This is a genomic window from Pseudoalteromonas sp. MMG033, assembly GCF_057197785.1.
On record NZ_JBXVAL010000002.1, the window covers coordinates 173,015 to 288,357 of the forward strand.

A 115,343-nucleotide genomic window follows, 5' to 3' on the forward strand; every position below is an offset into this window, starting at 1 on the left:
TCAGGGTCTAAAGGCACATACGCCCCACCTGCTTTTAAGATGGCCAACAGTCCAATCACCACATCAACAGAGCGCTCGACAAACAAGCCAACGCGCACTTCGGGCCCAACCCCTTGCTCACGTAAATAATGGGCCAGTTGATTGGCACATGCGTTTAAATCGCCATAACACACTTGTTGATTTTCAAACGTCAGTGCAACCGCGTTTGGAGATAACTCGGCTTGGCGTTCAAATAAGGTATGAACACAGCTGCTTTGCTCCAGATTCACCGTAACCTTTTGCCCCTGATGCAAAAGCTGATGTTGCTCTGACTCAGTCAAAAGGGGCAGCTGAGCAATAGACGTTTGCGTATTCTCAGCAACGGCAGCTAACAAGGTTTCAAAATGACCGAGCAAGCGTTTTATGCGATCTGCATCAAATAAGTCAGCGCTATAGCGACATATCCCAGATAGTGACTCGCCCGCCACATCAATCAGATCGATACTCAAATCAAATTGACCTTCTTGCTGCGTCATTCGAAAAGGTTTAAGTGTCAGTCCATCTCTTTGCACAATATGATTTTCATCTGCCCCTAAGAAAAACGGCGCGAGGTCATCTTCTTCATGAGGTTGCTGCAAGTTAAACTCAACTTGAAACAACGGAAAGCGATTACTGTCTCTTTGCGGTTTCAAGCGCTCAATTAACAGCAGTGATGGATAGTCTTGATGAACTAACGCCTCTAGCGTCGCCTTTTGCATCTGACTCAAAAAGGAAGCAAAGCTTTGATCCGATTCTAATTTGCCTCGCAGTACAATAAAGTTAAAAAAGCATCCGCAAATATCTTTAAACTCAGCAAGGCTACGCCCTGCCGCTGCCGACCCTACCCAAATGTCATTTTGCCCAGTGTAGCGATGCAGTAAGACCTGAAAAGCAGCAACCAAGATGACATACAAAGTGTGCCCTGACTCTCGCGCTTGTAATTTAAGCTGCTGGGTCAACGCTTTTGGCAACGTAAAGATAATGGATGCGCCATTACTGGTCTGAAGTAAAGGCCTTGGTCTATCCGCAGGCAAGTCGAGAATAGGCGGCTGCTCAGATAACTGGTTTTGCCAATAGCGCCATAACTGCTCTCCTTGCTCACTGGAAAACATGTTATTTTGCCAGCGCACATAATCTTGGTAGTGCCAATCTAAAGACGGCAAGTTGGCTTGTTTTTCAGCTTTCAACGCAGGGTATAGCGTTAAAAACTCCGACATCAGATTCCAAAATGACCAACCATCTGTGATTATGTGGTGTGTGGTGATCAGCAAAATATGCTTATCTTCTGCTTGCGTTAATAATGTCGCACGCAGCAACGGGCCATTTTCTAAGTCAAACAAACGCAAATAAGCGTCGCGGGCACGCTGATAAACTTGTTCATCACTTTCACCAACCACGTTTAGCACTTCAAAGCAGACATCTTGCTGAGGATGCACCGTTTGCATCGGTTCACCATTTTGCTCAGAAAACGTTGTACGCAAAGAAGGATGACGATCTACCAAGGCTTGCAAAGCCGCCTTTAAGGTGGGTAAATCCAACTTGGATAACATACGCCAATGCATGGTCACGTTATATGCTGGGCTTTGCGGTGCGTTGCGATATAAAAACCAAAACGCTTTTTGTCCGTAAGAGAGCTCAAAGGTCTGAGTCTGCTCGCCTTTGACAAGCGCTGGCAATTGCACAGCATGGGTGGTGCTGCGCTGTGCCTCAAGCGTTTGTGCCATTCTCGCCTCAGATACTGTGCGACTTGATGGCGCTGTCAAATACGACAAAATATCCTGTTTGTTGGCTTTCAATTGCGCTTTTAACTCAGAGGGTATGCCCGCTTTAGACGTGCGCACCATAAGCTCGTCATCTTCAACCCAAATACGACAATCAAGCGCCTGCAAATCGGCTAACAGGGTACGTACGGTCTGCATAATGCTCATACCTTAAACTCCTCTTCACCTTCTTGCAGCTCTGTTTGCGGTTTCACATTGAGGTTGTGAGGCGGGTTTAACTCAGCGACTAGATCCAACACTGTGGTGCCTTCGCCCATAAATTTGGCAAGGGAGATATCAACACCCAACTCTGCACGAATACGATTTCTAAGCCCAACAGTCATCAGTGAATCCAAGCCCATTGAGTTCAGAGCTCGTGTTGAGTCTAGCTGCGTGGGACTGAGCTTAAGCACCGCAGCGAGTTCTTTGCGAATAAAGTCTTCTAAGATCTCATCATGTGCTTGCCAATCGGCTTGATCCAGAAGGTGCTGTACAGATAGCTGTGGAGATTGCACGTCATTTTCTTGGCTCAACGAATGTAAAAATGCCGGTATGTCGCCGGGATAAAACTGCTGTAAAAAGGCCGGCAAGCCACCTGGAAATACAAATGCATGACTGAGCTGTGGACTGCTAAGTAAGGCGTCAAGAATACTGAGACCTTGCTCAGTTGAGAGCATAAAGTCACCTAAGCTTGCTTGCGCATCAGTATCCCCTGCCATGCCACCATCAGCCCAAAAGCTCCAGTTGATGCTCTGCGCTTGCAAGCCTTGCGAGGTGCGATATTGGCTAAGTGCATCAATAAAGGCATTGCCCGCAGCATAACTTGCCATGTTGAGGCCACCCAATTGTGCTGCCGTAGAAGAAAAGAGCACAAAAAAGTCCAGTGCCAAGGACGCGGTATGACTGTGTAAATTCCAGCTACCTTGTACCTTTGCAGCCATACCTTGGTTAAACTGCTGCCAGCTTTGCTCAACTAAAGCAGCACGATCTACCACACCAGCGGCATGAATGATGCCCTTAAGTGGCGGCATGTCCGAGCTCAACTGATGGATAAGCTGTGCAACCTCATTATCCTTTGCCACATCCGCCTGCATCACGAATACGTTAGCGCCCATTCCTTGCAGCTGATTAATGGCCTCTTGCGCGTATTGGGAGGGCGCGCTGCGTCCAACTAAAGCAATATGACGAGCGCCTTTTTCAACCATCCAACGCGCTAAATGCAGTCCCAATTTACCCATGCCACCTGTAATGAGATAGCTCTTGTCTGCATGCAGAGAAATATGTCCTTGCACAGGCGCACTGATGCTTGCTTCCATACGCGCGACATATCGCTCGCCATCACGATATGCAATGTGATCTTCTTTTTGCTCGCCCTGTGCTGTCTGCCTGAGTTCATCTAACAAAGCGGATGTAGAGGGGCTATCTATCATTCCCCCCCAAAGATCTGGGTGCTCTTGTGCAATGACCTTGGCAGTGCCCCATAACGGCGCTTGGCAAACCGATACCGTATGATTGTTATCACCCACATTTACAGCGTCACGGGTAACAAACCATAGTTTTGCAGATTGCAGCTTCGCTGCCGCGCGCACAAGATTCAGTACACTGGCGCCAATATGTGTTTGAGCTTGGTTCAGTGAAGACAATGACAGCGCAGAAGTTGTTGGAGCATCCAAGCTCCAAAGGTGCACCACGCCAACAGGTAACGCACCATGCTGCTGATTAATATGAGCGAAAAGCGCCTCAAAGTCCGCAGCTTCTTCAGCATCTATGTAGACTTTTTCGCCAGTAAATTCACTACTGTAACCCCCCTTTACAGTCTCTAACTCAGGGGCCGTTTTACTGTATACCAAGGTGCAGTTATTGCCTTGTTGCTGCAACTGTACCGCCAGCGCTTCGCCTTCTCCGGCTTGATCTGCAAAGATTAACCAATTACCAAGCGCCTGCGCTTCAACGCTTGCTGCTGGCAATGGCGCTGGTACCCAATTTAATGAGTAGAAATCATCTTCTCCTTGTGCAAAGTGACTGCGAAGTGTTTTGCCATCCATTTGCACGGCGGTTAAGCCTTCAATACTTGCAACGGCCTTACCCGCTTCATCAAATATTGAAATATCTAACGTGAGACTTGGTTGCCCAGATTGAGCGTTCTCAATCACCTTAACCACACTCCACAGGGTGTTGCTGCCTGCACCAAACATGCTCACCTTGTCTATTGATATTGGCAACCAGGTCTTGTCAGCTGACTCCATCGGGTCAAACATCTGCACAAACATCACTTGCAAACACGCATCCAGCATAGCGGGATGCAGCCTTTGGCTAGTGTTTAGCAGCGCACCATCAGCAAGCAGGTTATCGGCCAGTGTAACCTTGCCAATGGCGACGCCCTCACCTTGATGTAATTGCACCAATCCTTGGAAATTAGTCCCATAATGTAAGCCTCGTGATTGCCAAAGTGCGTACTGCTCAGCAACGGGAAGTTCACTTGGGCAACTAGATAACAGGGCTTCAAGATCAATGTTCTGAGGCTGACAAACGGCTTGCTCAGCGACAACTTGACCTGTTACATGTGAGCCCCACTGCCCGTGTTCATCTTGGCTAAATACTTGGAAAGCGTGACTTTGAGCAGCTGTGTCATTTTGAGGAGCAGACATCACAGTTTGAATGGAAGAAGTGCCCTGCTCAGGTAAAATCAATGCCTGCTCAAAAGAGATATTTTCCACTGCAATACTAGAGGTCTTATCTGCCTGCACTTGCACGCCTGCGCAAAGTGCCATCTCAATATAGCCTGCGGCGGGTAGCACAGCGGCACCAAACACGCGATGGCTTACCAACCAAGGTGTCGAATCTTCGCTTATTTCACTGGCAAAACGGGTCTTATCTGTATCTGCAAGTTGTAATTGTGCACCTAATAAAGGGTGAACCAGCTCATCACTTGTGCTTTGCTTATCCTTGCTCAGTGGCGCCATCCAATAGCGCTGACGCTGAAATGCATAAGTTGGTAAAGAGACTTGTCGGCGCCCATACCCCGCATCAAATGCTTGCCAGTCCACAAGCCCGCCATGACAATGCCATTGACCTAGGCTCTCTAATAGTTGCAATTCATCATCTTGGCCTGCTCTCAAGCTCGGAAGAAATATATGTGTATGCTCATTCGCTAAACATTGCTTCGCCATCGCCAATAAAACAGGTTTGGGCCCAATCTCTATAAATGCCTCAATACCTTGGCTTTGCAGTGTGTCTACCCCAGCGGCGAAGCGCACAGGCGCACACACATGCTGCACCCAATAATCCGCACTTGCGATGTCTGCATTTATCATCTCGCCAGTGACATTGGAGCACACTGGAATATTTGGCTTGGCAAATTGAATACTCGCCGCAACGCTTGCAAATTCAGCTAACATCGGTGCCATCATTGCAGAGTGAAAGGCATGCGAAACCGATAATGCTTTACTTTGAATACCTTGTGTTTCCAGCGTCGTTACCAAGCGCGCCATCGACTCAGCATCACCAGAGATAACGATATTTTCAGGGCCGTTCACAGCGGCAATCGATAAGCGCTCAGCAAAAGGCGCGATCAAGCTTTGAGCCTTGGCTTCATCCACAGGCAATACTCGCATTTCGCCCGACTGACACAAGCTGTGCATCAAACGTCCACGCGCACTGATAAGCTTTAAGCCATCTTCTAAACTGAACACCCCAGCGAGGCACGCAGCGACATACTCACCCACACTATGCCCCATGACCGCATCTGGGTGCACGCCCCAAGACTGCCATAACTTTGCCAGTGCATATTCAATTGCAAACAACACAGGTTGGGTATACTGAGTTTGATTGAGTGCTTCAGCCTCTTGGCCATACAGTAACGCAAGTAATGGCACATCTAACGGTCGCAATATGGCATCACAGCGCTCTAGCGTGTCACGAAACAGCACTTGAGACTCAAACAACTGCTGTCCCATTGCAAGATATTGTGCACCCTGTCCGGTAAATAAAAATGCCAGCTTAGGCGCTTTCTCTGGGGCCTGTGCACTGCTGTATTCTTTGCCTCTAAGTTGCTGTTTCGCGTCTTCCAATGAACTAGCAACTAAACTTAACCGATGGGAGAAATGTGCTCGTTTATTGGCCGCGGTGTAGCACACATCCGCAAATGCCAAATCAGGGTGACTATCTAAATATTGTGCTAGCTTATCTGCCTGTTGCGCCAACGCCTGTGCGGTTTTTCCCGATAAGGTCAAAACATGATGTTGTCGCTCAGTACGCTGTTTAACACGTGGTGCGTTAACCGTGGGCGCTTCTTCCAGCACCATATGCGCATTAGTTCCGCCCATGCCAAATGAACTGACGCCCGCTCTGCGCGGCGCCTCTTTGCGTGGCCATGGCGTCAACTCGGTATTGACGTAAAAAGGGCTACTGGCAAAATCGATACTTGGGTTTGGTGTACTGTAGTGCAAACTGGGTGGGATCTGCTGATGCTTTAACGACAGCACGGTTTTTATCAAACCAGCAATGCCAGCTGCGGCATCCAAATGACCTAAATTAGATTTCACCGTCCCAATCGGACAATAGCCTTTTTTCTGGGTGCCAAACCGAAATGCCCGTGTCAGAGCGGCAATTTCGATGGGGTCGCCAAGCTTGGTGCCTGTACCATGTGCTTCAACATAAGAAATAGTCTCTGGGTCAACATCCGCAATGGCTTGTGCCTCAGATATCACCGCTGCCTGTCCCTCAACACTTGGGGCGGTAAAGCCAACTTTACCCGCACCGTCGTTGTTGATGGCAGAGCCTTTGATCACCGCGTATATGGTATCGCCATCAGCCAGCGCATCATCCAGGCGCTTTAACGCCACGACGCCAGCCCCATTGCCCGGTACTGTGCCCTGCGATTGCGCATCAAAAGCACGGCAATGGCCATCGGGAGATAACATCATGGCCTCATGATAAAAATACCCACTTTCATGGGGCACACGGGCTGAAATTCCTCCCGCCAGCGCAATATCACACTCGCCATTTATCAAGCTTTGACACGCCATATGTGTCGCGACAAGCGAGGTGGAGCAGGCCGTTTGAATGCTGACCGCAGGCCCCTTTAAATCCAGTTTATAAGCGGCATGTGTCGCCAAATAATCCTTGTCATTACCCAATAAAGTTGAAAACGCTTGCGCCTCTAAAAATGGCAGTTGATCCGATACGCGGTCAAAGAAATAGCTCGTCATGCCAGCGCCAGCGTACACACCGATAGAGTAAGTGTCTTTGTCGACAACATAGCCCGCATCTTCTAATGCTTCCCATGCACACTCTAAAAAAATACGCTGCTGCGGATCGGTAGACTCTGCCTCTTTAGGAGATAAACCAAAAAAGCCAGCATCAAATTTATCGATGTCCTCAAGCACAGAGCCGGCTTTTACATAATCAGGCCGAGCCATCGTCGAGGCACTGATCCCCGCCTTTTGCAACGCGTCGTCTGAGAAGGTAGTAATAGACTCTACGCCGTGCTTGAGGTTATACCAAAACTCGTCCGCCGTTTTTGCACCGGGAAAACGACAGGACAAGCCAATCACTGCGATATCCGAGTCACTTATCGATTCAAAAGTCGTCATAGTGTTACTTCCATTAATCTGCTTTGCTTGGAGCCCCGCCCTATTTGGCGCTGACTTAAAAAGACCTTTTTGTCATGTCTGTTCATGATTAGGAGTTCTCCGCTCGGCTGCGCCTACGTGCTTGCCTTTGATCTTTTGCTGATTTCCGACTGGTGCGCCTTTTATCAACTCGATTACTGCGAGCAGCATGTTCAACCACGTCTTCACCTTCTAGGTGCGCTGCCAGTGCATGTATGGTTGGATGTTCAAAGAGTTTGGTGATAGGTACTTCTTGACCTAGTGCCTCCCACAGCTTGGCGTGAAGCTGCACAATTGAAGCGGAGTCGCCACCGACATCAAAAAAGCTGTCGTAGATCCCAATGTGGGTTCGATTAAGTAACGCACACCATATCTCTGCCAAAGTTTGCTCAAGCTCTGTCTCAGGTAGAGTCTGCGTATCACTTTCAAGGCTTTGGGATAGATCTGGTGCTGGCAGTGCTTTACGGTCCACTTTGCCATTGGCTGATAATGGCAATGCATCCAGCACAGTGATGGTGGTTGGCACCATATACTCTGGTAATAAACCAGCGACATGGGCCTTTAACGCTTTGATTAAGTCACTTTGCGCCTCCTCTGAAAGTACCTTATCTCCCTGTAAAACCACGTACGCCGCAAGAGACTGCAAGTTGTGCGATTCTCCAAATGCAGTGACCACCGCAGAGCGAATATCACCATGGTCGGCCAAAATGGCTTCTATCTCTTTGAGTTCAATTCGATGGCCGCGGATCTTCACTTGAAAATCAGCACGTCCCATGATTTCCAAATTGCCATCTGGCAAGTACCGAGCAAGGTCGCCACTTTTGTACAGCTTTTCACCGCTCTGTGGATGGACAATAAAGAGCGCATTGGTTTTTTCCTCATCCTGCCAAAAACCTTTTCCTAAACCGCGCCCTCCCACATATAGGTCGCCTGTGACCCAAACAGGGCAAGGCGCAAGGTCTTGGTTAAGAACATGCAGCGTTTGATTGGCCAGCGGCTTACCATAGGGAATACTCTGCCAATTTGGATCGACGTCTTCGATGACATAATGGTTATTCCAAATTGACGTTTCAGTCGGGCCACCTAGCCCAACAACCATCATATCTGGCCACAAGGCACGAATGCGGTTAGGCAGATCAACAGGGATCCAATCCCCACTCATCATCACCAAACGCATATCTGGTGGCACCAACTCGTTACGCGGTTCAAGATAATCCACCAGCATCTGTTGTAATGCAGGGACTGTATTCCACACAGTGACCTTGTGCTCAATCATTAACGCTCGCCAATGAGCGGGATCTCGCAGTCTTTGTTGATCAGGCATTACCAGCGCACCGCCTGCTGCAAGCACCCCAAAGACGTCATAAACAGATAAATCGAAATTAAGCGCAGAGAGGCAAATTGCTCTGTCGTTCTCTGTCACTGCAAATTTGCGATTTACATCTAAAATGGTGTTCACTGGTCCGCGATGCGGCAGCATGGTGCCTTTTGGCTTGCCCGTTGAGCCCGAGGTATAAATCACATAAGCCAGATCTTCAGGGCCTATCGCAACCGGAGTAAGCTGTGCTTGTTCTTGAGCAAGGTTGTCTTCTGTGAGGGTCAAGCGCGTGATCCCCGCAAAGAGCACTTGATGCTCAAATTGGGGTTGAGTGAGAGCAAGCGTAACCTGACCATCGGCCAAAATCGTGTTGATGCGCGCTTCTGGCTGATGCGCATCAATCGGCAGATAAGCACCACCTGACATCAACACCCCAAGTACCGCCGCGATTTGCTCCCAGCCTTTTTCCATTACCACAGCCACCAAGGTATTCGGCGCAACATCATGGCGCTGCAACCAGTGCGCGGTACGCGTTGCAAGATCTAATAATTTGCCATAGCTCACACTGTGGTCGTGAGAGATCACCGCTGGCGCATCAGGGTTTGTCTTAGCGCGTGCGATAAATAATTCATGTAATAATGCGTTGGATACATCACCCGAGGTATCATTGATGGATGTGCGCTCAGTGAGCTGCTTTTCCATGAGCAGTGGCTGAAACTTGATTTGCTGCCAAGTGGCCTCATCATTTGCAAGTGACGACAACATGGTGCTATACGCGCTTAACATGTCATCAATTAGCCCCTCTGGGAATAGCTCTTCGATACAGTCCCAATTGAGGATTAACTCGCCTTTGTTTTCAAAGATTTGATAATCGAGCCATACTTGTGGGGTCTGGCTGACAGTGTAGGCAATGTCACCAAATTGGCTCACTGATGACATATCGGAACCAAGCGAGCCAAGCCCCAACGTGCTACTAAATACCACCGGCATGGCTGCGCGCTGATTACCGCCTTGTCGCCTCGCCAACTCCCGCAGTACTTGCACACCGTGGATTGCATTGTGGTCTAAGTCATCCATCAACTGTTGTTGAATACGCTGTGCACGGGCAATAAATGGTTCTTCAATCGTATGATCCACCTCTAACAACAACAGCGAAGTAAAATCACCGACCACATCGTTTATTTGGCGATGTAAAGGCTGGCGCGTAAACAGCGTGATATTGATGACAAAGTGCGCGTTTTTGCTCCAAATTGCCAGCACTTCGGCAAATACCGATAGCAGCAAGGCCGATGGCGTCAAATTCACTTTGGCTGCACGCGCCTGTAAAGTTTGCCATGTATCCGCAGGCACTGTGATCCCACGGTGTGTAAACTCATGGCTTTTCAGCGCTTCAGGTTTAATTGCAAAAGGCAGATCAGGCGTAGGCGGCAAATTATCTAAGCGCGCAAACCAGTAGTCCTTGGCCTTTTGGTAATGTGCGGTTTCTTTAAATGCCTCTTCGGCCAGCACGTAATCGCGGAAGTTGATTTCCAGTGGTTCAAGCTTGTGTGGCTGATAGATAATGTCATGTAATTCTCTAAAGATCAGGAACATGCTCCATGCATCCATGATCAAAAGATCTAGTCCAACGTGTAAACGGGTGCGGTTGTTCTCAAGTCGCGTCGCTTTGATTTCAAAAATAGGCCAAGTGTAGGGGTCCAAGATCTGGTGCGACATTTTATCCCGTGTGGCCATGAGTTCGCGCTCTACCAAGGCCTCAGGCTGGTTGATAAGATTACTCACTTCAATCTCGTAAGGAGGCACATACTCTAAGATCTGCTGCCTGCCGTCCGGTAACATCACTGCGCGCAACATATCTTGGCGCTGAATTAAGCGCTGCCAGCCAGCATTAAAGCGCGCCAAGGCTTCATCGTCATAATCACAGTCAATCTCGGTGTACCAGTGTGTCGCCACGTTACCAAGGAATGTGTCACCACGACCAAAAATATAAGCGAGCTGAATGTCTGTTAGCGGAAACGGTTTTGAGCGGTCTTGCGCAGATGGGATCAGCTGAGGTAACGCATCGCTCAAGGCGGGTTCCGCAGTTGTGGCTGTGCCTTCGCTCGCAAGCACTTGTTCGAAAACGTGACTGGTCAGCGCCGTTAATGTCGCATGTTTAAACAACGCCGCCGATGATATCGCCCGACCTAGGCCGGTTTGCAAACGATTTCTCAGTGCAACCGCAGCTAACGAGTCCATCCCTAACTCAAAAAAACTGATGTGCGCATCTTGCAACTGTGATTCATCTAAGCGCAGTGCGACAGCCACTTGCGTGCGAATATAGCTCAGTAAATGATCGCGTTGAGCTTGTGGCGACGAAAACTGAGCTAACTCATCAACAAATGAGCCAACTTGGCTTTTGTGCTCGCCGCGCAGCTCGTTGAGTTCTCGCAAGTTCGAGCGCTGGATTTTTCCGACCGTGGTTTGCGGTAATTCGTCGATAAACTCAATCCAACACGCGTGATTTCTTGCCGAGTTTGCTCGAACAAACTCCTGTAATTCCAAAGCGAGATCCGCAGAAGGGCTATATCCATCTTTAACAGAAACATAAGCAACTGGAGTGATGCTCCCCTCATCAGCAGAGCCCACAACGCCCGTTTCAAGGACGGCGGGGTGTTCCTGTAAAACCGACTCAATGTCTTTTGGCGATACCCATTGACCGCCTATTTTCATTAAATCATCTTCACGGCCGACATAATAAAAAAAGCCATCTTCATCGACTTTAAACGTGTCCCGCGTGTTACACCACTCACCTAATAAAGTTGCCTGTGTTTTGTCTGGGTTATTCCAATAACCCAGGGTGATGCTCTCCCCTTTGACCAGCAAGGTGCCTCTTTCACCAACGGGTAATTCTTCTCCCTCGTCATCGACTATCTTTGCGTCATAGCCGGGTACCAGCTGACCGGTACTCCCTACTTTGGCACTGCCTGCCCGATTTGAAATAAAAATATGCAGTGCTTCTGTTGAGCCAATTCCCTCTAACAGCTCTAAACCAAAGCGCGCTTGCCACTGTTCAAACAACGGCTTAGGAAGCGGCTCCGCAGCAGATAAGCACATGCGTACATCACCAAGCGATGTTCGTCCATCTCGCTCAGCGGCTTGCAACAACACAGTAAAGTTGGTCGGGACGCTATAAAATACACTTGGCTGATGGCGATCAATGATGTTGAAAACCGCTTCTGGGGTAGGTGCACCCGGTAATAGCACCGCCGTGCCGCCAGTCCAAAGCGGGAAGTACAAACTGTTACCTAGGCCGTATGCAAAAAACAGTTTTGGCACAGAGAAAGAAATATCAGATCCCGTCAAGCCAAGCGCTTGCACAGCATAGCGCTCAGAGGTCACTATCATGTCTTGATGGCGGTGAATGATCCCTTTTGGCAACCCAGTTGTGCCTGAGCTGTAAAGCCAAAAAGCAACATCATGACGGCCCGTTTCAACGGCCTCCAGTTCAGCGGATGCCCCCGCCAGCAGTCCCTCTAAGCTCGGATATTCCGTGCTATCATCACCACATACCAAAACATGCTCAAGATATGTTAGCTCAGATAAAATAGGCGCAACCGCATCCACAAGTGATGCGTGTACAACCAGCACGCGGGCGCGGCTATCTTGCAGTAAATGCGCGTATTCAACGCTGTCTAACAAGGTATTCAGTGGCACTGCGACCGCACCGATTTTCATAGTACCAAAAAAGGTAAATCCGAACTCTGGGATATCGGGAAGTAACATCGCAATACGCTCTTCAATACGCACCCCAAGGTCTCGAAGGACATTACCAAAGCGGTTGACGTTTTCATGAAGCTGGCGATATGTGATCACACGCTCTTCACACAAAATAGCGGGCTTGTCACTACGCCCTTCTTCTATGTGTCTGTCGACGAACACGGTTGCAGCATTGAGCTTTTCTGGAATATTCAGTTCAGACATCAAGACTCTCTCTAAAAAATAGCTAAGGAATGCAAGCCAATCACCTTCAAAAACAGGTAGCTGCCTGCAAAAATTACGGCACAGTCCGCGTTACTGCTCGCAGACTACGTACGGTGCAATACCTGCGAACTTTTCGATTGTTTCAATAAATTCTCGTTCTGGGGTCGATAGGCCAACCATGCCGCACCCGGCCTGTATCCAAGACTTATCGGCATCTTGAAATGCAGAGCGCAGTACCAAACACGCCTCAAAGTTGTACTCGTCCAGCATTAAAATCGCGCCGGAATATAGGCCTCTTGATTCGGTTTCAATGTGCAAAATGGCTTCGATAGACTCGGCTTTGGGGATCCCAGAAGCGGTAATAGAAGGAAATAACTCATCAAAGGCATGCCATGCGTCTTTGCTTGCACTGAGCGTGCCGCTCACTTCAGAACCCAAATGCTGCACACTGCCGCGCTCAAGGGTGGCCATAAATTTATCGACCGTCACAGAATGTGAAAATGAAGACATCTCTGTGACGGCTTCGCGGACTGAGATAGCATGCTCAACAATCTCTTTGGGATCAGAGTGTAAGTCTCTGCGTAATTTTGCGTTGTCGGCCATTGCACTATGCAGTGCCCGAGTGCCTGCAACTGGCTCTGTTAATACGGTTTGTCCGTTCACCGCAACAATGAGCTCGGGACTAAAGCCCATCGCTTCACGCCCCATAAACTTCACTAAAAACGAGCGTGACGGCGTATGGATTGGCCGCGACTGTACAAATGTCCCCAACATATTTATCCGTTTGGGCACCGCGACCTGACGAGACAGCGTGACTTTTTCGCATCGCCCTGAGTGGATCACATCAAGCACTGCTTCGGCCGCTTGATGGTGAGCAGCTTGACCGCCTCGGGTATCTATAGCACTGACGCCATATTCACCAAGCGCATGTGTTCCTTTGGCTAATAAAGTTTGTAATTTGCCTAATGTGGCGATATCTCGAGTGCGGATAGTGACGTGCTGATGGTTGAGGATGATTTCACTATAGGGCACCATTAAGCTTAATAAGGGCCAGTTTTTCTCTGAGGCCTGCTCAGTGCTCAACACCCCACGAATATGCGCCGCGTATTCAAATGCCGCTTGCCCAAAAGTATGCCAACCGTGACCACCATGGGCTTTGACAAAATTGCGCGCCAGCTCAGATATAGGCTGAGTGAGAGGCGCTGTTAGCGAAGGCTTGTCAATGTGCAGCTGAGTCACCTGAGTTGGCGTAACCACCAATGCCGCCTGCATGCCCAGCGCAATCTGCCAGTGACCAGACGCTGGGTTTTCATACACATAATAATCTTCGTTCGCGTGACGTTTTACTATGGCTTCTATCACGGCAAGAGGCTCTGTTTTTGGCAGTACAAAAGTATGCTCAAACACGCCGCTGTGCACCTCATTTTGTCTTGCTTCGCCGTGTAGTTTGCACGCGTGTTCGGCTTGCTCGGGATTCGTCACAATATCACCTCCTTTGAGTTGTCCCGGTTTGACTTTATGCTGGTTGCAGCTACTCACCGCTTCCAATGTTTTTCTGGTTGTTGACCTCAATGTCAGCCTCAAACTAAGGGCTTTTGCCGACCATTGAGGTTTTACTTTGTATTTTTTATCCGCTTAATCTGCGTCGCAGGGGTGTGTCGCTTCATGTTTACCATTGCCAATTTTTCGATCCGCCCAGCGGTTCATATGCGCAAACGTCGCAGGCGCATTGGTATGCAAATTCAAACTATGTCCTGCATCTTGAATGACTTTGGTATGCAAGCAGGCTGACGCTGTAAAGAAGTCAGATTGATGGCTATGAACCTCACTGGCACTGGCACAATCCAGCGCGCCGCCACAAAACACAGCATCAAATTCCCCCACCAAAAGCATCACTGGCACGTCAATTTTCAGCGTTTGGGTAAACGGCAAAGTAAATGCTGTCTCACCAATTGAAGAGGTATCTTTTGTGAGTTCATCCATGATGATGACTTGCGGCTCAGCTGTCTGAGAGTGATAAAAAAGCGCAGCACGCTTATCTGGCACCGTTGTGAAATAATCATTATGAGGAAACTGCCCCAAGAACTTTTCATCTAAAGTCGCTGGGTGATAGGCGTTTTGCGCCAGTTCAAAAAAGTTAGGATTTAAGTTGTGTAAAAACCCACTTAAAATAAGGCCATCTAGGTCTTCGGGATGACGAGCTGCCAGCTCAATCGCAATCATCGAGCCTAAGGAATGGCCCACCGCAATGATTTTTTCAAAACGCGTATGTTCATTGTCTTCAGCCCGCAGCGCTTGGATCACTTGATGTACCACATGGGCATGAGAGACAACGTCAACGAGGTTGCCACTGGGCCTCTCGCTTTGTCCCACACCAATGCGCGCCAAGTTTAAAGTTGCATAGCCTTGCTGATTCGCGGCATCAACATAAGAATACACCGCCGGATTCAAAGGAAAGTCCCAGTAAACACCGGAGTAAGTCCCGCCAGATAACAACAGTTGTAGGGTTTTGTCTTCAAAAGTCCCGTTAGCGCATAAAGTCCCGACAACCTGATACATGGTTGCATCATTTGGACTAAGGTTGACTTGAAATGTGCGCTCATGACAGCGGCGGCGCATATTTTCAAGTATACCTAACGCCTGCTTCACTTCATTGGAGCCTATTATCGTCAAGCTACTGTCGTCCAACTGCGCTTGCGTAGTGTGCTTAACCGCTGAGCCAGCCGTATGTGAAGACATTACCTCAGCCTTATCTTGGCTCCATGCACATGGCACAAAAAACATCACCAAAGGCAGCAAAGCTTGATGCCACCAATTAGCGTTATTGTTTTGTTTTTGATGTCCCCAGCAACTCATGCTCAGGTCTCCTTTCACTACTTTTATCCGTTGACGCAGTTCGTCAGTCTTACTAATGTGGACACACTGACTGACCGGACCCGTAATAAATAAATTAAAAAATTTATGAAAAAGCGTTTTGAGGGTTATTCAAGGAGGAAAAACGACTGATAAAAAGGGCGTTATGGTGAAGTGCCTTAGTCACAGTGAAGAGCCAAAAACTAGGGCCGTTGCAAACCTATAACCTAAATGGCTACTCAACCCTCAAACCCCGTCGTTGCGGGCTTGCCCCGCAATCTATGTTTTGCCAAAGGAAGCTATTTTTCTAAAACGGATAAATATTTCAGATACGTTATGCGCGCTAAAAAGTGGCAAAGGTAGAATACTAGCTCAGCCTAAAAACGAATAAACACACACTTAGCCCAACCCCGTCATTGCGGGCTTGCCCCGCAATCCATGTTTTGCCAAAAGAAGCTATGTTTCTAAAGCGGGTTAAAAGGTCCCTCTTAGTTATGGGCTCTGAAATAAATTCTGAGTGACAAGGGGAAGTTATGGTGAAGTGTCGCAACCGCAGTGAAGAGCTCAAAACTAGGGATGTTGCAAACCTATAACCTAAATCACAGCACAATCCTCAACCCCGTCATTGTGGGCTTGCCCCGCAATCCATATTTTGCCAAAGGAAGCTATGTTTCTAAGATGGGTTAAAAGACCTCACCAAGTGATGGGCTCTGAAATAAATTCAGAGTGACGAAGGCGGAGTTCTGGTGAAGTGTCGCAACCGCAGTGAAGAGTCAAAAACTAGGGGCATTACAAACCTATAACCTAAATCACAGCACAATCCTCAACCCCCGTCATTGCGGGCTTGCCCCGCAATCTAGTTTTATCACAGGAAGCTATGTTGCTAAAACGGCGTAAAAAGTTTCATCTAATTATGGGCTCTGAAATAAATTCAGAGTGACAAGGGAAAGTTATGGTGAAGTGTCACAACCGCAGTGAAGAGTCAAAAACTAGGGGCATTGAAAACCTCTAACCTAAATCACGACTCAACCCTCAAACCCGTCGTTGCGAGCTTGCCCCGCAATCCATGTTTTACCAAAGGAAGCTATGTTGCTCAAACGGGTTAAAAGGTCCCTCCTAGTTATGGGCTCTGAATTAAATTCAGAGTGACGAAGGCGGAGTTCTGGTCAAGTATCGCAACCGCAGTGAAGAGTCAAAAACTAGGGACACTGAAAACCTATAACTTAAATCACTACTCAACCCTCAAACCCGTCGTTACGGGCTTGCCCCGTAATCCATATTTTGCCAAAGGAAGCTATGTTGCTAAAATGACTTAATATTTCAGATGCGCTATGCAAGCTAAGAAGTGACCAATACTAGTTCAGCCTAAAAACTAATAAACACACACTTAGCCCAACCCCGTCGTTGCGGGCTTGCCCCGCAATCCATGCTTTGCCAAAGAGAGCTATGTTGCTATAACGGCGTAAAAAGTTTCATCTAATTATGGGCTCTGAAATAAATTCAGAGTGACAAGGGTAAGTTATGGTGAAGTGTCGCAACCGCAGTGAAGAGTCAAAAACTAGAGGTACTGAAACCTATAACCTAAAGCATGACTCAACCCTCCCCCCCGTCATTGCGGGCTTGCCCCGCAATCTATAACTACCAAACCTCAAATCGGTTTATCTGCTTATCCTCTGCATCCAAGTACTTTTTCATTGATTCAGGAAACGGGCCAGTGCCCATGGCGTTTTTATTATCACGAAAATGGTCTTCAATTGTTCTATGTATATTACGATGTATTGGCTGAGAAATATCCATAAACCTTACAATGCTGGCCCAATGCTCTTGCTCCATCCCACCAAATACCGTAATGGTTGGTCTAAACCAGTAACGTTTTGGATATTTGGTTAAAACTAAGCTGCCTGTGGCCATTTCTCCGCCGCCTCTTGCGGCTTGTACCACAGGGCCTTCACACAGCTCTATGTCTTCAATTGGCACATAAAAACGTCGTCTCAGAAAAGAAAATGGCATACGTACCAATCCGGTGTGGCGATTAAATTCTATTTTATCTATCCATGCCCCCCACTCCCAGATTTTGTGAACGGCCACGGGACCTAATATACTTACAGGGATTAAATATGCGTACGAAAAATTCCAAAAAAAGACAATATTAACAACACTAAAAAAAAGCATATAGACACATAAGATAAACCATAAAAAGCAAAACCCGCCCCAAAATGGCGCTCTGCGGATCCCAACAATTTGTCCATCGCACCAGCCAATGTGATTATCCGTACCATGGTGCTCCCGCGATGAGAACGGCTTTTTAAATGGCTTAGCTTCTTTAAATTCACAGCCATTTAGTTGTGCAGCTTTTGCAAGGCGTTGCTCATATGTCTGATTATGGAGGTGGTCTTTTGAAAGCTCATCAAAAAATACCCCCTGTTTATCATATTTTTCTCGATTGCGACTTTTTCTCTCAAGCTCATCATAAGCAGCTCGCATATGACTCGGGGCATTCGCTTTCTCTTTTTCAAATTCTCGTCTCCGTCGCTCTTTTTTAGACAAACTGTCAGAAGAAGGTGAACCTACTTTTTTCACGTTCATGACATTCCTTGCTACAAACTCAATCCTTTTAGCTCGGCTTGGCATCAAAACCGCTACCAAACCTTCCAGCGGCTTACTTGCTTGTCTTCTGGGTCAATATACTTTTTCATCACTTCAGGAAAAGGGCCCGTACCCATGGCGTTTTTATCTTTTTTATAATGCTCTTCTATTGATAAATGTACATCTCGATGTATCGGCTCATTGATATCCATAAACTTCAAAATGGCTGTCCAATGATCTTTTTCCATCCCCCCAAAAGTGGCAATGGTTGGCCGCCACCAAAACTTGGCTGGGTACTTAGTCAATACTAAGCCACCCGTTCCCATTTCACCTCCACCTCTCGCCGCCTGAATGATTGGCCCTTCACACATTTCAACATCTTCAATCGGGACATAAAATGGCCGTCGCAATAGTGTATGTGAGGTGCGCACAAGTCCGGTATGGCGGTTAAACTCAATTCTGTCTAACCAATCCAGCTGTTCCCATAATTTATAAGTCAACCAAGGGCCGATAATAAATAATGCTATACCTGCCAGAATCCACCAAGCGGGCCCTGTAATTAGTCCAAAAACAAAAAAGCCAAAACCACCCAAAAATCCAAAAAGAGAAAGAAAAAAACAAACAAGCCAAATGCCGGGGGCTCTGCGCAAAGCCACCACTTGTCCATCACAATCGCCAATATGATGGAATTCATCAGTATGTTCTCTATCACTAAATGGTTTTTTGAAGGGTTTTGCTACTTTAAATCCACAACCATTAAGTTTTGCAGCCATAGCCAAACGGTCTTCATAGTTACTATGATGCAAATACTCTTTTGATAAATCTAAATAATAAAAGCCTAAATCTGTGTATTTTGAAACATTGCTACTTCTCAAGCGCATAGCTTCCAGCTGCTGCTCTCTAAACTCTTCTTCTGTTAGCGCTTCTTGACTCATCTTCATCCTTAAATTTGTAAATCTCCGTTATTTACTACCAAACCTCAAATCGGTTTATCTGCTTATCCTCTGCATCCAAGTACTTTTTCATTGATTCTGGAAACGGGCCTGTGCCCATGGCATTTTTATTATCACGAAAATGGTCTTCAATTGTTCTATGTATATCCTCGTGAATAGGCTGAGAAATATCCATAAACCTTACAATGCTGGCCCAATGTTCTTGCTCCATCCCACCAAATACCGTAATGGTTGGCCTAAACCAGTAGCGCTTAGGGTATTTGGTTAACACTAGGCTGCCGGTGGCCATTTCTCCGCCGCCTCTTGCGGCTTGTACCACAGGGCCTTCACATAATTCAATGTCTTCAATTGGCACATAAAAACGTCGTCTCAGAAATGAAAAAGGCATACGCACCAATCCGGTGTGGCGATTAAATTCTATTTTATCTATCCATGCCCCCCACTCCCAAATTTTGTGAACCGCCATGGGACCTAATATACTTACAGGGATTAAATATGCGTACGAAAAATTCCAAAAAAAGACAATATTAACAACACTAAAAAAAAGCATATAGACACATAAGATAAACCATAAAAAGCAAAACCCGCCCCAAAATGGTGCTCTGCGGATCCCAACAATTTGTCCATCGCACCAACCAATGTGATTATCCGTACCATGGTGCTCCCGCGATGAAAACGGCTTTTTAAATGGCTTAGCTTCTTTAAATTCACAGCCATTTAGTTGTGCAGCTTTTGCAAGGCGTTGCTCATATGTCTGATTATGGAGGTAGTCTTTTGAAAGATCTTCATAAACTAAGCCTTGGGCATAATATTTGTCACGGTTTTTGCGCCTTCTCTCAAGGTCATCATAAAACTCTCGCATACTTCCTGTCGCTTTCGCTTTACGCTCCTCAAACTGTCGCTTTCTAAGTTCTTGTTTAGTCGGCTTTTCAGAGGAAGAATTAATCTTATTTTGGTCCATGACATTCCTTGCTAGCTACAAACTCAATCCTTTTGGTTTGAAAGCAAAACCGCTACCAAACTTCAAACCGGTTTATCTGCTTATCCTCTGCATCCAAGTACTTTTTCATTGATTCAGGAAACGGGCCTGTGCCCATGGCATTTTTATCTTTCTGAAAATGCTCTTCAATGCTTCTTTGGACATTCATATGTATTGGCTGACTTATATCCATAAACTTATTCAGGGCCGTCCATTGCTGCTTTTCCATTCCACCGAGCAGTACAATCGAAGGACGCCACCAAAACTTTGCTGGGTATTGAGTAAAAACAAGGCTACCAGTCGGCATTTCACCGCCACCACGGGCATTTTTTACAACCGGGCCTTGGCACAGCTCAATATCCTCTATGGGGATATAAAAAGGACGCCTTAATAAAGTATGTGACGTACGTACCAGTCCTGTATGACGATTGAACTCTAACTTGTCGAGCCAATCAAACTTCTCCCAAAATTTATACAGTCCCCAGGGGCTGGCTATCATCAAAGGAGAAAACGCAATAAGCCAAAGCGGTCCCGAGAATAGGCCAATTAATAATCCACAAAACCCAACCGCAAATAAAATCACATTTAAAAAAATACACAAAAACCAGATACCTGGCGCTCTCCTAATTGCAGCAACTTGACCATCGCATAAACCGATAAAATGATCGGAGCCAATATGTTCCCGCGATACAAAAGCCTCTCTTTTCAAGTTCGACTTTTTAAAGTCGCAACCATTAAGCTCTACAGCCTTTGCTAAACGCTCCTCGTAACTTTGATGATGTAAATGGTCCTTATTTAACGATTCGAAGTATTTACCTTGTTTAATATATTTATCTTCGTTGTCACTCCTTTTTTCTATTTCATCATAAAGTTTTTTTCTTTCTCCCGTCGCTTCTGCTTTTCTTTTTTCATACCCCTCGCAAAGCTCTACAATCGACTTTTCTGTACTATGTCCACTTTTCTGTTCGGTTTTCATCTAGTAACTCCTTCCTCAGTAACGACCTGGCGGACGTAAAAACACCTCTTGTAGATAAAGGCCGCCTTGGGTCTGCTCATACTCGCCCTCACCAAAAAAAGACTCCCAAAATGATTCTGCTTGGCGTTTTACATACGACGGCAGCATAAACTCTGTTTCAGTTCCCTCAACCAATTTGGCGCCTTCCCCTTGCGGATATACTTTGTATTCTCCCTTGAGCTCAATACTGCTGTTATAAGGCAGCTCTAAAACCTGCCTTAAGCGGTGATAACTGACATCAAAATGCCAACCTTTTCTAGCAGGAAGTAACGTAATTTTTGACATTAACTTACTCAATTGATGATAAGTGAGTACTTTAAACTCCTTATCAGGCCCAGTCGTTCGTCGCCACATCAGTTTTACCCTTGCGCCATTAATTGGGTGTACCATTGGCGCATAAAATTTGTAGCGTACATATTGCATCCTTGGGTCATTGGCTATCTCTAATTTAGGCCCATACAAAGCGCTGTATAAATCTAACAAAGCCAACTCAGGTTTGTCCTTCCACTGCGACGCTCTAGCAGTAGAGTCGTTGCTTTCATCATCTTTAAATCGAGTACGCCCATTGCCCCAATGACATGCTTCCAGCCAGCCTTCAATGGGCTTTTCAGCAAATGCCCACACAACCCCTGCGCCTATCAATAAAAGAACCAAACCAAAAATAGCCAGCCCAGATATACAGGCAGCAATGGCCGCTGTCTGTAAGGCTTTAATCGTAAGTACCCCAACACCCAGTGCAGCAGAGGTCGTCATGCCAGCAAAGCCAAGCATCATCAGGCCATGACCAATGAACTGCGCGTTATCTCCCCGGCGCATTGCCTTACTCATCTCATAAAAAGACACGTAGGTACTGACAGCGCCAGCCAAAAATGTGGCAACATTCGCCGACAAGACAAATACCGCTTTCGCTGTCATTTGAGACATCCACCAAAACCGCTTTGTTAACGCACTTGGTGGCACAGGCTTATTTCTGAGCAAAGCATAACATTGCTTGGGTGAGGGGAGGCCAGCTCTTCGCTCCAAAACATTAAGACCAACATTTAGGCTAACATCAAGTAAATCTAACACTGCTGAAGTTTTACTCAACCCACTGGCGTTTTTATCAGTCAGTACTTTAAATGAATTTATAATCTCAAAAATACTAACAAACGCCAGAGCACCATTGAGCGCGCGATTAAATACCTCCGGGCTAATGCGTTTACTGGCCATATTATTTAACGCTTCATTTTCGTGAGCTAGACCTTCTAAATGCCAATCAGCCTCTAACTGTTTTTGTAAAGTCTCGTCGAGTGTTTTTGTTGCAACCTTTCTTTCTTTATAAAGGTCTGAAATCGCATTTTCATCTATCATCAGCATGGTTTTTTTCAATCGTTTTATACCCACGCCAGCATGTACTTGACTCTTGCTGATGAGCCTAAGCACTTCATCTAGCGAACCATCTAACGTGATGATGTGGTCAAGTCGACTTTTTACTGTATGCTGGTCGTCTATCACTAAATCTGCCTCAGCAACGCTTTGAGTTGATTTATAGTATTCTTCATCAAATTCCTCAGTTGCTCGCGTCAGTTTTTCTAGCTGTACTTGTGCCCGTTTTGCTTTGTCTTGAAAATTAAGCGGTAACTTACCGTCCGGTAACTTTCCGTTGTAATAGTCATTAACGTCAATATCAACTTCTTGCAGTAAATCTCCCGTGAGCACACTGGCCAAGTGCTGAAACCTGTCATACAAGCTCATGGGCTTCGCAATGGTATGAAACTTCATTGCAGTAAAGTATTCAAAGTGTGCTTGCAGATTTTTAAGACCTTGGCGTGACTTGAACAATTGTGTTCTCGCCCGCCCATGATTGCGTTTATGGGCTTCGAGCTCTTCAATACGAGCTTGTATTTGCTGCTTTAAAAACTCATTTTGAGACTCGACGGCTTTGGGGTCAGCACCCGGTACTTTTTTCATCTCCGCATAGACTTGAGCTCGCAGCTGCTCTTGCTCGCTAATTTGCTTTTTTTTACTGGCAATATTTTGCTCCAAGCTGTTTATTTCACGCTCCAGCTCCTGCGTTTGGTCTTTTAGCTGCTGCTCTAACTCATTGCGATTTTTAGCACTGGCTTTTATATCCGCACCAGCGCCTCCCATTGCATAGTAACTAGTAGGGACTGAAAAACTAATCGCCAGCACCCCCCAAATCATTTGCGAAGCACGGCGCCAAAATTCGCGCTGCTCACCAGACATTAAGCCTTCGTCTATGTCTTGCTGAATTTGTTGCTGTAATTCAACTGAAAAAACCGTATCAAATGGGTCGCTGCTTTCTCTGCGCGCGCATTCATAATCGCTCAATGCGGTGCCGGTCTTTTTTGGGTACATCAGCGCGGTCAGTTTTAAGCTGTTGGCTGCGTTTTCGGTATCTAGGGGGTGCGTTCCCAGTACTTTTAACATCAGCTCTTGGCCCATGTCCTCTTCGTCGATTTGCTTGGCAGCCCTAAAATCTGAGTCATGTACCAAAAAGCTTTCAATTAAGGTTTTGGTGAGATCGGTGTAAGGCGCGGTGACATCGCTTATTAGCTCATACACAAAGTTGCGTCTTACATCTTCGTAATAGCCATAGTCCTTCACCGCTTGGTAAAAGCTCATTGGCTCGTCTTCGCGGGTGATATGGTCAAAGCCAAATGACTTTTGCACATTGATGGCGCGGGCAGAGGTCAGTGCCTGTTCCGTTTTTAAGTAGCGTCTAAACTCATACTTTGAAAAACCAGCACGCACCCAACTTTTGTAGTTTTGTGCCATGTCTTGCTCATGCTCAGAGACCGACATGCCAAGGTCTACTTTTTGCTGGGTGGTATTGGGAAACGCAAAAAACTGCGACTGAATGGTGGTCGCCAGCACATGTTTAGAAATGTTTTTTTGCTCTGGTGCAAAGTCTTCAAAATCATCTGGGGTGAGGGGCGCGCCTTTGATAGACTCCATCGACAATTGCTGGATGTTTTTACGCTCTGAGACGATTTCAGCGGCAAGGTAGCGGGCCACGCCTATTGGGTCTTTTAATACCGGACGGTGCAGGCCATTTTTTGGCATACGCGGCAGCGGGATGTGCTGCGGCGCCTCATCATTGCTGTAGCCTTGTGCATAGTTACCTAATTTATCAAGCACTTGCATACGTTGGCTACGGCGCTCGCTGGCAGCGTCATCATTGGTGCCCGGCTGAACTCTTGGGCCATAGTTTAAGCGCGGATCATTTTCGCTCATGCCGCCAAAGGCTTCAATTTGTCGCCAGCACCACTGGGTTTCACTGAATGCAATTTCTACTCGGCATGGCTGACCATACAATTTATTGGGCACCAAAACTTGCTTAAGCTGCTCACCCGTTGCCACGCGCTCACCAACTTGACCGTGCTCATCAATGCGCCACGCTTGCGGGCCTTTTTGGTACGCGAGGTTCACATCTTTAAAATAAGAAATGTCTTCTTCTTCGTGCTCTGTGACTTCAAGCTCGCGCCATAAGTGGCCATCTACATAAATGTATAAATATCCGGGTCTTAAGTTCGTTAGTTTGCGCTCAGCGGCGCCATCTGGGGTGCACTCACACAAGGGGTAAATGTACACCAACTCAACATCGGCGTTATTATTGTTTTGTGTGGTGTTAGCAAAGCCCAGCGGAATTTTATAAAAACCGGTTTTGGCCTGATCTTCGCTGTAATCTTTGATCATCAATGAGACTTGCTCTGAGTCACTGGCATAGCCTTCAAACACCAATTCGCGATAAGCGCCTTGCTCATTGACGCTAGTGGGAGCTGTACTTGTCATCCGATCTTTTCCTTGACCTATAAAACATTACTGGTGATTTTTCATTCAAAAAGCTTCTATTTTAGTTGAAGCGTATTTTTACGGTTTCTAACTACCAAACCTTCCAGCGGCTTACTTGCTTGTCTTCTGGATCAATATACTTTTTCATCACTTCAGGAAAAGTGCCCGTGCCCATAGCGTTTTTATCTTTTTTATAATGCTCTTCTATTGATAAATGTACATCTCGATGTATCGGCTCATTGATATCCATAAACTTCAAAATGGCTGTCCAATGATCTTTTTCCATCCCCCCAAAAGTCGCAATGGTTGGGCGCCACCAAAACTTGGCTGGGTACTTAGTCAATACTAAGCCACCCGTCCCCATCTCACCACCACCTCTCGCCGCTTGAATGATTGGCCCTTCGCACATTTCAACATCTTCAATCGGGACATAAAATGGCCGTCGCAACAAAGTATGTGAGGTGCGCATAAGTCCGGTATGGCGGCTAAACTCAATCTTGTCTAACCAGACCAACTTTTTCCATAACTTATAAGTCAGCCAAGGACCTATGCAAAAAAGCGCTAATGCAGCTGGCATTAACCAATTCGGTCCATGGAATACCCCCTCAAAGAAAAAACCAAGCCCAGCGGGGAAAAAAAGAACGGAAAGGAATAAACAAATAAGCCAAATTCCGGGCGCCCTGCGCAAAGCCAATACTTGTCCATCACAATTTCCAATGTGATGAAAATGGTCAGTATGTACCCTTGAGGAGAAAGCTTTTTTATAAGGCTTAGCAGTTTTGAACTCACAACCATTTAATGATGATGCCAATGCCAAACGTTCCTCGTAGCTTTTCTCATGCAAATGCGCTTTCGATAACTCTGTATAATAGATTTGCTGAGCTTTGTATTTTTTAACGTTATCTGCTCGCTTATCAATCTCATCGTAAATTTGTTTATACGCTTGTTGGCATGCTTCTTCTGTTTGCGCTTCTTGACTCATCTTCATCCTTAAATTTGTAAATTTCCGTTTTTTACTACCAAACCTCAAATCGGTTTATTTGCTTATCCTCAGCATCCAAGTACTTTTTCATTGATTCAGGAAACGGGCCAGTGCCCATGGCGTTTTTATCTTTCTTGAAGTGCTCTTCGATGGTTGCATGAACATCCATATCGATCGGTTCACTAATATCCATAAACCTTACAATACTGGCCCAATGCTCTTGCTCCATCCCACCAAATACCGTAATGGTTGGCCTAAACCAGTAACGCTTAGGGTATTTGGTTAACACTAGGCTGCCGGTAGCCATTTCTCCGCCGCCTCTTGCGGCTTGTACCACAGGGCCTTCACACAGCTCTATGTCTTCAATTGGCACATAAAAACGTCGTCTCAGAAATGAAAAAGGCATACGCACCAATCCGGTGTGGCGATTAAATTCTATTTTATCTATCCATGCCCCCCACTCCCAAATTTTGTGAACCGCCATGGGACCTAATATACTTACAGGGATTAAATATGCGTACGAAAAATTCCAAAAAAAGACAATATTAACAACACTAAAAAAAAGCATATAGACACATAAGATAAACCATAAAAAGCAAAACCCGCCCCAAAATGGTGCTCTGCGGATCCCAACAATTTGTCCATCGCACCAACCAATGTGATTATCCGTACCATGGTGCTCCCGCGATGAAAACGGCTTTTTAAATGGCTTAGCTTCTTTAAATTCACAGCCATTTAGTTGTGCAGCTTTTGCAAGGCGTTGCTCATATGTCTGATTATGGAGGTAGTCTTTTGAAAGATCTTCATAAACTAAGCCTTGGGCATAATATTTGTCACGGTTTTTGCGCCTTCTCTCAAGGTCATCATAAAACTCTCGCATACTTCCTGTCGCTTTCGCTTTACGCTCCTCAAACTGTCGCTTTCTAAGTTCTTGTTTAGTCGGCTTTTCAGAGGAAGAATTAATCTTATTTTGGTCCATGACATTCCTTGCTAGCTACAAACTCAATCCTTTTGGTTTGAAAGCAAAACCGCTACCAAACTTCAAACCGGTTTATCTGCTTATCCTCTGCATCCAAGTACTTTTTCATTGATTCAGGAAACGGGCCTGTGCCCATGGCATTTTTATCTTTCTGAAAATGCTCTTCAATGCTTCTTTGGACATTCATATGTATTGGCTGACTTATATCCATAAACTTATTCAGGGCCGTCCATTGCTGCTTTTCCATTCCACCGAGCAGTACAATCGAAGGACGCCACCAAAACTTTGCTGGGTATTGAGTAAAAACAAGGCTACCAGTCGGCATTTCACCGCCACCACGGGCATTTTTTACAACCGGGCCTTGGCACAGCTCAATATCCTCTATGGGGATATAAAAAGGACGCCTTAATAAAGTATGTGACGTACGTACCAGTCCTGTATGACGATTGAACTCTAACTTGTCGAGCCAATCAAACTTCTCCCAAAATTTATACAGTCCCCAGGGGCTGGCTATCATCAAAGGAGAAAACGCAATAAGCCAAAGCGGTCCCGAGAATAGGCCAATTAATAATCCACAAAACCCAACCGCAAATAAAATCACATTTAAAAAAATACACAAAAACCAGATACCTGGCGCTCTCCTAATTGCTGCTACTTGTCCATCACACAAGCCTACATGATGGTCGATATCTGTGTGCTCGCGAGAAACAAATGCCTCACTTTTCAAGTTTGACTTTTTAAAATCACAACCGTTAAGTTCTGCCGCTTTTTTTAAGCGTTCTTCGTAACGTTGATGATGTAAATAATCTCTAGACAATATTTCAAACAGCACACCTGACTGGCTATATTTCAACCTGTTTTTTCTTCTAATTTCCAACGATTCATACATTTTCTTTTTTTCACCAACAGCTTTGGATTTATTCTCCTCAAATTCTTTTGTCATTATCTCAATAGACTTTAAGGGTTTATCATCTTTCTTCAGTGACATATTCATCCTTCAACTTATTCAATATACCTATCGGGGGTTTGAAGGACGCAAAAATACCTCTTGTAAATACATCCCTCCTTGAGTTTGTTCATATTCACCCTCGCCAAAAAAAGACTCCCAGAATGATTCTGCTTGGCGTTTTACATATGACGGTAGCATAAACTCTGTTTCAGTCCCCTCAACCAATTTGGCGCCTTCCCCTTGCGCCGTTAATTGGGTGCACCATTGGCGCGTAAAAGGCTTTTAGAAGCAGCGCAAAAGTCTAAATATTGTGATTGCAAGGTACGTTGATTAGCACGAGATATTCTGGCCTAATTATCTATCACCGCTTGAGTGCATATTGTTTTACGGACCATTTGTTATAAATTTATCGAATTAGGAAGTTAAACCGTTTTTGTGGGACCATGGCTTTCCTTTCGCTATTAAAACTCAACCCTTTTGGCTTGACAGCAAAACCGCTACCAAACATCCTCTCTGTTTACCTGCCTGTCTTCTGCATCCAAGTACTTTTTCATTGATTCAGGAAACGGACCTGTACCCATGGCGTTTTTATCTTTCTCAAAGTGCTCTTCGATAGTCTTATAAATATCCTCGTGAATAGGCTGAGAAATATCCATAAACCTTACAATACTGGCCCAATGCTCTTGCTCCATCCCACCAAATACCGTAATGGTTGGCCTAAACCAGTAGCGCTTAGGGTATTTGGTTAACACTAGGCTACCTGTGGCCATTTCTCCGCCGCCTCTTGCGGCTTGTACAACAGGGCCTTCACACAGCTCTATGTCTTCAATTGGCACATAAAAACGTCGTCTCAGAAAAGAAAATGGCATACGCACCAATCCGGTGTGGCGATTAAATTCTATTTTGTCTATCCATGCCCCCCACTCCCAGACTTTATAGACCGCCATAGGACCTAATATACTTACAGGGATTAAATATGCGTACGAAAACTCCCAAAAAAAGACAACATTAACAACACTAAAAAAAAGCATATAAACACATAAGATAAACCATAAAAAACAAAACCCGCCCCAAAATGGTGCCCTGCGGATCCCAACAATTTGTCCATCGGACCAGCCAATGTGATTATCCGTACCATGATGCTCCCGTGATGAAAACGGCTTTTTAAATGGCTTAGCTTCTTTAAACTCACAGCCGTTTAACTGTGCAGCTTTTGCGAGACGTTGCTCATATGTCTGATGATGAAGGTGGTCTTTTGACAACTCTTCGTAAAAAACATTAGATCGTCTGTATTTCAGACGATTTTCTGCCCACCGCTCTATTTCCTCAAATCTCTCTTTTTCATCGCCGACAGCATTTTTACGCCTTTCTTCATAATCTTTCCGTATTTCTTCGGCTGTTTTAGTACGTTTTGTATTTTCGTTTGGCGACACTTCTTGGGAGCTCATTATATTCCTTTTTAATTAAAGTGATGATTAGTCAATTAAACGTTAATTTTCTCAAACAAAAGGCCTTAAATAAGGAACGTCAACTCTAATACTTTAGTTTATATAATTTAACGCTTCTGGAAACTTGGTAAATAACACAACTTTTTTCAGATACATACCACCTTGCATCTCAACAAATGGCAATGAATCCCCTTTTATTTGCTGCCATAAACTTTCATATGGCTTTCTAATACGAATTGGCAACGCATATTCTTGTTCTGTGTGCTCAAGTATCTTAGCGCCTTTCCCATAAGGGAAAGTCACAAACTCTGCTTTAAACTCAATTTCTTGATTGTGTGCCAAACCGAGTACCTGTTCTAACTTGGTATATGTGGTGCTAAATTGCCATCCTGTTCTACCTGGAAAAATTTCTATTTCCGAGGTTAGCAAACTAATTTGATGATCAGTTATGCGTTTAAATGTTTGCTCCCCTTGACTGATATTCCTCCAATACATTCGGACATCCGCACCATCTTTTTTGTTTACCATGGGCGCAAAAAGCTGGTATTTGACTGTCCCGACGCTTGACGTGACTTTAAACTGCGGAGCATACAGGGCATTGTACAAATCATGGATAGCCAACTCAGGGTTATCCTTCCAAAGTGATGCGCGCATTGTAGACTGATTGCCATCGTCATCTTTAAATCGGGTTTTATAGGTCCCCCAATGGCAAGCTTCTAACCAGCCTTCAATTGGTGCTTCTGAAAACGCCCACACCACACCAGCGCCAATTAGCAATAGTAATAAACCTACAATTGCCAACGCAGGTGCTAACACAGCTACGGCAGCACCTTGCAAACTGGTGGTAAAAACAGCCCCAATAGCAATAGCCGATGACAAAGTCATGCCCGCAAACCCTGTCATCATTAACCCATGGCCTATGGCCTGAGCGGTATCTCCTCGTCCAAGCGTCCCCCGCATGTTGTAAAACGATACATAGGCGCTCACGGCACTGGCTAAAAATGTCGCGGCATTGCCAAGCAAACCAAAGTACACTCCAAATTTGAGTTTTGAGACCAACCAAACACGCTTCTTGAAAGCGCTCGCTGGCACAGGCTTATTCCTAAGTACCGCATAACTTTGCTTAACTGATGGCAGCCCCATACGCCTTTCAACCATATTCAGGCCAATATTCCCTCCTATATCTATCGCATCTAGCCATGCAGATAAACGATCTAGGGGAGTTGAAGTGTCGTCACTGAGTACATCAAATAAGTTCGCAGCCTCTAAGATACCTACAGCGGGGAGTATTCCCTTTAATAAGCTATCAAACTTTTCAGGGTGAATATTCATTGAGGCCATCTTGTTTAATGCACTATTGTCACTCCTCAGACCTTTGAGCTCCCAATCTTTTTCCAATTCACTAATTTTCTTATCTTTTATATCAAGTTCAATATTTTTCTTAGCCTCTTCAAGCCCCTCAATGGCACTCACATCCAATACTAATAACTTCTTTTTCAGGCTTGCTTGACCATTTTTCATTTCAGCTTGCTGCCTCTCTATAGCATCAAGTATCTCATCTAATGCCCCATCCAGCGCTATCATTTGGTCAATTCTAGATTGCACGCTGTGCAACTTATTCATTTTTAAAGTAACCGTTGGCTTTCGAGTTTTTTGTTCCTTATATGCATCATCAAATCGCTCAGCCAAACGTCCAAGTTTTTCAATGCGCTCTTCTGCACGCTTTGCTCGATCTGTAAAGTTTAAAGGAAGCTTTCCATCTGGCAGTTTATTTGAGTAATAATCACCTACATCAATCTCAATTTCTTGAAGCAAGTCTCCAGTAGCGACTTTGGCTAAATGTCTGAATCGCACATATGGGCGCAAATGTACTTTGACGTTCCTAAAATCAACTTTTTCATGCGGCATACTGGCAATACGCATATTTTTCACACTTTGCTGTGCACGAATAATTTGAGCCTGTGCTTTCGTATGACCATCGTGTAGCGCATCAAGTTCTTGTATTCTGTCCTGTAAATAAAGCTCTAATTCCTGAGGGAATGCTTTGCGGCCTTTAATTCCCATAGCCTCTTCCAATGCCTCACGAACTTCATTGTGAGCACGCTTTATCTCTTTAATTTCGTCATTCTTAGATTTTATGTCTTGTTCGAGTCCTTTTATTTCATTATCCAAATCTTTGATTTGGTCTTTTAATTTAGCCTCCTGTTCATTTCGATCTACTGTACGAGCTTTTAAATTCGTTCCAGCACCACCTACGGCAAAAAAACTTGCTGGCGCTGCGAAACTAATCGCCAACACCCCCCAAATCATTTGCGAAGCACGGCGCCAAAATTCGCGCTGCTCGCCAGACATTAAACCTTCGTCTATGTCTTGCTGAATTTGTTGCTGTAATTCAACTGAAAAAACCGTATCGAATGGGTCACTGCTTTCTCTGCGCGCGCACTCATAATCGCTCAATGCAGTGCCGGTCTTTTTCGGGTACATCAGTGCGGTCAGTTTTAAACTGTTGGCTGCGTTTTCAGTATCTAAGGGATGCGTGCCCAGCACTTTTAACATCAGCTCTTGGCCCATGTCCTCTTCGTCTATTTGCTTGGCAGCCCTAAAATCTGAGTCATGTACTAAAAAGCTTTCAATTAAGGTTTTGGTGAGATCGGTGTAAGGCGCGGTGACATCGCTTATTAGCTCATACACAAAGTTGCGTCTTACATCTTCGTAATAGCCGTAGTCCTTCACCGCTTGGTAAAAGCTCATTGGCTCGTCTTCGCGGGTGATATGGTCAAAACCAAATGACTTTTGCACATTGATGGCGCGGGCAGAGGTCAGTGCCTGTTCGGTTTTTAAGTAGCGTCTAAACTCATACTTTGAAAAACCAGCGCGCACCCAGCTTTTGTAGTTTTGTGCCATATCTTGCTCATGTTCAGAGACCGACATGCCAAGGTCTACTTTTTGCTGAGTGGTATTGGGAAACGCAAAAAACTGCGACTGAATGGTCGTCGCCAGCACATGTTTAGAAATGTTCTTTTGCTCTGGTGCAAAGTCTTCAAAATCATCTGGGGTGAGTGGCGCGCCTTTGATAGACTCCATCGACAATTGCTGGATGTTTTTACGCTCTGAGACGATTTCAGCGGCAAGGTAACGGGCCACGCCTATTGGGTCTTTTAATACCGGGCGGTGCAGGCCATTTTTTGGCATACGCGGTAGCGGGATGTGCTGTGGCGCCTCATCATTGCTGTAGCCTTGTGCATAGTTACCCAATTTATCAAGCACTTGCATACGTTGGCTACGGCGCTCGCTCGCTGCATCATCATTGGTGCCCGGCTGAACTCTTGGGCCATAGTTTAAGCGCGGATCATTTTCGCTCATGCCGCCAAAGGCTTCAATTTGTCGCCAGCACCACTGGGTTTCACTGAATGCAATTTCTACTCGGCATGGCTGACCATACAATTTGTTGGGCACCAGCACTTGCTTAAGCTGCTCACCCGTTGCCACGCGCTCACCAACTTGGCCGTGCTCATCAATGCGCCACACTTGCGGGCCTTTTTGGTACGCGAGGTTCACATCTTTAAAATAAGAAATGTCTTCTTCTTCGTGCTCTGTGACTTCAAGCTCGCGCCATAAGTGGCCATCTACATAAATATATAAATATCCGGGCCTTAAGTTCGTAAGTTTACGCTCAGCGGCGCCATCTGGGGTGCACTCACACAAGGGGTAAATGTACACCAACTCAACATCGGCGTTATTATTGTTTTGTGTGGTGTTGGCAAAGCCCAGCGGAATTTTATAAAAACCGGTTTTGGCCTGATCTTCGCTGTAATCTTTGATCATCAATGAGACTTGCTCTGAGTCACTGGCATAGCCTTCAAACACCAATTCGCGATAAGCGCCTTGCTCATTGACGCTAGTGGGAGCTGTACTTGTCATCCGATCCTGATCCTTTCCTGTGAATTACTGATCCCCGATACCACCAAGGTGATATTTTTATCGCCCTCTTGCGGTGCTGGGGTGGGGCGGTTTTCAACGCTGAGTCGCTGCACTGGCATACTGCCTGACTGCATTAATGGCGAAGGCGGGGTATTTTTGTTGTTCGATATCATGATATCCCCTTGGCGCACCGCTGGCTGGTTTTCAATAAACACATTGAATGAGCCCAACATAAACTCCGCTTTGCCTTCGGTCACGCCGCTCATAATGCCTTTTTTGTCACCGGGTTGATCCCCTGTGCTCTCGGTAAATTCGCTATCTCGTGTCCCTGCTGGGTTACCGTTAATTTTCACTGAGCTGGCGGTGTTGGTGATGTCATCGGTTTTTGCCACATTGCAATAGGGAATGGGCACCACAGGAATGCCAATGGTGGTTAAGCAAATATCCAAACTCATCAGTTTGCCTTTGCTTTCAACATGGACTGCGGAGCGGCCATTGATCAGTACATTTTTCCCACTGGCCATGCGCACTTGTTGCTCATTTGCCTCAGTGTCTTTAGTTATCTCACTTTGCTCACCGGCCTCCCAGCCAAGTTCTTCGCTGGCAAGGCGTAATAAGGCATCGGCATCGTTCACTGGCTTGTTAACGTCCATGCCCGTTACAGGCTCGATGTGTGGCAAGATGGGCTGATTGGCTTCTTCATCCCATTCCGGGGGCGGAATAATGTAGTCAGGAATAAACTCTGTGATCAGGTCGCCCAAAGTATGGTCGCTATATTTGGGCCTATCTATTTCGTCACGAAATGCGCTTTCGCCACTGCTTTTATCAGCAAATATCGCCACGCCACTGGCTTGGCCTAGTGCGCCATTGCGCTTTGCCGCAGCGGTTAAGCCCAGTAAAACAGGGTTGTTATGACGCCAAGTTTGGCTGCCGCCACTGCGCAGCTCTGCACTGGTGGCATCAATGTCATATTGTACCGTTCCGGCTTGCTTTCCTTGGCCGGCATTAATGTAACTCATCATCACTCCTTGTCAGTTGCCAAAGCTGTGGCTGCGTGTGCTCAACTATCAACCACACTTTGGGGGATGTGTACTGAATGGGTAAATCTAAATAGGCAAAGCCAAGTACCAAGGCCATTAAGGTTTGCGCGACCCCTGCATGGCCACATAACCTGCCCGGCTCTTTTAATTTAATCAAAGAGGCGGGTCCGCTGCTGTCCGACTGCGTTGCCGCTTGATACAGATGACAGCTGGCATCAAACCACATGTTGTGCCATGCCTTGGTGCTCGCCATATTGGAAATATAAATGTCTTTTAGGTCTGCTTTTACTTGTTTTAACTGGCTTTTTAACGGGTTATTGCTGCTTTTTAAACACATGGCTTGCTTGTTTTTACCGAGCAGTAACGCACAGGCACCTTCGCTCATGATCATGCCTTCAGTGCCATCTTGGCGCTGTAGCTTGTCTTGCCAATCACTGTCATACAAAATTTCATGGCCTGTACAGGCATCTGCCGCCACCACCACAGTGCCATCGGGTAGAGTTAAATCAATATCGTCACTTTGACTTATCAACACATCTTGTAACTCGCATTGCTGGCAAAGAGCGTTGAGGGCTTCATCACTGATTAACGGATCTGTGCCTTGCTGAGGGAGCACAAAATGAATGCGGTTAGACCATGCGATGGCACCGGTTTTTTCTCCTCTCAGCAACGCAGGAATGGCCAATCTTGTCATCAAGTCGCCCAGCATCAATTCAATACGGGCAGCGCGCGGTAAATTGGCCAAAGGTCCAAGCTTGGCGACAATGGCTTTCGCCATGCCTTCTTCTTCCTCTAAATTGCTGGTGGCGGTATAAGTCATGCCATTTTCAATGGCGCTATAAAACGCGCTTAAGGTTGTGCCCGACGTATTAATGTGGCCTAAATAGCTAATGTAGCGTTCGCTGCTCATACGCTTGACTCTGTATCCGGCAGTGGTGTTTGCTCTGGCATGACTATCAAGGTATCCATTGGGTGGATCCCATCTTGTTTCACCGTGGTGCGCCATAGCAAAGAAAACTGCTGAGTATGGGTGTCAAGAATTAAGCTATCACACACCATATTTAACGGCGTTTGCATAGCGCCGCGCATCATCACCAACTCAGGTTTGACATAAGGCAATTCAAAAGTGACTTTTTGGCCATAAGGCAGGCCCTTGGTTAAGCCACTCAGTGCGATTGTGGTATGCGGCTTTAAGGTACAAGGCAAGCACTGATCCGCTGGCGCATAGTTATAATAATTGGCACATAAAGCTTCAACATATGGGTAGTCACCTGCAACCACGGCCTGAATATCTAACTCAGGTTGCAACTCTAAACGCGGTGACCAAAAATGCGGAATGGGTGCAAAGCTGGCAACTGGCGTGGTATCTCGCGGTTTTCTTAACACCTGATCGGCATATTCCACTTGCGGTAATAGCTGCCCGATCCCGTCTCGGTTTCTGAGCTTAAAGCCTCGACCTATGGGGTTTTCTCTGTCCATACTTTGCGGGTTATTTGGCGCTTGACCACCATACGCCACCGCGTAATTGAGCAGCAATGGCCTGAGCGGCTGTAAATCCTTTGCCACCGCACCAAATAAAGACCAGCGCCAGCGCCGCTCTCCGGTCACTCGCAAGGTTTTATTCATCAGTACGGCATTGTCACTCAACAGGTCAACGCCCACCTCCATCACATGAGCAGCCCGATCACTGGGTGGAAAACAAGTAAAACGTCCATACCATTCAAACCCTTGCTTAAACGGCACCATGTCATTGGCAGCGATCAATTCACACTGCGCGCCTTCGCCTTGAAAGCCATCGCCCATGGTGATCTCAGGACCATTTAGCTCTTGGGTGACCTTGCCTTGCTTGTCGTATTCAAAGTTTTGCTTTACCACCACCACATAACAAGGCTGAGAGTCTTTATCCCAGCTTGGGGCAATTTCAGCAAACCATGCTGAGTCATTTACTAACATCCGTTGTTCTCCTATCTATAAATTCCCAATGCCTTGGCGTGCAGGGTAAAAAATACAACATCGCAGCGATTTTTTGCTCATACTGCGCTGCCACCAGCTTTTGTACTAATATGCCCTTAAATTGCTTTATCAACTGAGCATCCAAAGCCACAAAGCTTTTTCCTTGCAGCACATAGTCGCCTTGCTCCAGCAATATTGTCTGACGGCATGTCTCTGCATGTTTCACACAGGGGATCTGCAACCCGTCTTCGACTTGCCCCTCCCCTTTTGCCAAACTGATGGCCGCCACCAACTTAAGTTCTTTATCAGTGAGTGTTTGCCATGCCTGATAAGCAGGCTCACTCATAGGCTGCGTATCGAGCCAATTGACTAACAGTTTGAGCGTTTTTTTATGAGCAAAGTGGCTAAGTACATGGGCACTGTGCAAGGGATAATGCTCACAAAATGCCACACAGGCATCTTGCCAATCTGGCAACTGTGCAATACCTGCAAGGCAAAGTAGTTGCGCCTTATGCTCCGCCTCATCGGTAGCACTGAAGGTTTTTAATAACTGCGCCGCAAATTCGTCATGTGCAAACAGCCACATGTTGACTAACGCCGCATGAACAAACTCAAAATGCGTGCTTTGCAGGGCTTGCTGAAGCTGTAAAGCATTTAACGGTTGGCCTGCAAACGCCAATCTCACCAACCAAGGCTCTGGCGTTTCAATACTGGTCAGCATGGTCTGGCGCTCAGCGTCGCTAAAATCGCTCAGCCACGCTTGTGCACTCATTGCAAACAGCGCACTTGCGCCGCTTTGACGCCAAATGGGCAGATCTGTACTGGGCACCTTGGCCCCTGCCAGCCACATCGCTAAAAAAGTATCTAGCCAAGGGGCTTGCTGCGCGTTTTGTTCATGCCAAGGCAATAGCGCCTGCCAATCGGCTTTAATCATGACATTGAGCGCTTGCTCATCTAACCATTCAAACTCGCTGGGCTGTGCTTGTGCGAGAGTGTAAACATGGTTAACCAGAAAGTAGTGCAAATCATCAAACCTGTGTTGACGCACAATCCCTGACTTTTCAAGTTCGCAAAGCTGTCGCCACAACTTTTTTATCTGTTGCTTGTGAAGTGGCACCTTGGTGACTGCTGAAAACATACCTGCCCTGCTAGTTCAATCTAATTGGCCAGCCTTGCAGGCTCAGGTCTTTTTTGGTTTCAGCGGATAAGCTATCGCCTTCCAGTAAAATCGAACCATCGCCATAAATTTCAATCGAGCCTTTGGGCGTTTTAATGCAAATGCTTTGGTCGGCTTTGATGCTCACTTTGCCTCGATTATCATCAAACTTGGCACATGGAAAACTGCCACTGGTTGCCAGTTTGCCAATCACCACTGGCTCTTTAATGCTAAGTAGCACCACTTGATCGCCTTTTTGAGCACGCGACACACTTTCCAGCTGACCCACCACATCGACCTCTCGGCCACTGTTGGCCAACATCACACTGACTATTTTGCCCATCTCATCCACCAGTAATACGCTGGCCACCAACTGACTGGCCGCTGGTAAATACGCCAAATTATGACTGTGCATTTCCCATCTCCTCTTAATTGTTCGCTAATGCATTGCCAGAAATAGAAATGTTGCGCGCGCTTAAGGTCAGGTTGGTGCCGTTAATGGTAATGTTGCCAGCCCCATCAATTTCGATGCTGCCACGCCCTTGTACCAATTGAATAGACCCTTGACCTTGCGTTGATAACGTCAGGTTATTACCACTACTTAAGGTAATTTCACCTGCGTTTGCGCTCATTTCGATGTTGCCTTCCTGGCTGTGAACATTGATCTCTTGGGCTGCTTCCATACTCAATGCTTGTGTTGCTTCGAGGTCAATATCGCCATCCGTTGCTTGAATTTTAAAGTTTAAGTCCGCAGTTAAGCGGATCCCCCGCGCACCGTGCAGTTCAAGTTCTGCATCTGTACTTTGAATCGCAATACGATCTGCGGCTTTGACTGTTAGCTCGTCAGAGGCGGTAACATTGAGGTTGCCACCCGCCTGCATGGTCAGATCTTCTTGCGCCTGCAAGCGCATTTCTCCGCGACTAGATTGCAACATCACCTTTTCTTGTCCATCGGTTGCATCTAACAGCAAGCTATTGTCATCACTGGCCGTGGCCACTTTAATTTTGCGCTCTCCCTCTTTGTCACTCATCACCAGCGTATTGCCAGCACGGGTAACAATTTTGTTTTCATAGGGATTATTGCTGCTCACAGGGCTTGGGGCTTGGGCGTTATAAAGCGCGCCTAAGATCACCGGACGATCCAAGTCGCCATTTTCTCCACACACTAAGACCTCTGTGCCTTGGGTGAGCGGAAAGTGCATGCCATGGCCTTGACCACCATAGGTTTGTGTTAATCGGGTTGGTCTGCTTTGCTGGCCTTCGCCATCTTGGTTAAAAGGCAGTTTGACTTGATATTGACCTGTCTCATCCACCTCTTGCTCAATGGTGGCGTTGAAGGTGGCAAAGACCCGTCTTTTTGGTCTGGGCTGGGCACAGTAATCTTGCGCAATTGGCAGTAACACGGCCTGATTTTTATAAGTCAGCCCAGTGACTTTGCTGCCATATGCCACGCTGCCAGCCTGACAGCCTTGATGGGACACATGAGTCACTAGGTATTCACCTGAATAACTGGGATGATCTGTGACTGTTAAGCACACCCCCGGGCGCAATGCACGGCAGTCTGTATCTGCGATCAGGGTTTCTCGCTGGCAGTCTAGGCTGCGTTGATGCACTTCAGCTAAGTCGTTGCCATCACCGTCACTGGCCAAGTTGTCACCAAAATGCGCGCTTTCGCCAAAGCCGCTGATGTCAGTATTATTGCGGCTACTGCCCTGTATCTGGGCGCCACGCTCGTAATGGCTGTCGTAATAGCGCACTTGCTCGCTGAGCATGGTGGCTTTTTTAGAAAACGCGAACACGCTTTCGCATGTACGCACCTGCCCGCTCGGGGAAACAAAAGGCAAGGTGATCTCTTTAAGCGGTCTGGCAAATTTGTCGCTCGACTCGCAAATGGCCAGCTTGGCAATGCCATAGTCGATTTCTCGCCAGCCATATACATAGCCGTACCGACGCATCAACCGTGTGATAAAGTCGTAATCACTTTCGTCATATTGCACCACCATATCAAGCGTTGGGCCGCTGACTTGTAAGTCGAGCTGAGCCGATGGGAAATCGCACTTTTGCAGCACGTTTTGGATGATCTGCCCGGGGTTCATATCAGTAAATATCCGGTTTGAACGGTGTTGCTTAAGCTTTGCAAGGCCTGATTGCAAAGTTAAGGTATACACATACCCCTGATGAGACTGACCATGGCAAATATAATTGGTTAAAAATCCGGTCACGGTGAGATCTTCAGTGCTCCACGCAATGATCAAGCTGATGTTTTTGCCGATCAATACATCCGGCTCCACCAGCTCTTCACTCAGTACTTGAATGTCAAATATGCAATCATCACACAAGGCATCAAGATCCGCTTGAAAGGATTGCACCTGAAACAGCGCTTCACTCAGCCCTGCAATCGTCACTCCAAAGTGGCTTTCATCGGCGCCGGTCAGTTTTCCCGCATCTAGTCCAAACATGGTGCTGCTCCCTCAGTTAGGCCAGATCGGCAAATACAGCTTCAATTTGCCCGTCATCATTTAAGGTTAAAGTCAGCAGATCTGGCATATCTTCTTCGCTCAAAAAACCTAAAATTGAACGGGCAACCCCCGGCAATATTTGCTGTTCTATGGTGGCATTGACCAAGCGAGCGCCGCTGTCAGACAGCGCACATTGCTTTGATAAATGGCTCAACACACTCTGATCAACCCGCAATGTAATTTGATGGTTCTCACTTAAGCGCGCAGCCACTTTTTCCAGCTTTAAGGCGACAATATTCTCTAGTGCATCGCTGTCTAGCGGCTTAAATGGGATCACCTGCATACGCGCCAATAATGCAGGCGCAAAATGATTCAGTAGCTCAGGCTTAATCAAATTATTTAGCTCAGATAGGCTTGGCATGGTCCAAGGCGTTTGCACCTCTTCGTCGCAGTCCTCGTCAGCGGTTGGCGTCTCATCTGCTTGCTGGTTTAACAAACCTTGCGCCTCATTGATGGCTTTGGCTAATACGTCTTCGTCGTCTTGATTTGGCGCACGGCACGCCTTAGAGATTTGCTCAGCGGCGATATTAGAGGTCATGATGATCACGGTATTTTTAAAATCGATTTCGCGACCTTCGCCGTCGCGCATCATGCCCAGCTCAAACACCTGATAAAACATGTTTAATACATCCGGGTGGGCTTTTTCAACTTCATCAAGCAGCACCACAGAATAAGGACGCTGGCGCACCGCTTCGGTCAACACACCGCCCTCACCATAGCCCACATAACCCGGTGGTGAGCCCTTAAGCTGCGACACCGTATGTGACTCTTGGTATTCGCTCATATTGATGGTGGTTAAAAACTTATCACCGCCAAATAGCACATTGGCTAAATGTCGAGCGGTTTCTGTTTTACCCACCCCAGATGGGCCACTGAATAAAAACACCCCAAGCGGGCCTGAAGATGCCGACACCCCAGCTTTGGCCACACGCAGTGACTGCGCCAGCGCACTTAGTCCTTGCTCTTGGCCTACCACCTGCGCACCTAAGCTTTGCTCGAGCGCAAGGAGGTTTTGCAGCTCATCTTTGACCATATTGCCCACTGGGATCCCTGTCCAGTTAGCAATCACTTGTGCCACGGTATCTTGATCAACTTCGCAAAAGACCGCATTGCCCTCTTCGTTTAACGATTTCAATTGGCGGCGATATTCTGGTAATTGGCTTTGCTGTGCACTGGCAATCGAGGCATGGGTGTCTAGTTGCTCAGCGCGGCGCGCTTGCATTGCAGCAAGCTCTGATTGCGCTTGGTCAAGTTCAGCGGCTAACTCTGCACTGACCACATCGCTCTCAATGCCCAGCTCTGCCTCTTGCTCTAATCGCGCCAAACGCTCGGTTAAATAGGTGACACGCTCTTGGGCATTTTCGATGATCACAGGAGAGGTGGCGGCGCCCATTCTCACTGCTGCTGCCGCAGTGTCGAGTACATCAATGGCTTTGTCTGGCAACTGTCTGCCCGTGATATATCGCGCCGATAAACTCACCGCCGCTTCAATGGCGCTGTCGGTAATATGAATTTGATGGTGTTGCTCGTACTTTTCTTTAATGCCACTCAACATCAGTTTGGCATTGTGCTCGCTGGGCTCGTCTACTTTAATCAGCTGAAAGCGTCTTTCAAGGGCGGCATCGCGCTCAAAATATTGTTTGTACTCGCTCCAAGTAGTGGCCGCCAGTGTACGCAGCTCGCCTCGTGCCAGTGCGGGTTTCAGTAGGTTCGCCGCATCGCCCATGCCGGCATCGCCACCAGCACCGATCAAGGTATGCGCTTCATCAATAAAGAGAATAATGGGCGTACTGGATGACTTCACATCGTCAATCACTTGCTTTAAACGGCGTTCAAACTCGCCTTTTACCCCGGCGCCCGCTTGCAGCAAGCCCATATCTAACACCATGATCCGCACACCCACCAATTCATCTGGCACCGTTTTGGCAACGATGCGCTGTGCAAGGCCTTCCACCACCGCCGTTTTGCCAACCCCTGGGTCGCCGACAAAAATCGGGTTATTCTTGCGCCTTCTACACAACACATCGATTGCCAAACGGATCTCTTCGCTGCGTCCAAGTACCGGATCAATGCCGCCACTGGCCGCTTTTGCGGTTAGGTCTTCACAAAATGAGTCCAATGCCGTTTGCTCTGCATCTTGGCCATTTTGCTGCAAAGTGCTCGCTCTGCCCGTATCCACAGGTTGAAACGCCATGCGCTCAGTCGAGCCTTTGCAAATTTTATCGAGATTGTCTTTTAAAAAGTGAATATCGAGCTTATCAAGCTCTCGCGCCAATCCAAATGCAGGGCTAAACGGGACGAGATCTTTAAACGCATCAAGCAAGGCAGCCCCAGTGATCCACTCACTGCGGTGCTTCACATTAGCAGTGAGCCAAGCACGCTCTAATAATTCATATAAACGGCGAGAAAACACAGGTTTACCCTGATTGGCTGCGTCTTGTTGATTAATAAAGCCGAGCGCTTCGTGCCACAGAGTATCTTGGTCAATTTCAAAAAAAGGCAGAATTTTAGCCACATCACCTTCGTGGTGATCTTCCATCAGCTTAAGCAGTAAATGTTCTGGCAAGACTTCATAGTGCTGGCGGCTAGCGGCAAAGCCTGCCGCTGCTTCAAGCGCGCTTGCGGTATGTGCGTTTAATTTATCAATAAGTTGCTTAATGCCTGTCGCGTCCATTTTATTTCCTTGCGATTTAAAATTATTCTGACTCTTTCCTACTTCAGAGCGCGCTCTGAAGACGCCTATTTATGACTGATAATCACTGTCTAAAAAGTTTCTTTGCGCAATGTGCGCTTCTACAATGCCCATACAACTGCTGGTGCCAAGCTCACATTCCCCCAAGGGCACTGGATGCTGCTCTTTCACCTCAATTAAAATTTTGACCTGCCATGCCATTTTGCTGCCGGTATGCCAAGTCAGTAACTTATGCATTTTTTTCCCTTCGTCGCCATTTGGAAACAACGCGCGAGCCTGTGCTTCACTCAACGGGCCAATGTCAATTTGCACACGATTACCTGTGATCAATACCTGCCCGCCCAGCAAGCTGTCTTGGCCTAATGTGACGCTATTCTCAGCGCTGATTGGTGGTTTTTCTGTGACTTCTTGCCACTCCACCATGTTGTCAGCAATTTGCAAATTCGGTTGCTTTAGCCCTTGGCGCAGCACTTGTTGCAAGCCAGCAGCACTGGTTTGGTTGGCGCTGGCTAAGTTAAGCTTGCTGCTTTCGCCTTGGCTATTTTCATAAATCGCCGCCACCATTTGGTCAAACTGACGCGCGCCGACGCCCGCTAAATTGATCTGTGATTTTTTCCATGCTTGGTACAATTGGCAGTACAAAATATGATTAAAAATATCTAAAAATGCCCGTGTACGTGCGCCCATTTCTTCATCGTTAGCAGCCTGCTCAAGCAGGTAATGGGGCATGGGCGCATCCACGCCATACAAGCCTAAAAATGTGGTTTCTAGCTTCAGCTTACCGCGCTGGCTGAGCAGCAATTCACATGCGCGAATATCCGATGCTGGAAAGCCTAACTCTTTGAAGGTACTCACCAGTACACGTTGGCTTGCGCCTTGCTCTAACTCTCCCTCCATCGCCCAATGCTTTTCGATTAACGACATGGCTTTAAACAAACTAAATTGCCATGGCGCGTCCAGCAATGCAGCGATCGGGGCGGGCAGTTTGGCCCAAATTGGGTGTTTTTTTTGCTCTGTCATGGCTATATCTGATAACTCTCGCCGGAACTTATCTGCCAACACCAAGTGTGGTAGCTAGGTACGCATGTCACCTTGGTTTGCAAACACTCGTTAATGGGTGCATAAAGCTTAAAAAACTGATGCAATACATCACAAAAATGATAAGCATCTGACAAGCATACAAACTGCTTTTCATTGATGGTCAAATGAATTTCCAGCCCTTTCACAAACACCCCTTTTTGCAGCATTGAAATTGGCTTTGAGTGTGCATCAACAATACTGGCAATCCGACTTTGGTTTTCTGAGCGCCCTGACCAATCAAACAGCGCTAAGAGTTTTTTTAATTGGATCGGATCGGCAAGTTGAGAAAAGCGCATATTCAATAGGCCAATCAACAGCCAGTGTTTTTGCTGCTTGGGGCAGTGCAACATCTTGCTTGGGCGGATCACATTTTTCATCGTCAGCGCAAAAGGGGCATTGGCTTTAGGAACATGAATGTCGCCCTCTTTTAACAGTTGCCTTGGCCACACGGCATTGTGTGCAAGGGTGCTCGCTGACAGCGTTTGCACAGCATCAATATCATCCATGGAGATCTGCACATACACCTTGGGGGCAGCGCCGCCTGTGTCTTTGGATACCAAGCTGTAAAGGTGCTTTTCGTCTTCAAATACACTGGTATAACGAGACTGAAAATCAACGCTCTCTCCTGAGCTGCGGTTTTTCCCCTTGAGCTCAGTGACCTCAAAGCAAAATGCCTCTGCGGACTTTTCTTGTATTGGCGTAATCGGGTATTCGGTTTGATTATCTAAGCAGCGCATTGGCTCTGCATCACACGCAAACAAATTGACTGCGGGCACACAGTTGAGCATGATATTTTCATGGCTGACTTTATGCCCTGGTGGCAGTTTAACTTGGCTGGTGATCTCAATATCGAGGGTGTTGAGATTGGCGTCAAACTTCAAAAGATGAAAGTTGTTTAGCTCTACAAAATAAAAACGCTCACGACTATTAAAGTAATCAAGCAGTAGCGCGTAGCCCGGATGGCACTGATCACTGTTGGGTAAGATACCAAACTCGCCATGACCAAAGGCACTGCTCACCGATGACTTAGGGAGGAGCTGGGTGAGTTTGTCAAAGTGACTGCCATAACTGACTTCAATGTGTTCACTGGCGTTGGTCATTAAATGATATAAGCTGGCACACAGTGGCGTGTCACCACACAAATAAAAACGCAACGATTTTAACTCATAGTCACTGACCACACCTTGGCCCAAGCGCTTGATCTTTAAACTTAACTTGGCGCCACTGTGAAACTCCTGATAATCCACAGCATACACTTCAAACGGGGCAATTGGTGTATCGGTCGATGTGGTAAAGTGGCAGACCACTGGGGTGGTTTTATCCCCATGGGAGCTAATTTGCGTACCCGATTCGACCGTTGTGGCCCCTTGCATCGTCATCTTAGGGGTAAATTGCATAATGGTCGTGGACGGATAATTACTCAGCATCAGCGGACACACTTGTCGCAACACTTGCTCAGAGACTTCTGGCAATGACTCATCAAGGCGCTTTTGCGTATATGCCGTCATATAGGCAACGCCTTCTAATAAGCGCTCAACATGCGGATCGCGGTCTTTGAGCGCATCAATATTAAGCTGCCCCGCATGCTCTGGATATTGCTGAGCGAACTCCTTACCAGCTTGTGTTAAGAGACGCATTTGCGCATCAAAATACTGTTGCATATCCATGTTTATTCGTCCTTGATCTGAGTATCTACATCGGCTTTGCCGCCTGATGCAAAACGGGTATTCAGTCGAATGATCTCACCGCTTTTTAGCTCTGCGCGAATATCAAAGCGGATCACGCAATTATGTTCTTTAATCTCCACTGGGCGCACAACAATATTGGCAATACGTGGCTCGTATTTTTCTATGGTTTTTTTTACTTCGTTGGCCAACGTATGTTGTGAGTAAGGCAGTCCCTCGTAAATATCTTCTACATCGGGTAAACCATAATCTTCTAAATGCCCCAGCACGCCGCGCCGTGCATTGAGCAACTGCGTTAGATGCTCACACACACTCAATGAGCGCGTCGCTGTTTTATTGGGGTTATATGCTTGTTGTTGAGACTGCGCCAACAGATCAAATAAAGCCATATTGCGTCACCATGGAGTTGTTTAAAAAGAGGCAAAGCACTGCTTTGCCTCTGATGAGTGGTCTTAACGACCCTCAGTCCAAGAATCAGAAAACTCAATGTTTCCGTCTAGGTAAGTCCAGGTGATACGCTTATAACGCATGTTCACTTTCTCAAGATGCGGATAACGTTCTTTGTCCAGATCTTTTACGTTGTGCATGGTTGGCGTAATAGATGTGATCTTTACATCTTCAAGCGTGTGGCGGAAATACTCGCGCTCAGTACCAGTGTCATCAATACGGTACCACTTAAGCTCTAATTGCTTAAGTGTCTGACCATTTGAACACGCTTTGTACAAATACGGTGTAGATGCATCCACAGCTTTTGTGATGATGAAAGGTTCGTGCTTACGAGTCCCTGTTAGCTCTCCTGTGTCATTGTCCGTTGGGATACGGAGTTCATGGTCAAAGTGTAAAATTTCAATTGACCCTTCACGCTCAGCCACAGTTACTGAACCTTTTACTTCATTCCCTTGGTCATCCTTTAACCACAAATACGCTGGAATTGCCATTTCTATATTCTCCTTTTAATATAAGTTGTTTCCTGATAATTAATGGCATCGCTCTAACACCGCCTCGGCTGTGTTAGATCCCAAAAAAAGCGCCACGCTTCATGCCAATTTGGGAACATGTCCTGGGTTGGTTGCCGCCAACCCAGGGCAATCTTTCAATACTTTATAAATCCGTTTATTTCATTAGCGGCCTAACGCACACCAAGCTGTAATGGCTTATGCAATCAACTTTATTCATGTCTTCGCTGTATCACTTACAAAAGCGCCATACTTGAGTACAGGCAAAGAAAATAAAATTAAAATCCAAATTATATTCCCCATAAATAACATTTCAGATGAGGTATAACCGCCCAAGTAAAACTCGTTTAATAAACAAAAAACATTAACAAACCACCACAATAAAACTATCAAAAGCCACACTTTTTGACTTAGAACACGCACTTGTAAAATCAGACATATGTTTGCTGCTAAAACTAAAAAATCTGTAATAAAAAGAACACCTTTTAAAAAAGAAGCGCTCGTTTCATAAATAGCTGAACTTTGATTTTCGTATATTGAAAACAAGGTCACAGCCACTTGCACCACACATATAATTTTCCAAATAAAATGATCTGCTTTTACATTCATCAGTACACCAATTAGCGCAGCTCACCATGCTCATCACCGCTGCTATTTCTTCTTTTTATATGCAGTGTGTCCAAACTAATAAGACTTAACTCAACTCTGAATTTGTATACGCAATCACTTTTATAAATGCCCCTTCTATACAAGCTCAGAGTAATATCCACCTCTTTTACAAATCACCACGTAATTCCATCACTAGCGTGGCCACGTCAAATGGCACTCTTAGTACATCCAGCTGTAAAAAGTGCTGCTGGACCTCTTCTGGCAGCTGTTTAAATTCTAACTCCCCTTGTACCTCCTCTTTTAAGGAGTCAGTGACAAAACTTCCAACGGTAAGTTTTTCATCACTACTGACAAGGGAGTTATAAAACTCAACCGCGCTTAAAAAACGAATATATTCGTCTTTCATGCAATGATTAAGTGCCACGTAATGCAAATAATTTACTGCATTTACAACTAATTCTGTTTCAAGCCCATCTATCTCTAACTGTTTTGGCCTAACTCGTGGAGTATGTTCAAAACACGTTTCCATCGCCTTGGTATAGGAGATAGTTGTTTCCTGTAATTTATTTTTTGCAAAAAGCATCTCGGGTGTTACGGTTTCTGCTGACAAGCTCAGCGAAAAAAACAACACTAATAAGTAATAAAGTTTATTCATTCCGACACCCATTTATTAATACTTTCCAACATTCTCTTAATGTGCGAGTTAGCATTCTTATGATGCACTATATGAGAGTGTCGCTTTCTGTAAGCTTGCTTTACTTTGGTACAAGATCTAAAACTTTAACCTTAGACACGTATTAATATTCTTCGTTGTTCCTCTAACCTGTTTAAGGTTTTCAAAAACTGTTCTAGTAATCCCCAACCTATTTATATTTGAGCAACCATACTCTTATTTTTATGGTGACTTGAAGAGAAGGCAGGTTTCCCCGCCTTAAATACGCTTCACTGAACTCATGTCTGGTTTTCATTTCTCACCAGGCATTTGCCCCACCAGAGCTAGGCGTACATCAATACCTTCAACTTGGAAGTGCGGCACCACATAAGTGCTGACTCGGTAATAACCTGGATTACCAGGGATCTCCGCAACATTGACCTCAGCATCTTTCAATGGGTGTGTCGCTATCAACGACTCATCAGGGTTGTTCATCTTAGTGACTAAGGCGCCCAACCAATCATTGAGCTGCTGCTCAAGCTCATGTCTTGGCTTGCTCGAGCCGATGTTTTCGCGCTGCAATACCTTCATGTAATGAGCAATGCGCGACACCAAGTAGATGTACGGCAAACGTGAGTTAATGCGGGCGTTTGCAGAGGCTTCTGGCGTTTCATAAATCTGTGGCTTTTGCGCACTGTTTGCCGAGAAGAAACACGCAAAGTCTGAGTTTTTATAGTAACTCAGAGGGATGAAGCCCTGATTCGCAAATTCCAGTTCCTTGGTTTCGGAGATCAGGACTTCTGTTGGGATTTTGGTTTCTTGACCGCGACCGGCTTCAAATGAATGCAGTGGTAAATTCTCTACGCGTCCACCTGATTGCGGCCCGCGAATGTTCACTGACCAGCCATTTTCGTGGAAGCTGCGGATCACATTGGCTGCAAAGGCAAATGTCGCATTACCCCACAAATAACGCTCATGATCTTCACTGGTCACTTCTTCTTGGTAATTAAAGTTACGAATTGGGTTTAAATCCCCATACGGTAAGCGCAGTAAAAATCTTGGGAACGCAAGACCGATGTAACGTGAGTCTTCAGACTCTCTGAAGTTTTTCCAGCGCTGGAACTCAGCACGTTCCATGTATGAGCGTAAATCTTGGATCTTAGACACTTCTTCCAGTGAATCTTTCAAGAAAAACTTCGAGCCAACACTGGCTAAAAATGGGCAATGTGCGGCCGCAGACACGCGCGAGATCTCTTGTAAAAGGGAGACATCCGGTGCTGAGCAGTCAAATTCAAAGTTAGACACCATGGTTGAAATTGGCTCGCCCCCCGGCGTGTCATACTCAGCCGTGTAGACCTGTTTGTATAACACTGACTGTGTGGTATCTGGTGACTCTTCAAAGTCATCACGCAAGGTTTCTTTGTCTACATCTAACAGCTCAACTTTAACGTTGGCATTGTTAGGACAGCGATTAATTAAATAGCGTAAAGAGCGCCATGCCGATTCAACTTTTTGAAAGTTCTCATGGTGTAAAATCTCATCTAACTGCTCTGAGATAATGCGGTCAACTTTGGCAATGTAATCATCCAATAGCAGCTTATCGATACGGGAGACTTGCTGGCCATCAGAGCTTGCCATGTCTAAAAAGACGTTGATGGCCGCAGTTAAACGCTCATTGGTATTGGTTTCAGCCAAGTTGTTCGCATCTCTGAATGTATCTATGCTGATCTCACTGCCGACCGGATCAATATCCACTAAGTCACAAATGGCTTCATACGTAGAAACCGCTTCGATTTCTTCTGCGCGTGCAGCCACATTTAGGTTTTCTTGCATATTCATAGGGTGTCCTTACTCCTGCGGTTGCTTAGGCTGCTTGTCTTGTTCAGAGGCAAGCGGTGCCAGCTCATCCAGTTTCGCCTTGAGTTCATCGAGCTCAGGTTTACTTTGTAAGATGCGCTCTAACTCTTTTCTCAGTGATGAGTTATCCAATAGGTTTGATTTCAAATCCCGTAACAAGTTACGCATCGACATCATTTTGTTGAGCTCAGGAACCTGTGCGGCAACCTGCTCTGGGTCAAAAGATTTAAACTCGTCAAACTTTAAGTTCACGCTGATATCGCCATCGCCCGCAATGCGGTTGCGCACCTGAAATTGTGCCTTGGGCGAGATATCTTTGAGTACTTGCTCGAGGTTATTTTTGTCGATTGAAATACGTTCACGTTCAGCTAAGTCAGCGTCGTTTTGACCATTTGAATAGTCACCAACGACCAGCACTTTCATTGGCAGCTCACTTTTTTGTGTGGCGCCATCCGTGTCCAGCTCTAGCGCGATATTGATCCGCGCTCTGGGTATTTCTTTTTGAAATGTATCTGTCATGCTCTTCCCTATTGTTACTCTTTACGCTTTCCATAAAGAAAGGTCATCGTGTATCGATTTACACCCAGTCGATCGCTGAGCTCACTTTGGTTACCAATAGCTGCGATTCAATGGCAGCCACTTGTAAATCAAATTCATCTCCTTGCGTTTGAGACATCTCCTCAAAGCATTGCTTGGCGTAGCGCCAAACGTCCATTGCAAAATCCTCTTGCCACAAATCAAGGCGATGGGTTTGAATATCTGACAGCAATTGCTGAAAAATCGGCACTGCCAAGCTGGCTCGTTCGGCTCTCAGTAGCAGTCGCCCTTGATGAAGGCGCGCACAAGCTTTATCAAAGGCCGTGCTCATCGGCTGGGTGTCTATCAGCTGCAATGCTTTTTTTAGTTCGTTATCATCCACCAGCTTTTGTGCTTCACTCATCGCCGCCTGCCACTGCTGCTGGCCAGCGTCTTGGCTTTGTCCGCCTTGAAACAGCGCGTGATCTTGAATGCGCTCACGATTTGCCGCGCTGCAAAAGTCACTGCCGTCTTCATATTTCAGCTGCAACAATTTAGGAAATTGCTGTGCAATTGCCGCTAATTGCAGCTCCAACCAGCCTTTTAAAGTGGACTTTGATAGCCCTGCCAACGCATCCAAGGTGAACTTTTGTAAGTCCAAATTAAAATGCATGGCCCCTTCCATAAACAGCGCCTCCGCTTTTGCCAGCGCTTCGGTATATTCTTCGTTTGCCAACGCGTTTTTTATTGGTGCAAACGCGGTTTCTCGCGGTGCGGGCAAGCGTGTTTTTAAATTATCGTCATGAGGCGGTAAGGCCAATGCGCCCCAGCGTACTGCGCGTGCTAAGTGCATGGCTCTTGGCCAGTTTTGCTGCGCTCTGTCATGCTTTAACAAGGTGCGAACCTGCGCCATATAATCGCTGTCTGAGTCTATTGCTTGCGTTGTCACCTTAGGCGGTACCACAATAGGCTCTGCGGCCTTGGCAGCTACCGCCGCTGGCTCGGGGTCAGCGACAGGCGCTGGCTGCTCTTGCGTAACTGGTTTTGGTTCAGGTTCTGGCTTTGGCTTTGGCATCGGCTGACTGATCCTGCCTTTTTCACACCACGCCCCTAAATCTGCCAAAGGACCAGCTTGGTCATCTAAAAATGGCACAACCTCTTTGGCATAAGTTTGCAATATTTCATCGAGTGTTTGCCAATGCTCAGGGGTCGTGCCGCCAATATTATCCGCCACACTGAGCAAACGCTGCTGTTGCTGTAAGAACCACGTATGTACTGATGCCCGCGTTCGCGGCTTTTCAGGGTACAGGGCATTATCAAACTGCTTTACCAAGTCATTGAACAGCCTTAAGCTGGGCAATAAGCCATTGATCCCGAACTCTTGTGTGGCTGCTAAACACAAATAAGATGCCACCCGTAAATCTTTGGTTTTTTCAGCCAGTAACTTACTAGAGATGATAAATATCTCTTTAAAATCAACTTCTGACGCGCCTGATGACGAGGCTTTCACACATTTAAAGTCATCGTCATAGCGCACATCTTCACCGCACTTATCTGGCTCAAATTCGCTCAGAAGTGCGCTGCTCCATGCTTGCCATGACGGATAACCATGTGGTTGTGTCATTACACTTTGCTCCAGCTACGCAAGGTATCAAACACACTCATATTGGTGGCTTTTGCCAGCTCTAATGCTTTGCTTGATACCGGCTGATTGTCATTGAGCTTGGTAAAATCCATCACCGTTGAGCCTGTTGCTAAATCAAGCCAAACCGATGCAAAAAAAGAGGCAGGCACAGGTCGGCAATACACCACCAAAGAGGCTGAGCAGCTGAGCTGTCCAAAGTTATAAAAGCACCAAGGCTGCCAATGGTTATCTGCCACCGTATTGGTGATCAAATGCAGCCAAAATGCGGCGACCAGCTTGCTGTCATCACCCAATTGTGGCATCGGTAACTTGATCCCAAATTGGCTGCGTTTGCAGCCCTGCGCCGATAAGCCTTTAAGCGCATGCATCAACTGCTCAATGAGTGCGCCGCGCTGCTCAACAGTCGATAAGCCCAGTGCAAACCAGATGCGCTCAATGGGTTGCTTTCTTAGCGCTTCCATCGAGGTATTAAAGTCCAATTCCTGATCGCACATTTCACCCAAAGGCTGTAACTCATGTGCCGTTTTTTGCATCATCTCTAAAGAGCTCGCACTTTTGATCAGCTCATGATTTAAAATTAAAGAGCGAATAATGTTAAAACGCTCATACAATAAAAACGCCGGATGCGTTTTAAAGTCCGCATTACTACACAAAATAAATGAGCTAAATGGATACTGCCTGCCGCTTTTGTCTTGGCTTGGCTGCAATACTCCCATCATGCTGTTGTCAGCCTCACCACCGGCAATAAAAAACAGCGTTGTCAATTGGTCGTCAAAATGGCTGTCACCTTGCAACGCACTGCGGCACACATGGGCGTAGCCCTCTTGTAGCCAATGATCCATGTTGATGACTTCACGCGAGTCTACGTGATACTTCACAAAATCGGCTTGTATCGGGCTTTTGCCCATAAAGCCAAAAGGCAAGCTCACGGGTACCTTGTTGGGTTTTTTATTGGAAAAAAAGCTGAACATACTCATCCCTTACTGCACCTGCTTTGCTGCTTGACTGGCCAGTTGCACACGGCCTGTGAACAAGGCTTCTGGCAAGGCAAAAGACGACATAAAGTACTTGCTGAAAATACCGCTATTGCGACTAGATTTAAGCGCTACCTGTACCTGAATATGTTCATGAGCTTCGCTACTTTCTTCTTCAGGCAATAGCAACTCCCACGTCGCCATATACTCTGTGCCTTTAACCCATTTAACACGCGCTTCGTTGAGTATTTTCAATAACGCCCATGGGCCGTCTTTTTGGATCTCTATCCGATTGCCTTTGCGATCCATGCCATAGATGGTGGCCTTTTCTGCCCCTGTTCTTGCGGGCCAAGTAAACCTGCGCCACTCTTCAGGTTCGTTGCGATAGCGATAGCTTTGGTCGCTGTAGCCTATGTAGGTTTCACGCACACCGCGCTGCGCAACAGGCATCATTTGGAAACTGATCCCCACTTCAGAGCCCTCTCTTGGGAACAATGAACGCGTTACTTTGCGCGCCTTGGTCAATTTATCCAGTACGGGCTTGTCAAAACCAAGGCCGATGCCATTCCAAGTTTTTTCTACCCACACACCGCGTTTAAGCTTTAAAAACGGTGCCAAGTTTGCATCCATAAATTCCCAAAAAATACCGGAGTCGCGATTAAGTAGCTCAGAGATGTCCTCAACTGCGGCATCTGGCCCAGTTAAGTTAAACGGGTATTTACCTTTGAGGTTGTCCTTGTAGCTGATATACACATTGTTGTACCAACGATCGTTTAGCTGACTTCTTGCTTCGTTCATCACGGTTTGCACACTGGCTAATAGCGGCGCTTTTAATAGTCGCTCCAGCACTTGCTTACTGTCTGGGTCAAGCGCTCTCACTTGGCTTTCTACCACCACCCATGCACTTTGCAATGCGTTCTCTTTGTCTTCACCCGTTAATAGCGAGCGTGAAAACTCCATCGCCATGAAGTCATCATCATTACTGGCTGCAATGTCTTTGATATCTGAGTGGAAGGCACTTAATGCACCTAAATATTGCTGCAGATAATCTGAGATCTGTGCCTCTTCAGAGACTGAGGTATAGCGTCTTAAATCCGCGAAACGCTGTGCCAATTCAGGTACTTTTTTGCTGCTTAAGCTTTCAAGCCCTTTACTGTTGCCAAGCAAGGTATCTGACTTCACTTTATCAATGATTTTCTCACTCACACCACTGAGCTTTTCAGGCTCTTGAAGCGGTGCATTACTCAAGTTAATGTTGGCGTCTATGGCCTTCATTAAATCCACCAAAGGCCCTTGCGTAGAAGACAATTGCCCTAATGTTAGGCTGGCTGCGTTGCTGGTATTAAATGGTCTTACTTCAACAGCATTAATAAAATCAAACCACGCCGTGGCGTACTCTTTAAAATATAAAGCCCGAATAGCGCTGGCCAGTTCATTGGCTTTGGCTTCATCAATGGCGCCTTCAGCACCTGCTTGCTCAGTCCCCATCACCCAATCACCAGAAAAAGCAATGTTTGCGCGACGCTTTATCTCGCTGTATACCTCTGATTGCCATGCCTTTTGAGTAAAGACATACGGTACAGTCAACTCACTTTTCAAAAAGGTTTTATTATTTTGGCTCATCATTTGATCGAGCGTCAGTTCAGGGTTGGAAACAGAGACTTTGTCCTTGATCTGCCCGTAGATCACATCAGGCTGCGGATCTGTGGTTAAGTTGGCTCTGGCCTGTGCAATGAGGTGCTCCTGTGACGTCCACACATCCAGCCCTGGCGCTTCAGTGTCTTGGCGTAATTGTGCGATGTAAAAATTAACCAAGGCACGCATCTTCTCTGTGGTTTGCGCCGTTTCATCCGCCTCGATATCCAACTCTAAGCGCTGTGCCACCATGCTCAAAATAGCATTGCTCACAAACGCATGATCTAAACGCGCAAACTCATCACTCATCATCAGCTGAAACTTCATCAAGTTGTAATAGCTGTCTCGCAGTTGCGGTTCGACACGTTTGATCACTTGTTCTTCAGCGATTTGCAAGTCTTGCCACTGAGTGTGTGAACTGGCCAAAGCCGTTGCAATTTGCTGTGCTGCTGGTCCGCCAATTAATGATTGCACGCGCTGCTGCAAGATATGTTTTATCGGTGCCTTGGTGGTGTCCGCTGAATACACGCCCAATAGAAAGTACCAAGGTAACTTCTGCTCATACGCCTCGAGTGTTTGATAGTGCTCAAACAACGCCAACACAGCATTAAACTGCTCAACCTCAGATTGATGTTCCACACTGGTGGCAATTACGTGCTTACTCAATAGCTCACCGGTATTAAGCAATTGCGTGTTATGGGTATAAGAGTTAAACAACAACCCAGACATCAAGCCAATCGCTGTGATGCTGGTGCAGATTGCCAAGCCTTTGACCCATTTTTGTATCTTGCGCTTTTTGCGGTTGCCTTTAGTGAGGTCTTGCAATTTAAACATCACTTCATTGAAGACTTTGTTGACAAAAAATGCGCTGGTTAAACTTTGCTGACGGTATTCAAATAACACTGAGCGGAAGGTCGCCAGTTTGGTTTTAGAGCTGCGCTCAATAGGCACCCCTTCTTGCGTGCCTGAGGTAAAATAGACCCCCGCAAACCAAGGGACCTCTTGGAATGGATTTTCTTTGAATAAGATCTCAACAAACTCGCTGACCTTATCAGATGCCGCTTTAAACTGATTTGGAAAGTCGTAAATAAGCTGTTTACGCTGGGTATCTCGCTCGCGCGTCATCTTGACTAATCGCTGCTGACACAGACGCTGATACATACTCTCCATTTCAGCATTAAAGGTGTCACATGCTTCATCGCTGGTTGGCGTTTGATTTTTATCCAGTAAATAAGCGCCCCACGGCTGCAAGCGCTCTTGCTCTGATAGCTCGTTAAAAAACGGCTCAAACCCGCTAATCAAATCGGTTTTGGTAAACACGATATAAATCGGGAAAATAATCCCAAGTTGGTTGATAAGTTCGTCAATACGAGTGCGAATTTGCTTAACATGGTCTCGTACTTGTTCAGTATCTGAAGTTAAAATATCCGCGATACTGATGGCGACCATTACACCATTGATGGGTAGCTTTGGACGGTTTTTCTTAAGCAATTTTAAAAACGACAACCACTGCTCTTTGTCGCTCTCTTCAGTGGTATAGCGGCCTGCCGTATCAATTAAAATCGCTTGATCTGAAAACCACCAATCACAATTGCGCGTACCGCCAAAGCCCTGAATATGCATTTGATTCGATTTAGAATAGGGGAAATGCAGTCCAGAATTAGCAAACAAAGTGCTTTTACCGGTCGCAGACGGACCGATGATCATATACCAAGGCAGCGCATATAACGCCGTATTACCACGATATCCAGCACCGAGGTGAGACGCCTTTAATGCAGCCAGAGCGTCTTGCATTTTTTCTTTAATTTCGGCCACTTCCGCTTCAGAGCTGGCATTGTGATTAGCCAGTTCTGACGCCAACTTATCACCAGAGCGCTTTGCCCACAGCCAACGCACAAACAGCACCAGCATGAAGACGACAAAAATGCCGCCCATCAGCCAAAGTCGCTGATCAACCCCCCCTAAGCCAATGAAGCGGCCGCCGAACCAAGCCAAGCTCAATAAGGCAAAAAGTCCTATCCATTTGGCTGTTGCTCGTGAAGAAAAGAAATTAAGTAAGAGGTGAATTAAACCACTTTTATTAACTGAACCCGCCATAGCACTACCTAATATTCCCTGTTTTTTCTAACTGCGTTAATACAGCAACCTGTTGCTCTAGCTCAATAAACTGCTCATCTGCTTTGCCTTGCAAATATTGGTGAAAGCCCAAATACATCAACAGCAACACCGCCACGGTGATACTGAAGATCACCCAGTAAGGAAGCCTTCTGCCCAATTGCGTCACAACATGCTCAGCAGGCATGCAGGTGTCTGATAAATTCAGCGGTACTTTGCCTGATAACTCTTCCAACTGGGCGCGCACATCCAACATCAGGGCTTTAAGCTGCTCTACACCCTTAATTTTATAAACCCCTTCAAAACCCAACTGCATACAGACGAAATACACTTCGATAACCGCCCGCTTGCTGGCACCGGCTTGACGAATGTGAGTCAGCTTTTCAAAAAATGCTTCCCCAGCTCTTGAATTACCAAACAGCTCAAGTTGTAGAGGACGCGCCATCCAAGCCATTCTTGACTCCATTTCAGAGGCCATTATTTGCTCATCAAGATAGGCTGTGAGTGCAAATTTGGCTTCTTGCATGTCACTTGCGGTGATCCCATTGGCGTAACAATCGCGCTCAAATTCATCAAAGGCATTCAGCGCTTGCTCACGCAATGCTTCGATGTCTGTTGACTGGCAACCCCCTTGCCTGACCGAATGCACTATGTCTAGCACGGGCGAAATACAGGCCAATAATTCAGTGTGTGTTGATGTCCTTGTCATAACCGTCATTCACTCCTATTTGGTCACGCTCACCAATTCAATTTGTACGCTTTGCAAGCTATATGGCACAAAGATACGCAATGAAAGCTCTTGTTTTATTTGCGCCCATGCCGCACTAGAGGCATTGATCTTGAAGTATTCATAACCCCCTTTGAGTGACACCTTGCTGGGAGGTCTTTGGCAGTGAGTCAGCTCAGCGCCGCCCAGAGCTGATGCGATCAGCATTTCAATTTGTGACGATGCCGCCACTTTCACTTGGTCGGCAAATAGTTCTATCCACTGTGTTGATTCGTGCTCAAAGAATGCCGCTAAATAGAACTCATTATTTCTAAACTGATCGGCTTCAAAGCCAGTGACTTCAAACATCGAGTCAGAGAGCTTTTCAAGTGGTAAATTAGCGGAGCGCTTGGTACTAATGCTGCCGATAAGCTGTTGTATTTGAGATTCAAAATAGCCAAAAATTTGTCCCAAATTGTCATGCTGATAAGGCGGTATATCTATCTGTTGTTCTGCTTCAAAATGAGCCAATTGAGTCAGTAATGTACTCATGGCAATGTACATGTCTTCTGGATGGGTATACTGGGACAACAGTAAGTGATTCAGATAAGGCATATTTGCAGACATGGCTTGTAGCAGCATAAATTGCTTTAAATCGCTGGGACCAAAATCTTCAACGACGCCCATCTGTGTACGACTTGATTGCAGCGCTTGATACTTGGCGTTTAAAATATTACCTGCACTATTTAGCTGAGAAAATGTCGGTGCATGGACACGCACGTTAAGTAGTGAGGGCACAAAATGTGTATCAAATGCAAACTCCCCTTGCTCATTGGTTATCACCTTTGCACACTGCAACTGTTCAATAAAGCTTTGGCTGGATGAGCTTTCAATTAACATTAGTTTGGGCTTGGCCACCATGACCTCTTTGCCGCGTGCAGGGTCATGCTCATCTTGTAGTTCTACAAATTCACATTGGTAGGCACTGAGTTGGCCATTTTGCGGATAACCTTTTATGTCACTCACTGCGTGATTGGTTGCCAGTGCTAAACTCAGCGTCACAGATTGCTGACCGTCATCGAGCTCATAAGTGAGCGCATCTGAGTCAGTAAACGACATTTCGATTAATCGACCACTTTTGAAAATAACGCTGACAGCCAATAGTTTAACGACGCCTTTTGCAATGGCGCTTTCATCAAACTGCAGGCGATAGAATCCATAAGGCACTTTTTGCGATAAACGACTACGCGCAGCCATTTCACTTTGCAAATGCTTATCCAAGTGCTGAAAGTGCTGCTGACTCAACATCACACCTTCAGCCCACACTGGCTTAAAAGACAGGTTATCGAATATCATGAGCTAGTCTTCCGCACCCGGTACATACAATGCATTGCTTTGGACTTCGATATCAAGCGACGTTGATAATGGTACTGGCCAGTCGTTTAGGTCGTAGTAGGTGCGCCATTTACCATCGGTGCGCTCACGAAATAGCGCAACAAAGCCAACATACTTGGCAGAGTCAGCTCGCTCGAAATTGATTTTTAGGCGCTCAGAAGGGTTAATGGTGCGCTCTTCAACCGTGATCAGAGAACTGGCCAAAATAGACCTATCTTCTTTCCACAGTTGTTCAAACGTCGCGTTTCTAAAGGCTTGTACATCTGTAAGCTGATATACCTTTAACACCACAGGCAATGGCTCATCAAACTTATTTAAGTTTATGTTATCGGTCGCCTGAACATCTAATTTAACCTGAGTCGTCATACATGCAGACAAACTTAGCAGCGCCATAAAACAGACAATCAACCTCGCCATGATTTTATTCCTTGTAGTGAATTACGTAAGTTTTATTGTTTTGGTACAGGTATTCACAACTGTGAATGATGTCCATTGAAGCCCTGCGGCATAAATGGCCTTAAATAAGCGGATTGCAAATCGTCTTGCTTATAAACCGCAACTAAATACCTAGCTTAAACTTCAACATCAATGCTTGATTAAAATCAAAAAGCAGTAATAAAGAATCATTTATTGTTAATTTATTGATTCAGAAATCACCCACATTTGTACCCTTGCCAAAAATCGACACAGACAATACATAAAATAAATCTCCAGATCAAACCATTTAATCAAAAATAAAATATTTGATTAACAAAAATACGTACTTTATGATCAAAAACAAACTTAAAGTATGAGGTAAACTCATATTAAAGCGCTAAAAACACAGTTTAAAATCGAATTTTGATTACATAAAAGTTACATTTTAGTGAAGCAAAAATGAAAAACTTCAACGATTAAGGATAGAAAAATGGCACAAACAAGGATGCAAATATATGGGCTGAGTCATCAAGCTTTTGTTACATACTTTGAATTAACTTCATGTATTAGTGAGTTTTTTTTATTAAACGTCAAAATAGAGTCTAAACTCAAAATTGATAATGATTTAGTACTAGGAAATACTGTTACTTTTGAAACAATACATAAGGATGGTAAGAGTACATTTTTTACTGCAACCTTGAGCGATTTTTCAGCTCAGCATGTGCACTCACAGCTTTACCAATATCAGCTTACGCTCAAACCTAAGCTCTCAAGGTTGGTCGACTCTCACCACAGCCGCATTTTTGTAAACTCCGATGTACGCTCTGTCATCCAGCAGCTACTGACTCAAGCGGGCTATCAAGCCGATCAAATTGATTGGCGGCTGTCACACCCTCTCCCTTTTGAAAAAATCAGAGTGCAACCCCTTGAGCAAGACCACCAGTTTTTACTTCGAACCTTGCAGCAATATGGGCTGTTTTACTGGTTTGAGTGCACTGGCTTAAACGAGAAAGTGGTGATCAGTGACAGTAACCTCAACTCGCCTTATGTCAGTCGAACTCAGTTAAGGCTGCGCAGCAGCGATGGTATAGAACGCAATAACACCAGTCAGCATGTCGGCTTTTTTGAATTTAATCGAGAAGTGGCATGGCATTTAGAGGGCAGTCAAGTTCACCAATCCACCAGCCCACCAAACACAGGAACGAGTGTCACAAAAAATTACTTTGAACCCAACTTAAATGCACAAAGCACAGTCCAGTTAAGCACAGATTTTGAACTCTCAGCACGCGCTAAAAATGATGTGCTGCGCCTCACAGGTAATGTGCCAGACGCTCTACCTGGGTATTCATTCTCTCTCGTATGCAATGCCATTGGCCAAGTCAGTGGCGATTATTTATGCATTGAAGCAAAGCACATATTCAGTGCAGGTAGCAGCGAAGAGCCAGATAGTGCCCGCCATCATTGCAAGATTACCTGCATTCCTCGTAGCAACCCGTTTAAGCTCCCCATCCAACCAAATTTACCAAAACCTATGGTATTTCGCGCGCATGTGGTCACCGAGCAAGCAGGCAATGACCCGACTCAAGTGGCCCTAGATAGCAACGGGCACTATAACTATAAATCCCAATATGCAGAAGATATCTCGGTTGTGCCGCACGCAATTAAGGCACTCACACGCTATGCCTGCAGTGGCCAAGCTCAAGCCACAGGCTGGCATTTTCCACTCTTGCCGAGCAGCCAAGTACTGATAGGTTGCATCAATAACGACCCGGACAATACCTTTATCATGGGGTTTGCCCCGGACCAGCAGCAAACAAGTTTGGTCACCAGCCAAAATGCTGAACACAATATCATGCAAACGCGCACCGATAACCAACTGCTTTTTGATGACAATGAGCGCACACCTAAGGTACTGCTCAAAACCCTCAACGGCGAGCAGCATATCGAGCTAAACAGCGATCGTAGCGCCCCTTTTATTCAAGTAGCCGCTCAACAAGGTGCAATGACGCTGATCAGTGCTGATGACTTCACCATTCAAAGTGATAACCGCATCCAAATGCAAGCACGCGCAAGTGCCCAGCTCAAATCAAAAAAAGCCGTCGCTATGCGCACAGATAGAAGTACCATTGAAACGCACAGCAATAGCATTCAAAACCTTATCGGTAGTAAAATAGAAGCCAGCGCCAATACTCATAGCAGCATCAAATCAGGGAAACATATAAACTGCGTCATTGGGCAAGACTGTAACCTTGAGAGTGTCGGTGGCATTTTGCTCTGTGCGCCTAATGGTAGTCAGGTGATCCACGGTGACGATGGTATCACCATACGCGGCCTGGGTATGGGTACACTCGGTCTGTATAGCCAAGGCGCTTCTATCACCCTAGATACCAGCGGTAATATCGATATTATCGCGTCAAAACTACTGACGTTAAAAGGTAAGGCCGCAACCATACTAGATGGACCGGTAGAGTATGACTTTGAATCACCGCAAAGTCCTTCTGAGTCTGAAGAACCCAGTATTTCTGATGTCGAAGATAATAGCCGCGTCAGTATTCGCGATATTTAAACCAGTGCGGTACAGGGTGCCGCCATTATATTTCAGTTTGAAAAGCTGCCATATCCACCAAAAAAGAAATGGCTTGAGCTTGCGTCATTTGCTCCGGATCGAACTCGGTTTGGCCGTTTTTTCGCAGTAACTCATAAAAAGACTCAGATCCCCCCGCATAGCCCATTTGCCACTTTGCAAATGTGTGTTCAGACACTTCGTCATAGCTAATAATAGTGGCTTCTTCATGTCTCGGATCGTCTGCAATATCCAAGTAGAGCTCATTTACCGTTTGTCTGTCTCCCTCGAGTGCTTGTAAAAAAAACTGGTTTTCAAAACACAACATGCCACACACCTCTAATTCGTCGTTATTCGAGCGCGCAGTTTCTAAAATATTGCGTAGATCCGACAAACTCATACTACGAGATGCCTGACTGTAATAGACCAATCTCACTAGCTTCATATCCATACACTCCTAGTCTTCTTCATTGCACATGCCATTACACAGAAAGTGTAATCATTGGCTATAGTTATCAAAATTACAAGGCAAGAACCGCAACGATTATGGAAAGACAACAGCAGAGCGTTTTACACGTTGGGCCAAATTCTGACGCCCTTGATGCGCTATTAACTCAACGTAATTATCAACTCGAAGTCACCGATAATCTCAGAGCATGTAAAAAGCTCATCCGCAAAAAAAAGCCCGGATTAATTATTTTTAATGTTGAAGACACGGACTCTGAGGCGCTGACCGAGCAAGTATTAGAATATGTACGAATTGGCTGCCAAGACAAAGACTTAATCTTCATCGTTGCACATCCTCCAGCACGCATGCCAGACGCATTGAGCTGGATTGAAAATTACGATATTTCAAGCTTTATTTGCTTATCTCCCGATAAAACTGAATTTAACTTAAGCGTGATTGAGCGCAATCTCAAAGCTTGGCAACGCTTAGAGCAAATCAATGCCCAGCACAAAGCTGAGAGCGATCTGTTGATGAGTGTGGCGCACTTACATCGTAATAATAACGATATCAACGAGGTTATGCTGACCTTTATGCGCTCATTGGCTAACATAGCGTGTGCCACAACCCATTGCAGAATAAAAATCAATAATCAAAACGAAGGCGCTTTAAGCCATGTTTGGCCTGAACAACCAACGCTTGAACAGGTGTTGTCCGGTGTTTTCGCTCTACCAGCCTTACCCGCTTATTTAGCGCGCTCTTTAACTGAGAAAAAGCCCCAAATAGATTTATTGCCAAACGACGATGCATTTCAACCACTCAATCAATTACTTGGAACAAAGCTCAGCAGTTACTTAATATTTCCCATTGTTGTATACGATAAAGTCCTTGAAATGATGGTTTTTTTTATTGATGAACAGGCCATGGAATCTGTCTCCATGCGGCAAATTGATGTGGTAAGCAAAGCCGCAGAGCAGCTCACTATTTTACTGGAAAGAAAAGAGTCGGAAAGACGTCTGAAAAAACAGTGTACCCGCTTAAAAGAAGCGCTTCTTGAGCTAAAAGAAACCCAAAACCAACTTGCACACAGCGAGAAAATGGCCACCGTTGGCCAATTTGCCGCGGGCATTGCCCACGAGATAAATAACCCCTTGTCGTCGGTATTAAGTAACTTTGGCTCGATGGACAATTACCTTGATAACATCCTCAATCTACAAAATTTACATGATCAGTTTTTAAGTGCCGTGGAGGGCGGAAATCAGCATGTCGGCGCAAAACTAAAAAGCCAAATCACAGATTATCGGGGCCAATCAGACATCGACTTTATTTATGATGATATTCGCGAGATCGTTGCTCAATCGCAAATGGGCTTAAGCCGAGTCAGTGACATCATTAAAGATTTGCAGTCATTCACCGTTGTGCAAAATCAGCATCACTGCCAGCTCGACATCCCAGCTATTTTGAATCAAAGCTTGTCATTACTAGCGACTCATAACCAGCACGATATTGTGGTCGAGATCAACTTAGCGCACACCTGCCAACCCGTTTCTAACTCTGGATTTGTGCAACAGATTTTAACTAACTTATTAAAAAATGCGTTTCAGGCAGTAGAGCAGAGCCAACCTGAATCCCCCTATGTGGCAGTCTGCACAAAAGACGCTGATAACAGGCTAGTCATTACAGTCAAAGACAATGGGCCCGGCGTACCACTGGATATTCAAGATAAAGTGTTCGACCCGTTCTTTACCACAAAAGCAGTTGGACAAGGCAGTGGGCTTGGTTTGTCTGTGAGTTACAATTTAAGTAAGCGTTTAGGTGGTGAGTTATCTCTTCTCTCTACTCCAAACGCGCATACCGAGTTTACTCTGTCGCTGCCGATAAACTAAAAAGCGCCTGCATTATATATTTATAAAGCAGGCTCTACTTTTCTGGCACTAGCTCTGCGTAAGGCAGAGAAACACTCACTACAACCCCTCGATCTGCGCAATTACGAAACGCTAATTTGCCTTGATGCGCATCAACAATCTCCCGACATAATGCCAGACCAAGTCCTGTTCCAGCGTGCTTGGTAGAGTAAAATGGCAGTAATGCATTTTCCAGTACTTCTGCTGCCATTCCTGAGCCAAAATCTCGCACTGCAATGCTCACATTGTGCTGCCCTTGTTCTGTAAAGCTCAATTGAACTGGCGGCGCATCACTTTGCTCACTTTGCGCTTCATGGGCATTTTTCAAAATATTGATAAGCACCTGCTCTAACTGATGCTCATCTGCAACTACCTGCTTGGAGGGAAGCGCCGTAGTGAGTTCAAACGGATATAATGCGTTTAATTGTTCAACTAAAGCCTGCCAGTTAACTGGTTTCTTATTCGGCATTTTTAGTTTAGATAACTCGCCATACCCTTTAATAAATTCATTAAGGTGCCCAATGCGTCGAGAAATCGCGCTAAACACTCTATCTAATCTTGGCTCAGATAAGTTTTGTGCCAATAATTGCCCTGAGTGGCACATAGAGCTAATGGGAGCAATGGAGTTGTTCAATTCATGGCTGAGTACTCGGATCACTTTTTTCCATGTTTGCACTTCTTGACGTCCCAGTTCATGGGTGATGCTTTTTAGCAGGTAAAGCGTATGGCTTGCTTGATGAATACGCACACTAGATTTAGCCAAGTGCCAAGCTTGCTCATCACCGTTTTGATCGTTAAGGGTAAAAATACTCTCCCCGCTATTTTGCAAGGCGTGCGCAAAGTCATCATCTAGCGTTTCACTGATATCATGCCAACTGTGACCAAACAAAGAATCCCCTTCTTTAAACATGAGTTCTGCAGCGCGATTGGCAAAAATAATTTTATGTTCAGGGCTGACTAGAAACGTGATCACAGGAGAGGTATTGAGCACTTTATCAAGTAACATCTCACGTTGATAAAGATGCTGACGTTCCTTTCTTAGTTTTTCAGTACATTGATTGAATAAATTAAACACACGGTCATAAGTTGGATCATTTTTGGGCGCGATGCTAACCGAAAAGTCACCATCGATCAGACTCAAAAACCCCTGTTCAATACTGCGCTGAATATTGGCCTGAGTTTGGTTGTAAGCACGGTACAAATATCCAATAACAGTAAAAAGTACCATACCTAAAATTAGAAATATCCAAGGATATGACGGCCCATAGAGTGCAGCGGCTATGGTAAATGCCAGTTGGCCAATAAATAGCAAAGCAATCACTTTACTCATCATGCTTTTCCAATTTGAACTTTTCAATACGACGATACAAAGTTTGACGACTGAGGCCTAACTCTTGTGCCGCATGCGCAATCGTCCAGTTATGCTTCTCGAGTACCTGCTGCATGTGCTCTTTTTCGCTCAATGTTGTTGTTTGCTCATGTCCTTGAAAAGCACTGACATCAACTTGATTTTTATCCGCAAAAATTAATGCTCGTCGACAGCTATTTTCCAGCTCTCGAACGTTACCAGGCCATGTTTGCTGCATTAAAAAGTGCTCTGCTTCTTTGGTAAGCGTATGCGCCACACCAATGAAGTGTTGAGCCAATGGAATAATGTCTGCTTTGCGTTTATTGAGCGGTAAAATTTGCAGTTCCATTCCGTTGAGGCGATAGAATAAATCTTCTCTAAACGCGCCACTTTTAATATCGAGCAATAAGTTGGCGTTAGTCGCACTTATCACTCGTACATCTACCTTTTGCGTCACATTAGAGCCCAATCGCTCAAATTCACCGGTCTGCAACACGCGCAATAGTTTCATTTGGCCTGCAAGTGGTAAGTTGCCAATCTCATCTAAAAATAATGTGCCGCCATCGGCTGCTTCGAAACGCCCTGCCCTTGCTTGATTTGCGCCGGTAAACGCGCCTTTTTCTGCACCAAATAATTCGGCCTCCATAAGCTCCTGTGGGATAGCGCCCATATTCACTTTAATAAAAGGCGCATTCGCACGCTGCGATTTTTGGTGAACAAAGTCAGCTAATTTTTCTTTACCTGAGCCATTGGGGCCTGTGATCAACACGTTGATATCCGCAGCGGCCACCTTAGTCGATGTAAAGATAAGCTCACTCATTTCACGACTTTGGTAAATCAATTTGCACTCGGGGGTAGGCGCAGCTTGCACTGAAATATTTTCTTCGATAGCTTGTAATAACTTCTTATCATCCCAAGGCTTAGGGAGATAGTCTGCGGCACCTGATTTGACTAGCGTTATGGCCGTTTCTAATTGGCTCCAAGCGGTGATGATAATGATGGGTAAATTGGGGTTTAGCTCTTTTAATGTACCAAATAACTGCTTTCCCTCATCCCCTGATGTGGTCCCTTCGCTGAAGTTCATATCTTGAATGACCATATCCACTTTTTGTCGAGAGACGGTCAAAATGGCATCTTTAACGTTAGTGACTGTCAATACAGTGTAACTGTGAATACTCAGCAATAAATCTAACGCATCTAAAATATCAGGGTTGTCATCGACAACAAGAATTGTGTTCATAACCATTTAAATGCCATGTAGTGATCGTTTTAACTGGTCACTACATGTCTTTCCTTCATTTTTATAACGTGCGGGTTGCAACCACTGGCGCTATTTTTGTTGTTTTCCATGCAGGCAACCAGGTTGCCGCAGTACCAGATATAAACACGATGATAACACAAGACAAATAACTGATAACATCCGGTTTTGGTATCAGAATGACTTTTGCCAATAACATATTCACTGCAATCACACTCGCGACCCCAAGTAGTGCGGCAATACCACTAACCAGCCAGTTTTCGCTCAACACATAGACTAATACATCCTTTTTCCGTGCGCCCAATGCGCGCCTAATACCAATTAAACGCTTTTGCTTAGACACATGAAAGTGTGCATGAGCAAAGCAACTGATCATGGTCACCAATAACATCATCCCGGTCAGCAAGCTAAATAAGGTTGCCAAACTGCTCGACTCTTTAAAATAATCACTGTGATGTTCTTCCATGGTCAGGATCTCTCGGATCTCTCGTTCAGGGTGTACTTGATTAATGGCCTCAGTGATCGCCGTTTTAGTCTTTTGTATATCACCTGAGGTGACTTTCACCATATACATTAAACGCATTTGAGAGCGAGCCATATTTCTATACATGAATATGCCATGATGTGAGTATTTACTCGAAGGCCTAATTGCAATATCCGACACCACGCCGATCACTCGCCCTTCAGAGGTATGCTTGCCAACCGCGCTTTCTCCCGGGTACAGTGCCTCAGCTAAGCTACGAGTTAAAATGATATTGGCTTCAAATTCATGATTCTCTAAATAGCCATGTGTTGCATTGTCATCAAGCGTAAAATCACGCCCAAGGTGCATTTGTGCGCCGAGTAAGTCAAAAAACTGTTCGCCTACATAGTACATTGGCACACCTGTAAACTGCCTTTCTACTGGCGCATCTTCGGGTTGATTTACATCTTCAATAGAGTGGAAGTTACCGCCTTTCATCAGCGGCAATTGGTTGGTAAAACTCACCGTTTCAACTACATCTAGTTTATTCAAAGCCGCCATATCTTCATCTATTACAGACAAGAAGAAATTGGCATCTAAAAAGGCTTCTGAGGTTGGACGGACCTGAAATACCAATACATTTTCCATATCAAAACCCACATCTCGGGCTAACTTTTCATTGGCTTCAATACTTAACAATAAGCTGTTACAAGCCAGTCCTATGGTTAATACAAGTTGGAAAATAAGCAAACCTGTTGCAAATTTACGCAGCAACATAGATTTTAATAATGCTTTTAGATTCATCGTGCTACTCCTTACTTCAAGATGCTAGCTAGCGGCGTACGTGCGCCCTGCACAAGCGGATATATGGTACTTAACAGGCTGGAAGTCAGTGCCACACCCACACCAATCACTATCATGTGTAGCGGCAATTCTGCTACAGGTGCCAAGTCTTCGAATAACTGACGGTACAAGGCCAATAAACTCATGGCCAACACCAAAGATACCAAGGCACAGGAGATCCCTAAAATCACACTCTCTATCACGCCTTGATAAAACACTTGCTTGCGACTGGCGCCAACCGCTCGACGCAAGTTTGCTTCAAACTGCCCAGCCTGATAGCGAGATAACATCAAGCTATTGGCATTAAAAATACACACCAGCAGAAAGATACCCGTGGCAAAAGTAAACGCTAAAAGATCTTTATTGACGACTTCGTTCTCATCCAACCAAGCGTTTACATCATAAAGTCGGTTATCCACTTCATGGCGGTGATTACCTTTCTCTTTTTGCTGCTGCGCATAGCTATCGATAAAGGTTTGAAAAGCCAATCGCTGCTGCTCATCTACCAGCTCAACAAATGTCTGAATGTAATACGCATTAATCTGTCTCGTTTCACTCAGTACTGAGTAGCTATCTGTCGATACCGCTCGCGCATAGATGGCCCAATTATTGTCTATGGCCACTTCAATGGGTACAAACAAATCATCTGTTTCATCAAAGGCGTTTCCTTCAGAGGCATGATAAAAAAGCGGCCTCATATGCCAAGGTTTCAATACCCCGACAATGTTATAAATTTTACCTTGTAGCTCAACTTGCTTGCCGACACTATTCTCGCCACCAAATAAGGTCATGTTGAGCTTATGGCCAATCACAACATCTGTACCATGCTCATTTTCCCACGCTTTACCATGAGCAAACTCAGCGCCCATCATGTCAAAAAATGAGGCGGTGGTCGCGCGCGTACTACTTGAGTAACGAGTCAAATCTTCAGAGTCTGCACGGCGACTATAGACATGAGTTGCATAGTGCATGGTTGCATTTTCTGCGACACCAGCATCCAGTATTGCTTTTGCATCGCTGTATCTGATCGTATGCATACTGCCAAAGTTATTCGTTGAACCTGCGTAAGTATTCATATTCACAATGAATATTTGATCACTTTTACCGGGTATAGGATCTTGTGACATCAAAGACAGCATAGATAAATTAGCTAACAAGGTGCCGATCCCAATCGACAGGGTTAAAATAATCAGGGAAAAAAACAGCGGTGTGCGTTTAAAGTTGCGCACGCATAGCTGCACATAATAAGAAAACATATCCATGTTTACCTCCTAAGCCACTGGCTGGTTCTGATTTATGATTGGTGCCTGCTCAACTGGCGCATAAATGCTGTAATCCGTGATTTGACCATCAATAATTTGTATATTGCGGTTCACTTCTCTGGCTTGATCTGGGTCGTGCGTGACCATGATGATGGTACTGCCTTCTTTATTAATGGTTTTTAGCAAGTCCATGATTTGCCTTGCCATTAGTGAATCAAGATTACCAGTCGGTTCATCAGCCAATAAAATCTTAGGTTCACCTGCCAGAGCTCTTGCAATGGCAACTCGCTGTTGTTGACCCCCAGACAGCTGACTGGGTAAATAACTATGGCGACTTGATAATCCGACCAGCTCAAGCGCGTACTCAATGCGATTACGTCTTTGCTTAGCACTTAAGCCACGATAACGCAGTGGCATATCCACGTTATCGTAAATACTGTAGTCTGGGATTAGGTTATAATTCTGAAAAATAAACCCGATTTTTTCGTTTCTCAAACGCGATAAATCATCATCTGATAGCCCTTTGACAGAAGTGCCATCCAAGACATACTCCCCCTCGTTAAACTCATCAAGTAATCCCGCCACATTCAAAAATGTCGATTTACCAGAGCCTGATGGGCCAGTCACCGCAACAAACTCTCCCGCATCCACTTGTAGGTTAAAGTCACGTAACGCATGCGTTTGAATCGTTTCACTGCGATACACTCTGCTGATATTGTTCATTGAAAGCATAATTAAATCCTTAATTCTTGTTGTTTATTTTGAAATCTTAAAAGTTTGGCTTTGGCTAAATGCGTCGTAATCAGAAATGATGATTTCTTCACCTTCTTGAACGCCGCTGATCAATTCGACATAGTCAACACTAGATACCCCTATTTTTATGTCACGTAACTGAGCCATTTGCTCTTGAATGACGAAGGCTTGCTTGCCTCCAAAGCTTGATAAAAACGGGCCGCGCTTGACTTGCAGTACCTGCGCTTTTTTCTCAAATTCAATACGTCCATTTACGCGCTGATTCTGACGTAGCGTTAAATCACTATTGGCATCAATCTTCACACGCACGGCAACTTGGTTTTGTTGGATCTCTGGAGATACTGAGCTCACCGCTCCCTGATAAAACTGTCCACCAAGAGATATTTCAACATTTAAACCAATACCTAAATCGTCAGCATAAAATTCTGGTACTTGTAACTCAGCTTCATATTCAGATAAATCGACGATGGTCATCAGTGCTTGGGCATCTGCAACTTGCTCTTTTTGCTGTACTAACCAGCTTCCGACGACCCCGGTCACAGGCGCTCGAACTTCCAGTGCACGTTTTCTGCGCTTCAATTCGTCTAGGATTTGCGTTTGACGCTGAACCGAAAGTTCTCGCGTTTGCGCCTCAAAATCTAAGCGCTTTTTAGCCATAGAGACACGCTTTTGCGCATGCTTGTGCATCAGTTGTGCCTCAAGGAGCGTATCTTTACTGCGGGCAAAGTCCAACTCACTGATCACTTGCTTGTCATAAGACTCTTTGGAGCGACGCTGTTCGCGCTGAGCTGCATTTAATCGCACTGTCGCCTCATCTAAACTGCGCTCCAATTCAAGTTGTGCTTCATCGTCTGCTAATAAGCCTCTATTGGACTCCAACTGTAACTGAGTCAGCAACGAACTTTGCTGATCAATTTGGGCATCGAGTTCTGGGCTGTGGATTGTTGCAAGCAGCGCATCCTGCTCCACTCTATCACCGGGTTTAACTAACAAGGTCGCTTGACCTGGCTCCGGGCTATATACTTGCGGCGCATTGGCTGCCACTAAACGACCAGAGACAGACACATCTCTCACTAGATCTTTTTTTATCACTTTGGCTGTAATCAACTGCGCGTAAGATACCGTTTTTATACCTGAGTACCACTGGCTAATCGCTGGGATAGACACTACGGTGATCAGCGTCATAAATACCGCCGAAACAACGAATTTAAGTTTACTTGAACGCGTGCTTGGCGCGATGACTTCATCCTGGGACTGAGTTCCTTTAATCATTTTATACCACCTGTTGATTTCGATACTTAGATATAAGCGAGGACAGTGCCAACAATGAAATAAAAATAAATATATGATTTTAAAGATCTTTTATATTTCTTATTTTTATCGAGTGTCCGAATGGACACATCTGTTGTCCAGATGTGTCACTGTGACACGATTGTGGACACTTGCTGTCCACAGGATAATTTCATCTAAATTGGTCGTGAGCTTGCACCGATATGGATACAACAAAATGGGGTTTGCTGTGATAGTGGAAATCAACAAGGCGGGAAAAGTCTACTACGATGCATTGCGCATATTGGCATGCTTATTTGATGCCATACTCACTTCATCGATAAAAGAATTGAGTAAAAAGCTGATAAGTTATCAGCTTAATTTTTAAGAGGCTTTCTAAGCACCCTGCAAACAGAGGTGCTTTTGGCGAGTCATGCCTGGTGGTCCTGCTGTGGCACCAACAATATGTGCTGTGTGCTCAGGCTTAAGTGCGTTTTCGGTAATAGATTTTAGCGTTTTTTTCTTTAGATATAACGTCATACATAACTTCCTTTTTATTAATACCTATTTAAATTTCACATATATAACGTGGGTGGTAAATTGAAAAATTTACACTACAAATAGGCATGAAATCTTTCATTTAAGGGACTTAGGTCCAATCATCTTTCTTACAAAAGTAATTAAGCCGCACCAAAACGGAAAAACAGCTTGCTGTTTATTATTAAGCAAACTTCAAACATGTCACCTTACCTAAAAGCCAGCTCGATAAAGAGTGATAAAACAAACACCCCAGCTAGAGTGTCTACATCTCAAATTAATATCATTCAATTACATTGAGGTAAAAACCTATCGAATACCTGGTTATTAATTGCACAACCTTTCAAACTATCTAAAGTAGCAATCTGAATCATCTGAAAAATCAAAATAAAATGAGGAAACAATGAATACACTAAAACTAGCAACTTTCGCCATGTTGTTTGCATTTGTAGGTTCTGCAAAAGCATGGCCAACGATACCTGCCAATGTCGTAGAAAACTGTACTTGGGAATATGTAACAAGTTATCGCGGCACGGGGGTTTATATTTCTGAATATCGCTCTGTCGGAAGTTGCGAGTATCGCACCAAGTTATATGACTACCGCATGCAAAGAATCCGGTATTTTTAATAGCAGCTGCCGAATCGAATAACACTGACCTGTTTTGTTATTTCTAATTATGTTTGTAACACCAAGGGAGCTAGCTCCCTTTTTTAATACTGTGCGCATCAATCCAAAACTTGTACTGACTCATCCATGATGTCGTCGTATGTGTTTTATCAATCCATCACTATTAAATTCTAGCGACACGATATTGGTCTTTTTATATTCGACTTCATTGTCTAAATGTGCAGGTTTCACCTTACCTGACTCCGTCATTTTGATAAAAACAACGTTAGCACCTGTCATGATATCAAGAATGTCTATTTTACTGTACACCACTTTATCTTTGAGTTTGACAATCATGTCTTTTCGCAATTTTACTTTATCCGTGTAGGTAAAGTTGTATCTCACGTGTTCATCCACAAATTCATCTGCCAGTAACGCGATAAAGTTATCTATGTCTTGTACCGTTGTTGCGGGTTGTTGGCGAGCATTTTTGGCAGCCACAAATGCGCGCGCCTTCTTAACCATATCATTTGGAGTTAACTCCGTCTGTGCCGAAACAAAACTCGGTAAAGCGAAGGATATAAAGACGAGCGCGTATTTATTCATGTTATTTCCTTATTATTATTTTTAATTAACCATCACGCTTGTTTAGTTAGCGTGATGTGTGGTCATTAGATATAACTACATGATTAATGTCTCAAAATGGTGTTCAAATGTGATTGGTAATCTTGCAATATCAACTGGCGTGCTTTATGGCTTTTTTGCTGTACACCATGGGCAATAAACGGCGGCACTGTTTCCCACCCCATAAAGCCAAATACGTCTTGGTATAACCCATCAATCTTGCCTTTATAATACGCCATTTCATCTTGATTGGCTGCTCCCCCAGTTGTGATTGAGTACATTACCTTTTTTGGCGCTAATATGGCCCCTTGACCATAGGCAAAACCTGAGGTTAATACGCGGTCAATCCATCCTTTTAGAATGGCAGGAAACGACCACCACCATAGTGGAAACTGCAGGATCAATAAATCACACGCAATTAGATTTTGCTGCTCATGCTTAATTTGTTCGCAAAATGCCCCATTATCTAAAGCATATCGCTGTGCTTTGGCTAAGTTGAACCCCGAGGGCTCTGAGAACCCCATGACATCTTTGCTTCCCGCCACAGCATCAAATTGCTCAGCATATAAATTGGACTCAGTAACAACAGCGCCAAATTCATTAAATGTTTGCTTTGCAATCTGATGCAACGCACAGTTAAATGACTTCTCTTCAGGGTGAGCAACTATTAGATGAACGCGCATCTTACTTCCTTGCTTTTCAGGTAATTAAAATTATTGTTATTGACCAGTTCATGCTCGATAAGTTCAATTTAGGTACAATAAACCATCTTCTCTTTTCACACATAGATTAACCGTAATAATTACTAGCAAAAGCGTATGTACCTTTTAGACTATTTCCTCCAATTAAAACAATCGTGCCTTAATTTTCACCAATACACCTAGGTCATTTTTCACTAAAACGATCTCTTAACCTGTCTAAGTTGACTTTTTTTTAAAAAAAATATGTATTTTTTTTGCATGTTATTTCTACTATTTAAAACTCAATAAATGGTAAAAATTTAACCTTTTAAAGCATTAACTTAGCCAAACTATACACAAGTTGATGAACGTAAAGTCAGTACTTCACAGAAAAAAAAGACAGCTCCCGTAAAACTTTTTCTTGATCTACTGGCGTGCCAGTCGCGTATTGCCGGAAAATTAACCACTCCAATGGAGATGATCGTGAAAGTACTTGCAAAACTGGCACTTGTTGCCATGGTGGGCGTACTGTCCGCCTGTTCTGATGATGACGACCCGGTCGTAATTACTCAACCTCACCAACCTGAAAACTCAGTTTATGATGCAGCAAAAGCAGCTGGCTCATTCACTACCTTGGTCGCAGCACTCGACGCAACGGGTCTAAATGCAACACTTGATGACACAAACAACAAATTTACAGTGTTTGCACCTACTGACGCAGCATTTGAGCTACTCGGCACAGAAACGATAAACGGCTTGCTTGCCGACACCGACAAACTCAGTAGTATTTTGACATATCACGTACTCGCCTCAGAAGTTAACGCCGAGACTGCACTGGGGTTAGCAGGGCAAACAACAGCAACCGTCAATGGCGCCAAATTAGCCTTATCTCTGTCAGGTGAAAACCTACTGATTAACACCGCGACTGTTACTCAAACAGATATCCAAACTGACAACGGTATTATTCATGTCATTGATGCGGTATTAATGCCGCCAGCTGGCACAACATCCACCCAAAATATTGCTGAAGTCGCAACTGCTGCGGGAAACTTCACGACGCTATTGAAGGCAGTAGAAACGGCAGGTTTGACAAGTGCCCTCACAGGCTCTGATCCGCTAACTGTTTTTGCCCCAACAGATGCCGCATTTGCAGCACTTGGCACAAAAACAATTAATACCTTGTTGGCTAATCCCGAGGTACTAGGCGACATCCTCAAGCAACACATTGTTGCAGGCAGTGTCGACTCCGTCACTGCGATGTCACTCAACGGTAAAGACGCAACGACCTTGTTAAATAATCAACAAAGTGTGTCCATTGACGCAGCATCAGACATGTTGAAATTTGCAGGCATTACGGTCACTCAAACGGATATTTCAGCTTCTAACGGCATTATCCACGTGCTCGATGCCGTCGTGGTCGGTAATGTGGCGGTACCTGAGTCACTGGGATTGATCCCCGAAGTTGCCACTGCTGCGGGCTCTTTTAATACGTTAGTCAGCTTACTTGGCGCAACAGAACTTGACCAAGTGTTGTCAGATCCAACCGTTAAGTTCACCGTATTTGCACCGACCGATGCTGCGTTCGCGGCACTCGGACAGGAAACCTTAGATGCGCTTGGAGCTAACACAGAAATGTTGAAAGACATTCTGTTATACCATGTTGTATCTGGGCAAAGCGTTATGTCAGATGCGGCATCTGCTATCGCTTCGTCAGAGTCTAATATGGTCACAATGGCTAACAGTGATATGGCTGCATTAAGCACCGTAGATAGCAAATTATTCATTGATGATGCGGTCATTAGAACTGCAAATGTGCAAGCCGACAACGGGGTTATCCACGTGCTTGATAAAGTGATCATGCCGCCTGCGGATAAAGTTGCTTCTGAAAAAACCATCGCAGAAGTCGCAGTCGAAACTGACGCTCTCTCTACGCTCGTGCAAGCTTTAACTGCAGCGAACCTTGTGGACACGTTATCAAACAAAGAAGCGACATTTACAGTGTTTGCGCCGACTAATCGTGCATTTCAAAAGATCCCAGCTGACACACTCAATGCATTGCTAGCCAACACCGCTGGGTTAACAAAAGTGCTGACACAGCATGTGTTGAACTTAGAAGCGCCTGCTATGACAGCGCTCAAGCTCAACGGCAAAAAAGTGGAAACACTTGCTGCAAATATGCTAGATATTCGCGTTGTTGATTTTGCAGGAACCAACAACGGCGAAAACGACGCAGTCGCATACGATTCGAGCAAGCAAATACTGGTCGCTGGTAATGGCAGTGAAAAAGCAGGCTTTACACTCTACACATTTGACAATGATCTCACTTTTGCACAAAGCCAGTGTAACGATGCATGTGCAACAGCTTGGCCGCCGGTGATTGCAACGCAAGCGCAAATTGAAAATATTCCAGGACTGTCTTTAATCGCTCGTCAAGACAACATGATGCAGGTTGCGTATTTAGGGCGTCCTTTATATTTATACGCCGCGGATACTGCAGCAGGAGATATGATGGGCAGTAGCATAGACAATTGGTCACACGTCATGCTACCCACGTCAGGTCTGCAAATCGAAGGCAGCAATGTGATACAAAAAGACATTTATACAGCTAATGGTGTTGTGCACTTGATAGACACTGTGATAACTACCGTCGATTAATTTCCCTTCCTTTGACCTAGGTATGGCTGTCTATTCGACATGCCATACCTTTTTAGTTGATATTCAAGCGTGTTCAAACAGCGACGTCGCAACACAATACTTTTGCTCAAACAGTGCAAAAGCGCCAAGCAAGGGCGCATATGGCAATTGGCTAATACGAATATTCAGCTGCTTGCACTGCTCATATTGAGTAAATGTAGACAGCATGGATTCACCAAATAAATCATAAGACTGTGTCACAGAGCCTCCCATAACGATGACATCCGGATCATAAGCAAGCTGCATATGGGCAAAGGCTATCCCTAAATGTGTGCCCAGTTGCTCAAATAGCTTAAGCGAAGCCGTATTACCGGCTTTTGCTGATAAATACTCTAACTCCCCATCGGTACCGCGCTGTTTAAAAAATTGGCCACTACAATAATCTTCTATGGTTTTATCCAGATAAGGTGCGCTGCCAAACTCACCAGCCAAGCCATATCGACCAGTATAAAGCTGCTCATCTATCACCACACCTGCACCGAGCCCTGTCCCCAAGCAAACACCTAATATGTTTTTACAGGGGAGATTTACCCTACCATGCTCACCGTAGCGGTATTCACCGTACGTAAAGCAATTCACGTCGTTGTGAACCAGTACAGGCACATTAAAACGCCGACTCAATATTTCTGACAATTGAACATCACGCCACGCAGGAATATTTGTGACTTCAAACACTTCACCTGTGTCACTGTTCACGACCCCTGGAATCCCAATAGCGATACCAACACATTCATCCGTTATCGTTTTTTTGACTAATTCAATGACATAATCTGTTACTGCTTGTTTTGTGCCAGATGCAGGCACAGGGTAACGTTTCACTTGAGCAATTCGACCTTGCTTAGCAAGGCCGCACAAAGCTTTAGTGCCCCCTAAATCAATACATACAACCATCCCTGACATCTCTATGCTTCCTGCTCTGGTGATCTTTTCGCGAATAATTTAATTGTGTGATTATTGACAATAGGTTTTGACGTGTAGGCCACATGCAGCATATAGCCCAATGGGACAAATAACAGCAAAAGAGACAACTGCAACGATCCTGATACTTGTGCCAAAGCACCAATCAAGGGCGAGATAACTGCCCCCCCCACAATACCTGTGCACAAAATACCCGCGATGGCACCATGCCCATGAGAAAATGAATTGAGCGCGAGCGAAAAAATCGCTGACCACATTATCGATAAAAAGAAGCCCGCAACAGGGAATGCCAATAATGCAATCTCTACAGAGCCAAATATAGCAGCGACCAAACTGATACCCGCTCCGATGCAAAACCACGCAAGTACTTTGCGCACATCAAACAGCTTCATTAAAATCAAACCAGCCGCACAGCCCACAGTCAACATCAGCCAAAATTCACTGACAATACCGGCACCGACTTGCTTTGCATCCAACCCATGGATCTGCTCTAAAAAGAGAGATATAGTATTTGCGATCCCTTGCTCAAGAGCAACATAAGCGGCAATCGCAAAGAAAAACTTAATCACCACTTTACTTTTGAACAGTGCCAAACTCTCTTTTAATGTGTAAGCTTGCGACTTTTCTTCTTCATCATTGCCACCCTCAAAACGCGTCACAGCCCCCCAAATCATCATGACAATACACACCGCAGCAAACAACCAGTACATACTTAACCAACTCATTTGCGCTGGTACCAGTGTATTTAACACATTTCCAGACTGCTGCGACATATCTGCTAAATTAACGTAGACAATAGGGGATAAGGTCGCACCAGCCCCAAATAGTAACTGAGCAACAATAGATAACACTGCGAAATGCTCACTCCCGCCAGCTTTTCTTAGCAGCGGATTAATGGCCACTTGCAAAAACGCCATGGCACTGCCGATTAAAAACAAGGCGACCATCGCAAACACGAAACTAGGTAAGAGTGCAAATAATAATGAGCCTGTGGCTGCAAGTGCAAAAGCCAATGTCATTACAAACTTTTCACTGAGGCGCTGCGCTAATAACCCAGCAGGGATCGACATCACACCATACGCAGCAAAAAAAGCAAATGGAAAAAACCCTGCCAGCGCTATGCCGATATCAAAGCTTTTAATCAATTCAGGAAAGATGGGTCCAAGAATATTGGTGATAAAAGAGATCGTAAAGAACGTCGCAAGAATCACGAAAACTGCTGGCAAATTCTTATTCATTAAGTGTACCTTATTTAATAAAAAGGTGATGGCAAAAATAGGATCTGTTCGTTGGCAGACAAATGATCCAAGGGGAATCCGCCATCACCTTAACTCGTCAAATAAGGTTAGTTTGCCGCCAAATAGACGCATGTTGCGGCACTTTTCAAACCTTTATCAATACAATTCAAGCTCACCAAGAAAAGAGTGATAATTTATTCATAAAGAACCTAATTAAGGAACAATTCAGTCTACTCTGACCGGCTATGGGTAAAAGGTTTGATTTCAATAATGATTTAGTCATCTTTACTAGTATAGCGGCTGAAATTACAACCTGTGCCAGTTAAACTAGGTACCAAGCCACTGAGAAATAGGAAGTTGATTTAATTTAAACTTACTTTAAGAAAGACCAATAGAATAAAATAATCCGTTTCCAGACTAACGACATGATAATGAAAAATGATATAGCCCCAGATAAGGGCTATAGATCCATATCTGGATTGTTTTCCAGTGCTTGCGCTATTAGGTCGTTCATAGCCTCATTGGCACCTGCGGCGATTTTTACAACATGACTATCGCGTACAAAGCGCGCAAAAATATGTGAGTCTACATACCCTTGCGCACCATGAAATTGTGCACATTGCGTCACAATTTCTTGATGTAGCTCCGTCGCGGCCACTTTCAGCATTGCAATTTCTTTCATCGGCATTTTACCCTGCTCGAAAGACCATGCACAGTGATATGCCAGTTGCTCAATTGATGCCTGCTGAGTACTCAATCGTGCCATAGCATGCCTGACCACTTGATATTTGCTCACCGAAGTCCCGCCAAGTTGCCGGGATTTTAAATGGTGCCAAGTTTGCTCAAGGCAGTAGCGGTTTGCCGCTAAGGCCATCACACCAGCGCTCAGTCTTTCCAGCTGCATGCCTTTGACTATCAATTGAAACCCTTGCCCAACTTTGCCAATCACATGCGACTTGGGCACAAATACCTGCTCTAGCTTCAACTCGGCTACATCCGCACTGTGCCAGCCCAAACAGTTTAAAGGGGTTCGATGCACACCAGGTGCATGCGCATCAACAACAAACAAGGAAAGGCCCGTTGCGCCAAAGCGACTTTGAGTTGCTTCAGACGTTCTCGCTAACACCACAAAAAAATCACATTCAGTGCCATTGGCAACAAATTGCTTGTGCCCGTTCAACACAAAGCCTTCTGTTTGCGCTTGGGCACTTAATTTTAACGCATTGAGATCTGTGCCTGCATCAGGCTCTGTCAACGCTAAAGCCGCCACTTTTTCCCCTCGAATAGCGCTGTGAAGATACACTTCTCGGGTATGAATATCTGCCAGTTTTGTCAAATAGGGCAACGTCATATGACTGTGCACAGCAATTGCAGTTCTAAGGCCTGCACTGCCCAGTCGACCAAGCTCCTCAAGAAATATCATCCCATGAAAGATATCCCAACTAGATTCTTGGGACTGACTTGTCGAGTCCATCGCAATACCGAGCCACCCAGTTTGGCCAAGTGCTTGCCAAAAGGCTCTATCGACCTTGCGCTCTGACTCCCAGCGCTCAATGTTGGGCACTGCATATTGGTGCAAAAATTTCCGCACTTCTGTGCGGAAATTTTTATGAGATTGGTTGAAATAAATGCCATCAGACATACTATTTCACCTGCACAACTTGCCCATTTGTCAGCTCAGTTAATTTATTTGCTGGTAGTGAAAAAACTGCATGAGGCGTACCCGCAGCAGCCCATACGGTCTCGTATTCAAGCAAATCTTCATCAATAAAAATAATCGGCGTCTCCAGATGACCTAAAGGCGGAATGCCGCCAATCGCAAACCCTGTTACTTCACGTGTAAAATCTGCATCCGCTTTACTTAATTTTTCACCTAAATGCTTTGCCACTAGCTTTTCTTTCACTCGGTTTTTTCCGCTAACCAGTAGTAAAATTGGCTTACCACTCTCTTTGCCTTTAAAAATAAGCGACTTCACTATTTGCCCTAGTTCACACCCTATCGTGTTTGCCGAGTCCTCTGCTGTGCGCGTACTGCCCGGTAATTCAACCACAGAAAACTCACAACCCGCAGCGACTATGGCATCTTGAACGCGTTGCGCACTTTTGCTTAAATTCATTGTCTTTCCTTATTATTTAGTTGTATCACGATATTTTGAAAGCAAAGCAACTTTGTCCACTTTGCCGTTTTTATTTAATGGCATATCCGTTAGAACCACATATTGAGACGGTATCATGTAATGTGGTAACCGCTGCTTTAATGCCTTATTTAACTCGCCACTGTCGATAGGCTTATTGAGTAATAAAAACGCGATTAAGCGTTTTTCATTGCCATCAACCGCACTCGCTAAAACATGCGCACTCATCACAGTGTCTAAGCTCTCTAGCTCTGTTTTAATTTCCGCCAGCTCTATCCTAAAGCCTTTGACCTTAACCTGATCATCCGTTCGGCCTACAAATTCTAAATCACCACTTGCTAGCATTTTTACACGATCGCCAGTGCGATAAAGACGCTCCCCCCCTAAAGGGGTTTCAACTTGATCAACAAAGCGTGCCCGAGTCAGTTCAAATTGACCTATGTAGCCCAGTGCTACACCATCGCCCGCAATGTATAGCTCCCCTTCTTGTCCTTGTGCCACACATTGCAACTTATCATCTAAAACATACACACGGGTATTCGCTATTGGTTTACCTATTGGCATCACATCCAGCGGTAAAGTAAGCCGACAAGCCGTTGCAAAGGTCGTGCATTCCGTGGGCCCATATATATTGCTGATATTTGTATTGGGCAGCACCACCAAGGCCTTGCGCATATGCACTAAATTGTGTGCTTCTCCCCCAGTAAGAATGGTATGCAGAGGTTCAAATATCTCAGGTTTTTCCGCTATTACTGTGTTAAATAAGGCCGTCGTAATAAACAATGTATTCACCTGATGCGCACTAATACATCTACCTAAATTAGCAATTGTTGGCAGCGCGTTTGGGAATATCACACAGCACCCGCCGTTTAGCAGTGGTCCCCAGATCTCAAAAGTCGCCGCATCAAAGCTGACCGTCGCCAAATGCAGCACCCGCGTTTGCTCATTGAGCTCAACATAATCAACATCACTGACTAACCGCAACACACCAATATGCGCAACAGCAACTCCTTTTGGCTCACCCGTAGAGCCTGAAGTGAAGTTAATGTACGCCATATCTCGGTGTGTAACATCAGGCTCACTTGCATCTGCAAACTGACATTCAGCGTCAATATCTTCTAAATTGATAAAGTGAACTGGCAGAGGTAAAGCTTCCACTTTACTGCTCTCACACAGCACCAGTCGTGTGCGACTTTGATAAATCATGGACTGCTGGCGTTTAATAGGTAAATTTGTGTCCAACGGCAAATATGCTGAACCCAGCTTTAAGATTGCCAACATCGCAACCACCATACGTGGGCTTTTATTCAAACTAAATGCAATACTCGTATCTTGCTCATGACCGCGCATTTTGAGTACATTCGCCAGCTGATTAGCTTGCCTTTCAAGTTCGCCGTAGGTCACTTTCACATCACGCCATTCAAGTGCAATCACATTTGGTGTCCGTTTGGCTTGTTTGGTAAATGCTTGGGCGATGCTCATTTGGCGGTCAAATTCAACATAGGTATCATTCACTTGTGCCAACAACACCGATGCTTCAGCCTGTTTATTGACTGTCATTATCCTTACCCCAGTTATTCCATCAGTTGCTTGCACTCATTTTCAATCTGTCTAAGCAGTTGATTTTTGTGTGAGTGCAAAAAGAAGTGCTCTCCCTCAAAGCAGATTAACTCAAAGTTATTGTGGGTATAGTTTTGCCAAGCTTGCATGACCATAGGCGGGTCTATTTTGTCGTGCACACCACTCAAAGCCGTTATTTTGACATTGACAGGTGTCGGCTCACTATCGGGCCATAACTCGGACAAGGCCATGTCTGATCTCAAAATCGGCTCAAGCATACGCATTAGCCTTTTATCTTGGAGAATATGAGCGGGAGTACCGCCCATCTTTTCGACTCGCGCATAAAAGGCACTGCTGTCCAAGTTATACATATATGGCAAAATACACGGCTCACTCGGTGCTCTGCATGCCGACAAAAATAGCTGTAGAGGTAACGGTTTTTGTAACGCTTCTAACTTGCGTGTTAACTCAAATGCAATGCGAGCACCAAAACTATGACCAAAAATAACATACGGACATTCGCCATAGTCTTGTTCGAGCATACCAATCGCATCTATTAACTCACCCAATAATGTCGACCAATCAGTGTATAGAGCAGATCTTAATCGTGACTCTCTGCCGGCCAATTTATAGGCCAGCACCTCGATACTTTCACCCAACTCTGTTTGCCAAGGGAGGAACATCCGCGCCCCTCCACCAGCATAGGGAAAGCAGATTAATCGCAGCTTTACATTTTTTGTCTTTGTATTGGCACGTAACCAATACGCATCAGCATGCTCAGCTTTTGTATTTATCTGCAGTGTCATCCGTTACGCAGTTGCTGTTTGGTTTTGGGAAATAAACTCAGCAACCGCGCCCAAACGGCCATCCTCAAATAATGCATCTGCAGTCAGCGCGTCTTCGCCATAAAGAGCATCGGTGCGAGATAATAACTTAATCGCACTCAATGAATCACCACCGATGTCAAAAAAGTCATCTTGTAAAGAAACCGATTGTAAGTTCAATATTTCTTGGCACAACACCAATACTGTTTGTTCAATGTCTTTCATCATCTTTCCTTAATTGCATTACCACTCACGGCGGTTAAACGGCGTGTTATTAAACGTTTTTTCAATCAGTGCATTATGGCCTATTGAATCAGTACCAGAGACAAGTACTGAACCATGGTTATCAAGGCTGGCATTCGCACCAAACTCATCCAAGCTTTGCGAATACGGATATACTTTTACATCTGTCGGTACATAACGCGCGGCATAACCTAAACGCATATTTTTTTCACCCGAATGAGGGTAAGAAGCGTGCATGAGGGTTGACCAAAAGATAACAAATTGGCCAGGCTTCATAACTAATGGAACCGCTTGAGATTCATCAGGTTTCCAGTTCGGATCTTTTTGCAGTTGACGATAGTCATATCCAAAAAAGCCGCGTTTTATGCCATCTTTTTCCACTGAATTGATCTGGGACTCATCATAAGTGAGCTCTTTGGTTTCGTCATAATTCATGGTTTTATGCGTTCCTGGCATGATCTGCAGGCAACCATTTTCAATTGTAGACTCAGTAAACGCAGTCCAAACTGTAATTGTACCTGAGTGCTCAGAGCCTTCAGGCCATTCAATCTGTGGCTTTTTCGACGCAGCAACATTGGCAAATGTACCTGCTTGGTGCCAATCAGTACCTTCATCACCCGGGTATTTAGGGAAAAATTCAGTTCTCCAGCACAGTAAGTCTCGACCTAAAATGCTTGCAACACGGTCAACAATTTCACGCTTACAGATGTGCTCTGCAAGGAAGTCAATATCGAGGTGACGATCATAATTGGATATATTGGTACTACCTGAGATACCGTCATCTCCACGGTAAATTGACTTTCGACTATCCACTAGCTTCGGGCGAAGCTTTTTGAATTTTTCAGTCATTTCTTCTGGCGTGTATGCGGTGAATGGACCTGCAAAACCTTGTCTACGAAACTGTTCTAATTCTTCTTTCGAAAATGAAAAATCCTCTGCTAAGCAGGGCTCGATTTGTTCTTCTAACATCATTATTCCTTTGACTATAAAAGTTTAGGCTGAGTCAGCCTTTTCATTATTTTTTTAATAATTACCCATTTTTTTTATGGACATGCGTCCATGGAAAAGAAACATACTACATAAAATAAGGTACAACAATACAAATAACACTTTGATACATTTAATACACATAATTATGAGTTATCTTCATATCGAGAAGTTTTTATTCTATTTGGATTGACTATTTAATCACCAATACACTAATGTGTGAAAAGTTACTCTTCAGCGAAATAAAAATAAAACATCCAATAAAAAAGATAAAACAGATTATAAATACAAAAATAAATCTAATTTCGTTATTTTTTGACTTGTTTATTCTTTATTATTTGTATTGCTTTTCAGGTACACGCGATCTATGCATAAAGTATTCAAGCTGATTTTAGTAATAACACAGGTAAAGTATTTACTCTAAAACAGTTTTATTGAAGACAACATTGGCATAATTCACAAGGAGGATCGATGTATTTTCAAACTGAACAGTTAACTGCTCCCGTCATCGCATTTGCTTATTCATATGCACACGGCATTAATGAACCTCAACATGCTCATACTAGCGTACAACTTTTGCATACGCTGACTGGCGTTTTGAGAGTCACAACCCCCCAAGGACGATGGATCATTCCACCAGATAGAGCACTATGGATCCCTGCTAACGTACCTCATAGCATCAAAGCACATGGTAAAGTAGAGGTAAGAACCTTGTTTTTAGACCCGTTTGCCAGAGCAGATCTGCCTAGCGACTGCGGCATTTTCCAAGTTCCGGAATTGCTTAAAGCATTAATTAATAGCGCCGTTGATATTCCCACTCCTTGCCCAAGGGGAGGAAGAGAAGAGCGCATTCTAGAACTTGTTTTGGATGAACTACGCGGCTTATCACTACATGATTTCAATGTCCCGCTACCTGAAGATGAAGCACTTTTAAAACTATGTGAAAAAATCACCGCGCGCTTGGAACACCCGTGGTCATTAACCGATGCAGCTTACATGCTTTGCGTCTCAGATCGCACAGTATCAAGGCGCTTCCATCAAGCCACAGGCCTAAGTTTTGGCGAATGGCTGCGACGAAAGCGCCTTATGCGCAGTATGGAGCTGCTGGCCCAAGGCCACAATGTGATCGATACAGCACTGGCAGTCGGATATGATAGTCCTGGCGCTTTTAGTGCCATGTTTAAGCGTCGTGTCGGATTAGCGCCGGTTGACTTTATAGCGCAGCCACAAACAATCGCTTAATTTAGCTCAACAACGCAGTCCCCTCGCGGGAACGTCATACAAGCTAAACGTACGCCGGCGTCAAAGCTGGCGTCATCTAGCGCTTCTCTTCCTTCAGAATAACAGGGGCCTTTAACCGTCACACTGCATGCGCCACACAAACCACTGCGACATACTGATGGAATTTCGACGCCTTGTGACTCAGATAACGCCAACAGTGTTTGCGTGCCATCTGTTTTCCATCGCACATCATGTGGTATCAACTGAACGTGCATTGATGTCGACTCAGCTTCTGTTATGTTGTGGGTATTCACCACACAAAAGGATTCAACCAACACGTTTTTTGGCGCCACACCTAACGATATTAACGCTCGTTGCATATCAGTCGTAAAAGCCGAACCACCACACAAATAAGCCAAACGCGCATGAAGATCAGGACATACGTCAGCAATGCGCTCTGCTGTCCACCTACCAGCCTGCCCACTCGACATGTCATTCTCTGAGGTGAAAGTCATCACTAACTTTACATTGGGTAAAAGCTTAATGAGCGCTTCAAGTTCGTTACAGCCAATTAAATCTTGACGTTGTTTGACAGATATCAACATCACCACGTCACAAGATAATTGGGTATCAACCAACTCATGTAACATTGCTATGAAAGGCGTTACACCACTGCCTGCCGCCATCCATAACAACTTCTTTTTTGACTCACTTGGCAAGACAAATTGCCCTGTAGGTTCCCCCACATCAAGTCTCAACCCTATCGCAGCATGATCGCACAACCAATTTGATACTAGGCCTTGATTGACCCGCTCAATGGTTAATCGGAGCATACGTCTATCTTGCGATGACGAGGAAATAGTGTAACAGCGCCGAAGCAATTGCCCCTGTATTACAAGCTCTAGCGTCACATATTGGCCAGCAGAGAACTGCAAAAAGGGTAGCCCATCGACACGGCGCAAATATATCGAAATACAGCTTTGAGTTTCAATCGCGATCCGTGAAATTTGGCATTCAATGCTGGCTGCTTTGTTCATACTAGACATACATTTATTCCTCATATCACTTATGCTGCGACACTGGCAGGGCGCAACCAAGACCAAGCTCTGGCACCGTATTGAATAATCGCAATACCCGCAACCGTTATAATCGCCCCCAAGCAATTTGCCACTGTCACTTGTTCGTCTAATAGGAGTACACTACCTATCATGGCAAAAAATGGCATCAGCAAACTAAATGGAGAAATCTTATCGACACTAAATTTTGCCAATAATTTGTACCACAAAATAAATGCCAAAATGCCACCCAAAAATGCAGTGTAAAGCAATGCCCCCCATGCTGGTAAACTGGCTTGTGTGATCGACTCCCATTGGCCTTGCTCAATTAGGAACGATAACCCTAAAAGCATAGGGAATGCATACATAGCAACGGCTGCGTTTAAGCCCACAGGGTCAAAAGGCCCCAGCTTACGTACACAAATATTACCGATTGCAAACATCAAAGCAGAACAAGCGATAATGACCAGTCCCAACACACTGGTATTTTGCTGCGGTAAGCCGAGGATCAAAGAGACGCCAACCAAGCAAACCGCAGTGCCAACAAAGCCAAAGCGCGTCATTTTTTCACCTAATAAGACTGACCCTAAGATCAAGGTAAAAATGGCATTCGTTTGATAAACAATCATCCCTGAAGTCACATCAGCGTATTGAAAGCCGATATACAGCAATGCAAAGTGCGCAACCCCTTGAGTTAAGCCCACTGCCGATGCTTTTCCAAAGTGCCCCTTTAGTCTTGTCAAAAAAGGAGCCAGACACACCAACATCAATAAAAATCGCAGAGCCACCATAAATACAGGGGGAAACTCGCCGATCCCAAATTTAAGCATGACAGCCTGAACACCCCAAATACAGGGAACCAGCAAAGCAACAAAAAACCACAGTGTGCTCATAGCCTTCTCCTAAGCTGACTCAGTTTCTAACACGCATAGAGACGCCACATTTTTCAATGCCGCCTTAGCAAAATCAGTCAAAAATGCCTCTAATTGCTGCTGCGAAGTTTGGCTGTCTTTCGGCTCGCCCGCCATTTCCCACACCACACGACATCGCTGTTCTGAAATAGGCTCGACTCGAATGTGCTCCCATAGATTGCGAATATCTAACGATGTTAAAATGATATTCCAGTGCATAGACATGCTTGCGTCATCTCGCTCCGTTAGCTGATCAATGACAAAGTCACCGGAAGCAAAAAATTTTCGGCGAACGGCTCCCTCGCCATCACTGAGCATTTCAATCCGCTCTAATCCATCAGTAAATCGGTCAAATGCTGAAAAATTCCCTACCACAGACCAAGCCGTGCTAGCCGGTGCATTAATCTCAATATCGTTATATACGGTGCCTGTATTGGGGATAGTCGTATATGCTTTGCGCTGTGTTTGACTCGTTGTTTTCATGATTATTCCTTTCAATTGCTACATCTAAAATCAGGGTGTAACGAACTTGCGATTCATTACCCCCCCAAAAATTTAAGCTGCTTGCTCGATCAGCCCTTTAGCATTGTTCAATGCCGCCGTAGCAAATGTTGCGATAAAATCTTCAAAGTCCGGCTGCAATGTGTCTTCATTTGCAGGCTCGCCAGCAATATCCCAGAACACGCGAGCTTGACCATCAGGCAAAGCTTCAACTCGCATAGAAGACCATAAGTTATTGATATCCATATTGGTAAATAATAGGCTCCAACTCATGATATGCTTCTGCTCGTCGTAGCTATTCAGCTGCTCTAGAACCAAATGACCATCAGCAAAAAACTTTTTGCGAACAGCGCGTATCCCTTCACCTGTCATTTCAATGCGCTCAAGACCGTCGACAAATTTGTCAAAGCCGGCAAAGTTACCAACAATCTTCCACGCCTGATCGGGTGTCGCTTTGACATCGACAGACGTACTAATAGTGCTTGTTTTAGGTACATAAATAAGCGTTGAACGCTGCTCTTTATAAGGGGTACTCATAACAGTTTCCTTTGTTTAATTATTAAATTGTTTTTTAAATTGGCTGTGCTTCTTCTTTGGGACATTCAATAAATTGACTAGCAATTAAAAAACCCAAATTGGCATCGACCAGTGCCAAATCTTTATCAGGATAAGCTAGCCCAAATTGCGCTAACCTTGCGGCAGTAGCGGCGCTATCAATATGCGAGATATCACCAATATCTTCATTATTTTCATCAAGATAAAATGAGACAACTTGAAATAGTGCGTTGCTCTCATCCAACGTCATTAATGTATCTCGCCACTCTGTGTCACCCACAAAACGGATGGGAATGCCAAAGTGGGACAGTCGGCCAACATATTGCTTCCACGTCAGAGGGTTGGGATTATGAAAATGTAAAACAGGCTGGTGCCTATCTTCACATAAGGTTGCAGCAACCATGCCTCTGGCAATGAAATCCACAGGACACAGATCGAAATTCAATGACCAATCTGGTGCCATACCCAATTGCGCGGCGCCCTTAAGCAGCAGTAGAATCCGATTTTGATCAGGAACACAGCGGCCTGTTTCAGAATGACCGCAAATGTTGCCAGGCCGTACTAAGGTCACTGGCAAACCTCTCTGGTAAGCTTGCCATACAAGCTGTTCAGACACCCACTTTGTCAGGTTGTAACCATTATTGACAAACGCAGGTAATTGCTCAGCAGGGCCATCTTCGACAATGCGCCCGTCATCATCTAAGTTACTCGCAGCCGAGAGCGTTGAAATATACACCATCTGCTTAATTTTGTGCTGACAGGCCATTTCAAGTAGCTCTATGGTCGACTGTACATTTGCGTTGTAGAGGTAGTCGTAATCATAGATATGATTTACTTGTGCACCATTATGATAGATAACATCAACCGATTGACTCAACTGGTCATACTGAGACTGGGTCATACCCAAAAGCGGCTTGGCTAAATCGCCACATACAACTTTAACTCTAGTAGGGCAAATTGCCGGTTCAATGCCAAACATTTGCCACGCATCATGTATTTTTTTCCATCCATATTCCACAGAGGTGGCACGCACTAAGCAATAAATCGTCGCGTCAGTTTGTGTAATTAACTGCTCCAAAATATAGACCCCCAAAAAGCCATTTGCTCCAGTTAGCAAAACAGTTTGAGGGGAAAATGCGTTCGGGTTGCTCCCATCCAGAGGTTGGATCTGAAAATCTAACACCATATCCGCGTAGATCCGATCTGAGATCTGTGCGCCTTTATCCAGATCAGATCCACTCAACAATACCGCAAGTGCACTAATGGTTGGGTTTTCCATAAAACGTGCCAAGGTGAAGTTACCTGGAAACTGGTTTTTCACCGCCAGAAGCATTTTTGACACAAGGAGTGAGTGACCGCCTAATTCAAAGAAAGACATTTCTCGACCAACATCTAACTCATCAACTTCAAGTACCTGAGCCCAAATTGCCCTAAGCGCACTCTCAATCTCACTGAAAGCTTCATCTGCTCGCTGAACACCTGTGGCTTCTGGGACCATAGCCAACAGCTTTTGACGATCGACCTTGCCATTGCTGGTTGCTGGAAAGGTGGTTATCTCAATTATCTGACTAGGCATCATATAATCAGGCAAACTAAGTGCTAAGTCATGTCGCAACAACGTGGTATCCGCCGCATATTCTGCTTCACTCACAAACGCATGAATGCGCTTTTTATCATCGGCTAAAACCACACACTGATGATATAGCCCAGTGCGCAAAATGGTGTTCTCAATTTCACCTAATTCAACTCTAAACCCTCTTATTTTGAGTTGATTGTCTTTACGACCAACAAAGTTTAACTCGCCCTGTTCATCCCAATACGCGATATCACCGGTGCGATATAGCCGGGCACCTTGTGACCAGTCGCTCGGCGCTAAAAAGCACTCTGCAGTTTTCTCTGGCTGGCCGAAATAACCCGGCCCAACGCCAGGTCCGGCCAAATAGACTTCGCCTTGCTCTAGTGTATGACAAGGGTTGCCTTGCTCATTGACCACATAAATCTGTGTATTTTGTATCGGTTTACCGAGCACTTTGTTATTACTGCTTGGCGAAAAAGCTTTATACGTTGCCAATACCGTGCATTCAGTGGGGCCATAAATATTAATTAGCTGGCTCCGCGGTGACCAATATGCAATCGTTCTAGCATCACAGACATCTCCACCTGTAATGATATAGCGCATAGATGGCCACTCATAATTTGGTAATGCGCTCAACATAGCTGGCGGGATAAAGCAATGGCTTGCCTGCTCTGAGCGAATTAACTCATCTAATTGCGAAAAGTCATGGCGTGCTTCTTTAGTTGGTACGACTAGAGATGCGCCTACCAATAACGTCGGAAAAATATCCAATAGCGATGCATCAAAAGAAACCGTCGTAAACTGCAAGCATCGAGAGTGTGTATCCAGCTGCGTGTAGCGGCTATACCAATCACAAAAGTGCAAAATATTACTATGTGTTAGCTGCACGCCTTTTGGCATGCCCGTTGAGCCTGAAGTGTATATAAGCACAGCGTTCGCAGATGGGTTTTGTGCCACCTTAGGGAGCTCACTATCAACATCCTCACCTTCATTTATTAAGGTGTTAATATCAGCGAAGTTATCGGCTAACCCTGCTCGATGACTAATGACGAGATCCGCAGAGGCACTGTTTAAAATATTATCGATGCGATCTTGAGGATAGTCTGGGTCGATAGGCACATAACATGCCCCTAGTCTTAATACGGCTAGAATACTGGCGTATAACTCAAATGATTTATCTAATGCAATGGCTATCACAGGTTGAGACGACGCTGAAGATAAACGCCTATGTAGCTGCTTTGCTATTCGCTCACTCAGTCTCTCTAGCAATGCATATGACATCGTCTGACCGTCAAAGCGTATTGCAATATTATCGGGATAACACTGACAAGCTTGTTTAAAACCAGCAAACAAAGTCGTCGTTTCAATAAGCGGTATACATGCGGTTTCATTTGTTTTATGCCAAGCACGTATTTGCGCTAAATCCTGATTAACAGGCCAGTTTTTTGGTGACCATTCAACTAGGGTATCTAACTCACTTTGTGCAACACGCGTAAGTGCAACGGTTAAATTGTCTTGTAACTGTTCAACCAATTCACTGTATATATCTGCGCCATTAATCGCATGGCTCGCCACTACTTCGGCTTCACTCAATACCCACCAACGATTCTCTTTAAACCAGATACACCTCAACCAATAACTTGTATCTTGCTCACACTTTTCAACATTGAGATACAGCGTGTTCTCTTCGCCCAATGGCGAGTCCGGTAACGCACAAACAGTCAGATCCAGCTTATCTAGCGGTTGCAAAATTTGCCAAAAAGTCTGCTCAGTCGGTATGTCTAGATCACAAAATACAGTGTGGCCGAAATCATATGCAAGCTGTCCAAGCTCTGCAAAACAGGGGCTATCATTGCGGATCAAAATAGAGAGTAATTTCATATTCGCCTCTCATTAACCTGCGAGATATTGTTGAAGTTGCATGCGTGTCGGTTCGTGTTCAAGCAAGCCTGACGCATTAAAAAAGCGACGAATATTAGCTATCATTGGATGCTGACTAGTAATAGGATAGCTGCCCACCAAATTATCCATCACACGTTTTTGCACCACTTGAGGCAAGTTCAATTGCGCTATTAATGCCGTATCAAACTCTTTTTGAATTTCATTTGTCAGATATTCCACTAAAAACTTAGGAATTGCTTCACCGATCGCTATACGTGTCGCTTCGTCTACCTCTTGCCAATAAATCTTCACTAGCTCAATCCAAAAGCGAGAATGACGACCCTCATCAGCTAAATGATCTGCCATGATCCCTTTAATGGATCGTTTAACCGATTTATCACTGGCAAACGCTGCCACATCTGACGTCACTGTATTTTCTGAAATAGCCACTGCAATCAATTCCATACCGGCCTTATGCGCGGGATCACTGAGTGAGTGAACTGCGCGAGGGATCGCCCTGCTTAATTCTATTTCATCAAATGTTTGAAAGGGTTTTATGCCCGTTTGTAATTCAAGCTGGTTTTGAAAGTCCATCGCGACAAAAGCATGATAATCTTCGTCAATAACCACTGACATTGCGTCATATCTAGCATCAAATGAAAACTCAAATGGAAATCGGCCTTTGGCAATATCTAGCGCTGTTTTATTTACGATTTCAGTTTCAAAAATCACGATGTCATTAATATATTTATACAAACTCTGAAGCAAAATTTGATCTCGCACCTCATCACCTAACTTGGCGATGATGGGGTCAAAACATAGCGGCTGTCGTTCTTGCGGATAAAATGATAACTCATCATCCTCGATCATCCGTCGTGGCCTAGTTCGGATCGTAGCTCTTTGTTCCCAGGTCTGGGCGTGGGTTTGGTAACTCATTTCATTTCCTTTTGATTCAATCTGTAAATGTATTAATTGTTATTTGTTGTAATAATGAACTTCGAGCAGTATGCAACCGCTGTTACTGCTAAATGGACCGTGAAAGGTGCCTGCGGGACGAGTAAAATAGTGGCCCTGCTGATATTCTTGCAATGGCTGTAATTCACCCTCATCCAGCAAAATTTGATCTCCTTGCACTAAGTACACTTCTTCATGGTAATCGTGTATAAATTTAACCTGTGTTTTCGCCCCCGGAGCAAAACGTACAAACCGCGTACGTATGCCCTTTTTACTGGTTTCATCTAGGGTGTCATTGACAACGATTTGCTCTATACCTGGATCAAACCCCTCTGGCTGCTCCCATTCTTGTTTGATAACATCCAGTATGCTTTCCATAATTTACCTGCTGTTTTAGTTAGTTAAGTGATTTAAGCAGATACAAATCTAAGCTGTTCGGTATCAAACCGACTATCGTGGATAAGATAGTTTGCTACCGCGTTTAAAATTGCTTGAATTGAGGCTCGACTCGTATCTGCATCGATTGCCACACCAAAATATTGCGTATGATCTGGCGCTTCACACTCCACATAAGTGACTGCTTTACTTTGTGTTTTATGACCTAAAGTGTGTTCAGAATAGTTTTTGATATTAATATTGATATTAAAATGTGTGCGCACCGCATTTATCAGTGCACTTAATAACCCGTTTCCACTGCCATTGAGTTGAATTTTTTGTCCGCCAAACAAGACATTGGCTTCTATTTGCTGGCCTGTGGTAAGCGGCTGGCTGGTATAGTTAATTAATGCCAATCTAGGTGTGGACACCACGCCATAGCTCTCTCTAAATAGCTGCCATATTTCTGCGAGAGTCATCTCAATTCCGGTTCGATCGGTGTAAGATTTCACTTGCTGGCTAAAATCAACTTGTAAAGTTCTAGGCAATTGCAAGCCATGGTTTTGCTCCAATAACCATGCGGCGCCACTTTTACCCGACTGGCTGTTTACGCGTATCACTTCTTCATAATTGCATCCCACATCTTTGGGATCTAACGGTAAATATGGGATCTGCCAATATCCGCTGGCATCTTGCTCTCGTTGCGCAAACCCCTTTTTAATGGCATCTTGGTGTGAACCAGAAAATGCGGTAAAGACCAACTCACCAGCATAAGGGTGGCGCGGATGCACAGGTAAGCGATTGCAATACTCTGTCACCTCTACTGACTTTTTGATATCAGAGAAATCAAGCTGCGGCGCAACTCCTTGACTATATAAATTCAATGCCAAAGTCACCAAATCAACATTGCCAGTGCGTTCTCCATTACCAAACAAACATCCTTCGACACGCTGTGCACCAGCAAGTAAAGCCAGCTCTGCAGAGGCAACGCCTGTACCCCTGTCGTTATGTGGGTGAACACTGATAGTGATATGACTTAAATCGCTAAATTGATTAATAAATAACTCAATTTGGTCGGCAAATACATTTGGCGTATTCACTTCAACCGTTGTCGGTAAATTAAGAATAAGTGGTCGTTGTTGGCTAGGTTGCCACACCTCTTTAACGGCTTCACATATCTCTAATGCAAAATCCAATTCAGTAAAGCAGAATGTCTCTGGCGAGTATTGCAAGCACCATTGAGTATCAGGTTGCTGCTCTGCTAATTCTTTAATTTTTGCCACACCCGCAACTGCCAGCTCAATGGTTTGGGCTTTACTTTTTTTGAATACCAGCTCTCTAAACACCGGTGCTGTGGCATTATATAAATGCACGATAGCCCGCGGTGCGCCGGCTAATGACGACATGGTTGTTTCAATAAGATCAACACGCGATTGAGTGATCACTTGGATCCATACATCATTTGGAATCTTGTTTGACTCAATCAAGTGACGCACAAAATCAAAATCTGTTTGCGAAGCTGAGGGAAAGGCAACTTCAATTTCCTTAAAACCACAACGCACCAAATGCTCAAAAAAGTGCAACTTTCGTTCCTGATCCATCGGCGTTGCCAATGCCTGATTACCATCTCTGAGATCCGTGGACAGCCAGCGTGGAGGTTGTGTTAAACGGTTATCTGGCCAACGTCGATTCGGGTTTTTGACGATTGTCGCTGGGGCATATTTTGTCGCTGGATTATTGATCACTTGGCATCTCCTCTATGTTTAAGATGAGTGTAAACAATTCATGCGTTGGCGACTTCTGCAACTAGGACAGAAACATGCGCGAATGGGACACAGGATAAAAACCGCCCATGCTATGATAATAAAATCATTTTAATTCAGATGGTTAAGTGAAATCAAAGCGATATAAATAACGTAGTCACAGTTAAGCTCTGTTCACAAAGTCTGTATTTGCAACACGACGTATTCGATAATTAAGAATGGCAAGTGAAAAAGGTGGAACTGGATGGCTAGCTTCAACAAAGCAATAAAAAAGGGCCTCACGGCCCTATAGAGTATAATGATTAAAGGAAATCAATCGTTACCAACGTCCTCGCACACCTAAAGTAAAGCGACGCTCGTAGATATTTTGTGCCATACGGTTATTCTTCCACTGTGCATATTGTGACTCATACTCTTCCGTTAAATTACTGCCGGACATGTAGACCGTCAGGGAGTCATTGATATCATAACTTGCTGACATATCAATATAGGTTGTTGGCTCAGTCCAGATGCCCACATTACCCATACCGCCAGGTGTCGAGACCGTATGCAAGCGCTTAGAGCGGTAGTTCGCCGCCAATCTAAATTGGAAACCATCTTGCTCATACCATAAAACGGCATTACCGGACTCTTTTGAGTTATCTTCTAATGGTAGTGCTTCTCCACCAAATCCAGTTTTACCACTCTCACTTTCTGAATACGTGTAGTTAAACGCAGCACCAAACCCGCTCCAAAATCCAGGCAAGAAATCGAAGGCTTGCTGATAACTAAACTCAGCGCCCTCCATCGTGCCACCTGCACCATTAACCTGACCGTTTACAGTCACATTACGGCGCGTTACGCCATCGCCATCTTCAGCAGATATTTTCCATTGCGCTGATTCAATAAAGGACTCTAAATCAATTTTGAACAAGGCAACACTCATTAAGCCACTTGGAGAGAAATACCATTCCAATGTCACGTCAGTATTGTCTGCACGCCATGGTTCAAGTTCTGGGTTACCCTGCATATTGCCCTCAGTGGCAATCAATAAGTCTGGGCTAACGCCTTCTTCGGCAGCAATGTCATCCCCTGCGCGAGCACGACTAATACTCAGTCCTCCAGCGATTGCACCAAGATCCAAACGCGTCATGGTCTTACCCCATGATGTACGCAAAATCAGATCCTCTCTGAGGTTGAATGCGACATTCACCGCTGGTAAAAAATCATTGAACGAGCGCTCTGTCACAATATCACCACCATCAGTTGCAACAGCACCTGGACAATTAGTACAAATAGACTCGCCAACAATATTTTGCACAATATCCAACTCAGTTTTTATATATTGAAAACCAACATTTGCACGATAAAAATCGTTGGAAAGATCGGCGCTCCAATAAACTGATTGAGTCATTTCCTCAACAGTATATGAGCTACCTGGCGCACCGCCTTTGATATTGCCCGCGTATAACGCATTTTGGGACGCAAAAGGATCATCAAGCTGGCGAGGATCTATAAAGTAATATTCATCCATAGACACAGGGCCAAAGTCGCTGCTCTTCGATACCCAACCACTTGGTAAACCACTAAAGTATAAAGGATTATCTGCACTTATCGTGATATCACCCTTTTCCGTGTTGATTTCACCATTGCCATCGGTGTCAAATGCTGCCAAGCCTTGGTCTTTCCACATGACATTGACTACCTCGTCACCGACTGGGTTAGAAAATGGCGCAAGTAATACATATTGCTCACGAGTAACATCACGTTGGCTTGCACGAATACCAAATGTCATTTTTTCTAAATGGCCAAAATCAAACAGATACTCGCCATCAAAACGTAAAATGTCTAAATTCGCATCTTCATCATAGTTATTTTCAGAGTATGTGGAGACAATCGAATATCGGTCAATATTTGACCCAAACGCTTCCCCTTGCAATTGCGCTGGGCCACGTAACGATGGATGTTTTCCAGCAAAATTTAAACGCATCGGGACAGGATCTGGACCATAACCGTTGGGGTTTACCGCAATTGCACCAGTCCCATCATTTCGCCTCAAACTATGAGCAAGACCGTTGGTTATATAGCCTTGCGCGACATTTTCTGTGTGGCTGCGCGATGCTTCGGCAGTAATAAACCGTGCTTTACCCGAAAAGTTACCATCTCCTTTGTACTCTAGTTCAAAGTTAAAGTTGGTCGATTCTCGTTTATTCGTATGACTCTCAGAGTGTGATACAACACGTGGAGAATGAAGCGTAATATCTTGCGCTGTATGCAAATTATGACCGTTATCTAACTTTCCGCGATTGATCGGATCGTGTTGCTCTTGCCAATCCCAATGACCATTCCATGCATTGTCAGCTGTAATCCCTTTTTGACGATCCGCATCGTCCATATCGGTGTAAAACACATCACTACTAAGTGTCCAATTATCATTTAATTGCGCTTGAAAACTGACTGTCGCGCCTACACGCTCACGTTCGGTAAAACGGTTCATAATACCGTAGTTTACATAGGTAAATTCGGCATCATCTGAGTCTCCATCCCCATTCATATCTGACTGCGGACAATACCAACAGTCTGCTTTTTCATGATTCTCATATGGCGCGTAAGCCCATTTGTCATTTAAAGTACCAAAGCGGTAATTGGCGAGGTTTGCCTCATCATATGAAACGGTCGCTAACACGGCAAAACGATCGCCGTTGTAGCCACCTGATACCATGAATTTAGGGTCAGTTTCTTCGGAGTATGAACCTGTTGATGCTTCAAGCAATGCTGCACCACTAAAACCATCTTCTAGATCGAATGGCTTACGAGTGATCAAATCGACAGTACCAGATATACCGCCCGCTAAGGTGTCGGCGGTTGGTGACTTCATCACATTCATTGCACCAACTAAGCTCGATGGTATGTCGGTAAAATCCGGCTGCACTTTAGTAATCGATCCAGCACTTAAAAATTGCTCGCCATTGAGCAAGGTTGTGACTTGAGGCATGCCCCGCACATTAATCGTCGCACCTTCACCCGCGCTACGGCGGATCTGAATACCTGGTACACGCTGAAGTGAATCAGCAATGGTCACATCAGGTAACTTACCAATATCTTCAGCGGTAATTGAATCAACCACGCCATCGGCAAAGCGTTTGGTATTTAGACTTTTTTCGGTTGAAGCGCGAATGCCTCGTACTTCAATTACTTCAACTTGCTCCGCTTGCACGCCAGCATCTGCTGCCATAGCCCCCAAAGGTAACATGCTGACTAACACTGCAAACGATACCTGCGACAATTTAAATGGAGATAAATTCTGTTTCATCATGATTCTCTCTGATCTATTTTTTATCTGTTTTTGCAAAAGAAAATTAGAGAAAACTCAATACTTAACACCAAGTAAGTACATTGACCTAGTCACTCGATAATGCGGAGCTACTGAAAAAATCACTTAGCTATAATGCTACTTAAAATTAACAACTCTAATTTAATTCATTACCTATTTGAGCAGCATGAGCTTCAAGATGTTTGCATTTTCTATCCCATACAGGTACAAATCTATCAATGAACAGCGCTGTCATCGCAAGAAACACACCTTTTTAACGTATTTCTTCTGTAAAGGTAGGTTTTTTAGGAAACCAAGTAAGTGAATAGATAAGTATTATTATCAAGTTGAAATGTATCACCGCTTTGCGCCTAGGTGATGAAATATTTAAATATATGTAACAGTGAAATGGGGGGTAATAGATGTCACCAACATAATATTCCCTCATAACATGTGCTCATTAAAATATTTTAATAACAATCAAATAATAAAATTAAGGATAATATTATGAGAGCGATGTGCGAAAAGATTATTCCCTCGACAAATTGTTCTTGGCGATATTGCTTATATCAGTTAAATGAAATCCCGTTTAACTGGCATTACCACCCTGAATACGAGATTTGCCTGACTCTAAATAGCAAAGGGGTATGCCATATTGGTGATTACATCGCGCCTTTTTCTGATTACGACTTAGTTTTACTCGGGCCGGAACTGCCCCATACTTGGCAATCCAAGCCTAACTTAGACGGCAGCATGCAAAAAGTATACGTTGCCCAGATCCCTGCACTATGGCTTGAGCAACAACTCAGACTAAATAAAGAGTTCGAAAGCCTTCATTCACTGCTTCATAAAGCCAAATGTGGCTTAAAGTTCAGTACTCAATTAGCAAGGGCTACAGAGCAAATCTTTATCAAAATGGCCGATGCGAACCCGCTTGAACGCTATGTTTTATTGTTTAATATGCTTAATTTGATGGCCACCAGCGAATATAGCACGCTATCAAGCATGGAGTTTAACTATGCCAATCAACAAGATCCGGCAAAAGATAAGTTTGATAAGGTGATTAATTTTATCTACGAGAACTACACTGAGCAGCTCAATGCGGACTTATTAGCAGAGCAAGCACATATGAGTACAAATCACTTTCACCGCTTTTTTAAAAAGCGCACCGAAAAAACAGTCACGGAATTCATTAATCAATTACGCATTGCCAAAGCCTGCAAATTACTGATTAATTCAAAAGCACCTATTACTGTGATCAGCGACCAATGCGGCTTTAACAATTTATCTAATTTTAATCGCCGTTTTCTTGCGATAAAAGCCTGTACGCCAAGCCAATTTCGTTCGCGAATTCAACACAAGGCACTGTTGTGATGGCAAAAAGATCTCAGCTTTATATGACTTCGATGGTTGCCACAGTTCAGGGGTAATTCAGCATATTTAATATACTTTTGGCACAAAATAATAATAGAACTAAGGAAAATTATGCGATTACCATGGCCGTCGTTACTCATTTCAGGGGGGTTACTGTTTGCGACCAATCATGCCATCGCCATTGCAGGGTGTAAAAAAGACGAGCAATGCACCATGGTTGTGTACAGTGAGCAATCTGATAAATGGCAAGTTATAAATAAATCCCGTGCTGAGCGTCCATTTAGCCCCTTTTCAACTTATAAGATCCCCAATACACTCATTTTACTTGAGCAAAATAAGATAGATACCAAAACGACGTATCAAGTTAATACGAATGTATACTCCCCTGAAAAATGGTGGCCAAAGGCATGGCATCAAGAAAAAATCGTGCTAAAAGAGGCATTCAGCTATTCTGTACTGCCACTTTATCAAGATTGGACGAATACCCTAAGTAAGCCTGATATTAAAACTTACTTATCTCAATTTGACTATGGAAACCAAGACATCAATGGACCCTTAGATGGCTTTTGGCTCAACTCCAGCCTACAGGTTTCAGCATTTGAGCAGGTTGAGTTTTTACGCCGTCTAGATACTAAATCCTTAGGGTTAAGCGAACAAACTTATCAAACCTTTGAGTCTATATTTTTGCAAGAAAGTCGCCCTGACTATCAACTATATGCAAAAACAGGAACAGGCCCGATTGCTCGAAAGACCTATATTGGCTGGTATGTAGGTAAAATCGAAAATGCACAAGGCACGCACTACTTTGCCTTTAACATGCATGCACCGACATTCAATGACATGGTTAAAATACGTGTAGATAAAGCGCGAGCAACACTCAAGCAAATTGGCATTTTGTAATATGCCATGATGAATAGACCTAAAAAAAGAGGTAACTAAGTTACCTCTTTTTTAATTTAAGCTAATTTTCTAAGTAGGCCTTGCGTGTTTTGCCGCATCGTACTGGCCACCATAAAGTAGCCGATAACAGCAACAAATAGCGCCCCCGAGGATGGGCCTAAAACCCACACATATGGGTGTAATTTACCTTCTACCTCAAATAGCTCACGCTGTATTATTAGCAAAGTGACATCACTCACTAACGCCGCGACAAACCCAGCTAATGCCCCAAGCAGTAGGAACTCATACAAGGTCGCCAATTTAATTAACCGACCTCTGGCGCCTAGGGTACGCAAAATAACTATCTCCTGCATACGCTCAGCAAGGCTAGCCTGAACTTGAGAGATCAGCACCAAAGCGCCGCTGGTCAGTACGATGGCGAGTACAAAGCTAATCGCTAAAGAGACTTGAGCAATCATTGACTGTGCTTGCTCCAAGCGGCTTTTTATATCAATCATACTGACCGTAGGATGATCTCGTAATAATTGACTGACCGTTTTTTCATCGCCCTCAGAGAATTGCGCTGCAGTAAAGTAGGTCACTGGGAACTTGCCCGCCACCTTGGGGTTAAATATCATCACAAAATTTGGTTTTAATGACCCCCAATCGACACTGCGTAGACTCGTAACATTGGCTTCAAAGCTCTGTTCATTCACTAAAAAGGTGAGTCGATCACCTATCTTTATGTTCATGCCCTCAGCCATGCCTTTTGAGATAGAGACTTCAAGCTCTTCACTGTTCGGGTCAAACCAAGTGCCTTCGATGACTTCATTACCTTCTGGCAACTTTGTCATCCATGTTAAATTTAACTCTCGGCCTGCGCCTTCTGCTGCATCTTCATCCTGCTCTTCGCCCTCCTGCTTAGACGCAGTGCGTGCAAACTTTTCACCGTTAAGGGCATTGGCTCGGCCACGGAATACGGGATAAAAATCAGCATGAGAAATATTGTTTTGCACAAAAAAGGATTCAATACTTGTGACCTCAGGCTCGCTGATATTAATCAAAAATGCATTGGGCGCGTCCTCAGGTACTTGCATCTGCCAATCAGAGATCAAATCATTTTTTAATACAAACAAAAACAACATGAGTTTGATAGCCAGCGCGAAACTGATTAATTGAACCGCATTGGCATTGGCACGCTTTTGCAAGGTTGCAATCGCCAGTGACCAACTACTTCCGGGGCTTAAGCCCAATTTTCTGCCAGCACTAAACAGTAATCTTGAAACTCCAAACAGAACTAACATCAAAATAGCGGTGCCACCAAATAACAGTAATGTCGTTTTTAATTCACCACTAAAGAACCACATAAGAACAAAAATAGTCGAGACAGATAAAGCCATATGCGCTCGGCTCACTGCCAATTTATCACCTAGATTACGGCGTAATACGCGTAGCGGTGGAATATCAAATAAGTCTAACAACGGCTTCAACGAAAACATCAATGCGCAGACAACACCTATGGTGATAGACAAAAGCCATGGCTTAAAACCTGCTTGTGGGAGCTGTGCATCCATAAAGTTTGCTAGATAATCAGTTGCAACCGCTTGCAACACATAGCCAATCGCGAGCCCAATAGTGACCGAAAACATGGTCACCAAACACAGATGCAAAAGGAAGATATTGCGGATCGTCGCACGGCTTCCGCCCAGTGTTTTCATCATAGCAACCGGATCATACTGGCGCTCACAATAACGCTTTGCAGACACTGCCATCGCCACCGCAGCGAGCATAATCCCAAATAAACCCGCCAGTAGTAAAAAGCGCTCTGAACGCTCTAAGTTTTCACCAAGCGGTGATTGGCGGTCTTTGATCCCTTGCCATCTCTGATTGTCTCGCATTTGCGGCTTTAACCAACCGTAGTAATCAGTGAGGACCGCTTCTTCACCAGCAAATAACATGCGATAAAACACGCGGCTGCCTGGTTGTACCGCTTGAGTCGTGCCAATATCGGTATAGTTCAACAATACGCGCTTATTGCCAGCCAAAGAGAAAAATGGCGCATCAGGTTCATTCACCAAGATTTTACTGGCACGAAAAACCCCCGCGCCTATTTCAACTTCATCGCCAATAGCCAGCCCTAGACTATAAAATAAGCCTTCACTGAGCCAAACTTTTCCCCGTTGAGGGACACCTTGCACCTCATAATCAGCTTGCTCAAAGCCATCTTTCAGTGTGACCACACCTCTTAGCGGATACCCCTCAGATACTGCTTTGATTGACCCAAGTACAAGTTCATCATTGGCAAATAGCATTGAGTCGAAAAACATCTGTCGCGCGGTTTGCAAACCTAGCTTTTGTGCTTCTACGATAAATGCGTCATCCAGTGGATGGTTACTCGCCAATCGTCTGTCAGCTGCAATAAAATCTGCCGATTTCTGTTCAATATTCAGGCGAATGCGTTCGGTGACTGAGGATAGGCTAAACACAGTTAACACCGCCAGCGCTATCGCAGCGAATATGATCGTTAACTCCCCTCGGCGCAGCTCTCTTGAAAATAAAGTAAGTGCTAACTTAAACCACATGAACTGTTGCTCCTTCTCCTTCACGGATCTTTTCGAGTTGCCCAGCTTCAATGTGAATGATGCGGTCGCACTGGCGTGCAAGCGCTTCATCATGCGTCACTAAAATCAATGTTGTCCCATTTTGCTTATTGAGATCAAACAACAGCTTTTCGATTAGATGCCCGTTTTTGCTATCAAGATTAGCGGATGGTTCATCAGCAAATAAAATTTTTGGTGAGCCGATAAATGCACGAGCAATGGCCACTCGTTGTTGCTCACCGCCAGATAATTGAGATGGATAGTGGCTCACTCGATGCGACAAGCCCACTTTTTCCAGCAATTCACTGGCTTGCTGTTTAGCACCTTTGTCCCCTGCCAGCTCAGCAGGTAACATCACATTTTCAAGCGCTGTTAAGCTTTGCACTAGCATGAATGACTGAAAGACAAAGCCAACTTTTTCTGCTCTCAAACGCGCTCTTTCTTCTTCGTCTAGTTTGTGTAGCGCTGCACCATCGAGAAAAACTTCACCTGCAGAGCCGGTATCCAAACCTGCAAGTAAACTAAGTAGTGTTGATTTACCAGAACCTGACGTACCAACGATTGCGACAGACTCACCAGACTTGACAGTGAAATTGATATCGCTAAGGATATCTAAGTCACCCTCAAAGGTACTGACTGTTTTGTTAAGCCCTTTGACCTGAATAACATTTAACTGAGAAAGTACTGACATGATTCGAATTTTCCTAAAACTTGTGCTATTCCTCGCCTGTCTAACTCAGCCTATTATGGCGTTTGCAAGCGAAACTAAAATTATGATCATAGGTGATAGCTTAAGTGCGGGTTACGGACTTAAACAAGACCAAGACTGGGTTAATTTGTTACAAAATAAGTACGTTGAAAAGAAAAAATCGATCTTATTGGTCAATATGAGCGTATCTGGACAAACAACCGACAACGCACTGCTCAACATTGATGCCCAACTCAAAGCACACCAACCCAGCCATGTCTTGATTGAATTAGGTGGCAATGATGGTATTCGTGGTTTTCCAATCAAGCTTATTCGTAAACACCTGACGCAATTAGTCACTAAGAGCCAGAAAAGCGGCGCAAAGGTCGCGTTAATGGAAATTCAGATCCCACCAAACTTAGGCCCTAGATATACCAAAATGTTTACTGGCAATTACCAAAAAGTCGCCGAAGAGACAGGCGCCTATTTAATGGATTACTTTATGGTACCTGTCGCTGTCGATAAAACCTTAATGCAAAATGATAACTTGCACCCCAATGAAAAAGCACAGCCAATTATTAGAGACTTTATGGAAAAACAAGTTGATTCTTGGTTGAAAAAGTCATAGCTGCTTGAAAAAATGATTTAAATCATTACATTCAATGTACCCAAAAAGAATTTTGGGTACAACTCATTGATAAATTCAGTAGAAATGTACCCATCTAATACTCAAAGCTAGCTCCCCTTAAAAGAAGTTTAATTTTAAGGAAATTAAAAGAAAAAGGATTTAGTCACTGCAATGACCGTTGTGACTTTATCAAGTTGCGCATCGGTAGATATGCAAAGTTATGTGGATCCGCAATTTAACTCTACTCAGTATTCCAGTTTAATGGTAGAGGCAGCCGTTGCTGATTTAAAAATGAAGACACTTATTGAAGAGAGAGTGTAAACAAATCAATCTTAAGTTAAGTACCGCTAAGTGTATAAAAGCAATCGATATATTTGCCCCAACACGAGAGTATGACCAGCAAACATTTGCAAAAACAGGTGCACAAGCACGATTGAAAATAGAGCTACTTCACAACACATGCAAACGTCACATTCCACCACCACACATACAACACCAGCGTATTCGTCGGTAGGCTCTTCGTATTCAGCTCCATCAACTAGTTATAACTCGCATAACACCACTGTGCATCTGACGGACAAGTTTCAAATTCCCCTGTTTGACAAAGGTGATCAAAGCAAAGCCATGGTCTCCACAAGAGCAGTAAATGCGCAACACACGATGCTTGATCACAATAAAGCTATCGCCTCACTGATATCAAAGCGCATTACCAAAGAGCTCATCAATAAGGGATTGGTCCAACAAGCCCCACCTGAACCACATTAGACGCGTTCACCCGACATAAAGCTTGTAGCAAACGCTGCAAGCTTTTAACTATCTGCGCAAGTTAAGTGGAATACAGTTCCCTGCTGGTTGCTTTCGAGCGATAGATCAATATCCAATCGTTGGCACAATCTAAAAACGATGGATAATCCCATTCCTAACCCAGAACTGGACTCGCTCTTTATTCCTGATTCAAAGATCCGATCTAATAGCTCATTTGGGATCCCTTGGCCCGTATCTATAATACTCAGAGTGTTGTCTGTAAAATTCACTGTCACTGAGCCACTTTCTACATGAGCAAAAGCATTGCCAATCAGGTTACTCAATATCAAGTTTAAGGCGCTTTCCCCCAACGCAATAGCTGCATTACTTGATACATTAACTTCTACTGAAATATCTTTATTGGCAATTTTAGGGGCTTGTTGTAACACGCAGCTCTCAACAATGGGTAACAACTTAACGTTTGTTTGTTGAATCGTCTCCTCTCTCGCTAACGCAAGTAATAATTCAACACTTTGTGTCATTTGCGCTTGGGCAGCGGCAGCACGATTAACTAACTCCTGTTGTTTCTCGCTTAATTTCTCTTGCTTTAGTAACGTTAATGCACCCTGTGTTACTGCAATTGGAGTGCGTAGTTCATGCGAGGCATCCCGAGTAAAAGCCTGCTCTCTATCGATAAATTTACGTATACGGTCAAGTGCCTGCTCTAACGTACGTGCAAAGCCACCAATTTCATCTTTGACGAATTGCTCAGAAAAGTTTTGAGGTAGCTTTTCAACGGGCGCCTCAGCGACAATCTCAACTAACTTATCTAAAGGTTTCAAGAGCTTTTTAGCCATCGCCAATGATAAATACGCCAGTATAATGGCTACAAGCAAAACAATGCCCAATGCAACGAGCATAAAGTTAAACATGCCAAGCTTTAGTTTTCTAACGACGAGCTGCTCACTCACTTCCGCCAATAATAGCCCTTGATCTAGCCACATCAGATGATAATGCAGGTCTCCCTGAGACGAGAACTCGCTTGCATTCGGCGATTCTTGTAAGGTATTTTGAATAAACTGTGGAAGCTGCTGTTTATCTTCAAGATACTCAATAAACTCCAACCGAGGCACAGGGGTATTACCCAAGCTAAGCTGCTGAGAAACATAATTGGCTTCATCTTTGAGGATGACATTAAAAAGATGGTCTTCGATTGTGTATGCAAATAAAAAGCACACAACCCCAAACAAAACACTAATAAAGAGTGAAATCCCAACAAAGTAGGCAATGATCCGAGTACGTAATTGGCGAGCTTTCATAGGGTCACGCTATGTCTAGTGCCAAACCGACACTATGAATTGTTTTTATCAAGGCTTTTTCAAATGGTTTGTCTATGGCTTTTCTCAACTGGTAAACATGAGAGCGCAAGGCATCGGAATCTGTTGGTTCGTCACCCCAGATTTTATCACTGAGTTCACTTCGGCTAAGCGGTCTCGGGTGATGTTCCATTAATAACTGAAGAATTTTTAAAGGGATGGGCTGCAACGAGATCTGCTGCCCAGCTCGCTCTACTTGCTGTGTTTGCGCATTGAGGCTTATATCGCCCAACTGCAAAGTTTTTTCACAGTTAAGTAAATGACGTTTAGCCAGAGCAAGGCATCTCACAAACAGTTCCTCAAGCGCAAATGGCTTCGTTAGATAATCATCTGCACCGGTATTAAAACCCACCAGCTTATCATCCAATGCATCGCGCGCCGTCAACATAATAATGGGGATATGTCGATTTGCTTTTGTACGCAATGTTTCACACACAGCTAAACCATCCAATTCAGGCAACATAATATCAAGAATAATGCAGTCGTAATAATGCTGCAGCGCCAGATCTACTCCCAGCCTCCCATCATATGCAAAGTCTAGGATGAGACCACGAGACTCAAAATATTCGGCAATATTACGGCTGATCTCAAGATTATCCTCAACCACTAACACTTTGAATTGCATTCCGATTTTATGTGAAGTTAACTGTATATCCATAGTAGTACCATCTCTGCGTGATGTGTGCAAAGCTTACCATGGCAGCGCGTGAAATGATTGTGAAATAACGAGGTGCTTGGTAAAAATATAGCACATAGCCATATTCTATTTTTACCAAGCAAAATTGTATTAGACGTCAATAATGCAGCAAAGACTTACACCTTGACTTTTTAAGCACGAGAAATGAATATTTTTATACTTGTTGTTATATTCAAGAGCAATTAGCTCTATGTTCGTCAATACCTTGTGCTCATTTACGTTAATTTTCCTTTTCTCATAGGGGACTGATTAAACAGTCGTGACAGCCATTGAAACAGGCTCGGACGAGGGTCTAATTTCACAGCTAAATTAAAACTATACCCCTTTTTATAGTGGGTTCTGATTACTTCACCTTCTAAGTTGTGCTTTGAAATACTACGACGAAGCTCTGACACAGCACGGTTTATCGCGTTGTTATCGACGTATTCTTGTTGCCAAATTTCTCGACACAATTCATCGCGGCTAATCACGCGATCTCTGTGCTGAATAAAGTAAACTAACAGGTCGTAGATCAGGGGTTCAACTTTAACCCTTTCACCGCAGAATGTTAACGAACGTTTCCTTTTATTCAGTGCATAATGACCAAATACCGCAAAGGTAAAGTCAGTATTTTCTTTATCACTTAAATTCATGATCAACAATATACTTCCTTTATATATGACTTTAAAAGCACCTTTATTTTATCGTTCAAATCGGTATATTGGAATGAATTACATCATATTTTCACATGACTTTTGTTAATAGAAACTTATTACCCAATTGAGTACAAAAGAAACAAAAAAGCTCAATTGTACACCTAGAATAAACAAAATCCATACAAAAAAAACACATATCAGAACAAAAAGCCCTCACTTTATTTTGGAAAAATGCAGTTTATTCCGGTATTCATCACAGTCGATTATTTAGCTTTTTTTTACTCGTATTAAGAAATTTCATGATGTAGTATTTTTTCATTATTTTTTTCTAAAAGGGCCTGTTTTTTGACCCTTTATTCAAACTTAAAAATTTGCAATAAAAGATTTTATTTTTTGATTATCAGGAAATTTTTTGATTCCTAAATCGAGCACTTTTGATGCGTTTTTAAATTGATTCAAACGTACATAGGCCTTTGCAAGTGTCGTGATAATAATCGGGTGAGAAAATTTAGGTAAGATATATTCTAATAATGTCGCACTAGCGCTAACTTGAAATTCACTCGTGGCATTATTAACTTGCACAACACTTATCATTGCAAGCATTTTTAGATCATATCTTTGTGGTTCCGTTTGCAACTTATCAATCGCTAACTGCCTATCATTTAAAAACAATTCGTACAATTTAACCGTGGCATCATCACGGTAATGTTGCTCCGGTAATAACTCAATATCAAGTGCAGATACCATAGCTCGGGCAGTATCCACTGTAGAAAAAGGGTTTTGCCCAGTGATCACTCTACCGTCAACAGTCACTTGATTCAGCATGACTGAATCTTGTTCAAATATGCCGCCCCTTTCCACCAGTTTGTCTTGCAGTAAAAATGGGAAATCACTAAGCCACTTTGATCCAAAAGCCGATTCTTCAGCATTGGTAAACCCGTTGACGCGTTTACCTGAAACCAAATATTGGCCATCATTTAACTGCACATCGACTAATGCTGCCGGGCCATGGCAAACAGCCCCAACTACGCCCTCACGTTCATATATTTTTGCGATGATCTTTTTCAATGGTTCATGTTGATGCAAGTCGAACATGGGACCTTTACCACCGACGATGAATACACCATCAAACTGATTGGCATTAATTTCATCCAATTTATAAGTACTAGCTAATGATGATAATGCAGCCTCATCTTTTAAAAACCTTTCATTATAAGGCGCTGATTTATCATAGCTATCTGCAATTGGTTTACCGCCTGAAGGTGAAGCCAAAGTAACCTCAATACCATGACGCTTAAATACGTAGTAGGCCTTAGTTAGCTCTCCAAACTCAAACCCAGGTTTAATCAAAGTTTGATTTTCATCCACTGCGCCGTAGCTGCTCAATACCATCAATACCTGTCTCTGCTCATCAGCAAAAGCAATTGAACTGCACAGTGAAATACCTGCAAATAAGACAAAATTTTTCATAACGACTCTCCTTTGGTTAGGAGTACTATAGTAGGGTAAGGAATGTGAAAGGCCCGTGAAGCTTATACGTATTGATAGCTGAATCAATAAGAAAATTAATAAAAACCAAATAATATCCAAGTAGTATCAACTCATACTTTAGGAGTAAAATAATTCCCAAGTGGGTCCGTAATTTATGCTGTTAAAGTTGAATTATTTATAGGTTGGTATGCGGATGCCTTTTTTCATCGCAGTAGGAGTTGTCTTAATGAAGAATTATAATAGTAATAATGGAAACATGGTTATTTCTGAAGCACTTTGGCAGTTATATCAAGAGGTTTATTTTTACCCTTTCATGTCAACATCTCATTATTTAAATGGTGCCATCATCAGCCTTTGGAATGAGCATGGTGACATTTTGTGCTGTTATAAAAATAAAAAAATTCAAAAAAGAGGCATCAAATTAATTTCTCGCATACCTGCTCCCATAAAATATCTTTATGGTGGCAACCACGATATGTCCTATCGCGAGTTGAGTATTTCTCTAAATATTTCTCTATCACTTGCTCAAAGATTATCACAACGTTTTAATCAGCGAGCTTTTTACTTCGTTGAAAATGGTAATATCGCCTTATATAACAGTTATGATCTAAAGCAATGCTATACATTTAAAGAGCCGATTGTGAAAAGAATGAAGCGAGTAAACTTACCAACTTTTAATTCAGCTCAGCTATGATCACATACCCACAAGTCAATTATTCTTTATTATAGCCACTTTTATAACACGCTTTGTTGTTCTTTATTTTTATCACGTTCAACTTGAGTACCAAATTACACTATCATTTTCACTAGGTGTTTTTATTGATTTAGAATAAGAAATATTATCTCAGCACTTCTTTACAACTTGAAGAAACACACTAAAAAGATGATTTTACTATTTTTGCTAGTACTAAGCGGCTGCTGATGAACATTCTCACCGCTTAATCTGTATTTATTGACTAAACTAACAAGTAAACACTCAGCTAAGCAGTACCTATGCGACTCAAAACTAGACTCCCTCTTGTATTAGCCATCACTGCTTTAGTCCCCATGCTTATCATTTTTTTCATCGCCATGATACACAGCACACGTCAAGCTGGTGAGATGAGTATTCGAGCTGCACAATCTGAGGTACTCAATGCCGCAGCAATTTTTAATGCATACTTCTCACAGCGTAAGTCAGAAATAGCGACCTTGGCCCGCCAACCAACTCTGCAAACGATGAATTTTGGCCAAATTAGACCCATTCTGCTCTCTGAGAAAAATGCACACGCTGGGGTTTATGAAAAATTCATCCTAGGCAGGCAGGATGGTAGCTTTCACAACACAGAAGGGGGGAACCCTTATCATGACATGCGTAGAACATTTGATGACACAGATCCTAACGCAAAAATTAAAACCATTATAAAAAGAGACTATTGGCAGAATACAATTAGTAATAATGTCGATGGGCTTCCTCGAGTTTACGTCTCAGAACCCATGATTTCTTACACCACAGGCGTCAAACAAATTGTGGTTGCAGCTTCTATTTTAGGACAAGATAATCAGGTTGCGGGGTTATTGGGAGGCAGTATTCCGTGGCGAGAAGTTGACCGGCTCGTTGAAAATGTCAAAGACCATGTCCTGGCACAATTTGGAGAGCAAGCCAAGTTAATGTTGGTTTCGAGTACCGGCGTATACATGTACCACTGGGATACGGACAAGACCATTCAGTACAAACATATTGACGGCAAATATGTACTCAATGACATTGGCGAGAGAAGCAGTGTCATCACACGTATCACCAAAGAGCAAGATCCTTCACTACAAAAATTGGGACTTAAAATGATCACAGGGTTTGAAGGCCATGGACAGTTTATGCTTGATTCGCACACACAAGCTTTTGTTTTTTACGCCCCCATTCGTGCTGCGAATTATAGCCTAGCAGTCGTCTTACCAGACCACGTTGTGTTTGCATCCGCCTACACACTGAAAGAAAAATTAATTGTGATACTGACACTGGCCACATTAGTCAGCATGCTAGTCTCTTGGTGGATTGCATATAGATTGTATAGTCCCATTTCTCGGCTTACTTTTGCAGCTAAATCACTTGCAAAAGGGCAATATGATGTACATTTAAAAGCAAAAGGGGATGATGAGATCTCTGAATTAAGCCGCACTTTTGAGGCGATGCGCAGCACTATTTATGCAAGAGAAAGTGACTTAGAAAGTAGGGTTGAAAGACGCACACAAGCGCTTGAAGAAGCGATGCATGCAGCTGAAATGGCAGTCTCTGCCAAAAGCCGTTTTTTGGCTAACATGAGCCACGAAATTCGCACGCCAATGAATGGCATATTAGGCACTATTCAATTACTAGAACAAGAAGCCGACTTTAGTAAAGAACAAAAGCACCTACTGCAGCTTGCCAGCGTGTCAGGTAGTAATCTATTGACACTCATTAATGATATTCTAGATATTTCGAAATTAGAACAAGGCCAAATCAGTTTATACGAAGAGCCATTCGAGCTTAAGAGCACTGTCGACCATCTACTTCACTTAACCCAATCCAGAGCGCGCGCGAAGCCGATAACAATGCTTTATACCATAGTACCAAATACGCCATTAGAAATTGCCAGTGATAAACATAGACTGCAACAAGTCTTACTTAACCTCCTCAGTAATGCATATAAATTTACGGCACAAGGTGAAGTTGCCTTATTCATTCAACTCAATCCTAAAAACAACGACCAACTACTATTCACTGTAAAAGACACCGGAATTGGGATCAAAGCGGAGCAACAAGGAAAAATTTTTGACCCATTCTGCCAGGAGGATGACAGTACAACAAAGCGCTTTGGGGGTACTGGATTAGGCTTAAGTATTTGCCAACAACTCGTCAGCCTTGCAGGCGGTACACTATCTTGTGAATCACAGCTTGGCGAAGGCGCGACATTCACCTTTACATGGCCTTACTCACCTTGTTGCTTAATAGAATCAAGTGGTGGCGAACAAACACAATGTGCTCGGCTTAATGGCCATGTGTTACTTGCTGAAGACAACGCCATAAATCAAGTCGTTATCTGCGCAATGTTGGAAAAACTTGGACTGCGTGTTGACTTAGCAAAAGATGGTCAGCAAGTGCTTGAAAAAATAGAGCAGGATTACTTTGATTTAATCCTGATGGATGTTCATATGCCTAAAATGGATGGCATAGAGGCAACTAAACACGTCAGAGCCCATCCTAAGTATAGTCAGATGGTGATCATCGCCATCACCGCGAATGTGTTTTTAGAGGACATAGCGACATACTATAGTGCAGGTATGGATGACTTTGTCGCCAAACCTGTCGAAATGACTAAGCTCGAATCAGTATTGAGTAAATGGTTAGGAATAAAAAACAGCTAACCACACCGTCTCTTCATCAGGTTTGGTCCAACTGACTTTGTGTTTACAATGCGCAGGGATATTAATGTGCTCCCCAACACCAAGCTTTATTATCCGCCCGTCAGCAAAGGTTATCTCTCCCTCACCTTGTAATACAATGACCCATTCATGTTGTGCTTGATCATACCACCCTGTCTCTGGAGACGTATGCCCACGAGAGATAATGCGCTCTATCTTCACCTCATCATTACCGACAATAAGCTCAAAAAACTCATTCGATAAATCTTGTGGCATCGCATCAAATACGCTTTTCTTAATTTCGCTCATAAGGAAACCTCTATACAGATTAACATAATCGTAAAAAATGAAGATAAGGCAAGTAATAGTGGAAGGACTTGGTGGAGCTAGGCGGGATCGAACCGCCGACCTCTTGCATGCCATGCAAGCGCTCTCCCAGCTGAGCTATAGCCCCAAGTTAGCGAGTAAGAGTTTATTATATCTTATTAATTTGTAAAGCAGTTTTTTCTAAAAATCAAACTACCCAACAAACATCGTTTCTCAAAAAGTAGCGACCAGCAATAAATTGGTCGCTATAGTTACGGCTTAACTTTGGTGACAACAGAGGTTTTAGTTTGTTAATTTTTTTAACGCGCTTTCTAACGATGCAGTCAATTCATCATTAATCAGTGTATTTTTCTCCAAATCAAAGTTGTCAAAAAAGCTTGGAATAGACAAGTGCGCTTTTACATCTGCCGCAAAATATGGGGCTGAATTCACAGCAGCATTCAAAACACTTTGTGCACCACCTGGGCCTGGCGACGTCGCCAACAATAGCATAGGTGTATTTTGATATACCTTCATATCAATGCGAGATACCCAGTCGAAGATATTTTTATACGCAGCTGTATATGAACCATTATGTTCAGCAAATGAAATGACAATGGCATCTGCACCACCTACCTTATCGTAAAAGCGTTGAGCATGCTCAGGGATCCCATGCTCTTTTTCACGATCAATGCTATAAATTGGCATTTCAAAGTCATTTAAATCTAAAATTTCTACTTCAGCTTGCTCAATGCGAGAGGTGGCATATTTCACTAATGCGTTATTGATTGACTGACGGCTGTTACTTGCTGCAAATGCTAATACTTTCATGATGCACTCCAAAATAGTTGCTTTATTTATCGTGATTAATTGCTCAACTTGATGACAAACAGTGTAGATTAAGTTCTAATAAATATTAATAGGCTAAATGAAAAGTTACTATTTCCATATGAATCACAATCTATTTGAAGGGATCCAAGTGTTTGTCAAAGTTGTGCAATGCAATAGCTTTGCTGAAGCTGCACATCAACTCGGGCATTCCCCATCTCATATCAGTAAAGTCATTAATCGATTAGAAGCTCGACTTGGCATGCGACTATTAAATAGAACAACGCGTACGCTGGCGTTAACACCAGATGGTGAAGTCTATTTTCAGCATTGTATGCAACTGATTTCAGATGCAGAACAAACAATACAGTTACTGACAAACGAAGAAAACAAACCAAAAGGCGTGCTAAAAATTAGTTGTCCGGTGGCGTTTAGTTTAGATTATGTCCGACCTGTCGCGGCTGAATATTTAAAAAAATACCCAAATGTCACCATTGAGTGGGATATTAACGATCGCGCAGTTGATATCGTAGGCGATGGCTTTGACTTGGCACTCAGAGCCACCACTCGTTTGGAAGAGTCTAGTTTGATCTGCAAGCGGATCTATAAGTGCAGAACACTCGTTGTTGCTAGCCCGAGTTATATTGAACAATATGGCAGGCCACATCACCCAAGGGAGTTAACTAAGCATCATTGTATTTGCTACAGCAACCTAAAAACCCCGGACCGCTGGGACTTTACAGAGCAAACAGGAAAATCATTCACCGTCGACGTGAGAAAACGCGTTAATTGTAACAACGGTAAAATGCAAGCCGCGCTTGCCATAGATGGAATTGGTATCACCAGATTACCTGAGTTTTATTTAGCAGATGCATTAAAGGCCAAGCAGTTAGAAGTACTGTTTGAGTGTTATGAACAAAAACCAGTTGAAGTGTATGTAATGTACCCAAGCAGAAAACACCTCTCCCCTAAAGTACGCTATTTTATTGACATGCTGGCACAGCAATTATCGCCCTAGCAATCACAACTAATTGGATATTGCACCATAACGTTGATAAATCGTCTCAATTTCTTTGTTTTGCTCCATAAATGAGAGCGCTTTATCAATCTCCTTTTGCAATTGTTTTAAATGGGGTTGTAATCGCATATGCACAGGCAGCTTACTGATTTCATATAGTGCTTTAAACTCCGAATACTCTGAGTTGTGTTTTTGATAATACGCTGCGGTTGCATCACCTATCATCACACAGTCAATGCGCTTATGTGCAAGCTGGAACAGTAACTCTTTTTCTGATGTATTGTCATACACCATAATTTTCTCTGTACCAAAGTGAGCTTCAAATGCGCCATACCTATAACCACGCACACGCCCAAATATCATGCCATAAAACGCAGTAGGGTTCTCAACAACAGGGGCATCTTTACGACCTAAAACAACCTCGCGAGAATGCGCATAGGCGCGAGAATAGATTGCAGGCTTAACACCCTCAACTCTCCAGCTGGGGTTCACACCAGGCTCAATATCAATCTTACCTAAATCAAACTGCTTTTGCCCACGCGCAACTGACCAAGGTACCAACTCAAATGTATGCCCTGTTAACTCACTTAAGCGCGCAAATAGATCACTAAAAATACCAGATTGCTTACCATTTATCATGAAGTTATACGGCGGGTTTGCGCCATGATAGACCAAAACAGTGTAATGCTCAGCAGCACCGCCTGAGGAAAATAACAATACAAAAAAATA

At 44.4% G+C, this 115,343-nt stretch carries 84 protein-coding genes and 1 tRNA gene (2 of these 85 running past the window's edge); 12 read left to right on the plus strand and 73 right to left on the minus strand.

Features of this window, described 5'->3' with window-relative positions; genetic code table 11:
- The 36 genes from AC2CZC_RS22165 to tssJ form a co-directional block, all read right to left on the minus strand.
- A protein-coding gene (locus AC2CZC_RS22165; RefSeq protein ID WP_484585455.1) for an amino acid adenylation domain-containing protein crosses the window boundary here: on the minus strand, window positions 1-1,946 show its 5' portion. Its footprint begins 1,660 nt before the window's first position; 1,946 of the gene's 3,606 nt are visible here — the first part of the coding sequence; the start codon lies at window positions 1,944-1,946; its stop codon lies off the left edge, out of view.
- The gene (locus tag AC2CZC_RS22170) at window positions 1,943-7,372 is read right to left on the minus strand and encodes a type I polyketide synthase (RefSeq protein ID WP_484585456.1); all 5,430 of its coding nucleotides are present in this window, start codon (window positions 7,370-7,372) and stop codon (window positions 1,943-1,945) included. The genes AC2CZC_RS22165 and AC2CZC_RS22170 overlap by 4 nt, the downstream gene beginning before the upstream one ends.
- Before the next feature lie 88 nt (window positions 7,373-7,460).
- Window positions 7,461-12,671 (minus strand): benzoate-CoA ligase family protein, encoded by a 5,211-nt coding sequence (locus AC2CZC_RS22175; RefSeq protein WP_484585457.1) that lies wholly within the window; start codon window positions 12,669-12,671, stop codon window positions 7,461-7,463.
- A gap of 90 nt (window positions 12,672-12,761) precedes the next feature.
- A complete protein-coding gene (locus tag AC2CZC_RS22180; RefSeq protein WP_484585458.1) occupies window positions 12,762-14,153 on the minus strand; it encodes a salicylate synthase in 1,392 nt (463 codons plus the stop codon).
- Between the two features lie 153 nt (window positions 14,154-14,306).
- Window positions 14,307-15,527: an alpha/beta hydrolase gene (locus AC2CZC_RS22185; RefSeq protein WP_484585459.1), complete on the minus strand. Its 1,221-nt coding sequence runs from the start codon at window positions 15,525-15,527 to the stop codon at window positions 14,307-14,309.
- A gap of 1,635 nt (window positions 15,528-17,162) precedes the next feature.
- Complete coding sequence (locus tag AC2CZC_RS22190; RefSeq protein WP_484585460.1) at window positions 17,163-18,110, minus strand: hypothetical protein; 948 nt, start codon at window positions 18,108-18,110, stop codon at window positions 17,163-17,165.
- Between the two features lie 53 nt (window positions 18,111-18,163).
- A complete protein-coding gene (locus tag AC2CZC_RS22195) occupies window positions 18,164-19,045 on the minus strand; it encodes a hypothetical protein (protein WP_484585461.1) in 882 nt (293 codons plus the stop codon).
- Between the two features lie 34 nt (window positions 19,046-19,079).
- On the minus strand, window positions 19,080-20,024 hold the full coding sequence (locus AC2CZC_RS22200) for a hypothetical protein (RefSeq protein ID WP_484585462.1): 945 nt from the start codon (window positions 20,022-20,024) through the stop codon (window positions 19,080-19,082).
- A gap of 52 nt (window positions 20,025-20,076) precedes the next feature.
- Window positions 20,077-21,018 (minus strand): hypothetical protein, encoded by a 942-nt coding sequence (locus AC2CZC_RS22205; RefSeq protein ID WP_484585463.1) that lies wholly within the window; start codon window positions 21,016-21,018, stop codon window positions 20,077-20,079.
- 15 nt (window positions 21,019-21,033) lie between these two features.
- Window positions 21,034-24,852 (minus strand): hypothetical protein, encoded by a 3,819-nt coding sequence (locus AC2CZC_RS22210; RefSeq protein WP_484585464.1) that lies wholly within the window; start codon window positions 24,850-24,852, stop codon window positions 21,034-21,036.
- A 91-nt stretch (window positions 24,853-24,943) separates the two neighbouring features.
- Entirely contained in the window at window positions 24,944-25,834 is an 891-nt protein-coding gene (locus AC2CZC_RS22215; protein WP_484585465.1) for a hypothetical protein, read from the minus strand.
- A 34-nt stretch (window positions 25,835-25,868) separates the two neighbouring features.
- Window positions 25,869-26,813 (minus strand): hypothetical protein, encoded by a 945-nt coding sequence (locus AC2CZC_RS22220; protein WP_484585466.1) that lies wholly within the window; start codon window positions 26,811-26,813, stop codon window positions 25,869-25,871.
- A 52-nt stretch (window positions 26,814-26,865) separates the two neighbouring features.
- Complete coding sequence (locus tag AC2CZC_RS22225) at window positions 26,866-27,801, minus strand: hypothetical protein (protein WP_484585467.1); 936 nt, start codon at window positions 27,799-27,801, stop codon at window positions 26,866-26,868.
- A 458-nt stretch (window positions 27,802-28,259) separates the two neighbouring features.
- Complete coding sequence (locus tag AC2CZC_RS22230) at window positions 28,260-29,210, minus strand: hypothetical protein (RefSeq protein WP_484585468.1); 951 nt, start codon at window positions 29,208-29,210, stop codon at window positions 28,260-28,262.
- A 93-nt stretch (window positions 29,211-29,303) separates the two neighbouring features.
- Window positions 29,304-33,131, minus strand: a complete 3,828-nt coding sequence (locus AC2CZC_RS22235) for a hypothetical protein (protein ID WP_484585469.1) — start codon at window positions 33,129-33,131, stop codon at window positions 29,304-29,306.
- Complete coding sequence (locus AC2CZC_RS22240; RefSeq protein WP_417709899.1) at window positions 33,128-34,153, minus strand: DUF4150 domain-containing protein; 1,026 nt, start codon at window positions 34,151-34,153, stop codon at window positions 33,128-33,130. The genes AC2CZC_RS22235 and AC2CZC_RS22240 overlap by 4 nt, the downstream gene beginning before the upstream one ends.
- Window positions 34,137-35,081, minus strand: a complete 945-nt coding sequence (locus tag AC2CZC_RS22245; RefSeq protein ID WP_484585470.1) for a hypothetical protein — start codon at window positions 35,079-35,081, stop codon at window positions 34,137-34,139. Before AC2CZC_RS22245 ends, AC2CZC_RS22240 begins: the two co-directional genes overlap by 17 nt.
- Window positions 35,078-36,124, minus strand: a complete 1,047-nt coding sequence (locus tag AC2CZC_RS22250; RefSeq protein WP_484585471.1) for a DUF2169 domain-containing protein — start codon at window positions 36,122-36,124, stop codon at window positions 35,078-35,080. Before AC2CZC_RS22250 ends, AC2CZC_RS22245 begins: the two co-directional genes overlap by 4 nt.
- Window positions 36,111-37,262, minus strand: a complete 1,152-nt coding sequence (locus AC2CZC_RS22255) for a hypothetical protein (protein WP_484585472.1) — start codon at window positions 37,260-37,262, stop codon at window positions 36,111-36,113. The genes AC2CZC_RS22250 and AC2CZC_RS22255 overlap by 14 nt, the downstream gene beginning before the upstream one ends.
- 10 nt (window positions 37,263-37,272) lie before the next feature.
- Complete coding sequence (locus AC2CZC_RS22260; protein ID WP_484585473.1) at window positions 37,273-37,695, minus strand: hypothetical protein; 423 nt, start codon at window positions 37,693-37,695, stop codon at window positions 37,273-37,275.
- Between the two features lie 13 nt (window positions 37,696-37,708).
- The gene (locus AC2CZC_RS22265; protein WP_484585474.1) at window positions 37,709-39,739 is read right to left on the minus strand and encodes a type VI secretion system Vgr family protein; all 2,031 of its coding nucleotides are present in this window, start codon (window positions 39,737-39,739) and stop codon (window positions 37,709-37,711) included.
- A 16-nt stretch (window positions 39,740-39,755) separates the two neighbouring features.
- Window positions 39,756-42,473 (minus strand): type VI secretion system ATPase TssH, encoded by a 2,718-nt coding sequence (gene tssH / locus AC2CZC_RS22270; protein WP_484585475.1) that lies wholly within the window; start codon window positions 42,471-42,473, stop codon window positions 39,756-39,758.
- Window positions 42,474-42,542: 69 nt separating this feature from the next.
- Window positions 42,543-43,511: a type VI secretion system baseplate subunit TssG gene (tssG, locus tag AC2CZC_RS22275; protein WP_484585476.1), complete on the minus strand. Its 969-nt coding sequence runs from the start codon at window positions 43,509-43,511 to the stop codon at window positions 42,543-42,545.
- Window positions 43,512-43,513: 2 nt separating this feature from the next.
- Entirely contained in the window at window positions 43,514-45,238 is a 1,725-nt protein-coding gene (gene tssF, locus AC2CZC_RS22280; RefSeq protein WP_484585477.1) for a type VI secretion system baseplate subunit TssF, read from the minus strand.
- Window positions 45,239-45,240: 2 nt separating this feature from the next.
- A complete protein-coding gene (tssE, locus tag AC2CZC_RS22285; protein ID WP_039610626.1) occupies window positions 45,241-45,645 on the minus strand; it encodes a type VI secretion system baseplate subunit TssE in 405 nt (134 codons plus the stop codon).
- Window positions 45,646-45,708: 63 nt separating this feature from the next.
- A complete protein-coding gene (locus tag AC2CZC_RS22290; RefSeq protein ID WP_039610625.1) occupies window positions 45,709-46,194 on the minus strand; it encodes an Hcp family type VI secretion system effector in 486 nt (161 codons plus the stop codon).
- Between the two features lie 234 nt (window positions 46,195-46,428).
- Window positions 46,429-46,821 carry a hypothetical protein gene (locus AC2CZC_RS22295; protein ID WP_484585478.1) on the minus strand — a complete coding sequence of 131 codons (393 nt, stop codon included), beginning with the start codon at window positions 46,819-46,821 and terminating at the stop codon, window positions 46,429-46,431.
- A 166-nt stretch (window positions 46,822-46,987) separates the two neighbouring features.
- Complete coding sequence (locus AC2CZC_RS22300; RefSeq protein WP_484585479.1) at window positions 46,988-47,476, minus strand: hypothetical protein; 489 nt, start codon at window positions 47,474-47,476, stop codon at window positions 46,988-46,990.
- A gap of 309 nt (window positions 47,477-47,785) precedes the next feature.
- Complete coding sequence (gene tssC, locus AC2CZC_RS22305; protein ID WP_039610624.1) at window positions 47,786-49,312, minus strand: type VI secretion system contractile sheath large subunit; 1,527 nt, start codon at window positions 49,310-49,312, stop codon at window positions 47,786-47,788.
- Window positions 49,313-49,321: 9 nt separating this feature from the next.
- Window positions 49,322-49,849, minus strand: coding sequence for a type VI secretion system contractile sheath small subunit (gene tssB / locus AC2CZC_RS22310; RefSeq protein WP_039610623.1), 528 nt, complete (start codon window positions 49,847-49,849; stop codon window positions 49,322-49,324).
- A gap of 58 nt (window positions 49,850-49,907) precedes the next feature.
- Window positions 49,908-51,470: a TssA family type VI secretion system protein gene (locus AC2CZC_RS22315; RefSeq protein WP_484585480.1), complete on the minus strand. Its 1,563-nt coding sequence runs from the start codon at window positions 51,468-51,470 to the stop codon at window positions 49,908-49,910.
- Window positions 51,470-52,462, minus strand: a complete 993-nt coding sequence (gene tagF / locus AC2CZC_RS22320; RefSeq protein ID WP_063364378.1) for a type VI secretion system-associated protein TagF — start codon at window positions 52,460-52,462, stop codon at window positions 51,470-51,472. The genes AC2CZC_RS22315 and tagF overlap by 1 nt, the downstream gene beginning before the upstream one ends.
- A 9-nt stretch (window positions 52,463-52,471) precedes the next feature.
- The gene (gene tssM / locus AC2CZC_RS22325) at window positions 52,472-56,197 is read right to left on the minus strand and encodes a type VI secretion system membrane subunit TssM (RefSeq protein ID WP_237138345.1); all 3,726 of its coding nucleotides are present in this window, start codon (window positions 56,195-56,197) and stop codon (window positions 52,472-52,474) included.
- Between the two features lie 4 nt (window positions 56,198-56,201).
- The gene (icmH, locus tag AC2CZC_RS22330; protein ID WP_063364458.1) at window positions 56,202-56,924 is read right to left on the minus strand and encodes a type IVB secretion system protein IcmH/DotU; all 723 of its coding nucleotides are present in this window, start codon (window positions 56,922-56,924) and stop codon (window positions 56,202-56,204) included.
- Window positions 56,925-56,939: 15 nt separating this feature from the next.
- Entirely contained in the window at window positions 56,940-58,277 is a 1,338-nt protein-coding gene (gene tssK / locus AC2CZC_RS22335) for a type VI secretion system baseplate subunit TssK (protein ID WP_484585481.1), read from the minus strand.
- A gap of 3 nt (window positions 58,278-58,280) precedes the next feature.
- The gene (gene tssJ / locus AC2CZC_RS22340) at window positions 58,281-58,733 is read right to left on the minus strand and encodes a type VI secretion system lipoprotein TssJ (protein ID WP_484585482.1); all 453 of its coding nucleotides are present in this window, start codon (window positions 58,731-58,733) and stop codon (window positions 58,281-58,283) included.
- Window positions 58,734-59,223: 490 nt separating this feature from the next.
- Here tssJ and AC2CZC_RS22345 point away from each other — a divergent pair, with 490 nt between their 5' ends.
- Window positions 59,224-61,299: a contractile injection system protein, VgrG/Pvc8 family gene (locus AC2CZC_RS22345; protein ID WP_484585483.1), complete on the plus strand. Its 2,076-nt coding sequence runs from the start codon at window positions 59,224-59,226 to the stop codon at window positions 61,297-61,299.
- Window positions 61,300-61,324: 25 nt separating this feature from the next.
- Here AC2CZC_RS22345 and AC2CZC_RS22350 read toward each other — a convergent pair whose 3' ends face one another.
- Entirely contained in the window at window positions 61,325-61,741 is a 417-nt protein-coding gene (locus AC2CZC_RS22350) for a BLUF domain-containing protein (protein WP_484585484.1), read from the minus strand.
- Between the two features lie 101 nt (window positions 61,742-61,842).
- Between AC2CZC_RS22350 and AC2CZC_RS22355 the strand changes: the two genes are divergently transcribed.
- A complete protein-coding gene (locus tag AC2CZC_RS22355; RefSeq protein WP_484585485.1) occupies window positions 61,843-63,627 on the plus strand; it encodes a sensor histidine kinase in 1,785 nt (594 codons plus the stop codon).
- A gap of 34 nt (window positions 63,628-63,661) precedes the next feature.
- On the opposite strand, the gene AC2CZC_RS22360 is transcribed toward AC2CZC_RS22355, so the two are convergent.
- From AC2CZC_RS22360 to AC2CZC_RS22390, 7 genes are all read right to left on the minus strand, one after another.
- A complete protein-coding gene (locus AC2CZC_RS22360) occupies window positions 63,662-64,978 on the minus strand; it encodes a sensor histidine kinase (RefSeq protein WP_484585486.1) in 1,317 nt (438 codons plus the stop codon).
- Window positions 64,968-66,233 (minus strand): sigma-54-dependent transcriptional regulator, encoded by a 1,266-nt coding sequence (locus AC2CZC_RS22365; protein WP_484585784.1) that lies wholly within the window; start codon window positions 66,231-66,233, stop codon window positions 64,968-64,970. The genes AC2CZC_RS22360 and AC2CZC_RS22365 overlap by 11 nt, the downstream gene beginning before the upstream one ends.
- Window positions 66,234-66,294: 61 nt before the next feature.
- The gene (locus tag AC2CZC_RS22370; protein ID WP_484585487.1) at window positions 66,295-67,518 is read right to left on the minus strand and encodes an FtsX-like permease family protein; all 1,224 of its coding nucleotides are present in this window, start codon (window positions 67,516-67,518) and stop codon (window positions 66,295-66,297) included.
- Window positions 67,519-67,529: 11 nt separating this feature from the next.
- Window positions 67,530-68,819: an ABC transporter permease gene (locus tag AC2CZC_RS22375; RefSeq protein ID WP_484585488.1), complete on the minus strand. Its 1,290-nt coding sequence runs from the start codon at window positions 68,817-68,819 to the stop codon at window positions 67,530-67,532.
- 9 nt (window positions 68,820-68,828) lie between these two features.
- Window positions 68,829-69,551: an ABC transporter ATP-binding protein gene (locus tag AC2CZC_RS22380; protein ID WP_046357721.1), complete on the minus strand. Its 723-nt coding sequence runs from the start codon at window positions 69,549-69,551 to the stop codon at window positions 68,829-68,831.
- A 24-nt stretch (window positions 69,552-69,575) separates the two neighbouring features.
- Window positions 69,576-70,844, minus strand: coding sequence for an efflux RND transporter periplasmic adaptor subunit (locus AC2CZC_RS22385; protein WP_484585489.1), 1,269 nt, complete (start codon window positions 70,842-70,844; stop codon window positions 69,576-69,578).
- A 393-nt stretch (window positions 70,845-71,237) separates the two neighbouring features.
- Window positions 71,238-71,381, minus strand: a complete 144-nt coding sequence (locus tag AC2CZC_RS22390; protein WP_484585490.1) for a hypothetical protein — start codon at window positions 71,379-71,381, stop codon at window positions 71,238-71,240.
- Between the two features lie 400 nt (window positions 71,382-71,781).
- On the opposite strand from AC2CZC_RS22390, the gene AC2CZC_RS22395 reads away from it, so the two are divergent.
- Window positions 71,782-72,006, plus strand: coding sequence for a hypothetical protein (locus AC2CZC_RS22395; RefSeq protein WP_484585491.1), 225 nt, complete (start codon window positions 71,782-71,784; stop codon window positions 72,004-72,006).
- 120 nt (window positions 72,007-72,126) lie between these two features.
- On the opposite strand, the gene AC2CZC_RS22400 is transcribed toward AC2CZC_RS22395, so the two are convergent.
- Both AC2CZC_RS22400 and AC2CZC_RS22405 read right to left on the minus strand, forming a co-directional pair.
- Window positions 72,127-72,591, minus strand: a complete 465-nt coding sequence (locus AC2CZC_RS22400) for a nuclear transport factor 2 family protein (protein ID WP_484585492.1) — start codon at window positions 72,589-72,591, stop codon at window positions 72,127-72,129.
- An 83-nt stretch (window positions 72,592-72,674) separates the two neighbouring features.
- Window positions 72,675-73,292: an NAD(P)H-dependent oxidoreductase gene (locus AC2CZC_RS22405; protein WP_484585493.1), complete on the minus strand. Its 618-nt coding sequence runs from the start codon at window positions 73,290-73,292 to the stop codon at window positions 72,675-72,677.
- A 474-nt stretch (window positions 73,293-73,766) separates the two neighbouring features.
- On the opposite strand from AC2CZC_RS22405, the gene AC2CZC_RS22410 reads away from it, so the two are divergent.
- Complete coding sequence (locus tag AC2CZC_RS22410) at window positions 73,767-75,944, plus strand: fasciclin domain-containing protein (protein WP_484585785.1); 2,178 nt, start codon at window positions 73,767-73,769, stop codon at window positions 75,942-75,944.
- Between the two features lie 63 nt (window positions 75,945-76,007).
- Here AC2CZC_RS22410 and AC2CZC_RS22415 read toward each other — a convergent pair whose 3' ends face one another.
- The 8 genes from AC2CZC_RS22415 to AC2CZC_RS22450 form a co-directional block, all read right to left on the minus strand.
- A complete protein-coding gene (locus AC2CZC_RS22415) occupies window positions 76,008-76,883 on the minus strand; it encodes an ROK family protein (protein WP_484585494.1) in 876 nt (291 codons plus the stop codon).
- Between the two features lie 2 nt (window positions 76,884-76,885).
- The gene (locus AC2CZC_RS22420; RefSeq protein ID WP_484585495.1) at window positions 76,886-78,139 is read right to left on the minus strand and encodes an MFS transporter; all 1,254 of its coding nucleotides are present in this window, start codon (window positions 78,137-78,139) and stop codon (window positions 76,886-76,888) included.
- Window positions 78,140-78,599: 460 nt separating this feature from the next.
- Window positions 78,600-79,781 (minus strand): acyl-CoA dehydrogenase family protein, encoded by a 1,182-nt coding sequence (locus tag AC2CZC_RS22425; protein WP_484585496.1) that lies wholly within the window; start codon window positions 79,779-79,781, stop codon window positions 78,600-78,602.
- A 1-nt stretch (window position 79,782) separates the two neighbouring features.
- Window positions 79,783-80,256 carry a YbaK/EbsC family protein gene (locus AC2CZC_RS22430; protein ID WP_484585497.1) on the minus strand — a complete coding sequence of 158 codons (474 nt, stop codon included), beginning with the start codon at window positions 80,254-80,256 and terminating at the stop codon, window positions 79,783-79,785.
- 12 nt (window positions 80,257-80,268) lie between these two features.
- The gene (locus tag AC2CZC_RS22435) at window positions 80,269-81,834 is read right to left on the minus strand and encodes an amino acid adenylation domain-containing protein (protein WP_484585498.1); all 1,566 of its coding nucleotides are present in this window, start codon (window positions 81,832-81,834) and stop codon (window positions 80,269-80,271) included.
- A gap of 14 nt (window positions 81,835-81,848) precedes the next feature.
- Window positions 81,849-82,640 (minus strand): thioesterase II family protein, encoded by a 792-nt coding sequence (locus tag AC2CZC_RS22440; RefSeq protein WP_484585499.1) that lies wholly within the window; start codon window positions 82,638-82,640, stop codon window positions 81,849-81,851.
- A 3-nt stretch (window positions 82,641-82,643) separates the two neighbouring features.
- Window positions 82,644-82,886, minus strand: coding sequence for a phosphopantetheine-binding protein (locus AC2CZC_RS22445; RefSeq protein WP_484585500.1), 243 nt, complete (start codon window positions 82,884-82,886; stop codon window positions 82,644-82,646).
- 15 nt (window positions 82,887-82,901) lie between these two features.
- Complete coding sequence (locus tag AC2CZC_RS22450; protein ID WP_484585501.1) at window positions 82,902-83,873, minus strand: chlorinating enzyme; 972 nt, start codon at window positions 83,871-83,873, stop codon at window positions 82,902-82,904.
- Window positions 83,874-84,359: 486 nt separating this feature from the next.
- Between AC2CZC_RS22450 and AC2CZC_RS22455 the strand changes: the two genes are divergently transcribed.
- A complete protein-coding gene (locus tag AC2CZC_RS22455; protein ID WP_484585502.1) occupies window positions 84,360-85,130 on the plus strand; it encodes an AraC family transcriptional regulator in 771 nt (256 codons plus the stop codon).
- On the opposite strand, the gene AC2CZC_RS22460 is transcribed toward AC2CZC_RS22455, so the two are convergent.
- The 9 genes from AC2CZC_RS22460 to AC2CZC_RS22500 form a co-directional block, all read right to left on the minus strand.
- Entirely contained in the window at window positions 85,127-86,155 is a 1,029-nt protein-coding gene (locus AC2CZC_RS22460) for a 2Fe-2S iron-sulfur cluster-binding protein (RefSeq protein ID WP_484585503.1), read from the minus strand. The genes AC2CZC_RS22455 and AC2CZC_RS22460 overlap by 4 nt on opposite strands.
- A 20-nt stretch (window positions 86,156-86,175) precedes the next feature.
- Window positions 86,176-87,057, minus strand: a complete 882-nt coding sequence (locus tag AC2CZC_RS22465) for a DMT family transporter (RefSeq protein WP_484585504.1) — start codon at window positions 87,055-87,057, stop codon at window positions 86,176-86,178.
- Between the two features lie 9 nt (window positions 87,058-87,066).
- The gene (locus AC2CZC_RS22470) at window positions 87,067-87,558 is read right to left on the minus strand and encodes an SRPBCC family protein (RefSeq protein ID WP_484585505.1); all 492 of its coding nucleotides are present in this window, start codon (window positions 87,556-87,558) and stop codon (window positions 87,067-87,069) included.
- Window positions 87,559-87,630: 72 nt separating this feature from the next.
- The gene (locus AC2CZC_RS22475; RefSeq protein ID WP_484585506.1) at window positions 87,631-88,113 is read right to left on the minus strand and encodes an SRPBCC family protein; all 483 of its coding nucleotides are present in this window, start codon (window positions 88,111-88,113) and stop codon (window positions 87,631-87,633) included.
- A 34-nt stretch (window positions 88,114-88,147) separates the two neighbouring features.
- The gene (locus tag AC2CZC_RS22480) at window positions 88,148-91,588 is read right to left on the minus strand and encodes an amino acid adenylation domain-containing protein (protein WP_484585507.1); all 3,441 of its coding nucleotides are present in this window, start codon (window positions 91,586-91,588) and stop codon (window positions 88,148-88,150) included.
- 12 nt (window positions 91,589-91,600) lie between these two features.
- Window positions 91,601-92,524, minus strand: coding sequence for a diiron oxygenase (locus AC2CZC_RS22485; protein ID WP_484585508.1), 924 nt, complete (start codon window positions 92,522-92,524; stop codon window positions 91,601-91,603).
- A gap of 39 nt (window positions 92,525-92,563) precedes the next feature.
- Complete coding sequence (locus AC2CZC_RS22490) at window positions 92,564-92,920, minus strand: cupin domain-containing protein (RefSeq protein ID WP_484585509.1); 357 nt, start codon at window positions 92,918-92,920, stop codon at window positions 92,564-92,566.
- Window positions 92,921-92,952: 32 nt separating this feature from the next.
- Window positions 92,953-94,662 (minus strand): 2-isopropylmalate synthase, encoded by a 1,710-nt coding sequence (gene leuA, locus AC2CZC_RS22495; RefSeq protein WP_484585510.1) that lies wholly within the window; start codon window positions 94,660-94,662, stop codon window positions 92,953-92,955.
- A gap of 337 nt (window positions 94,663-94,999) precedes the next feature.
- The gene (locus AC2CZC_RS22500) at window positions 95,000-97,975 is read right to left on the minus strand and encodes a TonB-dependent receptor (RefSeq protein ID WP_484585511.1); all 2,976 of its coding nucleotides are present in this window, start codon (window positions 97,973-97,975) and stop codon (window positions 95,000-95,002) included.
- Window positions 97,976-98,479: 504 nt separating this feature from the next.
- On the opposite strand from AC2CZC_RS22500, the gene AC2CZC_RS22505 reads away from it, so the two are divergent.
- Together AC2CZC_RS22505 and AC2CZC_RS22510 are read left to right on the plus strand one after the other, a co-directional pair.
- The gene (locus AC2CZC_RS22505; RefSeq protein ID WP_484585512.1) at window positions 98,480-99,346 is read left to right on the plus strand and encodes an AraC family transcriptional regulator; all 867 of its coding nucleotides are present in this window, start codon (window positions 98,480-98,482) and stop codon (window positions 99,344-99,346) included.
- 111 nt (window positions 99,347-99,457) lie between these two features.
- Window positions 99,458-100,246, plus strand: a complete 789-nt coding sequence (locus tag AC2CZC_RS22510; RefSeq protein ID WP_484585513.1) for a penicillin-binding transpeptidase domain-containing protein — start codon at window positions 99,458-99,460, stop codon at window positions 100,244-100,246.
- A 56-nt stretch (window positions 100,247-100,302) separates the two neighbouring features.
- Here AC2CZC_RS22510 and AC2CZC_RS22515 read toward each other — a convergent pair whose 3' ends face one another.
- Both AC2CZC_RS22515 and AC2CZC_RS22520 read right to left on the minus strand, forming a co-directional pair.
- A complete protein-coding gene (locus AC2CZC_RS22515) occupies window positions 100,303-102,807 on the minus strand; it encodes an ABC transporter permease (RefSeq protein WP_484585514.1) in 2,505 nt (834 codons plus the stop codon).
- On the minus strand, window positions 102,797-103,516 hold the full coding sequence (locus AC2CZC_RS22520) for an ABC transporter ATP-binding protein (protein ID WP_484585515.1): 720 nt from the start codon (window positions 103,514-103,516) through the stop codon (window positions 102,797-102,799). Before AC2CZC_RS22520 ends, AC2CZC_RS22515 begins: the two co-directional genes overlap by 11 nt.
- Between AC2CZC_RS22520 and AC2CZC_RS22525 the strand changes: the two genes are divergently transcribed.
- Window positions 103,515-104,141, plus strand: a complete 627-nt coding sequence (locus AC2CZC_RS22525) for an arylesterase (RefSeq protein ID WP_484585516.1) — start codon at window positions 103,515-103,517, stop codon at window positions 104,139-104,141. The genes AC2CZC_RS22520 and AC2CZC_RS22525 overlap by 2 nt on opposite strands.
- 171 nt (window positions 104,142-104,312) lie before the next feature.
- Complete coding sequence (locus AC2CZC_RS22530) at window positions 104,313-104,462, plus strand: hypothetical protein (protein WP_484585517.1); 150 nt, start codon at window positions 104,313-104,315, stop codon at window positions 104,460-104,462.
- Window positions 104,463-104,950: 488 nt separating this feature from the next.
- Here AC2CZC_RS22530 and AC2CZC_RS22535 read toward each other — a convergent pair whose 3' ends face one another.
- From AC2CZC_RS22535 to AC2CZC_RS22550, 4 genes are all read right to left on the minus strand, one after another.
- Entirely contained in the window at window positions 104,951-106,204 is a 1,254-nt protein-coding gene (locus AC2CZC_RS22535; protein WP_484585518.1) for a sensor histidine kinase, read from the minus strand.
- Window positions 106,205-106,208: 4 nt separating this feature from the next.
- Complete coding sequence (locus AC2CZC_RS22540; protein ID WP_484585519.1) at window positions 106,209-106,919, minus strand: response regulator transcription factor; 711 nt, start codon at window positions 106,917-106,919, stop codon at window positions 106,209-106,211.
- A 254-nt stretch (window positions 106,920-107,173) separates the two neighbouring features.
- Window positions 107,174-107,590, minus strand: a complete 417-nt coding sequence (locus AC2CZC_RS22545; protein ID WP_063364413.1) for a winged helix-turn-helix domain-containing protein — start codon at window positions 107,588-107,590, stop codon at window positions 107,174-107,176.
- Window positions 107,591-107,956: 366 nt separating this feature from the next.
- A complete protein-coding gene (locus AC2CZC_RS22550; protein WP_484585520.1) occupies window positions 107,957-109,063 on the minus strand; it encodes a type 1 glutamine amidotransferase domain-containing protein in 1,107 nt (368 codons plus the stop codon).
- A 247-nt stretch (window positions 109,064-109,310) separates the two neighbouring features.
- On the opposite strand from AC2CZC_RS22550, the gene AC2CZC_RS22555 reads away from it, so the two are divergent.
- A complete protein-coding gene (locus AC2CZC_RS22555) occupies window positions 109,311-109,778 on the plus strand; it encodes a hypothetical protein (protein WP_484585521.1) in 468 nt (155 codons plus the stop codon).
- Window positions 109,779-110,077: 299 nt separating this feature from the next.
- Window positions 110,078-112,465 (plus strand): hybrid sensor histidine kinase/response regulator, encoded by a 2,388-nt coding sequence (locus AC2CZC_RS22560; protein WP_484585522.1) that lies wholly within the window; start codon window positions 110,078-110,080, stop codon window positions 112,463-112,465.
- Here AC2CZC_RS22560 and AC2CZC_RS22565 read toward each other — a convergent pair.
- From AC2CZC_RS22565 to AC2CZC_RS22575, 3 genes are all read right to left on the minus strand, one after another.
- Entirely contained in the window at window positions 112,445-112,771 is a 327-nt protein-coding gene (locus AC2CZC_RS22565) for a cupin domain-containing protein (protein WP_484585523.1), read from the minus strand. The two genes, AC2CZC_RS22560 and AC2CZC_RS22565, sit on opposite strands and share 21 nt — an antisense overlap.
- 69 nt (window positions 112,772-112,840) lie before the next feature.
- Window positions 112,841-112,916, minus strand: a tRNA-Ala gene (locus AC2CZC_RS22570).
- 155 nt (window positions 112,917-113,071) lie between these two features.
- Window positions 113,072-113,599 (minus strand): NADPH-dependent FMN reductase, encoded by a 528-nt coding sequence (locus tag AC2CZC_RS22575; protein ID WP_484585524.1) that lies wholly within the window; start codon window positions 113,597-113,599, stop codon window positions 113,072-113,074.
- Window positions 113,600-113,696: 97 nt separating this feature from the next.
- On the opposite strand from AC2CZC_RS22575, the gene AC2CZC_RS22580 reads away from it, so the two are divergent.
- Window positions 113,697-114,614 (plus strand): LysR family transcriptional regulator, encoded by a 918-nt coding sequence (locus AC2CZC_RS22580; protein WP_484585525.1) that lies wholly within the window; start codon window positions 113,697-113,699, stop codon window positions 114,612-114,614.
- A 9-nt stretch (window positions 114,615-114,623) separates the two neighbouring features.
- Here the strand turns inward: AC2CZC_RS22580 and AC2CZC_RS22585 are convergent, their stop codons facing one another.
- On the minus strand, window positions 114,624-115,343 hold the 3' portion of the coding sequence (locus tag AC2CZC_RS22585) for a substrate-binding periplasmic protein (protein WP_484585526.1). 15 nt of this gene lie beyond the right edge of the window; the window shows 720 of its 735 coding nt (coding positions 16-735); the start codon falls outside the window, past its right edge; it ends in the stop codon at window positions 114,624-114,626.

Bases quoted from the DNA above. Each gene is read 5' to 3' on its own strand.
- AC2CZC_RS22170 (WP_484585456.1), bottom strand. From the start codon at position 7,372: ATGACGACTTTTGAATCGATAAGTGACTCGGATATCGCAGTGATTGGC.
- AC2CZC_RS22175 (WP_484585457.1), bottom strand. From the start codon at position 12,671: ATGTCTGAACTGAATATTCCAGAAAAGCTCAATGCTGCAACCGTGTTC.
- AC2CZC_RS22185 (WP_484585459.1), bottom strand. From the start codon at position 15,527: ATGAGTTGCTGGGGACATCAAAAACAAAACAATAACGCTAATTGGTGG.
- AC2CZC_RS22190 (WP_484585460.1), bottom strand. From the start codon at position 18,110: ATGAACGTGAAAAAAGTAGGTTCACCTTCTTCTGACAGTTTGTCTAAA.
- AC2CZC_RS22195 (WP_484585461.1), bottom strand. From the start codon at position 19,045: ATGAGTCAAGAAGCGCTAACAGAAGAAGAGTTTAGAGAGCAGCAGCTG.
- AC2CZC_RS22200 (WP_484585462.1), bottom strand. From the start codon at position 20,024: ATGGACCAAAATAAGATTAATTCTTCCTCTGAAAAGCCGACTAAACAA.
- AC2CZC_RS22205 (WP_484585463.1), bottom strand. From the start codon at position 21,018: ATGAAAACCGAACAGAAAAGTGGACATAGTACAGAAAAGTCGATTGTA.
- AC2CZC_RS22210 (WP_484585464.1), bottom strand. From the start codon at position 24,852: ATGACAAGTACAGCTCCCACTAGCGTCAATGAGCAAGGCGCTTATCGC.
- AC2CZC_RS22215 (WP_484585465.1), bottom strand. From the start codon at position 25,834: ATGAGTCAAGAAGCGCAAACAGAAGAAGCATGCCAACAAGCGTATAAA.
- AC2CZC_RS22220 (WP_484585466.1), bottom strand. From the start codon at position 26,813: ATGGACCAAAATAAGATTAATTCTTCCTCTGAAAAGCCGACTAAACAA.
- AC2CZC_RS22225 (WP_484585467.1), bottom strand. From the start codon at position 27,801: ATGTCACTGAAGAAAGATGATAAACCCTTAAAGTCTATTGAGATAATG.
- AC2CZC_RS22230 (WP_484585468.1), bottom strand. From the start codon at position 29,210: ATGAGCTCCCAAGAAGTGTCGCCAAACGAAAATACAAAACGTACTAAA.
- AC2CZC_RS22235 (WP_484585469.1), bottom strand. From the start codon at position 33,131: ATGACAAGTACAGCTCCCACTAGCGTCAATGAGCAAGGCGCTTATCGC.
- AC2CZC_RS22240 (WP_417709899.1), bottom strand. From the start codon at position 34,153: ATGATGAGTTACATTAATGCCGGCCAAGGAAAGCAAGCCGGAACGGTA.
- AC2CZC_RS22245 (WP_484585470.1), bottom strand. From the start codon at position 35,081: ATGAGCAGCGAACGCTACATTAGCTATTTAGGCCACATTAATACGTCG.
- AC2CZC_RS22250 (WP_484585471.1), bottom strand. From the start codon at position 36,124: ATGTTAGTAAATGACTCAGCATGGTTTGCTGAAATTGCCCCAAGCTGG.
- AC2CZC_RS22255 (WP_484585472.1), bottom strand. From the start codon at position 37,262: ATGTTTTCAGCAGTCACCAAGGTGCCACTTCACAAGCAACAGATAAAA.
- AC2CZC_RS22260 (WP_484585473.1), bottom strand. From the start codon at position 37,695: ATGCACAGTCATAATTTGGCGTATTTACCAGCGGCCAGTCAGTTGGTG.
- AC2CZC_RS22265 (WP_484585474.1), bottom strand. From the start codon at position 39,739: ATGTTTGGACTAGATGCGGGAAAACTGACCGGCGCCGATGAAAGCCAC.
- tssH (WP_484585475.1), bottom strand. From the start codon at position 42,473: ATGGACGCGACAGGCATTAAGCAACTTATTGATAAATTAAACGCACAT.
- tssG (WP_484585476.1), bottom strand. From the start codon at position 43,511: ATGACAGAGCAAAAAAAACACCCAATTTGGGCCAAACTGCCCGCCCCG.
- tssF (WP_484585477.1), bottom strand. From the start codon at position 45,238: ATGGATATGCAACAGTATTTTGATGCGCAAATGCGTCTCTTAACACAA.
- tssE (WP_039610626.1), bottom strand. From the start codon at position 45,645: ATGGCTTTATTTGATCTGTTGGCGCAGTCTCAACAACAAGCATATAAC.
- AC2CZC_RS22290 (WP_039610625.1), bottom strand. From the start codon at position 46,194: ATGGCAATTCCAGCGTATTTGTGGTTAAAGGATGACCAAGGGAATGAA.
- AC2CZC_RS22295 (WP_484585478.1), bottom strand. From the start codon at position 46,821: ATGAATGTAAAAGCAGATCATTTTATTTGGAAAATTATATGTGTGGTG.
- AC2CZC_RS22300 (WP_484585479.1), bottom strand. From the start codon at position 47,476: ATGAATAAACTTTATTACTTATTAGTGTTGTTTTTTTCGCTGAGCTTG.
- tssC (WP_039610624.1), bottom strand. From the start codon at position 49,312: ATGAATATGCAAGAAAACCTAAATGTGGCTGCACGCGCAGAAGAAATC.
- tssB (WP_039610623.1), bottom strand. From the start codon at position 49,849: ATGACAGATACATTTCAAAAAGAAATACCCAGAGCGCGGATCAATATC.
- AC2CZC_RS22315 (WP_484585480.1), bottom strand. From the start codon at position 51,470: ATGACACAACCACATGGTTATCCGTCATGGCAAGCATGGAGCAGCGCA.
- tagF (WP_063364378.1), bottom strand. From the start codon at position 52,462: ATGTTCAGCTTTTTTTCCAATAAAAAACCCAACAAGGTACCCGTGAGC.
- tssM (WP_237138345.1), bottom strand. From the start codon at position 56,197: ATGGCGGGTTCAGTTAATAAAAGTGGTTTAATTCACCTCTTACTTAAT.
- icmH (WP_063364458.1), bottom strand. From the start codon at position 56,924: ATGACAAGGACATCAACACACACTGAATTATTGGCCTGTATTTCGCCC.
- tssK (WP_484585481.1), bottom strand. From the start codon at position 58,277: ATGATATTCGATAACCTGTCTTTTAAGCCAGTGTGGGCTGAAGGTGTG.
- tssJ (WP_484585482.1), bottom strand. From the start codon at position 58,733: ATGGCGAGGTTGATTGTCTGTTTTATGGCGCTGCTAAGTTTGTCTGCA.
- AC2CZC_RS22345 (WP_484585483.1), top strand. From the start codon at position 59,224: ATGGCACAAACAAGGATGCAAATATATGGGCTGAGTCATCAAGCTTTT.
- AC2CZC_RS22350 (WP_484585484.1), bottom strand. From the start codon at position 61,741: ATGAAGCTAGTGAGATTGGTCTATTACAGTCAGGCATCTCGTAGTATG.
- AC2CZC_RS22355 (WP_484585485.1), top strand. From the start codon at position 61,843: ATGGAAAGACAACAGCAGAGCGTTTTACACGTTGGGCCAAATTCTGAC.
- AC2CZC_RS22360 (WP_484585486.1), bottom strand. From the start codon at position 64,978: ATGATGAGTAAAGTGATTGCTTTGCTATTTATTGGCCAACTGGCATTT.
- AC2CZC_RS22365 (WP_484585784.1), bottom strand. From the start codon at position 66,233: ATGAACACAATTCTTGTTGTCGATGACAACCCTGATATTTTAGATGCG.
- AC2CZC_RS22370 (WP_484585487.1), bottom strand. From the start codon at position 67,518: ATGAATCTAAAAGCATTATTAAAATCTATGTTGCTGCGTAAATTTGCA.
- AC2CZC_RS22375 (WP_484585488.1), bottom strand. From the start codon at position 68,819: ATGGATATGTTTTCTTATTATGTGCAGCTATGCGTGCGCAACTTTAAA.
- AC2CZC_RS22380 (WP_046357721.1), bottom strand. From the start codon at position 69,551: ATGCTTTCAATGAACAATATCAGCAGAGTGTATCGCAGTGAAACGATT.
- AC2CZC_RS22385 (WP_484585489.1), bottom strand. From the start codon at position 70,844: ATGATTAAAGGAACTCAGTCCCAGGATGAAGTCATCGCGCCAAGCACG.
- AC2CZC_RS22390 (WP_484585490.1), bottom strand. From the start codon at position 71,381: ATGACGTTATATCTAAAGAAAAAAACGCTAAAATCTATTACCGAAAAC.
- AC2CZC_RS22395 (WP_484585491.1), top strand. From the start codon at position 71,782: ATGAATACACTAAAACTAGCAACTTTCGCCATGTTGTTTGCATTTGTA.
- AC2CZC_RS22400 (WP_484585492.1), bottom strand. From the start codon at position 72,591: ATGAATAAATACGCGCTCGTCTTTATATCCTTCGCTTTACCGAGTTTT.
- AC2CZC_RS22405 (WP_484585493.1), bottom strand. From the start codon at position 73,292: ATGCGCGTTCATCTAATAGTTGCTCACCCTGAAGAGAAGTCATTTAAC.
- AC2CZC_RS22410 (WP_484585785.1), top strand. From the start codon at position 73,767: ATGATCGTGAAAGTACTTGCAAAACTGGCACTTGTTGCCATGGTGGGC.
- AC2CZC_RS22415 (WP_484585494.1), bottom strand. From the start codon at position 76,883: ATGTCAGGGATGGTTGTATGTATTGATTTAGGGGGCACTAAAGCTTTG.
- AC2CZC_RS22420 (WP_484585495.1), bottom strand. From the start codon at position 78,139: ATGAATAAGAATTTGCCAGCAGTTTTCGTGATTCTTGCGACGTTCTTT.
- AC2CZC_RS22425 (WP_484585496.1), bottom strand. From the start codon at position 79,781: ATGTCTGATGGCATTTATTTCAACCAATCTCATAAAAATTTCCGCACA.
- AC2CZC_RS22430 (WP_484585497.1), bottom strand. From the start codon at position 80,256: ATGAATTTAAGCAAAAGTGCGCAACGCGTTCAAGATGCCATAGTCGCT.
- AC2CZC_RS22435 (WP_484585498.1), bottom strand. From the start codon at position 81,834: ATGACAGTCAATAAACAGGCTGAAGCATCGGTGTTGTTGGCACAAGTG.
- AC2CZC_RS22440 (WP_484585499.1), bottom strand. From the start codon at position 82,640: ATGACACTGCAGATAAATACAAAAGCTGAGCATGCTGATGCGTATTGG.
- AC2CZC_RS22445 (WP_484585500.1), bottom strand. From the start codon at position 82,886: ATGATGAAAGACATTGAACAAACAGTATTGGTGTTGTGCCAAGAAATA.
- AC2CZC_RS22450 (WP_484585501.1), bottom strand. From the start codon at position 83,873: ATGATGTTAGAAGAACAAATCGAGCCCTGCTTAGCAGAGGATTTTTCA.
- AC2CZC_RS22455 (WP_484585502.1), top strand. From the start codon at position 84,360: ATGTATTTTCAAACTGAACAGTTAACTGCTCCCGTCATCGCATTTGCT.
- AC2CZC_RS22460 (WP_484585503.1), bottom strand. From the start codon at position 86,155: ATGTCTAGTATGAACAAAGCAGCCAGCATTGAATGCCAAATTTCACGG.
- AC2CZC_RS22465 (WP_484585504.1), bottom strand. From the start codon at position 87,057: ATGAGCACACTGTGGTTTTTTGTTGCTTTGCTGGTTCCCTGTATTTGG.
- AC2CZC_RS22470 (WP_484585505.1), bottom strand. From the start codon at position 87,558: ATGAAAACAACGAGTCAAACACAGCGCAAAGCATATACGACTATCCCC.
- AC2CZC_RS22475 (WP_484585506.1), bottom strand. From the start codon at position 88,113: ATGAGTACCCCTTATAAAGAGCAGCGTTCAACGCTTATTTATGTACCT.
- AC2CZC_RS22480 (WP_484585507.1), bottom strand. From the start codon at position 91,588: ATGAAATTACTCTCTATTTTGATCCGCAATGATAGCCCCTGTTTTGCA.
- AC2CZC_RS22485 (WP_484585508.1), bottom strand. From the start codon at position 92,524: ATGAGTTACCAAACCCACGCCCAGACCTGGGAACAAAGAGCTACGATC.
- AC2CZC_RS22490 (WP_484585509.1), bottom strand. From the start codon at position 92,920: ATGGAAAGCATACTGGATGTTATCAAACAAGAATGGGAGCAGCCAGAG.
- AC2CZC_RS22500 (WP_484585511.1), bottom strand. From the start codon at position 97,975: ATGATGAAACAGAATTTATCTCCATTTAAATTGTCGCAGGTATCGTTT.
- AC2CZC_RS22505 (WP_484585512.1), top strand. From the start codon at position 98,480: ATGAGAGCGATGTGCGAAAAGATTATTCCCTCGACAAATTGTTCTTGG.
- AC2CZC_RS22510 (WP_484585513.1), top strand. From the start codon at position 99,458: ATGCGATTACCATGGCCGTCGTTACTCATTTCAGGGGGGTTACTGTTT.
- AC2CZC_RS22515 (WP_484585514.1), bottom strand. From the start codon at position 102,807: ATGTGGTTTAAGTTAGCACTTACTTTATTTTCAAGAGAGCTGCGCCGA.
- AC2CZC_RS22525 (WP_484585516.1), top strand. From the start codon at position 103,515: ATGATTCGAATTTTCCTAAAACTTGTGCTATTCCTCGCCTGTCTAACT.
- AC2CZC_RS22520 (WP_484585515.1), bottom strand. From the start codon at position 103,516: ATGTCAGTACTTTCTCAGTTAAATGTTATTCAGGTCAAAGGGCTTAAC.
- AC2CZC_RS22530 (WP_484585517.1), top strand. From the start codon at position 104,313: ATGACCGTTGTGACTTTATCAAGTTGCGCATCGGTAGATATGCAAAGT.
- AC2CZC_RS22535 (WP_484585518.1), bottom strand. From the start codon at position 106,204: ATGAAAGCTCGCCAATTACGTACTCGGATCATTGCCTACTTTGTTGGG.
- AC2CZC_RS22540 (WP_484585519.1), bottom strand. From the start codon at position 106,919: ATGGATATACAGTTAACTTCACATAAAATCGGAATGCAATTCAAAGTG.
- AC2CZC_RS22545 (WP_063364413.1), bottom strand. From the start codon at position 107,590: ATGAATTTAAGTGATAAAGAAAATACTGACTTTACCTTTGCGGTATTT.
- AC2CZC_RS22550 (WP_484585520.1), bottom strand. From the start codon at position 109,063: ATGAAAAATTTTGTCTTATTTGCAGGTATTTCACTGTGCAGTTCAATT.
- AC2CZC_RS22555 (WP_484585521.1), top strand. From the start codon at position 109,311: ATGAAGAATTATAATAGTAATAATGGAAACATGGTTATTTCTGAAGCA.
- AC2CZC_RS22560 (WP_484585522.1), top strand. From the start codon at position 110,078: ATGCGACTCAAAACTAGACTCCCTCTTGTATTAGCCATCACTGCTTTA.
- AC2CZC_RS22565 (WP_484585523.1), bottom strand. From the start codon at position 112,771: ATGAGCGAAATTAAGAAAAGCGTATTTGATGCGATGCCACAAGATTTA.
- AC2CZC_RS22575 (WP_484585524.1), bottom strand. From the start codon at position 113,599: ATGAAAGTATTAGCATTTGCAGCAAGTAACAGCCGTCAGTCAATCAAT.
- AC2CZC_RS22580 (WP_484585525.1), top strand. From the start codon at position 113,697: ATGAAAAGTTACTATTTCCATATGAATCACAATCTATTTGAAGGGATC.